Raw genomic sequence first — 111,104 nt, 5'->3', positions numbered from 1 at the left:
AACCGGCAGGCGAATCGGATGAAAGCGGGCTTTCTCGTCTCGTGTATCTTGAACGGCCTCTGGTTGCTCACGTTCACGAACGAGTGGTTCATCGCTTCGCTCGTCGTCATGATCGCATTTCTCGCGACGCTCGCCTGGCTCTATTACATCGCCTTCCGGACGTCGACAAGTTGGCTCGACCGGTTCCCGTTCTCGATTTATATCGGCTGGGTGTCCGTCGCGACGATCGTCAACGTGTTCGTCGTCATGAACCGAGAAAATGTCACCACGTTGCTCGGGCTCGACGAACTGGCTTGGACGTCGCTCATGCTCATGGTCGGTGTTGTCCTCGCACTCGTCTTCATGTGGTGGCATCGTGACTTCATCTATCCGCTCGTCTTCGTCTGGGCCTACGTCGCCATCTTCGCACGAATCGACAATGCGACGCTTTATGTCGTCCTCGTCAGTGCCTTGATTTTGCTCACCCTCGGTTATGTCGGCTTGATCATTTGGAAAAAACCACGGGCATTCTTGCATCACTCACGAAAAACGGTTGAATAAGGTCGAAAGCAGAAGCGGTAGCTCAATAGACTACCGCTTTTTTGCGAATTTATTTGAGTTCTTATGAACCTATATATCAATATATTTTATGGATAATTATTCTTTATGCATTATAACATGTTTTCAAAAATTGCTTGATAACGCTAATGAATCCGCTTACATCGATATAGTGGTGGACGTGAATTATGCAGAATGGTATACAAGACCCTTGATTTATCAGAATATTTAGAACAAAATAAAATTTATGAAACAAGATCGAGAGAGAGGGGTTGATTCGATGAAGCGAACAGGCTTGTACGATTCACGATTCGAAAAAGACGCATGTGGCATTGGGCTATATGTCAACCTAAACGGAGAGAAGAAACACGACATTGTCAGTAAATCATTATCGATGCTCTGTAAGCTGGAACACCGGGGCGGGCAAGGCGTCATCGATGCCGGAGACGGCGCGGGGATCATGACCGAGCTACCGCACGAACTGTTCCTCGAGACGATGAATTTGCCGACACCAGGTCGCTACGCGGTCGGGATGGTCTTTTTCCAACCTGACGAATCACGGCTGCAAGAAAAGCAACGGCAGATGGAAGCGATTGCCGATGAGTTTGACTATGCGACCATCGCCTGGCGTGAGGTCCCGGTCGATAGTCTGGCCATTGGGGAACACGCCCGGGTGACACAGCCGACGATTTATCAATGGTTCGTTTCTTGCCCATTCGCAGACTACGACTCGAACGAGCGGACACTCTACCAACTCAGACGGACGATTGAGAAGACCGAAGACTTGAATCTATACATGCCGAGTTTATCGACGAAGACGATCGTCTATAAAGGGATGCTGACGCCTGAACAGATTGAGCGGTTTTATCTCGATTTGCAGGCGCCGGCCTATAAGAGCACGTTCGGTATCGTCCATTCTCGCTTCTCGACGAACACGTTCCCATCATGGGAGCGGGCCCATCCGAACCGCATGATTGTGCACAACGGAGAAATTAACACACTCCGCGGCAATATTGACGCGATGCGAGCGCGCGAAGGCGTGACATCGACCGATTTGTTCGAGGACGTGAATCAGCTGTTCCCAGTCCTTCAAGAGACGGGCAGCGATTCGTCGATGCTCGATAACGCCTTCGAGTTCTTCACACGGACCGGTCGTTCCATCGCTCATACGGCGATGATGCTCATCCCTGAGCCGTTCGCAGAAGTAAAAATAGATCCGTTCAAAAAAGACTTCTACCAATATCATTCATCGATCATGGAGCCTTGGGATGGACCGACTGGTGTCGTCTTCACGGACGGCCGTCAAATCGGCGCCATCTTGGATCGGAACGGACTGCGACCGATGCGTTATATCGAGACGCTTGATGGCGAACTCATCTTGTCGTCTGAGAGCGGCGTCATTCCCGTACAAGCCGAGAACGTGAAGTCGAAACAGCGACTTCGTCCAGGCCAGCTCCTATTGATCGACTTAGAGTCGAAACGCCTCATCCCTGACGCGGAAATCAAACAGACGATCGCGCGCGCCGAGCCGTACGGTAAATGGTTGAAGCAGATGACTAAGCTTGAAGAGTCTCCGGTCGAAGAGCCGTTCGTCGCCGACCTGCACCGGAAACAGCGGGCGTTCGGTTACACGAAAGAAGATATCGAACAATATCTCGTCCCACTCATCCTTGAGAAGAAAGACCCGATCGGTTCGATGGGTCATGACCAACCGGTCGCGGTCTTGTCTGAACGGCCACGCTCATTGTTCCATTACTTCAAACAGCACTTCGCCCAAGTCACGAACCCGCCAATCGATGCATTGCGTGAGAAGATCGTCACGGCCACGTTCACGTGGCTCGGACCACTCGCAAACCCGGTCCACACCGGCCGCGGTCATGCGCGTCGCGTCTGGCTCAAACATCCGTTCCTTGATGCGGCCGCGGTCGAACAAGTGAACGAGACCCTTCGCGTCGAACGGGTCGAGACGACATACGAACATGACCTCGAGGCTGCCCTTGAGACGTTGTTCGAACGTGTCGAAGGGCTCGTCCGCGACGGTGCTGAAGTCATCATCTTGTCAGACCGAAGCATGAACGAAAACCTGTTGGCGATGCCGTCGCTCCTCGTCTTGAGCGCCGTCCACCAACATTTGATTCGCGTCAACCTTCGCGCGTCGTGCAGTCTCGTCGCTGAGAGTGGCGAAGTGCGTGAAGTGCACCAAGCGGCCGCCTTGATTGGGTACGGCGCTGACGCCGTCTATCCGTATCTCGCCTATGCGACGATTGCCGAGGCGGTCGAGGCCGGTCAACTGCCATACTCGTTCACAGAAGCCGTTCGCCGCTATCAGACGGCATCGGTCGATGGCATCGTCAAGATCATGTCGAAGATGGGGATCTCGACCGTACAAAGTTACCGTGGGGCCCAAATCTTTGAGGCGGTCGGGATTGACCGTGCCTTGATCGAACGCCATTTCCGCGGGACGACATCACAGTTGTCCGGTGTCGGTTTCACTGAACTCGAAGAAGAGTCGCGCCGCCAGCATGAAGCTGCCTACGAGCGGGAACGACCGCTCGAGGCCGGAGCCGATTTCCAGTGGCGCGCTGATGGGGAAGAGCACGCCTTTAACCCGAAGACGATTCATTTGCTCCAGCGGGCCTGCCGCGAGAACGAGCGCCGGTATTATGACGCTTATGTCAAACTCCACGAGTCGTCAGGCCAATTCTTACGTCAATTGTTCGCGTTCAAACAACAAGATGCGATTTCGATTGATGAAGTCGAGTCGGTCACTTCGATCGTCAGCCGCTTCAAGACGGGAGCAATGTCGTTCGGATCCTTGTCGAAAGAGGCGCACGAGACGCTCGCCATCGCCATGAACCAAATCGGCGGCAAGAGCAACTCAGGGGAAGGCGGGGAGGATCGGAATCGGTTCACCCCTGATGAGGACGGCAGTGAACGCGTCAGTCGCATCAAGCAAGTCGCGAGCGGTCGTTTCGGTGTGACGGCCGAATATTTGTATCACGCCGATGAGATTCAAATCAAGATGGCGCAAGGTGCGAAGCCGGGTGAGGGTGGACAATTGCCAGGGAACAAAGTATATCCATGGGTCGCCGAAGTGCGCGGCTCGGTCCCAGGTGTCGGACTCATCTCGCCACCGCCGCACCACGACATCTATTCGATTGAAGATTTGGCTCAGCTGATCTTCGACTTGAAGCACGTCAACCCGAACGCGAAAATCAGCGTCAAACTCGTTTCGAAGTCAGGCGTCGGGACGATCGCGGCCGGTGTCGCCAAAGCGAACGCCGACACGATTGTCATCAGTGGCTATGACGGAGGAACCGGGGCGTCACCACGGACATCAATCAAGCATACGGGACTCCCGTGGGAGCTCGGTCTGCTCGAGACGCACCAGACGCTCGCGTTGAACGGACTCCGGGGCCGCGTCACGCTCGAGACCGACGGTAAGCTCATGACCGGGCGTGATATCGTCCTCGCCGCCATCTTCGGCGCCGAAGAATACGCGTTCGCGACGGCGCCGCTCGTCGTGCTCGGTTGTATCATGATGCGGGCGTGTCACCTCGACACGTGTCCGGTCGGTGTCGCCACACAAGACCCGGCCTTGCGCGCGAAGTTCATGGGCAAACCCGAACACGTCGTCAACTTGATGACGTTCCTCGCCGAAGACGTGCGAGAGATTTTAGCCTCGCTCGGCGCGAAATCGCTCCGTGACGTCATCGGCCGGACCGACTTGTTAGAGGAAAGCGTCTGGAAACAAGAACATCCGAAAGCGAGAACACTTGATTTGGCACCGATGCTATCGATTCCGACAGCGTTGCCGGAAAAAGAGGAACTACCGCATCCGGCCTATCAGTCGTATGACCACCGAAAATTGATCCCGGCCGTATCACGCTCGATCAAGTCGCTTCAACCGACGTTCTTCGTCGGCCGCGTCCGCAACACGGACCGCGCCGTCGGGACGATGCTCGGGCATGAAGTGACGAAAGTGCATGGCAACGTCGGTCTCGCCGAGGATACGATTTCACTTCGCCTCAGCGGATCGGCCGGCCAAAGTTTAGGGGCGTTCCTGCCGAGCGGGATCACGATCTCGGTCATCGGCGACGCGAACGATTACGTCGGGAAAGGCTTGAGCGGTGGGAAACTCGCCGTCATCGCCGAGAAACATGCCCCGTTTGAAGAGAGCGAACAAGTCATCGCTGGGAACGTCTGTCTCTACGGAGCGACGTCCGGGATGGCGTTCTTCAACGGTCATGTCGGAGAACGATTTGCTGTCCGTAACTCGGGTGCGGTCGCTGTGACAGAAGGCGTCGGCGATCACGGCTGTGAGTATATGACCGGTGGGACGGTCGTCGTCCTCGGTGCGGTCGGTCGTAACTTTGGGGCCGGGATGTCGGGCGGAGTCGCCTACCTTTACGGGGACCAGGCGTACGAACAACTTGTCAACGAAGAGCTCGTCTCGATTGATCGAGAGTTGACCGATGAAGATGCCGAACAGATTTACGCGTTGCTCGAGATGCACCAGTTCCATACGGACAGTGTGAAAGCGAGAGCCGTACTTGAGGCGTTTGAGCAAGAACGAAAACGCTTCGTCAAAGTCGTACCGCGTGACTATGCGAACGTACTTGACGTCATGCGTCACATCGAGGCGACGCGTCCGGAATTGAGTGACGCCGACCGCGCCCTCGAACTATTCCGCGTCGTGACTGAAGGAGGGGGAGCATGAGACATAAATTTATCGATATCCCACGGGAGACATTGCCAGAACGTTCCGTCCTCGAACGGATTCATGATTACAGTGAATACGCTTCACGGATGGAAGACGGACCGATCGTCAAACAAGCCGAGCGTTGCATGGATTGCGGCACCCCGTTCTGTCACGTCGGGGACATGATCGGTCAAGAGACGATCGGCTGTCCAATCCACAACTTGATTCCCGAATGGAATAAGCTCGTCTCGGAGCAAGATTGGTATCGGGCCTACGAACGATTGATGGAGACGAACAACTTCCCAGAGTTTACGGGGCGTGTCTGTCCGGCCCCGTGTGAAGGGTCGTGTACGCTCGGCATCAGCGAGGATCCGGTCGCAATCAAATCGATCGAACGGACGATCATCGACCGCGCGTTCGAGGAAGGTTGGGTCAAGCCACGCCATGTCAAGAAACGGACCGGACACCGTGTTGCCATCATCGGCAGCGGGCCGGCCGGACTCGCGGCGGCCGATCAATTGAACCAACTCGGCCATGCGGTCACAATTTATGAAAAAGCGGATGAGGCGGGCGGCCTATTGTTCTATGGCATCCCGAACATGAAGCTGGAGAAGGACGTCGTCCGTCGTCGCGTACGGCTACTCGAGGCAGAAGGGATTCGCTTCAAGACGGGCGTCAACGTCGGGACCGATGTGACGATCGAGTCACTCCGTCACACGTACGATGCCGTCATTCTCGCGACAGGGGCTCAAAAACAACGGACGCTCGGCATCGATGGGGATGATGCCACAGGCGTCGAGCCGGCGATGGATTATTTGACGGAATCGACGCGGGTGCTCGGCGGGAAATCGCTCGACGCTCGATACGACGCGAACGGAAAAGACGTCATCGTCATCGGTGGCGGGGACACGGGAGCGGACTGCGTGGCGACGGCGATTCGTCAAGGCGCCAAGTCGGTGACGCAGTTCGGGAAACACCCGGAGAAAGGCATGTTCCGGGCGCCGGAGCGGCCTTGGCCGCTTCAACCGGACACGTTGTCGACTGATTACGCTTACGCGGAAGCGATTGAACATTTCGACCACGACCCGCGCACGTATTTGATTCGTTCGAACCGGGTTATCAAAGATGGAGACCGTGTCGTCGGGATTGAGACGGAACGGATGGAGAAAATCGTCAAACCCGACGGACAGGCGACGTTCTTCGTCGTCGACGGGTCGGTCGAGACGTATCCAGCCGATCTCGTCCTTGTCGCCATCGGGTTCGAACGACCGGAGCGAGAGCTCCGGAAAGTCGGCATCGAGGCGAACCATGACTATACGTCGAACGTCGAGGGTGTGTTTGTTGCAGGGGATGCGAGACGGGGACAAAGTTTGATTGTTTGGGCAATCCGAGAAGGTCGCGAGGTCGCGGATACCGTCGACGGATACTTGAACACTTGTCAACAACAGCTAAAAACTTCATCATAAAAAGGAGCGACGAATTCGTCGCTCCTTTTTACATGGACATTTAGGAGGAGTCAGAAATGATTATCGAAATCCTCATGTACACCGGGGTTTGGTTTTTACTCGTGCTCGTCTTGCTCGGCACGATTTACGCTCGGCGCCATCGGAAGTGATTACAACACCATGGCGGCGATCAAGCCGAAGACGATGAGCGGAATATTGTAGTGGAGGAACGTCGGCCACACCGTCTCACGCAAGTGGTCGTGTTGACCGTCGGCGTTCAACCCGCTCGTCGGTCCGAGCGTCGAGTCACTCGCCGGGCTACCAGCGTCACCGAGTGCACCGGCCGTCCCGATGATGGCGATTGTCGCCTCGACCGAGAATCCGTACTGGATGCAAAGCGGGACGAAGATGGCCGCGATGATTGGAATCGTCGAGAAACTCGAACCGATACCGAGCGTGATCACGAGTCCGACGAGGAGCATGACGAGTGCGGCGACAAATTGTGAGTCGCCCATGATACCGCTAGCGCCACTGACGAGCGGGTCGATGGCACCGGTCGCGCGGATGACGGCGGCGAAACCGCTCGCTGCGATCATGACGAAGCCGATGAAGGCCATCATGCGCATGCCGCTCGTGAAGATGTCGTCTGCCTCTGACCAAGGGATGAGGCGAAGCAGCGTCAACAGGATGAGTCCTGAGACGGCCGATGCGATCATCGATTCGGTCTGAAGTTGAACGACGAGCACGACGAGGACGACGGCAGCTGTGAGCCAGATTTTGAGCGGGCTCAACGTCCGAATCTCGTAATCAGTAGGCCCGAGTTGGATCGTATCGTACGTCCGCGGCTTCCGGTAGTGGAAGAAGGCGGTGACGAGACCGACGAGCATCCCGAGGGCTGGGATGGCCATGATGCTGACGATATTGACATCACCGACGGCCATGCCATTCGTTTCCACGTTCGGCAGCAAAATCTCATTCAAGTAAATGCCGCCGAATCCGACCGGAAGTAACATATACGGCGTGACGAGACCGAACGTGAGAATCGTCGCCACGAGCCGGCGGTCGAGCTTCAACTCGTTAAAGAGCACGAGGAGCGGCGGGATGACAATCGGGATGAACGCGATGTGAATTGGTAAAGCGTTCTGCGAACTGATTGCTAGTAATAAGAGGAATGATAGCAACAACGCCTTGACGCGCGCCACGCTCTTACCGGTGACGTCGCGGCCTGACATGCTAATCAACTTTTCAGCCAGGACGTCTGGGAGCCCTGTTTTTGACAAACCGACGGCGAACGCGCCGAGTAGCGCGTAACTGAGGGCGATGGTAGCCCCTCCGCCAAGACCGTCGCTGAAGGCGGTCAACGTGTCGTTGAAACCGAGACCTCCGACGAGACCACCGACGACGGCGGCGAGGATAAGCGATAAGACGATGTGAACTCGACTGATCGCGAGAGCGAATAATACGATAACAGCTAATAAAACAGCATTCATCAATTCCAACACCTTTCTTTCAAAACTCTTTCTCTTGTTATCACTTTAATATGATAAAGACTTTTGAAATTTAACATACGTTTTTCGGGTTGTCAAATCGATTGTTCAAAAAAAGCGATAACTCCGAAAAGTTATCGCTCGTTCATGATCATTCAACGTTATGGTACACCTGGCGCACGTCTTCGAGATCTTCGAGGACGTCGAGCAGTTTTTCGAATTGTTCTTTCGACTCGTCGTCGAGGGCGATCTCGTTTTGTGGCAACATCGTCAACTCGGCGACTTCAAACGTCTCGATGCCTGCAGCTTTGAAAGCAGTCTGGACGGCATGGAACGCTTCTGGTTCCGCATAAACGATAATCGTCTCATCTTCTTCGATGACATCGCGAACGTCAAGATCGTGCTCCATCATGAGTTCGAGCACGTCGTCGGCACTCATGCCGCTGACACCGATGACGGCCGTCGCGTCGAACATGTAAGCGACCGATCCGCTGACACCCATGTTGCCGCCGTTTTTGCCGAAAGCGGCGCGGACTTCAGACGCCGTCCGGTTGACGTTGTTCGTGAGCGTGTCGACGATGAGCATCGAGCCGTTCGGTCCGAACCCTTCATAGCGGAGTTCATCGAAGTTCTCTTCGTCGCCGCCTTTCGCCTTGTCGATGGCGCGGTCGATGATGGCGCGTGGGACGTTGTACGTCTTCGCCCGTTCAACGACGAATTTGAGCGCTTGGTTTGATTCTGGATCTGGTTCCCCTTGGCGGGCGGCTACGTAGATTTCACGGCCGAACTTCGCATAAATGCGACTCGTATTGGCGTCTTTTGACGCCTTTTTCTCTTTAATGTTGTTCCATTTACGACCCATTACATGTCATCTCTCTTTCCATTGTTCGATTGATTCATCCTCGATTATATAAGAAGACGTGGATGTTGACGAGTAAAAATCATCCCTCGCTCTTATCCATTTTCTCGACGATCTCCGTCAACGTCTTCAGGCTGTCGATCAATCGATCCGTCTCTTCTTCGTCTAAAAAAGCGAGGCGGTCCTCGAACAAGCGTCGAAACGAGTCGCGCCGCTCGCGAAGAACGAGCTCACCTTTGTCGGTCAACTGGTTCCAGATGACACGGCGGTCACGCTCGTCCGGCACGCGGGTGATGTAGCCCTCATCGACGAGCTTCGTGATGAGCGGCGTCACGTTCGGCGGGGCGATCGATAGCGTCTCGCTGATGTGTCCGTTCGTCACGGCGCCTTCATCCTCAATCAACATGAGGAGATGAAAGTGGGAAAAGTTCAAGTTAGGGATTTGCGGGAGGTCGGAACGGCGTAACAACTTCCTGCGGATTAATGGAATCAGTTTTACGAACTGATCGGCTGCATCTTGTCTCGGCATAGTCATGTCACTTCCTAATTAGGTTCTTTCTTCATTATACACGACCGAGGGCGGGGTGGACGACCAATCCTTGTTGCGTGACAAATTGCACAGCACATCAGACAAACGAGCGTCACAATATATGTAAGCGTTTACATTTGTAAGACTTCATCTTTTCATGAAAACGCATACGATTTTACTGAGCGTCCTATCAAAAAGCAAGACCTATCCTCATTCTTCAAAAAAATATTGTGAAAGAGTTCACATTGTTGTCACGCACAAATTGTCGGAAACGTTGTATTCTATGAATGTGAAGGAAAGCACAAACTCTTATCAAACCACTGATCGCCCCGTGCTCTCCATCAAGTCAGCAGTATAAGCTCTCATTCATGAGGAGGAACCCAACATGGCAGTTAAAGAGAAAGCAGTAGTGGAAACATCAGCAGAACAGATGGTCGACACGCTCGTCACACGAGCACATACAGCGCTCGACACGTTGATGACGTTTGATCAAGAGAAAATCGATGCGATCGTTCAGGCGATGGCGCTAGCCGGTCTCGAACAACACGTCGCACTCGCGAAACATGCATATGAAGAAACTGGTCGCGGTGTGTTTGAAGATAAGATGATCAAAAACATCTTTGCGACAGAATATATTTATAACTCACTCCGTGGTGAGAAGACGGTCGGCGTCATCGAAGACGATGAGCAAAACGGCATCACGTACATCGCGGAACCAGTCGGTGTCGTCGCCGGGGTCACACCGGTCACGAACCCGACATCAACGACGATGTTCAAAGCAATCATCGCCATCAAAACACGTAACCCGATCATCTTCGGCTTCCACCCGTCGGCACAACAGTGTTCAAGTGAAGCGGCCCGCATCCTTCGTGACGCAGCCATCGAAGCCGGCGCACCGGAACATTTGATTCAATGGGTTGAAAAACCGTCACTCGACGCGACGAAAGCGCTTATGAACCACCCAGGAGTCGCCATGGTCCTCGCAACAGGCGGTGCGGCGATGGTCAAATCAGCCTATTCAACTGGTAAACCGGCCCTCGGTGTCGGTCCTGGTAACGTTCCAGCCTACATCGACAAGACAGCAAAAGTAAAACGTGCCATCTCGGACGTCATCTTGTCGAAAACGTTCGATAACGGGATGATCTGTGCATCTGAACAAGCGATCATCGTCGACCAAGAAGTTTACGAAGAAGTGAAAGCCGAAATGACGGCGCTCGGTTGCTACTTCTGCTCACCAGAAGAGAAAGCAAAACTCGAGACACTCGTCATTAAAACAGACTCTTGTGCGGTCAACCCTGAAATCGTCGGGAAGCCTGCAGCCTGGATCGCCGAGAAAGCTGGACTTAGTGTTCCGGCCGACACGAAAATCTTGATTGCCGAACTCGAGACGGTCGGCGCGACAGAATTGCTCTCACACGAGAAACTTAGCCCAGTACTCGGAGCCTACAAAGTCCAATCGCGTGAAGAAGGTTTCGCCATCGCTGAGAAGATGCTTGAAATCGGTGGTCTCGGTCATACGGCAGCCATCCACTCGACAGACGACGACGCCATCCTCGCATTCGGACTCCGGATGAAAGCTTGCCGCATCATCGTCAACTCACCAACGGCACACGGCGGGATCGGTGACCTCTATAACGAAATGACACCATCACTCACACTCGGTTGTGGGTCGTACGGTAAAAACTCCGTCTCTGAGAACGTGACGGCGAAACATCTACTCAACGTGAAAAAGGTGGCGAGACGTCGCGTGAATATGCAATGGTTTAAAGTCCCTGAAAAGATTTACTTTGAGAAAAACTCGATCCAATACCTTCAATCGCTCACATCAAAAAAACGGGCGATGATCGTTACAGATGAAATGATGGTCAAACTCGGATTTGCCGATAAAGTCGTCAAAAACTTGCCGGCTGGTGTCGAGTATCGCATCTTCGACCAAGTCGAGCCAGACCCATCGGTCGAGACGGTCATGCGTGGTGCCGAAGCAATGCGTCACTTCCAACCAGACATGATTATCGCACTCGGCGGTGGATCGCCGATGGATGCCGCGAAAGGCATGTGGCTCTTCTACGAACGCCCAGAAGAGAAGTTCTCGAACCTTCGCCAAAAATTCATGGATATCCGCAAGCGGACGTACAAGTTCCCGACACTCGGCAACAAGTCGATGTTCGTCGCCATCCCGACAACATCAGGTACGGGTTCTGAAGTGACACCGTTCACGGTCATCACAGATAAGAAACGCAACGTCAAATACCCGATCGCTGACTATGCGATCACACCGGACGTCGCCATCGTCGACCCTGAGTTCGTCATGACGGTCCCAGCTTCAATCACGGCTGATACAGGTATGGACGTGTTGACACACGCCATCGAAGCTTACGTTTCGGTCATGGCAAACGACTATACGGATGGACTCGCTCTTCGTTCGATGAAGATGATCTTCGATTACCTCCCGAAAGCGTATGAGAACGGCAGTGACGCCGAAGCGCGTCAGAAAGTCCACAACGCATCGACAATGGCTGGTATGGCGTTCGCGAACGCGTTCCTCGGTATCAACCACTCGATCGCACACAAAATCGGTGGCGAGTTCCATGTCCCACACGGACGGACGAACGCGATCCTTATGCCGCACGTCATCCGCTATAACGCGACACGCCCATCGAAACTCGCGGCGTTCCCGAAATATGAGTCATTCATCGCCGACGAGCGTTACGCTGAAATCGCGCGCTACCTCGGACTTCCAGCTAGCACGACGGAAGAAGGCGTCGAGTCGCTCATCCAAGCGATCATCGAGCTCGGTCAGCGCTTGAACATCAAGCTCTCGTTCAAAGCCCAAGGCATCAAGAAAGCGGACCTCGACGCGAAAGTCGACAAGATGGCAGTCGACGCGTTCGAAGACCAATGTACGACGGCCAACCCGAAAATGCCGCTCGTCGAAGAATTGAAAGAGATCATGTACGCTGCATACGAAGGCGTATAATCAACGGAAGGCGGCCACTCAAACGAGTGGCCGCCTTTTTCATGCAATGAGGGAGAGTCCAATGAATAAGAGGATAACGGATAATGCGATGGCGTTGAACCAGACGACAAACTTGATGGCCATCTCAGCCCATTTCTTTTCGTGTAAGCCGAAATCAATCAAAATCCCATAATGGTTTAAACAGATGCATTTAAAACGATATAAGTTCCATCGCTCGCAGTACAAGAAGCAGATAAAAAACCGTTGGAATAAACGTAATCAACAAACCAATCCATTTCGTCCGCTCTCTAAATTGTAATAAGAAACCGATTGTCCATAATACGAACCACAACATAAAGTACCATCGATAATGTGGGGTATCCGTTTCCGCAAAAACGGCTCGGCCAATCGTCAACCCAACCGAATTTAACAAGACGAACAAACCAGATAGGACATTCCAACTATGTCTTACTATTTTCTCTAGCATTCTTGTATTCCTCTCCTTGATTGAAATTGAAGTTCCAGTAAACGATTACTACGTGACGTAAATTAGACGCACAATCATAACCAGACCTTTCGACAAATGGAATAATTATCCTTTCGTATAATCATATTTGTTACGAGAGATTCATCTCTTTAACAGTTTGCTCCAAAACGTCGAAACATCAGACGAACTCGACCTTTTGTTTTGCTCGATACACGACATCATGTCCGGTATGATGAAAGGGGAGGCGATATAATGGAACGACAACTGAACGTGACAACGAATTATGGACAATTGGCTGGCACATGGCTGACCCACGAACAACCCCGGAAGACGGTCGTCCTGCTCAGCGGGAGCGGACCGAGCGACCGGGACGGGAACGTCGGGCCAGTCCAGTTCAATACGTATAAAAAATTGGCGGAGGCGCTGTTCGAGATGGGTGTCAACGTCTACCGCTATGACAAGCAAGGCATCGGTGCATCGGACGGCGACTTCAATAAAGTCGGGCTGCATGACTTGGTGACCGACGCGATCGATGTCGTCAACGCGATTAAGCGTGAGCCAGACGTCCACGAAGTCTATGTGCTCGGTCATAGCGAAGGGGCCGTCATCGCGCCGGCAGTCCAGCTCGATACGAATGCGGCCGGATTGATTCTTCTCGCCGGTTTTAACGACTCGTCGAAGAAGATGTTTCTCCACCAGGCCGATGCGTTAGCGAAAGAAATCGCTTCGGTCAAAGGGCTGAAGGGGATGTTTTACCGGTTGACCGGTGTGCCGAAAAAAGTTCGCCAACGTCAAGACGATTTGCTCGAACGGTCACTGCGGACGAACGTCGCCGCGTTCAAATACCGCGGGCAAGTCGTCAACGCCAAATGGATTCGCGAGCATGCATCCTATGACGTCCGGGAGCGGCTCGAACATGTGCGTGTTCCCGTGCTCGCTATCACCGGCGACCGTGACGTCCAAGTCCCACCGGAGCACGTCCATTCGATTCGGACGAAAGGGGACGTCGACAGCCAAATCATTCACGACATGAACCACTTGCTCGTCGAGCGGACGAGTCCGCACTCACTCCTCACGCTCCATAAGGAATACCGGGACGCCATCGAGGCACCGCTCCATCCCGAACTCATCCATCAATTGAACGATTGGTTGATGAAACGATAACGAACCACCAAAAACGGTCACTAAGTGACCGTTTTTTATGTTATAATTGTGACAATCCAAAAAATAATGAATGATTTTGAATGTTTATGATTGTTTTTTAAATGAAAACGCTTTATATTAGAGCTACGGAGGGAATACGATGTTAACGAAACAACGACATCAACTGATTTTGCAACGTCTGTCGGAGCAAAAGATCGTCAAATTGAAAGAATTGGTCGAGTTGACGGCATCGTCGGAGTCGACGATTCGCCGGGATTTGACCGACCTTGAAGCCGAAGGTTATCTCGAACGGGTTCATGGCGGTGCAACGCTCGTGGCCCGCTACGAAGAAGAGCCGACGTTCGAAGAGAAACGAGATCAACACGTCGATGAGAAAGTCGCGATCGCACGGAAGGCCGCGACATTCATCGAAGATGGGATGTCCGTCTATCTCGATGCCGGGACGACGACGCAAGCGATGGTTCCTTTCTTAAACGGAAAAGACGTCATCGTCGTGACGAACAGTTTACCGATCGCCAACGACTTGTTCGATCTCGATATTAAAACGTTCGTGATCGGCGGCGAGTTGAAACGGTCGACACAGGCACTCGTCGGCTATAACGCTCGCGAGAGCATGATGAACTATCGGGTCGACCTCGCATTTCTCGGAATTAACGGCGTAGACTTAGAAGCCGGGTACACGACCCCGGACCCGGAAGAGGCACTCGTCAAAAAGACAGCGATCGACTTGGCCCGTGAGGCGTATATCTTGGCGGACGATTCAAAATTCGGGAAACGTTCGTTCAGCCGTGTGGCATCACTCGATGCAGCCACACTCGTCACATTTGGTGACACGCCATACATCAGCTCGATCCAATCAATCACAAAGGTGGTGAACGCCCAATGATTTACACATTAACCCTCAATCCCTCAATCGATTACTACGTCACTCTCCCTGAAGTCGTCCTCGGAGAAGTCAACCGAATTCAAGAGACGACACAGCGTGCCGGCGGAAAAGGAATCAACGTCGCGTTCGTCTTACGCGAATACGATGTCGACACGGTCGCGTTAGGATTCGTCGGCGGTACGACTGGAGACTTCATCAAGAAGGCGTTGACGGACAAAGGCGTCCAAACCGATTTCGTCGAAGTCGACGGACAAACGCGGATCAACGTCAAGATCCGGGCGCAAGAAGAAACGGAATTGAACGCAAGTGGTCCCGTCATCTCGGACACGGAACTTGAACAGTTGACGCGTCAATTCGATCACGTCCAACCGGGCGACATCGTCGTGCTCGCTGGAAGCATCCCGGGCAACTTGCCGGATACGCTCTACCGGACGCTCGCCGAGACGGTCCGCGCGAACGGTGCCGAGTTCGTCGTCGATACGACGAAGGAAGCAATGCTCGAAGTGCTCGCACTCAAACCGCTCATGATCAAACCGAATCATCATGAACTCGGTGAGCTGTTCGATACAGACATTGAGACGTTCGAGCAGGCGCTCCCATACGCGGAGCAGTTGGTCGAACGCGGTGCTCAAAACGTGATCGTCTCGTTCGCCGGTGATGGTGCCATGCTCGTCAACGCTTCAGGCGCTTATACGGCGAATACACCGAGCGGTAAACTTGTCAACTCGGTCGGCGCAGGCGATTCACTCGTCGCCGGATTCGTCGCCAACATTCTAGACCACGACGCAACCGAGGCGTTCCGCTATGCGGTCACGACCGGCAGCGCGTCTGCATATACGTTCGGGCTGTGCACAAAACAAGACGTGGACCGCTTGGTCGGCGAAGTCAGCGTCACCCCACTATCTCGATTGGAGGAAACAACATGAACATCACGGATCTTCTTAAAAAAGACACGATTCAACTGAATCTCCGCAGCCGTTCGAAAGCCGAAGTCATCGAAGAACTCGTCGACGTGCTCGACCGCGCCGGCAAACTATCGGACCGCAACGGCTATCGCGACGCCATCCTCGCGCGTGAGGCACAAAGCACGACCGGACTCGGTGAAGGGATTGCCATCCCGCACGCGAAGACGAAAGCCGTCAAACAACCGGCCATCGCTTTCGGACGCTCGGAAGGCATCGATTACGAGGCACTCGACGGCCAAGACAGCCGCTTGTTCTTCATGATCGCGGCCGGAGAACACGCCAATAACGAACACTTGGAAACACTTTCGAAATTATCCGTCTTCCTTATGGACCCAGCTTTCCAAGAACGTCTCTATGCGGCCACGTCAGAAGATGACGTCATCCGGGCCATCGAAGAAAAAGAAGCAGCCGAGGCGGCTCCTGTCGCTTCGAAACCGGTTCAAGCCGATGCTCCTTACATCCTTGCCGTCACGGCGTGTCCAACAGGTATCGCCCACACGTACATGGCCGCCGACAGCTTGAAGCAAAAAGCAGACGCGATGGGCGTCGACATCAAAGTCGAGACGAACGGATCGACTGGCGTCAAAAACGAATTGACAGCAGCCGATATCGCGAAAGCGACTGCCATCATCGTCGCAGCCGACAAAGCCGTCGAAATGGACCGTTTTGCTGGCAAACATGTCATCGAAGTCCCGGTCGCCCAAGGCATCCGGAAGCCGGAAGAGTTGATCAACCGGGCCGTGAAACAAGACGGACCGGTCTATCAAGCGACTGGTAAATCAGGTCAGCAAAAAGAACAGCGCACCGGTATCTACAAGCACTTGATGAGCGGTGTATCTGCGATGCTTCCTCTCGTCGTCGCTGGTGGTCTCTTGATCGCCCTCAGCTTCTTCTGGGGCATCAACTCCGCCAACCCGGATGACCCGTCGTACAACGAATTCGCCGCCCAACTTATGACGATTGGTGGCGCAGCGTTCGGCTTCCTCGTCCCGATTCTTGCTGGTTTCATCGCGATGTCAATCGCCGACCGTCCAGGTCTCGCACCAGGTCTCGTCGCCGGAGCACTCGCCAGTCAAGGGAACGCCGGATTCCTCGGTGGACTCATCGCCGGTTTCCTCGCTGGTTATGTCGTCCTCTTCTTGAAGAAAGCGCTCGCGAAATTGCCAGCCACACTTGAAGGAATCAAGCCAGTCCTGTTGTACCCGTTACTCGGTTCACTCATCTCTGGGATGATCATGCTTCTCGTCGTCAACGAACCAATAGCCGCACTCATGTCTTGGTTGATGGAGACACTTAACGGTATGAGTGGCGCGAACGCCATCTTGCTTGGTGTCATCGTAGGTGGAATGATGGCCGTCGATATGGGCGGTCCGATTAACAAGACAGCCTACGTCTTCGGTACAGCAGCACTCACTGCCGGTAACCAAGAAGTCATGGCAGCCGTCATGGCCGGTGGGATGGTACCACCGCTTCTCGTCGCACTCGCATCGACAGTGTTCGCTCGTCAAAAGTTCTCGAAACAAGAACGTGAAGCCGGGAAGACAGCATATATCATGGGTGCCTCATTCATCACGGAAGCGGCTATCCCGTTTGCAGCGGCCGACCCGATTCGGGTATTACCGTCAGCGATTCTCGGATCTGCGATTGCAGGTGGATTGTCAGCCTTCTTCGCTATCCAATTGCCAGCGCCACACGGTGGGATCTTCGTCTTCCCACTCCTTGAAGGAGCTGGAAACGTCGTCATGAGCATGGGACTTTACGCCCTCGCGATTCTCGCCGGAGCCTTGATTGGAGCACTCCTCCTCTCATTCTTGAAAAAACCATTGACGGAGACGCAAGCTACAACAACGCGTAACGTCGCTTGACCAGTACGACCGTAGGATTTCCTACGGTCGTTTTTTGTCAAATGATTGTCAGTCAAATCTGGAAGAAGTCTGATTTCGATTGGGTGATTTGTGGTAAAATACTTGTAAAACTTACGCTAAGGAGGGGGTACGGATGCTCATACGGAAAGCCGAGCCAAAAGACGCTTACGGGATTGCGCGGGTGAGGGTGAACGGATGGCGCACAACCTATCGGGGAATTGTGCCGGCCGACTTTCTCTTGAAGCTCGGTTCGAACGCAATCGAGTGGTCTGAAAAGGTCCGCAGCGCCCTCGCGAAACGAGAAGTCGAAGGGTTTGTCGCCATCGTCGAAGAGGAAATCGTCGGGTTCGTTCTTTACGGGGAAGAACGGACGGGCGAATATCCGGACCATCCGAATGAGATTTATGCGATTTACATTCTAGAGGACCATCAGCGTAACGGGATTGGTTCGCTATTGCTGGAGCAAGCGATTCAAGCGATGTCGAATCACGGGCTCATCATTTGGGCGCTCGAATTGAACCCTTACCGCACGTTCTATGAGCAACGTGACGGGCAAGTCATCGATGCGAAAGAGCGCTTGTTCGGGGAACTTGCCCTCCGTGAAGTCGCCTACGGATGGACGAAAGGGAATCACGACGCGATTGTCGGAGCATAATCGGACACGACTCTACTGTCGTGTCCTTTTTTTAGACTACACACAAAACAAAGGAACAGGCTAGGTGACTATGTGAACATCTATAGCATAACCAAATATCATCCTGAAACGAGAGGAAAAATTGACGAGTGGACGGAAATCACGGACATCCTCCGAACGTTTGACGGTGTCGTCTTCACGTTGGAGGAATATCTCCGCGTGGAATCGAATTACGTTGAAGCGATTGAGCGAATCATGGGTTATTTAGGAGTGAAGACATTGACTGTCTCCTATCTTGAACGACGTGATTATGCGTATCGCCCCTCTTCGAAAAGCGCGTTCAATGCGCTTTATCCGATCCGGATGAGAGATCTTCGTAAAAAAGTGAGGCCAGGGAAGGCACTGTCACGAGACCAAATCCCGAACATGCTTCGACTCATGTTAAGGAATGCGCTTTACGCTGAGTTAGAGTCTAAAGTGAATGAGTCAGACGAAGAGTATAGGTTCAAAGTGTTCTTTGGATACGACTATATGATGGGCGTCCATTCGGTAATAGATTTATCCCCGCTTCGAGACGAATTGTTACGCATGGATATGTATCTTGAGAGTTGATTTGGCGAAGAAATTTAAAAGGAAGTTCCGCACGACTGACTGTACTGTAGCACGCGCTAAAGGAGTGATCCGATATGAATCGACGCATCGATACAGCCGTGGCATGGATTGAGGCAACTCCAGAACGGATCTATCAAGCATTTCTCAACTCTGATGAGCTCGTCGAGTGGCTTCCACCGAAAGGGATGTCGGCTCGCGCGACCGTGTTCGAGCCATGGGTCGGCGGCACGTATCAGCTCGTCCTCACGTATGAAGAAGCCGATCTCGTCTCCGGCAAAACGACGGACCGGACCGATGTGTCGAACGGACGCTTTTTGGACCTCGTCCCCGGCCAGAAAATCGTTCAAATCGGAACATTCGAGTCAGCAGACCCGGCTTTTGCTGGTGAGATGATTCAGACGTGGTATTTGGAGGCGCTCGATGGAGGGACGTGCGTCACAATCGTTTGTGAGAACGTACCGCCGGGCATCCAGAAACAAGATCATGATGCCGGACTTCGCTCCACGCTCGACAATCTGGCCCGCTATTTGACCAACGATTGAGACCGTTTGTTCGCTTCTTGCGAACAGACGGTCTTTTTGTGTATGAAAAGGGTTTCAGTAACGAAAAATAGAAAAAGGTGATGTTTTTTTGTCTAGGGTGTCAACATCCTCTTCCAACTGTCCGATACAAAGGTTAACATAACGAGTTTTCTCGGGAATGGGAGATGTTTTATGAGACGAAAGCACGACCGTACGATCACCATTAAACAAAAATTGATTACGATGTCGTTGGTGCTATTATTGATCCCTTCTTTATTGATTGGATTTGTCGCCTACAATCAGGCGAAACAAAAGATCACCGAACAAATCATGCAGTCGGCCCACGCGGGAGTGGAGCGGATGAATGATGAAATCACCAACTTGATTGAACCAATCCAACGTGATGTTGCGTTCTTTGCCGGACGAATTGATTCGTCCCTCTATGAGTCGGGGGCAGAGAACCTTGATTTGGAAGAGAAGTTTCTTGAGTATTTGGAGACGCATCCGAACGTGACGAATATCTACTACGCCTCGACGGGAGGGGAGATGACGATTTATCCGGCACAAGAGTTACCGGATGATTACGACCCGCGGACTCGTCCATGGTATGAGGCGGCCGAAGCGGCCGGTGGGAACGTCGTTGTGACGGACCCGTACGTCGATGCGGCCTCGAACAAGATGATGGTCACGCTGTCTCAGACAGGGACGGACGGTCGCGGGGTCATCGCGGTTGACGTCGAGGTCGACGATATCGCAGCCGTCGCGGCGAGCATTCAAATCGGGAAAGAAGGCTACGTGACGATTCTTGATGCGTTGCAACAGTTTGTCACCCATCCGACGATGGCAGCCGGAGAGAAGGCAGAAGGCGAGTGGATTGAACCGCTCTATTCGGGAGAAGCGGGCCGCTTTGCTTATGAGTTTGAGAACGAAGGCAAACAGATGGACTTCATGACAAACGAGTTGACGGGGTGGAAGATTGCCGGGACGCTCTACGATGAGGAAATCACAGATGAGACGTCTGGAATCTTATGGACGACAGTCGGGGTGATCGGATTGATGCTCGTCTTGGCAGCCGGCTTGCTCTATGTCATCTTACGTTCGATTTTACGTCCATTGAATCGTTTGACCGTCGGGGCTGAACGAATTCAAGCCGGAGATTTGACCGAAGACATCGTCGTCGAATCGAATGACGAAGTCGGGCGTGTCTCCTCGAGTTTCAATGAGATGACGCGGTCTCTGCGCGCTATCATTCAAAGTCTTGATCAATCGATCGGACAAGTCGCCGCCTCGTCGCAGGAATTGATGGCCAACTCGGCTCAGAACACGGCCTCCTCGGAACAAATCGCTGGAGCGGTCCAACAGATGGCCGCCGGTGCGGATGATTCGAAACGTCAACTTGATGATAACGCCGTCTCGCTCCAAGCGATCACGGGCGGCATCATGCGCATCGCCGAGAGCTCGACGGATGTGTCCGAGCTGTCGCGCGAGACCGCGCTCGAGGCTGAGGACGGGACGACTGCCGTCACAGAGAACGTGGTCCAGATGCAAGCGATCGACTCGTCGGTCGAGACGTTCGGCAAAGTCATTCACTCGCTCGCCGAACGGTCGAACGAGATTGGCAATATCGTCGATGTCATCAACGGCATCGCGACCCAGACGAACCTGCTCGCCTTGAACGCCGCGATTGAAGCGGCACGGGCCGGCGAGAACGGGAAAGGCTTCGCCGTCGTTGCGAGCGAGGTCAGAAAGCTTGCCGAACAGTCACAACAGTCGACGAAACAGATTTCCGAGTTGATTGATAATATCAAACAAGAGACGGAACGTTCGGTCCAGTTGATGAAAGAAGTGTCGGCCCATACGAAAGCTGGGCTCGAGACGACGGAGAACACGGCCAAGCGTTTCCAGAAAATCATGACGCAAACGCAAGCGATGACGCCGCGCATCGAGGACGTGACGGCGACGGTTGAAGAAATCGCGGCGAACGTCGAGGAAGTATCGGCTGCGGCAACACAAATTGCCCATATCGCCGACGAGAACTCGGTCGCCTCGAAACAAGTGGCGGCGACGACCGAGGACCAACTCGGTTCGATGGAGGAAATCGCACAGTCCGCGAAGGCGCTCGCGGATATGGCGGAAGAGTTGCAGGAGCTTGTCTCACGCTTCAATGTATAAAAAAGAGGATGCTGCGGCATCCTCAGGCTGTTGACGAACCAATTCGCAAAAAGCGAATTGGTTCGTCTTTTTTTAGGTTCGATGAGCTTGAGGCGTTCTGCCTGGCACAAGATTGAAAAAATGGTATGTATACGGTCTCTCCAGGCCAACAGGTTGGCCAGCTTCTTCATGTTTTGTGCGGTGGCTGCCACCAGGTTGGCGCGCTGGGCCGCCTCACGGCCCCGGTAGAACGTGAAGCGGAGCCCATGAAGCTCCTTCGCGTCGGCGAACGAGCGCTCCACCGTCTGTGGCCGGAGACGGTATAGGTATTGACCGGATGCGGTCAATCGATTCCTGTTCACCGCTTCGAGGAACGGCTCGTCCAAATGGCGCGTTATGATCCGACGGTTCGTCTCGTTCTCCATGCATTTTTCGAGGAGCGGGCAGTCTTGACAGACTTTCGGGTCGGACACGTATTGGCGGTATCCTTGGCGGGTCGTCGTGCTGTAACGGAGGATTTGGCGGGCCGGGCAGCGATAGGCGTCCTCATCCGCGAGGTAGGTGAATTTGGACTTTCGGAACTTCCCTTTCTTGCCGCCGAAGCGGCGTCTCGAGATGACGCTATAGATGCCGCGAGTGACGAGCGACTTGGCGATCTCCGTTGAGAAATAGCCCGCGTCGAGCGCCACCGCCTCGAGCGGGAAGGCGAAATGCTGAAGAATGTAGTCCAGACGCTCCAGATAGACGCTGCTGTCATGCACGTTCCCCGGCGTGACGTAGGCATCGACGATGAAGTTATACTTTGCGTCGACCGTTCGGTGGACGAGCCAAAAGAAGCCTTCCGGCTTCCGGGTCCGATACATGTAGCCCGCCTCGGGATCGGTACGGCTCACCTTGCTCACCTTCTTTTTAGGTTCGCCGGGCTCGGCGGGCTCTAGCGCTTTTTTCCGTGCGCGGACCGATCCTCGTTCACGCGCGCCAACAGTTCATCCTCGACCGCGGTGACGACCGCGTCGACCTCGGTCTTGTCGAACTTCTTCTTGCTGGCGTTCGCCCGGATATGTGTCGAATCCGTGAGGAGGATCCGTCCCGAGACGAGGTTATGCGCCTCCGCCTGATGGATGATGTCGTCAAAAATTTGTTGAAAGACGTCCGTCCCGGCGAACCGTCGCCGGTAGGCTTGGCTGATCGTCGAATGGTCAGGGACTTTCTCGTCCATTCCGAGCCCGAGGAACCATCGGTACGCCAGGTTTGTCTCGATTTCTTTGATGGTTTGGCGGACGGATCGGATGTTGAACAAAGGGCCGAGGAGGATGATTTTGATGAGGATCTCCGGATCGATGCCGGGCTGCCCGGTGTTCGAATAGAGTGGTGCGCACAGACGATGGACGATGGAGAAGTCGACATGGCGGTCGATCTTGCGGACGAGATGGTCTTTCGGGACCAACTGGTCCAACGAGGCCGCGGTGTGGATCGGTTCATGGCGTTTGGCGATGTGGGCTCGGTACATGATTGATTCCCCTTCCTGTTCGGAGGCGGTGACGGTCCATACATACCGTTTCCCGTTTTCATCGGTTCGAAGAACATATCAGGGCTTTTTCTTCGGCCATCGAGGCCTCAGAAAAAGACAAACGGCCGCCAGATGGCGACCGTTTGCGTTGCTCGTCCTTCCGGCGCCCCGACTCCTGCAGGAGAGCAATCCAACGGAGACCCAGCAGCGACGCTAGTCGCGATGCGGCTCCGGGATTGCCTGCGGAAAGCGTGGGCGCCGGAAGGACGAGCGATATCAATCATGTTAGTCAACAAGCTGAGGATGCTGCGGCATCCTCTTTTTGGTGGGATCAGTTAGTTAACGTTTACTCGATACTTGATTCCGGCCGCGGTTCTTGGCAATATACAGTGCCTCATCGGCGTCTTGAAGCGCCTGTTCGACCGTCTTCCCATCTTCAAGGGCGCTGACGCCGAACGAACAAGTGACGCGCGGGACGGGACCGAACGGCTCGGCGTTAATCTTTTGTCGGAGCTTATCGGCGAGTTGCACCCCGTCAGCAAGCGTTGACTGCGGGGCGACGATTAAAAATTCCTCACCACCCCAGCGGCCGATCGAGTCCGACTTGCGGATGTTGCGCCTGAGCAATTGGGCGATCGAACGTAAGACGAGGTCTCCGGTCGGATGGCCGAACGTATCGTTGACAAGTTTGAAGTAGTCGATATCGAGCATGATGACAGCGGCGGGCGCCCTTGTGTCGACCGTTTCCTGAGCAGTCGACGAGAGAACGTCCCCAACTTTCTTCCGGTTATACAGCTCTGTCAGCGGATCGAGCGAGGACAGGTGTTCCATGCGTTCTTCATAGCGACGTTGCTCGGTCGCGTCTTCTAAAATGCCGACGCCGCCGTCAAGTTGTCCGTCCGCGGAAAAACTCGGAGACATCGTCGTTCGGATGAAGCGAGCCTGCCGTTCTGGTGCTTTATACCAGCCGGCCATGCGAATCGTCTCCCCGTTCAAGACGTTCCGAATGGCGCCTGAGAAGTCGAACGAAGAAGAGCTGCATCGCTCGAACATCACATTCGAGGTCGGAAGCATCCCGAGTAAATGGACGAATGATTCGTTATAGCTGACGATTTGCCCGTCACGATTGAAGGCGAACAGGCCAATCGGGAGCTGGTCCCATGAGGAAGGATCGGGTTTCGTGGTGTGAGTGTCATGATGAGTCCGTTCTTGATCAGCCATTGTATGACATATGCGTGAACGCATACTTCCTCCTTTCCTAGCCGAAGCGGTAGTGTAGGACGTTCGTACTGATACTTTATACCCTAATTCGGGAAGGAACTAGCGAGTATTCTTTTAAAAGATAGCAATTTTTAGAATATGACGAGAAATCGTCACAGCTTGGTGTGAGGACATAGCTCTCGACTTCCGAACATAACGATACCCCATCGCGTTGGCATATTTGGCCGAAACGATGGGGTAGTTAGCGTAATCAGGACTTATAAGATCGGACTGAGCAATCGTGACACGCCTTCGCGCATCCGGACGGTCCATTTCCGGGCCGCATAGTCGTCGACCGTGTATTTGCGGCTGACGGCGACGTCTGACTCGAACAGCGATGCAAGTTCGAGCGCGACCCGCTGATCATAAATGACGGCGTTCACTTCAAAATTCAATCGGAAACTGCGGGCATCCAAGTTCGTCGTCCCGACGGTCGAAATCTCATCATCGACGACGAGCGTCTTGGCGTGTAGGAAGCCTTGCCCGTACATATAGACGTTCGCCCCGTAGTCGAGCAATTCGCCGAGGAACGATAGCGACGCCCACATGACGAACGGGTGGTCGGGCTTCCCTGGAATCATGATGTCCATCTTGACGCCGGACAAAAGTGCCATCTTACAGGCGTCCATGAAGCTCGTGTCCGGGATGAAGTAAGGCGTCTGGATGATAACGCGATGTTTCGCCGACATGATCATCTTGATCATCATGTTTTTCAAATGTTCCGTGTCGGAGTTCGGTCCGCTCGTCACGATTTGCATCGGCGACTTGTCCTTGATATCGTGGCGTGCGAAACAGAATGAGTTCTCCGGGTCATGATGTTTGCTGCCGGAATAGTTCCAATCGAGAATGAACCGATGCTGTAGGTGATAGACGACGTCCCCTTCGACGCGGAGGTGCGTGTCACGCCAGTACCCGAACTTCTCGACGAGGCCGAGATACTCAGTGCCGACGTTGAAGCCACCGACATAACCGATCTTGCCGTCGATGATGACGACTTTCCGGTGATTGCGGTTGTTTAACTTGAAGTTGATCAACCCGAGCGTCGGCGGGAAGAAGACGCGGACCTCGCCATCGTGGGCGATCAGCTCTTTAAAGTCGGAGTCACGGAGACTGCGCGAACCGACCGCATCATATAACAGCCGGACTTTGACGCCCGCCTTGGCGCGTTCGATCAGTTCATGGATCAGCGCCTTGCCGAGCGCGTCACGTTGAATGATGTAGTACTGGATGTTGATCTCGGTCTCGGCGCTGCGGATATCGTCCATGAGCGCTTTGAACTTCTGTTCGCCATCATGCATGATGGCAGATTTGTTGTGGACGCTAATCAAAGACTTTGAGGAGCGCAAGTTCATCTCGAGCAATTGCTCGTACTTTTCGAACACAGGTTGAGCCAAGGCGGTCTCTTTCCGGCGAATCTGTTCGATTTGGCTCTCGACTTGAAGGGCGTGGAACGAGCGCTCTTCGACGCTCAAGTTGAAGAAGTTGTCCTTCTTCAACTGTCGGCCGAGGAAGAGATAGATGATGAACCCGATAATTGGCAAGAAGAACAAGACGAGAAGCCACGCCCACGTCGCCCCGACATCGCGGCGCTCCGCGAAGATGACGGCTAACGCGAACAATAAATTCAATCCGAGGACGATATACAGCCCCCAACTAATAATGACCGACCATTCCATGCGACCAACTCCTAAACGACAATTTCCTTACATAGATTAATAATACATCATTCAAGGGAATAGTAAGCTATCGAAACGTAAGGAGGAGACAAAGATGCATTTACAAGTGAATTGGAAACAAGGGATGGCGTTTCAGACGACGACACCTTCGGGTCATGATGTGACGCTTGACGCCGGAGAAGACGTCGGTGGTCTCAATACGGGTCCGCGTCCGACCGAGATGCTCCTGCAGGCGACGGCCGCTTGTACGGGGATCGATATCGTCTCGATTCTTCATAAGATGCGGTTGCCGCTCGAGCGGTTCGAGATGGAAGTCGACGGGGTCCGGGCGACAGAACATCCGAAGAAGTTCACGGCCATCCACATCTTATACGTCCTCGAAGGGGATATGCCCGAAGAACGGGTCCGCCGCGCCATCGAGTTGTCCGTCGATCGCTACTGTTCGGTGTCGCACAGTCTGAACGCGACGATGACGTACAGCTATCGTTTGAACGGCGGCGAGGTCGTCCCATTTACGTAATGTGAGCAGGATGGTTGAAAAGAGTCGAAACGGTCCGTTATATTTGTATTTCAAATACTGTAATACAAAGGAGGACGTTATGATTCGACTCGCGACGAAACGCGATGCCAAACACATCGCGGACCTAATCGAACAACGAGCCGTAGCGCTAAAACAACAAGGTAGCGATCAATGGGCGGAATATTTGGAGCAAGACCTCATAGACCGGGTGCAGACAGACATCACCTCGGGATATGTATATGTGTACGAGCAAGATGGGTCGGTATTGGCCTCGATCGCCTTACTTCCGGCAGATGACTGGGACCATAGCTTATGGGAAGATGGCGAGCGCGGTCAATACATCCATCGAATCGTTGTCAGTGAACGGCTGAAAGGGCGAGGCGTCGGTCAACAACTGATGGAGCACGTCTTACGTGAAGCCGACACACAGGAGCCGGTCCGGCTTGATTGTGTGGCTGATAATGATTTCTTGAACAGTTATTATCCACGGTTTGGCTTCGTCTTCGTGGACTCACGGGACGGGTATAACACGTTTGAATACAGCATGGATGAGAGTGTCAGTGCATAAGGGGTCGATTGACTCCTTTTTTTGATATACTGGGAAGCGAATGGATAGGAGGAGAACGGTATGATTCAAACGATTCTTGTCGGCTTCGGTTTTTCCGCGACGACATTTCATTTACCATTTTTACAGGAGCTGGATGACTTCCAGATCGCCGGTGTTGTCTCATCAAGACCTGAGGACGTACAAGCCGTACTTGGCGATGTCGCGGTATATGCAACGCTAGACGAGGCCCTCGCGACTGAGGCGACCTTGTTCATCGTCACGACGCCGTCCCATTTACATAAGGACATGGTGGAACGTTGTTTACAGGAAGGGAAGGATGTTCTCGTCGAGAAGCCTGCGTTCTTGACGTCGGAGGAAGGAGAGGCGTTGATTGCACGCGAACAGGCCAGTGCCGGAATCGTCAACGTCTTCCATAATCGACGGACGGACGGAGACTTCTTGACGGTCAAACGACTGCTCGAGGAAAAACGACTCGGCGATTGGAAAGTGATCGAGTCACGGTTCGACCGGTTCCGTCCGGTCGTCCGGGATCGGTGGCGCGAGAATGCGGGGCCGGGAGCAGGGATATTGTTTGACCTCGGTAGCCATTTGATCGATCAAGCGCTCGTCTTGTTCGGTGCACCCGACAAAGTGTCGGCAGATGTTATGATTCAACGTAAAGGAGGTCAGTCTGACGACGGCTTCCATCTGACCCTGTATTATGGAGAAAAACGGGTATATCTGCGTTCGAACCCGTTCATAGCCGTCGAGGCGCCGCGGTTCGAAGTGCACGGGACGGAAGGCAGTTTCTTGAAGTTTGGACTCGATCCGCAAGAGGCGTGTCTCCGGAACGGGGAAGTGCGATGTCCCGACCGTGAGAGTGGAACGGTCGTCACAGACGTTGAATCGACAATCGACATCGAAGCAGGTGAGTATTTGTCCTTCTACCGGGCGCTAGCGGATAGTTATATGACACGTCATCCGCTCGTGCCGCTTCGGGAAGCGCTCTTGACGACGAGAGTCATCGAAACGGCTCGTGAAGCATCACGGCTACAACGTGTCCTCGACTTCAAGTCATAATCATGAAGGACGACCTGATGCCATTGGCGAGGTCGTTCTTTTTAAAATCTCAAAGAAATCGCTATGATTTTATTGTGAACGAACAAACTCGCTTCATGTTTGTTAACAACAAAAAGCTATTCCCCTCCTTCAAATAGTCAGCTTTGAATGGGAACAGGACATAGGAAACGACTCCAGACTGTCCTGTCACACTTCAAACAATGACGACTTATAGGAAGAGGGGAACGGATGATGTTCAATCAGATTGTGAAAAATCGATGGGAGTGGGAGAACTGGTTACGGGAGGTCAGTTGTGACTCGTACGATCATTACGATTATGTATTGGCCAACTGTGAACCGGGCGAGCAGCCTGAGTTGTATATCGCGGCCAAAGAGGACGGCATCTTGCTGTATCCGTACATCCGTCGTCCAATTGCACATCGTCATGATGATCTCGTGACGGCGTATGGCTATGGCGGTCCGTTCCGTGAAGGCAACTTTTCGAACGAAGACGTCGCAGAGGCTAGACGTCTCTTTTTAAAACGTCCTGAGAATCAAGCCACGGTTACTGAGACGATTCGATATCATCCTTGCCGCTTCGACCATGATTTGATGCGTGCCTTCGGCCAAGCCGTCCCGATTCGTCAAACGGTGCACGTCCGGCTCGATGACCCGTTCGACCAACTTGAGCAACGCTTCAGTAAAATGACGAAACGAAACGTGAAGCGGGCTATCCGTGAACAAGTGACGGCGGTACAAGGGCAGGCCCATGAACTATGTGAATTCATCCGCCTTTATCGGGCGACGATGGACCGTCGAGCAGCGAACGAGGCGTACTATTTCTCGGACCGATACTTCGAGGACCTGTGGAACAGCGATACATGCGAAACGGAGCTGTTATTCGCTGTCCATGAGGGCGTCATCGTGGCAGGCGTGTTCATGTTGTTCGGGGACGATGGGGCGCATTATCATCTCGGAGGCTCGGACGCGAACTACTTGGCGCTGCGACCGAACCATTTCTTGTTCCGCGAGATGATCCGCCGCGCGGCCGAGAAAGAGAAAGCATACGTACATCTCGGTGGCGGAGCGACCGGGGAAGATGCGCTCTATGACTTCAAGCAGAGCTTCTCAGGGGATGAGCCGCTCACATACTATATCGGACAGTCCGTGCTCGATGAGGCAGTTTACCACCGGTTGAATCAAGACCATTTGCTCCGCTACGGACCATCTGATTTCTTTCCACTCTATCGGACACCGGTCGAAGAGACGGTCGCCGAGGTGCAAGCAGAACGATAACAAAAGGTTCTCACTCGAGATGGAGTGAGAACCTTTTGTATCAAGCGGCCTCTTCGTCGGAAGCGGCCATTTTTTCGGTTTGGCGAGTGATAGGGAAATTACTGAACAGTTTACTGCCGACGAGTCCGGCCACGATGCCGACGCCGAACAAGATGAGCGCCGTCACGGTCACGGTCTGCCAATCATTGAAGCCGTACATGACGAGCAATCCCGGAATCCCGGCAGCAGAACCTGGCGCGTCGTTCACCATGCCGGTCATCGCGACGATGAGTCCGGCGATGGCGCCACCGACGAAGTTGACGCTGTAGATCGGGATCGGGTTCGCCGAGATGAGATCGGCTTGCGTGAGCGGTTCAATCGCGACCGATAGTTGATCTTTCTTCGTCCCGATGTTCAAACGCTTGAACAGCAAGAAGTTCATCGAGATCGATGCTGTCAACGCGAGGGCGGCGATGGCCATCGGCACACCCGTCAAACCGAGCATGGCGGTGAGTGCCATCGAGCTGAGTGGCGACGTCGAGACGACTGTGACAATCCCACCAAGGACAAGTCCCATCACGACGGGGTTTTGCGTCGCGGCAAGTTCGATGACCGCACCGATTTGCGACAATGTGTTCGAGACGAGCGGATCGACTCCTGTCGCCACAAGGCGAGCGAGCGGAGCCATGACGATCACGTAGAAAATCATGTCGACACCGGCCGGTAAATGCCGGTCTAGTTTACGACCGACAAGGGCAAGAATGTATCCGGCGAAAAAGCCAGGAAGAATGCCGAAGCCGGCGACCGATAGACCGAGCATGAGCGCGTAGACCGGATTGATCCCGAGTGCGATCGAAACGAGCGCGGCTGCGGCAGGGCCGGACAACGAACCAGCCGCCTGTCCGACTTCCTCATATAAAGGGAGCGGGAGCAAACCGCCGATGGCGTAAGCGTTGAACGCCTCGACCAAGAAACTCGCGATGGCGGCGCCGGCCAAGGCGCCCATCGCTTTCATTCCAAACGGGGCTTTGTAACTGAATAACGTGAATAAGGCAAGAATCAACAGTAAAAGTGCGATACCTTGAATAATGATCATACGGTGTACCTCTTTCTCTCTGTTCTATATTTCCTCTATAGTTAACCATCCGAACGGTTCTGTAAAGCCATTTCATCCATCTGACACGACTTTTTTTGATGGTAGCGTTTCCAACTGACGAATTGGAAAATTGTGAACGAATTCAGCTGTAAAATTAGCGAAAAAACAAGCTCATATGTGTCAGTCCGGCCCGGAGTGGGAAGAGAAAGGGGAAAGACTTTCCATATAGGAATGACCAAGGAGGAGTAGAGATGCAGATGGAGACAAAAAACTGGCACGCACTCGAACCGGATGCGGTAAAGAGTTCGCTCGAGACGGACACATCTAGTGGTCTGTCGAAAGGGGAAGTGTCAAGTCGGCAGGAACAATACGGGAAAAACGTGCTGCCCGAGAAAGAAAAGACACCTGAAATCATAAAATTTTTGCGTCAATTCAATGATATTCTCGTCTTCGTCTTGCTCGGTGCCGCTGTCGTCACCGGCTTTTTAGGGGAGTACATCGATACGATCGTCATCGTGCTCGTTGTGACGGTTATCGCCGTCGTCGGATATCTCCAAGAGAACAAGGCCGAGCAGGCGTTAGAAGGAATTAAAAAATTACTCGAGACGAAGGCGAGCGTCATCCGTGACGGCAAGCAAATCCAAGTCGACTCGAGCGACCTCGTCGTCGGGGACATCTTGGTCCTTGCCGCCGGTGATAAAGTGCCGGCTGACGCCCGTGTCATTCAAGCCGAGAAATTCAAAGTCGAGGAGTCGGCGTTGACAGGTGAAGCGACGACGGTCGAGAAGAAAATTCAAGTCGTACCGGAAGACGCCGTCCTCGGTGATCGCAAGAACATGATTTATTCGGGTACGAGCGTGGCGACGGGAAGTGCGAAAGCAATCGTCACGTCCATCGGAGAAGGCACGGAGCTCGGCCAAATCAACGCCTCGATTGCTGAAGTCGAGACGGTGAAGACGCCGCTCATCCGCCAGACGACGAAGTTTGGTCAGACGGTATCCATCGCCATCCTCGTCATCTCGGTCGTCATATACGCGTTCGGTTACTTCGTCCGTGACTTTGACCCGATCGAGTTGATGTTGACGACGATCGGTCTTGCCGTCGCCGCCATTCCAGAAGGATTACCGGCCGTCATCTCAATCATCCTCGCGCTCGGTGTCCGGAACATGGCTGAGAAAAAAGCCATCGTCCGCAGCTTGCCGTCGGTCGAGACGCTCGGCGCCGTATCGGTCATCTGTACCGATAAGACCGGGACGTTAACGAAAAACGAGATGACCGTCAAACAAGTCGTCACGGCCAAACACGACATCGAAGTGTCAGGGAGTGGATACGCCCCGGACGGTGATTTAGAACTGAACGGTCAACCGTTCGATTTAGATGATGATGAGTCGATGATCGACCTTCTCACGGTCGGGAAAACATGTAACGACGCCCAGCTGTATGAAGAGGGCGGGGAATGGGTCGTCAATGGTGACCCGACGGAAGCATGTTTACTCACGCTCGCCGAGAAAGCGGAGCGGCCGATCGAACGTTTGGACGTCATCTCGAAGATTCCATTCGATTCGGAGTACAAATATATGGCTACGCTCGTCGACTATAAAGGCGAGCGGATGATCTTCATCAAAGGGGCACCGGACCGCCTGTTCGATATGGCGGAAGACACGGATTTCGACCGTGCCTATTGGGATGAAAAACGAAAAGAGATTGCCGACCGCGGACAACGCGTGCTCGGGGGCGGCTTCAAGCGCGTCGACGCTTCAAAAGAGACCGTCGACCATGAAGATGTCGAGGACGGCATCACGTTCCTCGGTCTTTATGGAATTGTCGACCCGCCACGTCAGGAAGCGATCGAAGCGGTCGCCGCTTGCCGTGACGCGGGTATCCGCATCAAGATGATCACCGGCGACCATAAAGACACGGCCGTCGCCATCGCCCGAGAACTCGGCATGGAAGTCGAGGGCGCCCTCGAAGGGAAAGAATTGACGAACATGTCCGACGAAGAAATCAAAGAGGCGTCGGTCCATAATGACGTCTTCGCCCGGACGAGTCCGAACGATAAACTTCGTCTCGTCAAAGGATTGCAACAAAACGGCTTAATCACATCGATGACCGGTGATGGCGTCAATGACGCCCCGGCCTTGAAACGGGCCGACATCGGGGTCGCGATGGGAATTAAAGGAACGGAAGTCGCAAAAGAGGCCTCACAGATGGTGCTCGTCGACGATAACTTCAAGACGATCTACAACGCCGTCCGTGAAGGTCGTCGCGTCTATGACAACTTGAAGAAGACGATTTTATTCTTGCTCCCGACAAACGGGGGACAAGCACTCCTCGTCGCAATGAGTATCTTATTGGGCGCCGCGGCACCACTCAGTCCGGTCCAAATCCTTTGGGTCAACATGGTCGTCGCCATCACGCTCTCGCTCGCCATCGCCTTCGAACCGCTCGAAGAGAGCACGATGAAACGGCCGCCGCGTCCCGCGAACGTGCCGTTGCTGAGTCGCTACTACGTCTTCCGCATTACGTTCGTCTCGATTTTAATCGGGGGCGGTAGTCTAGTCATCAACTATATGCTCGGCGATTTCGATTACTCGACCGACAAGTTGCAGACGATCACGCTCAATACGATTGTCATGGCGCAACTGTTCCACTTGTTCAACTGTCGGACCGAGCTCGCCCCGGCGTTCAACCGTCACTTCTTTGACAACAAGATTGCCTTCCTCGTGTCGGCACTCTTGATCGGGCTCCAGCTGTTCATTACGTACGTCCCGTTCATGCACACGCTGTTCGGTACGGCACCACTTGAACTGCAAGACTGGATTTATCCGGTCGCGTTCGGTCTCATCGTCTTTGTCATCGTTGAAATCGAGAAAGCCATCTCGCGTCGTGTGATCGGCAACAAAGACATACACTGATGTTTTGCCCACTGCCTAATGTGGAATTAGTCCATTATGCAGAGGAGGGATGCTCAATGAAACGTGATGAATCACAACCAGGGGTTCACCCGGACCCGGTACCGGATGAGGAATCAAACCCGGCTACAAAACCGGCTCCGACGCAACATCCGGACCCGGCACCTGAAGAAGACGACAAAGAATCGAAATAAGGAGACTTCAATGAGGGAGTATCCACAAAAAAGGCTTTCCGACAAAGATCGGAAAGCCTTTTTATGGCATTATTTTTTCGGTGCCGGGGTCCGAAACTCATTCATTTTGTCGAACTCTTTTTCATTGAAGTATTCGACGACGACGAAATCACCGACTGGGCACTCCCAACGGTCTTTCGCGACCTGACATTCTTTGAGTGTCACTTTCTGGTCATACATGTCGAGCTCGAGCGTGTCTTTCAAAAATTGATCGGCCTGTTTGTCGTTGATCTTAAAATATTCGCTCAAGATGATCTCTTCGGCTTTATCGTTCGTATGCGTCATCACTTTAAAAAATCTCATATGTGTACCTTCTTTCGTCTGTAAGCTGAATTCTCAGTATATAGGAGCTAGCCCGATTTGGGAACCGTCATCCCATTCTCGATAAAAATGCCCCTAACGCGAATGCGAAAGGGGCTCGGTTCATTTCATTTTTTGTCGGCTTGGCGGTGCTTCGTTGAACGGTTGTTTATGGCGAATGATCAGCCAGAACAACAAACCGAACAATGGAATGTAAGGTAGCGGCCACAAACTCATTTTATAACGTTTGGCATCCCGGTTCATCAACGTGATTTGGATGAAGGCGAGCAAGAAGAAATCGACCGTCATCGTCCGGACGAACTGGTTCTGTTCGACGTATGACCAATACTCGGCCACGTTCCCGGTCGTCGACGCGGCGATGAACAAGCCGATCGTGACGAGCAAGAGCAACACACCGAGCAATCGTGTCGGGAGCGGTTTGATCGGTGTCGGATAAGGCGACTGCCGCGCGAACGCCAAGTACGGGGCGATGATGAAGCCGCCGACGACGAAACCGGTCGCTGCCGGTAAGAGCGGGTTCGGGCGCAACTGGTTCACCTCGGACCAAAGAAGCGGGAACAAGGCGAGCGGATAAACGCCTAGGATGCTGAAAAGGGAAAGTGAATACCCTTCATAGGCGTCCGTATTATACGTGATGAAATCGAGCAAAAACCGGCTCGAGAACGGTTCGTTCGGACCGAGGAGCGCGATGGCGATCGCAGCGGCCCACGGAATGAGTAAAAACTTTCTAGTCATGCCCTACACCTCGAGTCTGTCTCTGTTTCTTTTAGTATACCCCGGAATCAAGCGAACAAAAAATGAGAAGTGTCAATCGACACGTTCTCATTGGTTTTCGCGCGCATACGCTTTAATCATCGTCACGAGTTGCTGGGTCTCGTCAGAGTTCGAATCGAGTCGAATCCCGTAATCATACAGGCTCCCCATTTGTCCACGGTGCCGTACGTGACCCGTCAGGTCGAGCGGTTGAATCAACGGGACGAGGTCGAGTTTGACTTGGACTTTCAATCCTTCAGAAAGTGGAAATAAGTAATCGCACCGCATCTTCAGACCGTGGGCGCTGATATTGAGCAGTTGTGCTTCCCCGTCATGAAGTTCTTTGTCTTCCCAGATGAGGCGATATGGGATGAAGCGGGGGTTCGGTAAAATATAACGAAACGTTTCTTGTCTTCGATAGCGCATCGGTTCACCTCATTTCTCTACCTTGATTATCGGCTATTTTTGGCGAATCGTGAAGCGTTGAATGCACCAAAATTTAGGAAGCGCGGTTTACAGAAATGCAATCGCTTTCTATAATGAGAAGACAGAGTGGACAGAGGAGGGATCGTATGAACGTCAAGGACTTACTCCGACGCTATTCGATCGACGAACCAATCATCTACGCGAAAAATCTACACGGGCAGTGGGTCAAGTTGGAGCAACTGCCGCCCTACACCATACTAGAGGTCGAGGCGACGGACGAGGCCATCGAGGCGCTCGCCATCGACGCGTACGTGGCGCTCACCGTTTGTCGGGAGAAATCGTCGCTTGAAGATGCACGCCCTTATGCGGTGCGGCTTCATATCAAAGGTAAGTAAAAACCGCGAGCCGATGGGCTCGCGGTTTTGTTTAGGCTGCTTTTTCTGTCTCGTCTTCCTGTGGGACGGTCCGTTTCGCGTAATACATGAACGGTGTCGCCATCCAGGCGATGATGAACTTGGCGACATATGTCGTGATGAAGATGTTCCACCAGATGTCCCATTCCATGCCCCAGAAGGCAATCGTACAGAACGTGAGCGTGTCGATGAACTGTGAGACGACGGTCGAACCGGTCGTCCGGAGCCACAGTTTCTTCTCACCGGTCTTGGCACGAATCTTCGAATAGATGAAGACGTCGAACAGCTGTGAGACGAGGTACGCCGCGAGACTACCGAGCGTGATGAGCGGTAGCATCGAGAACAGCGCCTCGAAACTCTCATGCATGAACAGCGCCTCTTCGAACGGCTCATAGAGCAATGCGAATTGCATGAGCACCGTCGAGACGATCAAGATGAAGAAGCCGAGCCAGACGCCTTTACGGGCGGTGTGACGACCATATTTTTCATTCAAGATGTCTGTCGCTAAATAAAGGGAACCGTAGACGATATTCCCGAGAGTGAAGATGAAACCACCGATTACAATCTGCTGCGTCACTTGGATGTTGGCGACGACCGAGGCCATCGCGATCCAGGCGAAAAGTCCGACACGTCCGAACAGCTTGTAGCTGAGGACGAGCAGACCGAGCGTGAGCAAGGCAGAAGGAATCCATAACCATTCATTGAGCATGGGGATCGTACTCCTTCCAAATCATTCATTCTGTCAACTTTACAAGTTTATAGAGGAACGGAAACCGTGTCAAGACAGTTTCCCATGACTAGACGGAAAAAGCTCTCACCCGGGGTCGGATGAGAGCGATATATCTAGTTGATATGCTATCATACACCACTTAGATTAATAGCGATGCCTTTCATCATCGATGACAGATGATTCAATTTGGTACGGGCATGTTCCCAAGATTCCCAATCGTCACCTTCTATAAATCGTGTCAACGTCTCACTAATGTAAGTGAGTTCGTTCAATACGGAGGTCAACGCCTCGCGGTCGATGCCTGACGCGTCAGATGCGACAAGGTGATCGAGCGCCGGGAGAATCTCATCAATGTCGGCACGGACGGATTCGAGCTCTTCCCGGTTACTGTCGATTTGCGTAGAGATTTCGTCGAGCGGACGGTCTTCACAAGACATCCCACAGGGGAAAATCGCCTGCTCTGATTCGCGCAACGCGCCGAGCGTATCACTGCTCAGTGACTCAAGATACCCTAAAAAGATTGTGACTTCTTCTTCGGTCGGGACGGGCTCGGAAAAAGGTTGTGTCTCGGATACATCGATTACGACATTTTTAGTTTTCGGGGGTGAGTCAGACGTACGATCTGTCGTCTGTTCGGTACAGGCGGCCAATAAGGCGACGGCAGCAAGTAGAATGATGAAACGTTTCATATCGAGTCTCCTTTATATAAGTATTTATCCATCATACCATTTATTGGAATATAAGGATGGACGATAGACAATAAAAAAGCACTTTCTCAATAGTTTGAGAAAGTGCTTGTGTTGGTCCGTGTCACGGAATCCATTTGATGCCTCCGACGAGAATCGAACTCGTGCTGCAGCATTACCATTTCTATTTTGGTTTTTCGTGGAAGTTGAATCATGTTGAGAATCGCGCCACACCACGCATGTGGTTACGCGAATTTGTAAGATTATGGTGAAATAAACTGTGAATTCGCCTGTGCATGGGCGGTAAGTGTGCACGATGTTGTGCACAAAAACGGAAACTTATCCGTTTAATAATTTCACTTTCTGGGCATCAAATTCATCTTGCGATAAAACACCCGCATCGAGCAATTGCTTGAGTTTCAATAGTTCGTCTGCAGCGCTGATCGAAGTGGCAGTGACAGTTTGTGTATTCGGTTGAGCTAATAAATCTTCAACGTGGTCGCGAAGTCTCAAAGCCATCTCGTACTCAGGTTTTGCAAACAAAATAGAGTTCTCGTCCTTTACTGCGTCTTTAACCCCTGAAGTGTCCTTGCTACCCGAGAAAATGAATTGGATGTAACCAGTCGTAAGTCCCGGCTTTTTTACTTGTACCCCAGATAGCGAACTGATGCGAATGTTCTTGTCGCCACCACCGTTGTTCAACCGGTTCATAATTCCGCGACGTGAAATCTTGATAAAGCCATTCTCTACTGTCACTGTCGTTTTTCCGTTCGACTTAAAATCAAAAATGTTATTCATTTTAATTCCTCCTTATGATTCACCACGAACAGTATACCATCTTATATATATATACCCATAAATGTTAAATAAAGTTTCAAATTGTTTGTTCGACACTAATTATTCGATTGTCGAAATAATAATCTTGTTGAAATTGGGAATATAGTTGAAAATTTGTTAGGTATCACTCATACTAAAGTCATACAAAAACAGAACGTGCGTTCGTAGTTGGAGGGATTTCTTTGCAGGATATTAAAATGCCAGAAAAGATTGCAGTCGTGTCCGGGAAAGCCGTCAAAGATGTCATCGGTTGGTTCTGGGATGATCAACAACAAGTCATGTTCATTTACACCCAAGAAGAAATCACCCATAGAATCACCAAAAAAGAGCCGACCACTTCCGTGTAAGGCTCTTTATTTCATTGATCATTCTCTTTTTGCGCTTCTTTTTCAAGTTGGTTAAGTCGATATTGATCACGAGCGAACTTCAATAACGCCTCAAATCTCTCCTGGGACAATTCGTCCAATTTGTCAGGAGCGAACATATCTCCTCCTATTAAGTGATATTCTTTTAATTGATCAATATATTCCGAGTGAGTAATGAACGGATCTTCGACTCTCCCCATATAGTAGTCTGCAGTTCCGCCTAACAGTTCGAGAATTGCAGCAAACATCTCAGAGTCCACAGGCTTCTTATTGTTTTCAATACGAGAGAGTGTACTCTTGTTCGTCCCTAACTTCTCTGCGCAAGCATCTAAACTCATATGCTTCCTTACCCGCATCGCTTTCAAGCGGTCCCCACGAAAACCCTTGTACATATCCATGACCAACTCCATCTTAGTATTCTCCCTTCTATCATATACTTTTTTCCGAATTAGAAAAATATTTTCTCTAAAATAGAGAATTAGTGTTGACTTTCTCTAAAATAGAAACTATTATGAATGTACAAAGGTTGCTAAAACAGCAACAAGGAGGTAAATTGCATGCTTCAATACGCCGAACCGAAAGTTGATTTGAACAAGGTGAAGCAGATTCGCAGACAACGTCGCATCACATTAGACATGGCAGCTCGGCACTTGGGTTTTCGTACGGCTTCACCGCTTTCTAAGCGCGAAAACGGGCTTCATCAATTCCGCGGAGACGAATTGTTCAAATTGGCTGCACTCTATGAGTGCGAGGTCACGGATTTCCTATGAACTAGGGTTGCTAAAACAGCAACACTCAATCATTAATTACCCGTTTTAGAAGTAAATCATACAAGGAGTGAAATCGAATGAATGAATTTAAGACACCAACGTTTCAAATTATGGAAGTCGCCAGTCGTAAAAATGAACTTCGCGTGATCCATACCGAGGAAGTCCTTGGTCGCGAAATCGACATTTACGGTAGCGAAGAACAGCCTTTGTTCCTTGCAAAAGATGTAGCGGAATGGATTGAACATTCTGCTGTCCACATGATGGTGAAATCGGTAGACGAGGATGAAAAGGTTCGAAGCATAGTTTCGACCCCTGGGGGAGCTCAGGAAGTTTGGTTCTTAACAGAGGACGGTCTTTACGAAGTGTTCTTCCAATCGAGAAAGCCGATTGCCAAACAAATGAAAAAGGTCGTCAAGCATATCCTTCTTGAAATTCGAAAAACTGGACGCTTTCAGGTACCGAGCAAAGTGAATGACTCGTTGCCACAATTGTTCCGAGGTGTTGCAGATCTCATCGAAAAGACAGAAGACATCGAACAAGATGTAAAAGTTCTTAAAGGTGAGATGCGCCTCAGCTCAAGGGACGAGCGGACGCTCGACAAGTCCATCAACAAACGCGTCGTCGAATCGCTTGGAGGGAAACGTTCGCGTGCTTATCGCGACGCCTCGGTTCGTCAAACGGTTTTCTCTCAGTTTTGGAAAGAATACAAGGACTATTTCGGCATCGCGCTCAAAGGAGACCTTCCAAGAGTCAAGTTACAACAAGCAAACGTCTTTATCCGAGAGTGGACACCAAACACCGAAAACCGCATGGTCATCCATCAATTAAACGACCAGATTGAGTTAAACCTCGATTGAAAGGAGGGGTTTTATGTTTGACACGCAAGCACTATCGCTACTCGTCGAGGACGCTGTCGCCAAGGTCATGGAAAAGTACGCCAAACCGAACCGTGAGTACATGACCATCAACGAAGTGTGCGAGGCGCTCCACATGAGCCGATGGACGGTCGACAAGCACCTTCGCTTGAATAACCTTCCTCACATCAAGATTGACGGACGTGTTCTTATCGAGCGGTCGGCACTCTACGAATGGCTCGACCAACACGAAAAATAACAGAAAAAACGAACGAGGTAGAAACCCCGTCCGCTCTTGATTCGACACCTTGAGTATACCACGGATCACCTCGGGATAGGAGAAAGACATGCTCACCGACAAACAACTCGACGCGTTCTTCGAAGGCTTACTTTACGCCGGTATCGCTGCCTTCGTCACGACGATGATTTTTAACCAATCCAAGTACTGGCTCATCGGAGCGGGCATCACGCTAGCCATATCCGGCATCGCTGCCACACTCTCATATCTCAGCAAGGAGGAAACACCATGACACCTTACGACAAAATCAACGCGCTCACCGACATCCAAGGTGACATCGCCGACATCCGCGAGAAGATCATGCGCCTCGGCAACCTCAACGCCAACATCGACACGCCACTCTATGAAGCCATCTACGCCATCGACCAAGCGCTCGAATGGCAGCAAGTCCTCGCCCAGGACGAGCCGAAGAGTGACCTCGAACTCGGGCTCGAACGCCTCGCCAAGAAGCAGAAAATGACGAAGGTCGAAGCGATCGACTACGCCAAACGATTGGCTGACATGCAGGGAGGTGCGGCCGTATGAACATGAAAGTCCAGATGACAGCCATCCCAATCGCCGACACGAAAGACATGAGCCGCGAAGATTGGCTCGAACTTCGTCGCAATGGCATCGGCGGCTCGGACATCGCAGGCATCCTCGGATTGAACAAGTACAAATCTCCGATGGGTGTGTACCTCGATAAAGTGGGCGAGTCGCCGCATGAAGACGAGACGAGCGAGGCCGCTTATTGGGGAAACATGCTCGAGGAAGTGGTGGCTCAAGAGTTCGGCACACGAACCGGCCTAGAGGTCGGCAACGACACACGGATGCTCAGTCATCCCGATTACCCGTATCTCATCGCCAACCTCGACCGAATCGTTATCGGAAAACCCGAAATCATCGAGTGCAAGACCTCATCGGCATATCGGGCCAAGGAGTGGGAAGGCGAGCACGTCCCGATGGAATACCTCATCCAAGTGATGCACTATCTGGCCGTCACCGGATATGAGCGGGCGCATATCGCGGTCCTCATCGGTGGCCAACGTTTCATCCACAAGACCGTCGAGCGAGACGACGAGCTCATCGAACTGATGATCGACGCCGCCGCTAGCTTTTGGAACAACCACGTGCTCCCGAAAGTGCCACCGCCGTTCGATGGTTCGAACGCCTCGGTCACGCTGATCGGCGCCATGTTCCCACAGGCCGAGAACGAATCGGAGACGGAGTTGCCGGACGAGGCGGAGACGCTCATCAAGCAATATCACGAAGCGAGCGAACGGATGGACGCCGCCAAGACGGACAAACTCGACGCCGAGAACAAGCTCAAGGCGCTCATCGGTAACGCCGAGATTGGACTTGGGCGAAACCACATCGTCGAATGGAAGAACGTCAAGGCGCGCGAGACGGTCGATGCGCGTCAACTATTGCTCGATCATCCCGATATCGTCGAGAAATATCGCAAGGTCGGCAACCCGACACGTCGCTTTTCAATCAAGGAAGTCAAATAAGGAGGATTCATCATGGCCAACACAACAGATGCGAAAGCCGCACTCGCCAACCGGACGCAACAACAGGCACAGACCCCTGCACTGACGCCGGAGAAAGGACTCGAACGGATGCTCGCCGCAAACTATAAGGCGATCCAGTCGCTCGTCCCGAAACACGTCACACCTGAACGGCTCACGCGCCTCGGATTGAACGCTGCGAGCCGAAACCCGAAACTGTTCGAATGTGAGCCGATGACGCTCGTCGGGGCCATCGTCAACTGTGCAGCACTCGGCGTCGAACCGAACCTCATCGGACACGCCTACATCCTCCCTTTCTGGAACGGAAAGACGAAGCGGATGGAGGCACAGTTCCAACTGGGTTTCAAAGGAGCCATCGACCTCGCCCGCCGCTCGGGTGAGCTCAAACAGCTCTATGCACATGAAGTGTACGAAGGAGACGATTTCCATTACTCGTACGGTCTGAACAAAGACCTTCACCACGTGCCGAACGGCGAAGACGACCCGGACAAGGTCACTCATTTCTACGCGGTGTATCACTTGAAGGATGGCGGTTCAGATTTTGTTGTCATGAGTCGCAACCAGGTCGAGAAACACCGGGACCGCTTCACGAAATCGAAGGACAAATCGGGCAACGTGTTCGGTCCTTGGAAGGACCACTTCATCGAGATGTCGCGCAAGACGGTCATCCTCAAGCTACTAAAGACCGCGCCGTTGTCAATCGAACGCGAGGACGGGCACTTGCAGCCAGTCGGAGAACTCATCGCCGCCGACAACAGTGTCTCGACCATCCGTCAATCCTCGGTCACACAGGAGGGCGTCATCGACAGTTCGTATGTCGACACGAAAAATGATGCAGAAGTCGGTCCGGAGATCATCGAGGCATATCAAGAGATGCCGTTCGAGGTGAACGGACAATGAACCTATACGAAGAGCAAGAATCCATCGAGGTCGAGGAGCCCGTCGAGTTCGCCACACAGGCCGACGAGCATTTCATGAACTGGGATCAAGAACAAGCCTATATAAAGGCGTGTACCGAGAAAGTGAACGTCATTTACGCCCACAAGGCAGTAGTAAAACGAAACCTAGCAGGAGGACAACACACATGATCAACCGCGTCGTATTAGTCGGTCGCCTCACACGCGACCCGGAAATGAAGTATACCCAGTCAGGCATCGCCGTCACACGGTTCACCCTTGCTTGTGACCGTCCTTTTACAGGACAAGACGGCAAGAAAGAGGCAGACTTTATCGACTGCGTCGTCTGGCGCAAACAGGCCGAGAACGTCGCCCAGTATTTGAAGAAGGGTCACATGGCCGGCGTCGACGGTCGCCTGCAAATCAGCAGCTATGAAGGACAGGACGGACAGCGTCGTTATCGGGCCGAGGTCGTCGCCGACAGCGTCCGCTTCCTTGAACCGAAAGGACAAAGTGGGCAATCGCAACAGTCATCGAGCGGATGGGACGCATCGACCGAGCGGAAATCCGAAACGCCTCAGTCAAACTTCACGAGCGACCCGTTCTCAGCGGGTGGAAAAATCGACCTGTCAGATGACGATTTACCGTTCTAGGAGGTTAGCGCATGGGAAACGAACGAATTCACCGCGTCCTCAAGGAAAACAACTTCGTCATGTTGGACAAAGGGTTCCTCGCCAACACGAACCTTTCCTTGAAAGCGAAGGGGCTGCTCGCTTATGTGCTCAGCCTACCAGACGACTGGATCATCTACACCGAGGAAATCACGAAGCACCACAAGGACGGCAAAGCCGCCGTCCTCAGTGCTTTCAAGGAGCTCGAGGAACAGGGTCACGTCAAACGAGAACGTGTGCGTGACACGAACGGTCAGTTGAAAGGGTACAAAACGACCGTCTATGAGACACCGCTCACCGAAAACCGATTATCCGAAGTCGGAAAAACCGAAGTCGGAAAAACCGAAGTCGGAAAATCGAGCACTACTAAGAATTATAGTACTAAGAATGATTTTACTAAGAATGACTTAACTAAAGTATCTACTACTACTGGCGTGAATGAATTTCAGCAGTTAGCAGATATTTATACGAGCAAGATCAACCAAAACCTTCAAGCCGTCCACGAGTTCTTAGAAGACGACCTCAACGAGTTTGGACTCGACTTATTGACCGAGGCGATCAATGAGGCAGCACTAGCAAACATTCGGAATTACAAGTATGTTCGGGCCATCCTCAGTGGCTGGAAAGACCGAGGGGTCACCACCTTGCAAGGTGTCATCCAAGACCGCGCCGACTTCGAAGAGAAGAAGCAATCGCAACAGAAACGCAAGTCGTGGTCGCCGACGAAAGAGACGGCCATGAAGAATACTCCGGAATGGCTCGAGAAGGATGCCGAGGAACAACGCGCCTACGAACAACGGAAACGTGATGAGCTCGCCGCGAGCGTCCCGGACGACAAAGAGCTCGAGAAGCTGCTCGCCGAGATGCGAGGTGGCGCATGAACAAGCTCGAGATTGAACCGCATATCGTCCGCGCGTTCGGCAAGGAGTACATGACGAGCACGGACCGGGTCGAGGACATCGCCAAGCGTCACCACGTCTGTCGGGAGACGATTTACAGGTATGCCAAGAAGCATGGGTGGGTCCGCCCCACTCATGTCTATCCTGGCAACGGCATCGAAGCCAAGGTCATCCCGTTCCCCGACCTCTACCGCGCGTACTACGTCGAGGTGTTGTCGATGAAGGAAATCGCTCAGCGGTTCCGCTGCCATGAACGCGTCGTGAAGCGCTCGATGGAACGGCACGAACTGAAACAAATGCCGAAGAGTGAGCGGCACCAGATGAAACGGCAATTCGAACGGACAAAAGGAGGACGCTGACATGCACTACGAACGCACAGACGGTTCGACACGTTATCTACTCTTTCCCGACAGGCTGACGCTCCACGTCATCGAACACAATCGTCTAACGGACATACAAGACGTCACGGAGGATGAAGTGATCGCCTTGCTAGACACGAACGAATGGGTTAAGCGATGATGCCGGCCGCCCCGAAACCGCAGACCTCCATCCGCTTCCGCGGCACGAAAGATGTGTGGCTGACGCGGACGGAGGGCGAGACGCGGATCACCTTGTACGACCGCATGAACCAAGGACAACTCCAATCTCACTTAAAACATGGCTGGGAGGTCAATCGGAAATGGACAAACGTTTGAAGCGCACATTCCTCAGTTGGCACGCGCAAGGGTTATCAGCAAGCGACATCACGCAACGACATAATACGAACCCACAGACACACCACCCCGTCCAGACCATGGAGGTCGCGGACGTACTTAAGGAGATGGGCGCGAAGGACCCACATCATCGCATCCCGCAGAAGCCGGAGATTCAGCCGGACATGCCGAAGCGCTTCATCCCGACGACAAGCGTCACAAAACGCGAGAAATTGACGTACAAGCCGCCGACGCTCGCCCAGAAGGAGTTCCACAACATCGCCTGCGGCTTCTCGGTGGACGGACGCAAGTTGCTCAAGTCCCCGAGCCGGCACGCCCTCGAGCGCCAGATCGTCGAGCACCTCGAGCGTGGCTTTGTCCAACTCGGCAACATCACCTCAGACTTTGACTTTGACGGCACGATGTTCTTCGCCGTCGTGAAGAAAGGAGACTTCTCTTGATCGACACGAACCTGAAACCGAAGCAACGACAATGTGAGAAGTTGCTCCGGGCTTACTACACGCTACCGCTCACGATTGAACGGATGCGGATGAGCGCAGAAATTGCCACCACGGCATCGTACGCCGTACGGGAAGGGCAGAGCCACGCGGCTCCGTCCTCGCCCGTGGAGGCCCTTGCCATCAAGCGAGACGAGATACGCCTCAAAGAGAAGGAATACGAGTTGCTCGACCGACTCCGCGACACGTTGCACGCTGACCTCATCGACATTTGGGAGATGCGCTACAACCCACGGTATCGCTACAACAACAAGCAGACGATTCTGCAGCTTCACATGGACCGCAAGACGTATTACCGACTACTGCCGCAACTCTTCGGTCACATCGCCGACGTGTTCGGACTCTGGGAGGATGGGCAAGATGATTGAACCCGAAGACTTGGGCACCCTCGTCGCCGAGAAGGACATCCCGCTCGCGACACAATTAAACCTCATCAAGCGGCGGACGGAGCGCGGCATGACCCCGAGCCAGATCGCTCGGCTCATGGATTTGAAAGCGAATGACGTCAAAGCACTCGTCAAGACGAACGGTTGGACACCGAAGAGAGAGATCACCGAGGCTCCGGCACAAGGACGTCCGCCACGACCGGCGGAGAAGACGAAGGTCCGGACGGAAGAGTTAAAACGGCTTGCCAAGGAAGGCTACAGCCGCAAAGACATCGCCGTCCTGCTCGGTATCGACCGCGGCTACGTCGACACGCTCTGTCGTCGCTACAGCATCCGCACCGTGAGCCAACGTGAACGGGTCGAACGGTTGTATGGGAAAGGATGGAGCCAACAGGCCATCGCCGACGAGCTCGGGGTGAGCCGCCAGCGCATCAGCGAGATGATTAAACAATACGGCTACGAGAAAGGAGCGAAACCGTGACATGGCGCGGACAGGAAGACCTCAAGAAGATTACCAGTTCACGAAGCGCGATTACGCCAAGATTCAACGCTGGCTCGACAAAGGAAAGTCGCCCGAAGACATCGCCCTCCATTACGGCGTGATCCTTAAGACCTTGTACACCAGGTTGAACCGGGCGGGCATCAAAGTGCCGGAATCACACTGGCGCAAACGTCTGAGTGAGAAGAACATGATTGTGATGTCCCGTGAGCAAGTCAAGGAAATGAAAGAAATGTACGAAGCCGGAGCCTCGTTCAAAGCGATCGGCAACAAGTTCTGCATCTCGCCACCGACAGCAAAGCGGATCCTGCAAGACGCCGGAGTCGAGTTCCTGCCGCCCGGACAACGCTCGGGTGCTGCCAGACGGGTCAAGATCCCGGTGGGCCGTCTATATACACTCTATGTCGAGCGGGGTATGTCGCAAGGACAGGTCGCGAAGGTACTTGGACGCTCGAGAAACGCAGTGCGCCGTGAATTGAATCGTCACGGATGGATACGGAACAAGGAGGAGACGACATGACCAATACATTGAACTTGCCGATCCGCATCGACGTGGTGCAAAAGCAATACAAGAACGGTATGCAACTCGGTGAACTGGCGCGGCTGTATGACGTAAGCGAGGAGACACTTCGTCCGCTCGTCACTGACCTAGTTCAAAAGAAACGAAAAGTGTCCCACGAAGAGTTCCACTACAGCCGGCTCACTAAAGAAGAACTCATCGAAGCACTTGAGAAGAAGCCGACCGCTTTTGCATTCAAACGGTCGACGGGTATCCCTTCGGACAAAGCGATGTGGGATCTGTTAGAACGTCACGGGCTTTCGCACTTGATGAAGACGGAGGAACAACTAAGGGTCGAGAAGTACGAACGGATCATCAAGATGCTCGAAGACGGTCTGACGCATAAAGAGGCCGCGGCACGCGCCAAAGTGTCACTGTTCGTCGTCCAGTCCGCGGTCAAATACTCTGGCCGAGACGACTTGACTACACGGCAGCATGTATCACCGGAAGAATACAGGAAACTCGCTGAACAAATTGTGCAGATGGTCGACACGATGACGAATAAAGAAATCATGGAGACGCTCGGCATCACGCAGAATCAACTTAGCAAAGTGCGGAAAGACTACGGTATCAAACCTGCGAAACGAGATCGCACGAACAACTTCAACCGTTTGATCCGCAATGACAAACCAAAACCAACCCGACCGAAGGAGAAATCAAACGTGTCAAAAACTAAAGCTGAGTCGACGGACTTTCAAGAGCTCTCCGACCGTATAAAACGCCTCTTCGACATCGGAATGACCACCTCGGAGGTCATCGAGGAGACGGGCATCAGTCGTGGAACCTATTACCGCGTCAAAGAAGCACATGGCAAAGAGTGGACCATCGTTGACGGGCGCAAGGAACGTCGTAAACAACCGAAGACGCCACAGCCAGTCACCCCAGAAGAAGCCAAGGAGGAACCGACCATGCCAGACGTGACGACAGCAAGCCTAGAAAGCGCCGTTACGGCATTCAAAGCCGAGGAAGTATCTGAGGTAATTGGACAAGTGCAAGCCCATCAGGAACGTACGAAGCGCATTGAGAAGCGCGTTATGAATCGCGACAAGGCGGTGTGGGGTGACTACCTCAGTGCCCGCAGCGAAGAAATCGAGGATGTGACGCATAACGTCGAGGTCGTCGTCGAGAACGGCAAGCTGATCGAACGCACGACAATCAGCTACACCTTGGAACGGGAGTTGAGCAAATGACGACATTGACACTCATCTTCGGCGCGTGGGCGCTGTACCTGTTGGGGTATGCAGTCGGCAAGGCGCGAGGCTACGAGGACGGCATGATGCGGAGTTGGCGCATCCACGAGGTGACGATTAAGGACGCGGCAGAGGCGTACGCAAAAGTGAGGGATACGGAATGACCACAAGCGTCAAGAATCGGGGCAAGGACCTCGAGCAACTCGTCATCCAGTCGAACCACGTCTATCGGATGCGGCAGGAGGCATTGATCCACCAGGCGCACGCCGAGGTCAAGACGATTAAAGGGATGCGCCCGTTCTACAAATCAAAAGCCGGACTCGACTTCTACGGCATCGCAGACGGGAATTACATCACGTTCGATACAAAACAGACTGCAAGCAAGACGAGTTACCCACTCAAGAACATCGAGCACCATCAATACAACACGGTCGTGGAGACGGACAAGGCGGGCGGTATCGCCTTCCTGCTCGTCCGCTTCTCCTACTGGGGCGAGACGTACTACCTGAGCGCGGAACAGCTACGGTATTGGTGGACGCAGCAGGAACGCAAGAGTATCCCCTACGCGTGGTTTCAGGACAACTGCCGCGTGGTCAAGAGTCAGAGCGCAGCGGCGCTCGATTGGTTGAGCGTGGTACGGGAGGAACTGGGCGATGATTGAATGGACGAAAAAGAGCTTGGTGACACGACCCATCAAGCTCCACTAAGCGAGGAGGACGAGACAATGATTTTATCAGAGCAGACGTTTATCGAGTTAGCAGGCAAGCAGGAAGTATTGGACGTGAAGATTAAGGCGGCGAAGGGAATCACGGAACTACATTATCGCAAGGTCGAACTATACTATCGGGTCGAACTTGGCGAATGTATCAATGAGATGAAAGGAGACTTCAAGCACTGGAGCGACAAACCGATGCGGCGAGTCGAATTCATGGAAGAGTTCGTCGATGCGTTGCACTTCTTCTTGAGTTATATCAACCACTACAGCGAGAGCAGACCACTCGCGAATTTGACTGTGGAAGATGCTTATTACGAGTTAGGGGAAAACTACAATCGTTATCAGGATTACATCAAGTGGAATAAAGATGCGGAGTATTGGGATATCGCTCTCGATGCCATCGTCGCTAAAGAGATATTTAGATCGTTCGCTACTCTAGTTTACCTGGTTGAGAAATATGATTACACCGAGCAAGACATTATCGACGCTTACAACAAGAAGAACGCCGTGAACCACGACCGAAGTGACTCGGGGGTGTACTGATGCAACTGGACACGCAAGCGACACTCAACGTCTTGATCGAGCGCAACCGACGCATCGCGGGGTACGAGCACAACTGCGACTGCGGACGAGCGGTGACCGTGGAGCAGACGGACCTCTTCGGTGGGAGCAAGGGCTATTGCCAGGCGTGCTATGACGAGTTGGGAGGGGACGGGGAGTGAATAAGAAGCGACGGGCGATCTACGAGAAGTCAAACGGACACTGTTGGTACTGCGGGTGCAAGTTGGGCGATAAAGGATGGCACGCTGACCACTTTGAACCGATTCGACGCAACAGAGACGGTACTTGCTGCTTCCCAGAACGGGACACTGAAGAGAATAAGGTGCCCGCATGTGCTTCGTGCAACAACATGAAGGGTTCGTACGATCTGGAAGTATTCCGGAACATAGTGAAAGAGTTCATCACCACCTTGAATAAGTATAGTACGCAATATAAAATCGCGAAGCGCTATGGGCTCATTGAAGAGAAACCGAGAGAAGTGGTGTTTTGGTTTGAGTCGAATACGTTAGGAGGGGACGGGGAGTGACGTTCACTGAATGGTACAAACACGAGACAGGTGAGGATTGGCACGACGATTACGCTTGGATTGAAAGCGATAAAGATGTTGACTACGAGGAATACTGCAAGCGCAATGGCATTCAACCAGTGTGGGACGGATAACCGAGGACAAAACGGGAACAAAATGGGAACAAATCGACGCATTAGATGAAGTAGACTGAAAGAGTAGAGGACTCGGAGACGTTCCCACCCACCGACGCCGACCGGACGCTCCGAGTTCTCGCATAGTAAAGACGACAGGCGCCCCTCATCGGGCGTCTTGTATTTTGTCGAATGAAAGTTATCCACAACTTTTCGAAAAAACGGCTAATTTCACACGTGAGACGCCTATATATAATGTCAGGCAAAACTGCGTGGCAAAAATATATAGGAGTGTGATTGTATGGGTCATGCAAAAGAGTTGTTGGCAGATCAGGAACGGAATACAAATCATTTGGAGTGTTGCTTGATTTGTGACGGTGTCTTGCATACGTGGCAGGAACGAGAAGATGCGTTTCACCAGGAGTGCTTCGAGTGGAAACTTGAACAGTTGGATTGAACCACGGCGCCTGCGGGCGTCTTTTTTGTGCCTAGAATACCGCTCGCGTGTCGACATCCCCCCGACTCCCCTTAACGCGCGCGGCCTTGTAGACATAATCGAAAGGAGGCGATGAGATGAATGAGCGCCAGAAACGATTCTGCGATGAATACCTCGTGGATTTAAACGCGACCCAAGCGGCGATACGAGCGGGATATTCTGAAAAGTATGCCGGGCAGAATGCTGACAAGTTACTAAAGAATACTAAAATCAAAGATTACATCGATGCTCGGTTGAAATCGAAGGAACGTTCGCTCATCGCCTCGCAGGATGAAGTCTTACAGGCGTTGACGAGAATCCTTGCTGGTGATGAACGGGGCACCGCTCTCGTCGGTGTCGGCATGGGCGCGCAGGAAGTCTCGCAAGTCCCGCCGACGAACGCCGAAAAGATTCGGGCTGCTGAAATCCTCGGCAAGTATCACAAGTTGTTCACGGACCGCTCCGAGGTCGAAGTGAAAGGGTCGGTGCAGTTCCATGACGACATCGGTTAAACTATCGAGCCTGTTCCCGGAAGCTTTCCATCCGGTGTGGCGGGCGTCGAAAGACCCGAACATCCTCAACGTCGTCTGTAAAGGTGGTCGTGGTTCCGGTAAATCCTCGGACATCGCCCACATCATCGTGCAGCTGCTCATGCGCTACGCCGTCAATGCGGTCGGCATTCGTAAGATTGACAACACGATTGAACTGTCCATCTTCGAACAGATTCGCTGGGCCATCGAAGAGCAACGGGTCAGCCATCTATTCAAGGTGAACAAGAGCCCGATGAAAATCACGTACAAACCGCGCGGGAATTACATGGTGTTCCGCGGTGCGCAGGACCCGAACCGAATCAAGTCGCTCAAGTCGGCAAACTTCCCGTTCGCCTTTGCATGGATCGAGGAGCTTGCCGAGTTCAAAACCGAAGACGAAGTCACGACCATCACCAACTCCCTGTTACGCGGCGAGTTGCCCGATGGTCTTTTCTATAAGTTCTTCTTCTCGTACAACCCGCCCAAACGTAAACAATCATGGGTGAACAAGAAATACGAGAGTGTCATGCAACCGGCCAACACCTTCGTCCATCACTCGACTTACTTAGATAACCCATTCATCTCGAAACAGTTCATCGAGGAAGCGGAAAGCATGAAGGAACGGAAACCGTTCCGCTACCGCTGGGAATACCTTGGCGAACCGATCGGCTCTGGTGTCGTGCCGTTCAACAACCTTACGTTCCGCTCCATCACTGATGACGAGGTCCGTACGTTCGACAATATCCGTCAAGCGCTCGACTTCGGTTATGCGACGGACCCACTCGCATTCGTCCGCCTGCACTATGACAAGACAAGGCGTCGCGTCTATGTGCTTGATGAGCGGTACGGCGTCAAGATCAGTAACCGTGAGATAGCCGAATGGATGCAGTCCAAGGGATACCATCTGGCCGACACGACCGCTGACTCGGCTGAACCCAAATCGATTGACGAGTTGAAGACGCTCGGCGTCAAGCGGATACGCGGCGCCAAGAAAGGACCGGACAGCGTCGAGTATGGCGAGCGGTGGTTGGATGACTTGGAAGAGATCGTCATCGACCCGAGACGGACGCCGAACACGGCCCGAGAGTTCGAGAACATCGACTATCAGACCGATCGTGACGGCAACCCGAAGCCGAGGCTCGAGGACAAGGACAATCACAGCATCGACGCAATCCGCTACGCGTTAGAAGCCGACATGAAGGCTAGAACGTTCGTCGTCGGCAAATCCATCACACGATAAGGAGGTGGTCGAGTGGACTACCAATACGAGTTAGACGCCATCCGGAAGGACGGCATCACGACAGATATCATCAAGCGGCTCATCGAGAAACACGAGGGCCGCGCCGTCGAAATGAAACGACTCTACGAGCGGTACATGCAAAAGAGCGTGCCAATCCAGTCGCGAGACTTGGATGACCCGATGAAAGTGAACAACAAAATCGCCAATGACTTCATGGGTGAAATCGTCGATACGAAAGTCGGGTTCTTCGCTGGGGTGCCGGTCACGTACAACTACGAAGAGGACACGCCGATCGTGAATGACGCCATGCAAGCGTTCATCAACCGCAACCGCGTGGCCGACCTCGACGCCGAGGTGACGAAGTGGGCCGCTATCACCGGATATGGGGCACGGCTGCTCTATCTCGACTTGGATGGAGAACCACGGGCCGTGAACGTGCCGCCGTGGGAGGTCATCTTCCTTGGCGATTTGGGTATCGATGAGCCTGAATATGCACTCCGTTACTATACATTCGAGACGGCAGACAAACCGAAAGTGCGGGCCGAGTTCTACGACGGCACATCTTACGCCACGCTCGAAGGCGAGGATGCGAAGTCGCTCAAACCGCTCGACGGGGTACGTGATCATGGTTTCGAGAAGTGTCCGCTGTTCGGATTCATGAACAACGAGGAATTGCTAGGGGACGCGGTCAAGGTCCTCGATGTCATCGATGCGTATGACCGAACGCTCTCAGACGTCAACAGCGAGATTGAGGCGTTCCGCTCCGCTTACCTTGCACTCTATGGCGTCATTCCGCCGAGTGAAGGTGAAGATGAATCGTTCGCCACGGCCGGCACGCTCTACCTGAGCGAAGGGCAGGACGCGAAGTTCGTCACCAAGGTCATCCAAGACGCAGCGGTCGAGAATCACTTGAACCGTCTGCACGAGAACATCTATCGATTGAGCGGGACGCCCGACCTCACGAGTGAAGGCTTCGCGTCGCAGTCCTCAGGTATCGCCATTCGCTTGAAGATGACGGCGCTTGAGAACAAGACAGCGACGTTTGAGCGCAAGTTTAAGTCGGCGACATTGCGGATGTGGGAAGTCCTTGCGGACTACTACCGACTGAAGCGCATCGAGATTGACCCGTACAAGATTGAAATGAAGTTCACGCGGAATCTGCCGATTGACCACCTCTATGAAGCGCAAGTGCAAGCGGCTCTACAAGGACGGGTGCCGAACGTGTACCGCTTCGGTCTCTTGAGCGGTGACCACAACCCGAGTCAGATGGTGCTCGATTATGAAGAGGAGATGGCGGGCACGATGCCGCTCGATACCACGCTGGTGGATGAGTTGCCATGACGTGGGAACGCTTATTCGACCTGTTGTACGAAATCATGACCCGAAAAGAGAAGGACGCGCTGCGGAACATCCGGCGTGAATACGAGAAGGTGGCCCGAACGCTCACGAGCGAACTCGGTGCCATCTTTTCCCGTTTAGAGGACGGCAAGCTGTCAATGCAAGACATTCGGACGGTCCGTCGTCTGCAACGCCTAGAGCAACGACTGACGGCTTCGGCGGAACGGTTAGGCAAGTACAACCGGAACGTCATCGGGAAGCTACTGGACGAATCCTATGAGTTGTCATACGGCATGCTCGCCTATGCGCTCGACATGGCGGTGGAGCGGACGCTTGAAGGCAAGTCACCGGGCTTGCCGGAACTGTTGGCTCTGAATGACGAGAACGGCATCGAGAAGCTACGGCTCACGCAGTCGCTCGAGAAATCACGGGAGAAGGTGACGAAGGGCATCCAACAAGCGATTCAACAGGGATTGACCGACGGGGCGACATTCCAACAGACCGCGTCGTCCGTTCAGCGGGTCTTTGAGATGGATTACAACCGCGCCGTCACGATCACCGAGACCGAAGTCCATCGCATCCGTGAGAAAGGGACGAACGACAAGGCACAGGATGCACTCCGGCAAGGCATTGTCATGAAGAAACAATGGAACAACGTCGGGGATGAGCGGGTGCGCCGCTCGAACAAAGCGAACCACCGTGTGCTTCAGGGACAGGAACGCGACTTGAAAGAACCGTTTGACCTCGGTTTCGGCATCACTGCTCAATACCCCGGCAGTAGCGGCACCGCCCAGAACGACATCCGTTGCCGCTGTTTCGCTTCTTATGAAGTTGAGGGCGTCCGTGAGTTAAGTATCGCGGATAACGAACGGGCGTTGTTACGAGATTACGAAGCGTGGAGGTCAGAGTGAAATGAAAAGACTGAATAAGCCAACGCAAGATACCCCGACGCAAATCATCAAGTCTTTCGTCGAAGAACATATCAAGACCGCTCAAAACATTGTCATCATCTGGGATGACGGCGAGAAAACGTACATGGACCACAGCGACATGACGAACAAGGATTTATTCTTCCTAGTTGGTGCAGCTGACGCTCAGATGAAGAAAGCATTCATGGAAGACTAACAATAATCTTGCGGGTCGCCCGCTCGTAACGCATGACGGGACGGGGAGCGGAACGCGAAAAGGAGCATGAACAATGGAACAGCAAACAAACGAGGTAATCGAACCGGTGGAAACGCAACAGACGGAGACACCGAACGCACTCACGCAAGAAACGGTCCAAGAGATGATCGCCGCTGCACTCGCAGAGAAGGACAAGGAACTTGACCGTGTCCGCAACGAGTACGGCAAGAAGGTCAAGCAGAAAGAGCAAGAATTGCAGACGCTCAAGACGTCCAACATGACGGAAGCCGAGAAGCAGGCTCAAGCACTCGAGGACGCGCGGAATGAAATCACACAAAAAGAGCGGGACTTGCTCGAACGAGAAAACAAACTCTTCGCAGTAGACGCTCTCAACCAATCAGAGATGCCGCTCACGTTCCTCGAGTTCGTGACAAGCGACTCGGAGGAAGTCACCAGTAAAAAAATCGAGACGCTCAAAGCAACATTCGACGCAGAAGTTCAGAAGGCAGTGGACGCCGCATTCAAAAACAAAGGGCGCACGGTCGCCAAAGGGACAGGCGGGGCAGTCAGTGCTCAAGACTTCGCGAAGATGACATACCAAGAGCGGGTCGAGCTGTACAAGAACGATCCTGCTCTCTACCAATCGTTGAGCGCAGGCAACTAAACCACAACTAAAGGAGTGTTTTACATGGCATTAGGACAGACTCGTGTACAAGACCTCGTCGTGCCTGAGGTAATGGCACAAATGATTTCAGCGTCGCTTCCGGCGGCAATCAAGTTCGCGCCGCTCGCAGAGGTGGACAACACATTGGTAGGTCGTCCGGGTAACACGGTAACGACTCCGAAATTCGCATACATCGGCCCAGCGGTCGACGTCGCTGAATATGGCGCAATTCCGATCGAGCGCATGTCTACGACTACGGCGCAAGTCACAATCAAAAAAGCTGGTAAAGGTGTCGAAATCTCGGACGAGGCTGTCTTGTCAGGATTCGGCGACCCGGTTGGGGAAGCGAACAACCAACTGCGTCTATCAATTGCGGACAAGATTGACAACGACCTTCTTGCGGCCGCTCGTGCCGTCACAGCATTGACAGCGGGCGACGCAACGGCTGAACTCTCGGCGGCTGTGGACGACGCGCTCGTCGCGTTCAACGAAGAAGAGTTCGGCGGTCGTGTTGTCTTGATGGTCTCGCCAAAAGGACACGTCGCACTCCGTCGTGACCCGGTGTTCGACAACTCGACTATCAAGGACGGCATCCTCATCGCCGGTCAAGTCGGGCAGTACCTCGGCGCACAGGTCGTACTCTCGCGTAAACTTGCAGACGGTGAAGCATTCCTCGTCAAAGAGGGGGCGTTCGGACTTCTCATGAAACGCGACGTCGAAGTCGAAGCAGACCGCGACATCATGCACAAGTCGACGATCATCACTGGAGACGAGCACTACGGGGCATACGTCAAGGACGACTCGAAACTCGTCAAAATCACTCACAAGCCACTCGCTTAATTGCGGGTGGTTTTGTTGTTTAGAAGGAGGTGGGACGCATGGGAATGACAGCAATCCGCCGTTGGCGTGGTGAAGCGCCTGGGAAGTCGTTGACGGCCGCTCAATTGTTCGAACAGGAAGACAAGTCGAACGAGAAGGCGAAAGCGCCGGCCAAGAAACGTGCCACGAAGAAAGATGGTGAGGGCGCATGACACTCGCTGAATTGAAAGCATTGCTAGGCATACCTGTCGAAGACACATCTCAAGACGCCATGCTGCAACTCTATTTGGAGGCGGCGCTCGAGCAAGCCGTCACCTACTGCGATCTGTTCGACTGGTCCGTAGAACCGCTCGTGTTACCGGCGAACATCACTCTCGGCATTGTCCGTTTTGTTCGAATCAAACAAGACCTCGACAGTCGTTCGGTTGGTGTTCAGTCCGAATCCATCGGAGGCATGTCGCAATCGTTCAACACGAATACGAGTCAACAGGCTCTTTTCGCTGACGTATGGGAATTGTGGAGCGGCTATCACCGACGTAAGAGCATCTTCCGCGCCGCTCGCTATGCCCATACCCAAGGGGGTGGCGTCTGATGGCCGTGAAACGTGAAGTCGGTGACGGAAAGCTAGAAGTGTACGACGAGAACATCCAAAAGGTGCGCATCATGACGGGGAAACCGGTGAAATTATGAGAGCGCGTGTCCGTGTCCGTGATCGGAATCGATTACCCGAGGCCATCCGCACCGTCGATGGGTTGAACCGGCGCAAGATTCGGGTCGGGGTCCTCGGTGGCGGACAGGCTGCCATGATCGCCGCCGTCCACGAGTTCGGGGCGAACATCCCGGTCACACCGAAGATGCGTGGTTACCTGGCAAGCCAAGGGTTGTATCTCAAAAAAACCACGACGCACATTCGGATTCCGGAACGTTCGTTCATTCGAGCGGGTTGGGACCAGAACGAGCGACGGATCGTCACGAAGTACAAGGAACTCATCGGTCAGGCCATCGAGAGCGGGATTCCCGCTGAAGCGCTGCTCAATGCTTTGGGTCTCGAGGCGAAAGGCAAAATGCAAGAGTTTGCCCGCGACCTGAAAGACCCGGCGAACAGCCCGTTCACCGTCGAGCAGAAAGGCAGTTCGAACCCGCTCGTCGACTCGGGCAACCTCATCGGGTCCATCGAGTACGAGATTGAGTAAAGGAGGGGCGACATGCCACAGATTTATGGATTCGAACGGCTCATCAAGCGGTATTCCGTCCCCTTCAAGCTCGTCTCGGAGGTTGACGGATACTATGACGGACTTGGCGAGTGGAAACAAGGTACGACGCTCACGAGCGACATGACCGGCGCCCTCGTCCCGCTCCCCGCCCGTGCGGTCTACCAGTCGGGCGGACGTCTTACGCAGCGTGACAGACAACTGTATAAGACGGGTGACGAGATTCCCGACGGTAGCATCATCGAGTACAAAGGGCATCGCTACAAGGTGGAGTCGTGGACGAACTTCGGTGACTATGCCGATTTCAACGCGTATCTGCTCAAGAGCATGTCGAACTTTGACGGGGAGGTGGAGTGATGGACCATACAGCGGCATTGACCGCCATCATCGCGCTCATCAAGCAGAAGACAGGCAAGACGGTCGTTCTCGGCGGACAATCGACGACTCAGCCGTCCTATCCGTTCTGCAGCTATTCCATCCCGTCGCCATACCTACCCCAACGCACGGACCACGAAGGCGGGCAGATGCACGAGATTGTCGAATTCGTCGTGTCGTTCACCTGGCACTCACAAAGCAACACGGAGGCGTTACAGCTCGCACAGCAGACCGTCCACGCTTTCAAGACGATGGCGGGGCGTCAAACCTTATCTGAATCGGGCCTGTCGCTCGTGCGGATTGACGGAATGACGAACCGGGACACGTTCCTGACCATCGAGACGGAACGCCGCTACGGGTTCGACATGCGCTTGCGGACACGCGTCAGTGTCGCGGATGACTTCGAGACCATCGAGTCCGTCGGCGTGGGTGACGTCACGATCACTGAATAAAAGGAGGGCATCACATGCCGTTAAAAGATGTAAATGTCATCATTGATTTGATGAAGCCGGCCCCGAAAGTTGGGCTCGGTACCCCGCTCCTCTTGGTTGAGGCGGTCGGTACACCGGCCTATAAGGAATATCTATCACTCGAGGCGCTCGCTGCCGACTATGCTTCAGGCACAGCGGTACATGCGAAAGCACAGACCATCCTCGCCCAGAAGAACCGCCCGGCGAAGATTGCCGTGGCTTCATTCGAGACGGGAGCGGCCGACGCGGCACTCGACACGTTCTACAATCGCGCTTGGCACTTCGTGCTTCTCGCTGAGAATGACCCTGCTGACCAGTTGGACGTGGCGAACGTCGTCGCAGGCAAGGACTTCAAATTGTTTGTGGCTCAAGTGGCGGACAACACGGGACGCGAGGCACTCGCAGACAAGGCCCGTACTGTCATCGTCGATCATGATGTCGCGGGCGAACATTTGGACGCTGCTATCGTCGGGGACTTGGGGTCTCAGACTGTCGGTTCGATCACATGGAAATTCAAGGGTGGATTCGCGGGCATGACGGGACGCTATCTCTCCGAGGCACAACTTGCCGAGATCGAGGCGGACAACGCCATCGCTTACGTCCACAAGGCGGGCAAGGCGCAGTTGTCGGAAGGCTACGACGCGACAGGCGAATACATCGACGTGCTCCACGGCCAAGACTTCGTCAAGGTCGACATGGAGAACGAGGTACAGTATGCGCTCCAGAACGCGCCGAAGGTACCGTTCGACGCTCGTGGTATCTCGCTCATCACAGCGGCGGCCACGACGACGTTGCAACGTGCCTTCAATCAAGGCATCGTCGCACAGCGCGAGGACGGTCAACCGTCATACACGATTCAAGCACTCTCACGCGACCAGGTGGACGCACAAGACCGTGCTGAACGTAACTATAAAGGACTCTCGTTCCAGTTCGAGCTCGCCGGTGCCATTCACCGTGTCGACCCGATCAAGGGCGAAATCTTGGTATAAGGGAGGATAATGGCATATGGCAAACACGTACACATATGATGCCGCGCTCGTGACACTCGTCGTCAACGGGCGTTTCATCACCGGCTTCGCTGAGGGGTCGATGGTCGAGGCGGAGAAGGACGAAGACAACTTCGAGACGAAGGTATCCGCTCAAGGAGACGTCGGTATCGCCAAGCGGAACAACACGCTCGGGACGATCACCGTCATCCTCATGCAAGGCTCGCCGGACGTCCTCTATCTCAACGCGCTCGCCAACTCGGGTCAGATGGTTCCGGTATGGGCGCAGTCGAACGGGGAAAACGCGGAGAAGGTCGGAGGCACGCAGGCAATGGTGAAGAAGCCTGCCGATGTCGAGTTCTCGGATGAAATCTCTGAGCGCGAGTTCGAGTTCCAAGTGTTCGACTATACCGTCCAAGGTAACTAATCATGGCAAGGAACAAGGGCGGGCGTCAGCCCGCCTTTACTTATATCCCAACGAAAAAGGAGCTCATCCACATGTCAGCAAACCAGAACAAACAAAAGGTCGTCACAATCGCAGAGAACGAATACACGTTACAGCATCCCGGTGTCCGTGAGGCCATCAAGCTACGTGGTCGCGCGAAAGACCATACGGGCCAGCTCGACGAAGAGAAGTATTACGAGGAACTCATGAAGCACGTCATCGTGTCGCCTAAAGTGACATGGGACACGGCAGAAGAATTGGGGGCATCCGACTTTAACGACTTGATTAAAGAGGCGTCGCTCTTTCTTGGTGGAAAAGCCTAAGCCCAAACCTTATTACCGAAAGCAAGCAAACACACAATGGGCGCTGTGGCGTCTCGTCATGTCCGAGAAGTTTTCCTACACGGAGGTCATGGGCATGGATACCGACACGATGATGGAGGCGAACGCCGCCCTCGACATCTTCCGGGAGGCAGAACGCAAAGCGCAGAAACAAGCGTCCAAGAAGAAGAAGGGGTGATGAAATGGCGTTACGGGATACAGAAGTCATTATCGACATCTTGGCAGACGCCGACCCGCTCCGAACCCTGAACCGAGAGATCGATGACATCACGGGCAACGCGTCCCGTATGGGAGAGGGGTTGACCCAAGCCGGTCAGATGATGGCGACAGGCTTTGGTATCGCTGGGGCGGCCATCGTCGGAGGGCTAGGTATCGCGGTCAACACGGCGATGGAGTTCGATGCGCAGATGTCTCGAACCGGTGCCATCGCAGGTGCGACCAGTGACCAACTCGGACAACTGAGGGACTCCGCTCTTGACTTGGGGGCGAGCACGTCGAAGTCAGCGAGCGAAGTCGCCATCGCACAGGAAGGACTCGCGGCCTTGGGCTTCACGGTCGACGACATCCTCGGGGCGATGCCGGGCGTCATCAGTGCGGCAGAGGCATCCGGGGCGGACATGGCACAGACGGCGGACGTCATGGCGTCGGCAATCAACATCTTCGGTCTAGAAGCGACGGAGGCAACACGAGTCGCGGACATCCTCGCAGAGACGGCCAACCGCTCGGCAGCGGACATCAACGACATGGGCTATGCGCTCAAGTATGCGGGTCCGGTCGCGGCGAACCTTGGCGTATCGATGGAAGAATTATCAGCAAGCATCGGGATCATGACGAACGCAGGACTCGATGGGTCGTCAGCGGGTACAGCGTTACGTGCCGGATTGCTATCGCTCCTGAATCCGTCGAACGAGAACTCGAAGATCATGGAATCGATGGGCATCCAGATGACGGACAACAACGGCAAGTTCATCGGATTGTCCGGTGTGGTCGAACAGCTCGGGACGTCGATGGAAGGTATGACCGACGCACAGAAGACCGCGACACTCGCCAGTCTCGTCGGAACAGAGGCGTCATCCGGATTCCTTGCACTCATGGCAGCGGGTCCGGCAGAAATCGATAAGTTCACGCAGTCACTCGAACAGAGTAGCGGGGCATCGGCAACCGCAGCCACTGCGATGAAAGACAATTTGAAGGGTGCGTTTGATGAAATGATGGGCTCGATCGAGACGGCCCAGATTTCCATCGGCAGCGCACTTGCGCCGGCGCTGACCTATGTGGCCGGTGTCGTCGGCAGTCTCGTCGACAAGTTCAACGCGTTGTCACCAAGTATGCAGAGCACCATCGCCATCGGCGCAGCACTCACGGGTGTTGCGTTTATTTTGATTGCCGGGCTCGGGTTCTTGCTCATGGCAGTCGGCGGGGTGGTGACGGCAATCAGCGCATTGGGTGGTGTCGCAGCCATCGCTTCAACTGCGCTCGCCATCCTCACGGCTCCGGTAACATTGGTTATCGCGGCGCTTGTTGCGCTCGGTGCGGCATTCACCGTTCTATGGTTTAAGTCTGAGACGTTCCGAAATGGAATCATGACATTATGGGCGGCCTTGAAGACGCAACTCGTCGCGGCGCTTAACAGCGTCGTCACATTCTTCCAAGGCATTGGTACTCAACTCGTCACTTGGTGGCAGTCGAACGGAACCATGATCATGGCGGCCGCTCAAAATATCGTCAATTACCTGGTCTTATTGTTCCAGACTTGGCTTCCAATTTTCCAAGGAATTTGGTCTGTGGCGACCACGGTCGTACAGCTGGCATGGTCCGTTATCACCGCGGTCATTCAAGCGGCGATTTCCCTCATAACTGGAATCATCACGTTTTTTGCTGCGGTTTTCACTGGAAACTGGCAGGCGGCGTTTGATGCCGTGGCCGGAATCGTCGAAGCGGGTCGCACATTATGGACCACCGTCATCGATGCGGCGCTAAATGCGATTTTAGAAATCGTCACCACGGTTCTAAACACCGTGTATGAGACGTTCCAAAGCGTCTGGAATAACGTCACCGAGTTTCTTGGCGGAATCGACCTGTACAGCATCGGTTCGGACATCATGAGCGGCTTGCTAAACGGGATCAGTGACATGGGCGAGAGCGTGCTCAAGAAGGCGCAAGAGATTGCTAAAGGCATCAAAGACACGGTCGCCGGGTTCCTCGGTGTCGCCTCACCGTCTCGCGTCATGATGGAAATCGGGGCGTGGACGAGCGAAGGCATGGCGATCGGGATGGAGAAAAACATTCCGATGGTCGAGAACTCATCCGAGGGCATTGCAGGAGCGGCCGCCTATTCACCAGAGCAGGGCGTCAGCAACACCCGCAGCCAGTCGAACCGTACCATCACTTTCGCACCGCAGATCACGGTTAACGGTGGCGAAGGTGGCACGAAGCAAGACGTGAGTGACGTACTCGAGGACATGTTCGCCCGACTCACCGACCTATACGACACGGAGGTGGCTTATTAATGGCGAAACTCGGTGACGTGTACATCCACGTCGAAGAAGAAAATTTGAACTCTTCCGTCAATGCGACCCAGTACGGTGTCGAGAGCGGAGAACCGTTCACGGACCACATCGAGAAGAAGCCGAGCGAGATGGACTTAACCGTCTTCATCCTCGGCGACAACTATATGGGCGAGCTTGAAAAGTTAAAAGGCTATCAACGCACCGGCAAGCTGTTGAAGTTTGTCGGGCGTTCGGCGGTCGACAACGTCGTGATCTTGAACCTGAACCGAAAATACACGGCACAGGTCGAGAACGGTGTCGCGGTACAAATCACGTTACGCAAAATTCGCGTCGCCGATACACCGTGGATCAAGATGCCGCCGAAGAAGAAGCCGTCGGTCAAGCCTCCGACGAAGGGTGGCGAGAAGAAGCCGACTCAGAAGAAGGAACGACCCGCGCCGACTGCCTTCCATACGGTCAAGGCGGGCGACTCGTATTACGCACTAGCCAAGCGGTACGGGACAACGGTCGAGCGGTTACGGACATTGAACAACTACCCGGACAGATCGATCCCCGTGAACGCAAAGCTACGAATAAAGTGAGGTGCATCGCATGAAGAACGTATATGACATCATCGACGTCGACAAGGAAGAACTTCCCGTGTCATTCGACATCGTGCTCGGGGTCGAAACGTTCATCCTCGGTTTCGACTACAACGAGACGGGAGACTTCTTCACGGTCGACCTTTACAAGTCGGATGACGAGGGACGTGAACTCCCGATCGTGCTCGGGGAGAAGATGTCCCTCGGTGTCCCATTATGGGGAGACATTGTCCGCGACGACCTTCCTGCTCCGACGCTCGTCCCGCTCGACTTGGGTGGCGAACAACAACGCATCACCTACGAGAATTTCGGAAAAACGGTCTTCTTATACGTCGATGACGGTCCGCCAGAGGAGAGTGAGAAAGCATGAGCTCACGGCAACTGTTCGGACGCGTCAAGCGCGTGAAGATTTCCGGTGGCTCATTCAACGGCACTTACACCAATGAAGGGGATGACGGCCTCGAGATCCGTTTCGAGGTCCCGTTCGACGATGACCCGAAACCGAACGAGACGAAAATCGAGATTTTTAACCTGTCTCGAGACAGCGTGGCAAAAATCAAGCGCGGCTCGTCCTGCACACTCGAGGCTGGATATAAGGGTGACGTCGGTGTCTTGGCTTCCGGAAAGATTGCACGCGCTCTGACACGTCGTGAAGGAGTCGACAAAATCACGACCATCTATATCATCGAGGGCGAAGATTTTTCTCGTGTGAAGGTGAATGCTGCGAGCGCCGACCCGGCTGGCAAGGGCAAGAAGCAGAAGATTCAAATCAGCTTCAAGCCCGGCACCAAAGGCGATGTCATCATCAAGAAACTTGTAGCGGTACTCGGGATCAAATTGGCAGCTCCTCCGAAACTCAAGAAGAACAAGGAATACAAAAAAGGTTATGTCGTCACGGGCCAAGTCCTCAACAATCTCGAGGAGGTCATTCGTGACTGCGGTTCCGTGATGTACCACCGACGGGGAAAACTTGTCATTCGGCCACTGGATGAAGGGACTGACGAGCGTTTCGAACTGTCAGACGATACTGGCATGATCGGTAGCCCGGAACCGTTTGAAGAGGACGGCATACGCGGTTACAAAGGGTCTTGTCTCCTGCAGCACCGCATCACCACGGGTTCTGACATTCGGATCAAATCACGGACGGCGAACGGGAAGTATCGTGCTAGGAAGGGTCGTCATATCGCGGACGGCAATAGCTTCCATACAGAATTCGAGGTGGTCTGATGGCGAAAGAGACGAGATTCTTTGACGCCTTCGGTCGTCAGTTGAAACTATCGATCCATACGTTCGCCCCGGCCCGTGTCATCACATTCGACAAGGCGAAGCAGGAAGCGACGATCGAGCTGTTATTCAAGTCAGTTGACCAGGGTGGCAATGCCGAGTCCTACCCGCCGCTCGAGAAAGTGCCGGTGCTTGGTATGCGCTATGAGGTCCTTGAAGCGACCGATGTCACGGTGGAAGGGTTGAAGGCGGACGCTGTCGACGTCAACGGAAACGAGAGCACGTTCAAGACGCGCGAACCGCTCCTCATGGCCCCGTTTTATAAGCCGGATGACATTGTCTTCGTCGCGTTTGCGGAACGGGCACTCGATAACTTACAAAACCGACCTTTCGACCCGGACTCGTACCGGACGCACAGCCTTGTCGACGCGGTCATCATAGGAGGGTACCAATTGACATGAAGAATCTGCTACTAGTGGACGGCGACCTGTTGCTCACGAAGGGAGATGTCGCGCTTGTCGAAGGGGATGCCGAACTGGCTCAGACCTTACGAACAGAATTGGAGACGGCCCAAGGTGAATGGTTCTTGGACATCGACATGGGGCTCGACCGTGAGCCATTCGAGTCAAAACCGACGAATGAGGAAGCGATTCGAACCGCCTTGACAGCTGTCGTCACTTCGCACCCACAGATTGAATCCATTGAGTCATTAGAACTCATTTTAGATAAATCAACCCGCAACCTCGCTGTCAGTTTCACAGCTCGTAAGGTAGATGGGGAAACAATCATGATGCAGGAGGTGGGATTGAATGGCGGATAACAATAAAGGCGTCACGGAGGTAGGTTTTAAGCGGCCGAACTATTCAGAGGTACGCGGCGAAATGGATAACCGAGCGAAAGAATTGTTCGGGGACGACGCCAACACGTCTGACAAAGGCGTTCTCGGAATTTTGAACGGCCTGTTCGGTTGGTTCCTCGCTAAGATTTGGGAGGTCGCCGAACGCGTCTATAATTCGGCTTACGTGTCGAAGGCTGACGGGGTCTCACTAGACCGATTGGGAAACAATATCGGTATCACACGGCAAAGTGAGCAACACGCTTACGTCACTTTAACCATCACGGGTGACCCGAATACGGACGTTCCTTCTGGTTTTTTGGTACAGACGGACAGCGGCATCCTATTCGAGACGACATATGATGTCACGATCGGGTCCGGTGGTACCGTCACCGTCGAGGCTTCGGCCGATCAACCCGGAATCTCTGGCAATGTCGGGAGCGGGATGCTCACTGTCATCACGACACCGCTCACGGGCGTGACGGCAGTCACCAACGCCGAACCGGCGCAAAACGGTCGTAACTACGAGACGGACGAAGAGTTTCGTTCTCGCTACGAGAAATCTCTCGCGCAGGGTGGTGCGTCGACGCTCGAGGCGTTACGTGCGTCTGTCCTCGACTTGCCAGGAGTCCAGACGGTGCTCATCGAGGAGAACGACACCATGACGGAGTTGAACAGCGTCCCTCCGAAATCGTTCGCCACATTCGTGTTCGGCGGTATCGACGAGGACATCGCACAGACCATCTATGATACGAAACCAGCGGGCATCCGAGCTTTCGGTGCCATCACCACTAATATCGTGGACTCGATGGGGAGCGTCCATACGATCGGATTCGACCGACCGGACACCGTCGAGGTTTATGTCGACGTAACATTGGTCACGAACGAGTTCTTCCCGGCAGACGGGTTCGCCAAGGTGGAGACGAACATCATCAAGTATATCGGCGGCACGGACGCGGACGGCAACGGCTACCTAGGTCTTGGTTTGAGTGATGACGTCATCCTCACACGGATTGTCGCAGCGGCGCATCAGGTGGACGGAATCGAGGACGTCATCGTCAAACTTGGAACGGCACCTGATCCAACCGGCACAACGAACATCGCTATCACGAGTCGACAAGTCGCGAAGACTGACGCGACGAAGGTGACGGTATCATGAGCATTAAACAAGACATGATTCGGTTACTTACTGACGTCTATAAGAAGACGGAAGGCTCAAACATCAATAAGTACATCACATTGGTAGCGGAACAGTTCGATAAGCTCCATGAAGTATTCTCGGCCATCGAGTCGGCTCGTATCATCGACGACGCATTTGGTGGCTCGCTCGACGAGATCGGCAAGAACGTCGGCGAACCGCGACTCGGTCAGAATGACGAGCAGTATCGTGAGGCGCTCAAGGTGGCGCTTCGAGCGAACCTGTCGAAAGGTGACCTCAACACGGTCATTTCGATGGCACGGTCGTTATATGGGCAGGACGTCCTCTCGATCTCGGAGACATGGAGCATCGATCGTTATGATTATGAACCAGCCGGGCTCGTCATGGTGGTCGAGAGTACGATGGACGAGGGGTTAGACCTCAACTTCCAATTACTGAAGCGAGTCATGGCTGTCGGGGTTCGTCTCTATATCGAGGTGTATCAACCTCGCTCAAGGCTGCAGTTTCAATCTGACCTGACGGATATTCAAACCCGTAGCGTCATGCTCGGTTTATATACAGCAAGCTATCAAAATTTGAATGGGGTGATTCGAGGATGATACTCATTACACCGTCCACGATGGACGAGATTCAACAGTTCTTCGCCGACATGCCCGATTTTGCGAGGCTGCATGTGCAGGGCGAGGGGACGATTGACGTGCCGGTCTACAAGGTCGAGCGGAACGCGAACATGGTCTTCATCTGGGCTCGCATCCCGACGGGCATCCGCACCGTCACCAAGGTTCAGATCTATCACAAGAACGGGACGGTCATGCTCGAGCGGAACGCGCCACTCACGAAACCGTCGAGTCGCAACGTCTATACCCGTTTTGAATTTGTCATCGAGGAGGTTGGGTCTGAATGACGGACTACAACATTGAGTATAAAGACCATATCGTCGAGAACCCTAACCGGTTCCGACAAACAGTTGTCGCGCCAGGCATCGTCGACCTGGTCCCGATTTGGGTAGAGAATCCGTCGCAGGTCATTCAAGAGGGGACGCCAGTCAACGCCGATTTGTTCGACAAACTGCGCGCCAACGTAACTCGGCGTTCAGAGACGTTCGCAGCGACAGCGAGCCAGACCGTCTTCAATCTGACGAAAGCCTACCTGGTCGGTCAGGGTCGATTGGATGTTTACATCTCGGGCGTCAAGCAACGCTCTGGCATCGATTTCACAGAGACGAATCCGACGCGTTTCACGTTATCGGAAGGATTGGATGCTGGCACGGTCGTCGAGGCGGTCTACTTCAGTGCGTCTCAAGCATTGTCAGAAGACCTCATCGAACAGGTACAAGCGGCTGAGGCGGCGACCATAGCGGCGAACGATGCGGCAGATGAAGCAAATGATGCGGCAACGGGAGCACTCACGGCCAACCTGAACTGGAAAGAACCCGTGAACAACCTGACGGCGCTCAACGCGCTCGCAAGCCCACAAGCACGCGACACACGTCAGACAAAGGACACGGGAAACGTCTACCGATATGACGGATCGGCGTGGGTGCTCATCCAAACGATGGACCCAAATGCGATCAATGCGCTAGATACCAGAATTACGACGCAGTTGGCGGAAAAGGCGAACCAGTTACAGGTGTATATGTCGCAGTCTAACGCGACACGTTACTTCGCGCATCGGGGTGCGTCGAACGTCGCACCGGAAAACACGATGGCGGCGTTTGAGTTCGCGGGTGAGTTAGGGTTTGCGGGCATCGAGACGGACACATGGCGCACATCGGACGGCGTGTGGGTTTGCATCCACGACGAGACGGTAGACCGGACGACGAACGGGACGGGGACGGTCACGGCGTTGACGAGTACCTATATCAACTCGCTCACGATTGACGGCGGTTTGAACGTCGCATTGTACGACGGCTTGAAGGTACCGACGCTCGAACAATACATGCGCGTCTGTAAAAAATACAATTGCGTCGCAGCGGTTGAGGTCAAAGGGACGGGGGCGAGCGCCTATCTGCACGAGATTATCGACATGGCGCGCGAGCTCGGCATGTACAACCAATTACATCTCATCATCGGAGATCAGGCGACGGCGACCGCGTTACGCGCGATTGATAAAAACGTCATCATCCATCATCTCACAGGCACGTCGCAAGCGTCGATTGACTTTGTTAAAGGGTTGGGCAACACCGTCGCGGCGATGGTGTATACCGCGATCACGCCGGCAGTCGTGGAATCGTTTCACGCGGAGGGCATCCCTTTGTCAACTTACGGCATGAGCACCTTGTCGCAAATCTTGGAGTTACTGTCCAAAAATGTCGATTTTATCATCGCAGACAACCACGGGGGTGACGTCAAATGATTAAAGCACAGCGTTATATCTCGATGCAAAACGTCGAGGACATCAAGGCCAACGGCGGAGACTTTTATAAGACGTACTACCAGGACGCCTACACGAACGCGAACGCGTGGAAAATCGACAGCAACTTTGTCTTGAGCGCTAAAGCATCGGCCGCGTACAACGGCTATTTACGCATCTTCGTCGGTTATCTAAATGTCGGAGATGTGATCGAGTTATCGGGTGAGTTCGCGAAGGTGACAGGTGAGATTTCCGTCGGACTCGAACGGTCGGACAACGCCAACATGAGCGGGTTTAACTTGGAAGAATCGTTTGCGTCGCTCAACGCGGACACATACTTGAGCCGTCGCAACGTCAAACTCAACATCGACCGCAGCGGCTTTTACCGTGTCGCGGTCGGGCCATACATCAACGGGCCGAGCGAGTTTAAGTCGCGCAATGTGAGCGTCCTCGCCCACTCGACTAAGATGGTCAAGCCGTGGGAAGGGTTGGAGACGGGCATCCGTAAAGCCGTCATCCGTAAAGAGAGCGGCGTTTTCGTCAAACGCTCCGACTTCGCGGGCGATGCCTGCACGATCGCAGAGACGACTTCCGATACGTTGACCGTCACATTCGCGACCGCGTTCCCGGTCGGCAGTTTGCGACCATGCTATTTGGTTTCGGGAGACTACCTCACCTCGCAAAATAACTATATGGTCAAAGTGGATAACGCGAGCGGCGTGAGTGCAACCGTCCGATTTTATCCACTCAATCCGGTGAGTAACACGCCTGTCGCGTTGGCAAGTTTGCCGAACAACGTACAGTTTAGTTTGCAACTGTCGATTTAAAGTGATCTAGACTCTTGTTGAAAGTAGCTAGTTGCTATTGTAAAATTAAAAACGATGATGGAAAAGAAAGGGAGTAGCAACTTGCAAATTTCGCATACAAGAGATTCACGAAAGAAACATATAACAACGGATTATACGTTAATATTTTTCTTTTCGATTTTTTTGACCTTGGTATTTGCGGTGAATGACACTGAAATACTGACGAAAGTTTATTACGTTTTTAATGTGAGAGTTAACGAGATAGTGGTGATAACGTCCATTACTCTTATGACATTGTTTCTGTCGCTATTGAAAAATCCTAAATTTGATAAAGTTTTCTTATTTCTGTTTGTAAGTTTGATACTTGGTATTGTTCCGCTACTATATGTGGACACACTCAACAGCTACTGGGGAAACTTTTATCCGCTCATTGTTTCGCTGACTGCTTATTATGTTTGTTCACAGTCCAAGGTCGATTTTACAGAACGGGTTTATCAAACATTATTAATTGTTAGTCTGATTTTATCGTTACAAGTCGTTTATACAGAATTTCAGTACTTCTCGTCGTTGTCGTTCGGGAATCTTTCGAATGTATCGATTAAAGGCGCAATGAATATACCAATCGGATCATCAAATATGATTGCTGCATTTCTTGCGCCAATAATAATTTTCTTGCTTAGTTACAAACGAAATGTGAAAACATGGGGTGTTGTCCTCATTTCATTTTATGCGATTTTACTATGTCGTTCTAAAAATGCAATACTTATTCTGAGCATTTTCCTTTTAATTTCGATAATTTCGAAAATGTTTAAACGTCTCATGCGCGATCAATCTTTGACTCCACAGATGAAAGTTCCAGTCATCATAGGTGTCATCATTTCACTGATTGGAATCTTTGCTTTGTTTATTGATTTTGCAAATACCGTTATAACTGATTTGAGATTTGCTTATTACTCACCTTACATGAATACCGTTTTGAATTATCTAGACACAATTTCATCAGGTAGAATCTATGTTTACCATATGGAATTGAAGAGGTTCTCTGAGCATTTATTTTTTGGGAATGGATTTGGATATGAATTTGGACAAGCTAGAAGTCACAATTGGTTATTAGAATTACTAGTTCAAAAAGGGTTAGTCGGATTTTTTATTTATTTACTCTGTATTTTTTATGTTATTAAATCGGGTCTTGCGTATAAGAGTGATAAGTTTGTATTCGCTTCGCTAAATCTACTAGCTGTTATTTATTTGCAAGGGTTATTCGAGGTAACCATTTTTACAACGGGAATAGATTTTCTAATATGGGGCATTTCAGGTTTCGTGATTTCTAGAGTGAACTATATTAAAAAACACGGATTAGAACCAAAAAGTACATCGCCATCGGTGCATATTACTCACTTGAAGAAGACATAAGAAAAGAGCGACCTGGTCATCGACCAGGTCGCTCTTTCTGCTGTTCGTCTAATGCGTTTTCGATAAGGGTCCGAATCGCTTCGCTTCGGCTCTTCAACTTCTGATCATGCCAATACGACTCGATTCGTTCGACCATCTCGTTCGGCAGCGTGATGAGGATCTGTGAGTTCTTAGTTTTATCGATAGCCATATTCATCCCTCCTACTCGAATTATAGGTTATATAAGTTATATTGACAACTAGCAAAATGCCTGCTAATTTATATATAAGTTATATAACTTTAATTGGAGGGATAAAATATGCAAACGGCAAACGAGCAGTTCTTGAATGATGTCGTCAACTACATCTCGAGCCTCGTCCCGGTCAACGTCGAACGCTGCAAAGGCGACCTGTCGAAGCTACTCGCCAACTATAGTGTTACCAAAGTCGAACCGACCGAGGTGCATCCGGACCTCGAGGACAAGATTCACCTCTTCCTCTCAGCGAAACGGCTTGAAGGGTTAAGTGAGCTCACGCTCGACAACTATGCCCGTGACCTGCGCATTTTTGCCCGCGACATCAAGAAGCGAACGGACGAGATCACGACAGCGGACCTTCGGAACCACCTGTCGACGTTCCCGCATCTCAAGATGAGCTCGCTCGGACGGAAACTGACCGTGTTCAAGTCGTTCTTCGGATGGCTCACGAACGAGGATTATCTCATGCGCGACCCGTCGAAGAAGTTGAAGACACCGAAGAAAGAAAAACGACTACCTAAAGCGTTGTCCATCGAGGAGTTGGAGATGCTTCGTGAAGCGTGCGAGACGAACCGGCAACGCGCATTCCTCGAGATTATGTACGCCACAGGCTGTCGCTTGTCAGAGATTCAACGACTTGACCGGAACGACATCGATTACCATGCGAAAAGCTGTAAGGTCATCGGTAAGGGTGACAAGGAACGTGAGGTCTATTTCAGCTATAAGGCCATGTATCATCTTGAAAAGTATCTCAAATCACGTACAGATGACAACCCAGCGCTTATGGTGTCCGAACGGAAACCCCACGGCCGTCTCTCAAAACGGGGAATCCAACGTGAAATCAAGGTGATCGCCCAACAAGCGGGCCTCGAGAAAAAGGTGAGCCCGCACACGATGCGTCACACGTTCGCCACGTTGACGCTCAACAACGGTGCCGACATCACGGCGGTTCAAGCATTGCTCGGTCACGAGAACCCATCGACGACGCAGATTTATGCACAGCTCACGCAAGAAAAGAAGCGGGAACAGCACAAGAAGTTCTTGGTTCAATAATATCAATCACCGGGCGCCTGAACAGGGCGCCTCTTTTATTCAAAGGAGGTAAAGTGATGCCAAACAAAGTTACGCAAAACATGGTCGAAGGTCTAGAGGGTGTGCAGGATCATGTCGATGATTCGACGATCCACGTCACCCCGCCGGAGAAGGCGACATGGGGCAACAAGCAGGACGCTCTCCCAGCCGAGAATCGGCGGAAAATCACATTCGGAACCGCAGCACCTTCGGGCGGCGCGGATGGGGACGTCTACTTCCAATATGATTAAGGGGCTGATTACATGAGACAGACCTATGTCAAGGTAGGTGGCGTCTGGAAGCCCTGTCACAACGTATGGGTCAAGGTGGCGGGCGTATGGCGTCAGCGCGTTGTCCCGAAAGGTATCGTGGCAGGTGCGTGGCGAACGTTCAAGCAGTACGTCCTCACGCTCGTCAGCGGAGACACGTACAGCGTATCATTTGTGGAATATTCGTCCGCTAACGCATTCATCGTACCGGACGAGGACCACACGCACCTCGAGGCGACAGCGAACATCATCGACCCGCAGGAGGCGTATATCACCACGTCGAGTGCTTACGACTTGACCCCCTTCAACACATTGATCATCGACTGGGAGACTATCGGTAACAACATTGAGAAGACGGGGCAGTTGCAAGTCTTGAACGGTTCGACCGTCGTCGCCTCCATTAACACCTCGACGACGTTTTCACGCCGGACACAATCGATTGATATTTCCGGACTGACTGGACCGCATTCGATCCGTGTCCGACTATGGGTCAATGAATTGACTTCGGCATTCCCGAATCCCAGTGACGGGACGGCCATGCTCGACATTTATCTGTTGTATATGGAATAAGGCGCTCCTCTCGGGGCGCTTTTCTTTTACCCACACGCAGCACACATCACATCAAGGGGGTCATCATTTGGAAGGAAGGAAGGTGGAAGACGTGGAGTTGTTACGCCAACAAGTTTCCGATCATCAACGGGTCATCGAAGATCACGAAGGTCGGTTGAAGGTCATCGACGAGGAGTTGAGTCGAATGCGCGACGATCAGGACGACTTTCACAGCAAGATTGAGCTGATTGAGAAGAACCAGCTCGAATTGAAGAACGTCATCTATTCAGAGAACCGCGAGACCCGTGAGACGATGCGCGGAACGACAGACAAGCTGTTCCTGCTCATCGAACAGATGACGGGCCAGAAGCAGGCGTCGACCGCACTCGAATACGATTACAAGAAAGCGACGCTCGAAGTGTCGGACAAGAAGTCGCAGCGCTTTTGGGAGTGGTTCGGCAAGGCGGCCGGGGCAGGGGGCGTCATCGCACTCGTCGTCGCAGCCCTGTTGCAGCTACTCGGACAATGAGGAGGACAACTATGGACAATCAACGAATCGCCGCTTTCGCACGCCTCGTCGTGCCGTTCTATGCGCTCGTCAACGCCTTTCTCTTGTCGATGGGTTACAATCCTATGCCATTCAGTGATGAGGACGTCACAGCCGCCGTGAACACGGTCATCGGGGCTGTCGGGACGCTTTACGTGTGGTGGAAGAACAACAACGTCACGCAAACAGCGCAGGAAGCGCAACTGATTCATGACCAAGTGAAACGCGTGAAGGAAGAAGTCACCGTGACGAAGGAGGAAGATTTATGAAACTGATCGCACTCGATGACGGTCATGGGATGCAGACGGCCGGGAAGCGGACGCCGTTCATCCCGGAAATCGGTCGCTTCATCCATGAGAACGAGTTCAACCGAGCCGTGAAGAAGTTACTGGACGCTGAATTGAAACGTTGTGGCTTCAAGACGGTGCTCACCGCGCCAGGAGACGCCGACCACTCGCTCGCTTCTCGAGTCAAGGTCGCGAACGACGCGAAAGCGGACCTGTTCATCTCGATCCATTACAACGCGCTAGACGGCAAGTTCGATGGACCCGGCAAAGACCCGGAAGGTTTCAGCGCCCACATCGACCCGTCGGGCGGTCAGAGCCAGAAGTTCGCCGAGATTGCCATCAAGCACCTTGCCAATGGGACCATACAAAAGAATCGCGGTGTCGTGAAACAACAGCTCTACGTTACGGCAAACACGAAGATGCCGGCCGTCCTGTTCGAGCTCGGATTCATGGACAACAACCGCGAGGCGTTGCTTATGATTGCGCCGGCGTTCCAAAAAGAGTGCGCCGTCGAGATTGCGAAAGCCGTCTGTGAGTTCTATCGTGTCCCGTACGTACCCGAAAGCAAGCCGACTATCGTCAAGCCTGCGGTCAAACCGCCAGAGCCTGAGAAGGCACCGGAGCCAGTCGTCGAAGACAAGCCGAAAGCCGGAGACATCAAGGGCTTCAACGTGCTCTATGTGCAGGAGGACGGCAAGCTACGCTATGACAAGCAGTACAAGTCAATGGAAGACGCGGAGAAGCGCCAACGCTTCTTGCTCTCGAAATACGGCGAAGTGCATGTGAAATTGATTCGCCACTGAACGACGAAACCCCACTCGCTTTGAGTGGGGTCTTTTTTATTGCACCAATTCTTTCGGCATCGAGAACCGGCCTGTCCTGAAATTCAGATAGACGCTGAACAGCTCGTCTTCGCTCCGGACATGCAGCAGCACACGCTCTTTCAATATCTTCTCCACACTGAAGATGATGTCTTGCGTCTCAAGCCCACGCGTCAATCGCTCATGGATCCATGCCAATTCCTGTTCGTTCGCCCGACGGACGGGCCACTTATACCGCGTCATCTCAGCACCCCGTTCGCTTCAAGGAAACGTCGGAGCGAGCCTTTCTGATTGCCTCGGTCGAGATGCCATAGGTCGTCGAAGTGCGCCGGGTCGAAGTCCACGGCCGTGAGTCGGTATGTATGTGCGTCAAGCGGTGTCAGGACGACGAGCGGTTGGTCCGCCCCTCCGAGAAAGACGTCATTCTTGCCGAACGAAGCGTACAGTTGTCGTGTCGCCCGATAGTCGCCCCAGAGCGAGACGGGCACGATGCGTTGGTCGATGATGGTCCACATATGGATTCCCCCATGTACATAATAAAAAGCCCTCTGTCGAGAGCTCACTTCGCCAACGTCATTCGTTTATCCTGCGTCACGTACTTGGTGACCGAGCCCGTTTGCTCCACCGTCACCGCGTGAATTTTTCGAAGTAACTCCTCGACTTCCTTCTTCGTGCCACTAATCGCCACTTGGGTCCCACCGATGACCGCAATTTTCATGACTCCCTCCTATCTAGTTGACTAGACGACCGACATAATGATTTATTCCCGCATTATATAGAAGGAAAACCTTTCCCAATATGTCATAAATATAGGAACAAACGTTCTGTAAAATCGTGTAAGATTGTAGTAAAGGTGTGAATGGAGTAGGATTGAATCGCTTACTCTCATGCACAGGTAGAGTAGGGGGATGATGATGAACATTCATTATGACGAAAAGAAGAAAACGTATTATACCCGCGTATCGCTTGGGTACAACAATATGGGTAATCGAATCCAAAAGTACGTGACCGCTAAGACGAAACGTGACATCCAGTCGAAAGTGGCGAAATGGATTAAACAATTCGAAGCCGGGGAATTCGACGAGGTCGAACGGAGTGACGAGCCCTTGCTGTTCTCAGACGTGGTGAACGAATGGATGGCCGAACATGTCGCTGAACTCGCGGTCAACACCCGGAACAGTTACGCGGCTCGTATGAACCGGATGCTTAAAGAGTATGACGAACGAATCATCAGCGAAATCACCACGAGGGACGTACGACTGTTCCTCCGCTCGCTTCAACAAGAGGGACTGACAGCCGAGACGGTCAACACGTACCGGAACATCCTGTCCTCTCTGTTCACGTATGCGACACGAAACAAATACGTAGCTGAAAATCCGGTGAGCGTCATCAAGCAGATGCGTACACCGAAGAAGGAGATTCAAACCTTCACCTCACTTCAACTCGCCTCGTACTTGGACGGTTGCAAAGCACTTGCAGAAGAGGAGTCAAGCCACGGTAACTACGTAGCCTTGAAGACTGCAGCATACACTGGGATGCGCATCAGCGAAGTGTTGGCCCTCCGATGGGCAGACATCGACTTCGAGAGCGGAACGATCCGTGTGGGACGTTCCCTGTCGTATAGTTCGAAAGAGAAGCGCTATACCCTCGACGGCACGAAAAACCAGCGCGTCCGTCATGTCACAATCTCGAGTGAATTGGTACGCACGCTCAAAGGGTACAAGATGCAATGGATGTTTCTGATGAAGCAACTACGCGACGAACCAAATCCCGAGTTCGTCGACCTCATCTTCTTGACGGTAGAAGGGAAGCCACGGCACCGATCGTATCTGCGTCAGTGGCATAAACGTGTCCTGCGACGCAAAGGGTTGGCGGAAGGTTTCCGTATTCACGATTTACGTCATACTCACGCGACGCTCTTGCTTGAACTTGGTGAACATCCTAAGGTCGTCCAGGAACGGTTGGGCCATAAAGATATTAGTGTCACGATGGATATGTACACGCACGTCACGATGACGCTACAGAAGCAGACGGCCGAGACGTTCGGTGCCATGATGGAACACAAAACCGTTGATTGAGATAACAATCGTTCGACAAATCATTTAGTCTTGTCGACAACACGAAAATCGTGAAACTGTGCAATTTCTGTGCAATGAAAAAAAGAAAGCACCTCCTGTCATAAACAGGAAGTGCCGTGAAACGCTTGGTTGAGCGGTATTCTTGATGCCTCCGACGAGAATCGAACTCGTGCTGCAGCATTACCATTGCTGAGGTCTGCCACTAACCTACAGAGGCGGTTACATCTAGTATGTTACACAGTCTGTCATGAAATTTCAAGCTTTTTTAGAATAATAAGACCCCCGTCCTCCTCATTGTGAGAAGGGCGGGGGTGCGTTGAATCAAGCTTACTTCGTCCGGACCCAAACTGCTCCAGCCGAGTTGTCTTTCGCTTCGCCGACGACGTCGACGACGAGACCGTATTGTGGAAGTTTACGGCCCGCATCTGGGATGAGCGAGTTGATGTACGTGTTGGCGTCGTTGAACTGTTTCACGCCTGGTTGAGCTTTGTAGTCATAGATGCCACGGCTCGGTGAATCGATGTACCAAGGGAGCGTCTTGTCTAAGCTGAACGCCGCGTCTGCGATCTGGTAACGCGTGCTGCCAGCGACTGTGTCTTGACCGTTCAAGTTGCCGATAAGTGCCTCAGGGTGCGAGTCGACGACACCGAGGAAACCTTCACCCGGATGGATGCCGACCCAGTTGTCTGAGAACGAATCATCCGCATACCAGACAACGAGACCTGTGTTGTACTTGACGCCACGGCCGTTCAAGAGACCAGTGTCAGCGCCTTCATGGTTGCGCCACTCGAGGTAGTAGTAGTGCGGTTTCGAATCATAGCCGTCCGACTTGACGAAGCCGTCGAGCGTGACTTTCTCTGCGCCTTCCGCATCGTCAGCGAGGAGCGATTGTCCGCTTGACGTGATCGACAAGTTGTCGAGGGCGAACCCTTCAAGGGCAAGACCACCGTCCGTCACGTATTCGAAGACGATTTGTACGTCTTGATCAGCGAACTGTGACAAGTCGTACGATTTGTTCACCCAAGCGCCGTTCGTCGATTCCGCACCGTTTCCAGTGTTGTCATCGCCGTAGACGTCAAGGACGACTTCTTTGCCGCCGCTGAGTGCTTTCACGTACAAGTAGTCGTAGTCAAACTCGATATCGAAACGTGTGTCGAAAGCGAGTGTACCGTCCGCTCCAAGTTTGACCGTCGGTGTCGAGAGTTCAGTATGCAAGTTATCGCCTTTTGTCGAGTAGTAGTAATACTCGCCGTATTCTGGTTCGATGCCTTTTACTTTCTTGTCTGGAAGGTTCACTTTCAACAATCCAGGGTTGGTTGATTTCGTCACCGATTGATCGAGTTTCGAAACAAAACCTTGTTGCGTGATGTCTTCAAGGTCAACTTCCGTGATGTTCGCCCAGTTGCCGCCCATCAATTTTTGGAAGTACTCTTTGTTTTGTGGCGAGAAGCTCGTTGGCTCTGTACCCGCCACTTTACCAGCCCAGCTGCCGCCGCTCATGATTGACCATGATTGGACCGGTTCGCCTTGACCTGTGTACTGTGTATCGTACTCATCTGGAAGACCGAGGTCGTGACCGTATTCGTGAGCGAAGACGCCGACTGCGCCGTCTTCAGGTTGGATTGTGTAATCGAATGCCGCCATTTGACCGCCCCAGTATGGGACAGCTGCTTCCGTACCTGCTACGCGGTAAGGGCTGTTGCCGACGACCCAACGGTGTGACCAGACTGCATCGTCACCGAGGACACCGCCACCAGCTTCTTGGCCGGTACCAGCATGGATGATCATCAAGTGGTCGACCAAGCCGTCCGGCTCGTTGAAGTCGCCGTCACCGTCGAGGTCATATAAATCGTACTGATCGTATTCGGCGAGGTCCATGCCTGAAGCGACCGCCGCGTTCAACGTGTCTTTAACGAGTTGACGCGGACCTGGCCCGATGTTGTCATTCCCGCCGGCCGGATTGTCACCGCCGTAATCTTTCGCTGTGCCCGGTACGGTCAACCAGTCTGAGACAGTGCCGTCGACCGTGTAACTGCCGCCCGACTGTTCTTCATAATACTGCTTGAACGTTTGGACTTTCTCACCGTTGAACAGTTCGAACGATTCGTCGCCGAACATGTATTGCTCGTAGTGTTCTTTACTAAAGTTGTCGCTATAGAGATAACCTTCTTCTTGAACGACGTTGTTATGTTTGAAGTCGCTGTACTCGACGAGAAGGACGAGGACTTTGTCTTCACGGACGGCGCCGTTATAGCCAGCTTGCTTGGCCGGGTCGACTTTCACTTGGCCGTTCGGCTTGCCTTTTCGATAGTTCGCTTGTCCTTTTTTCGCTTTGTCGAGGAGACGTTTCGATTCTTTCTCGAATTGGTTATGTATCTTCTCTTTCGCTTCAGCGGCTTTATCGTTCAAGCCGTGCTTATGGACGTCTTTCGCATTGCCTTGCTTCTTCTCGATATAGGCATCGACGGCCTTTTGGCGCTCGGTGGCCGAAAGCCCTTTTTTGATGACGCCTCGTTTCTCGAGCGCTTTGGCGAGCCGATCCTCATCGATGATGTTGTGATCGAATGGAGCGGTCGAGCTTGGGGTTGGCAACGGTGAGGCGGCGAGTGGAGCGGCACCGACGGCCGGGATCGCACTGACGCTCATGACCGATGTCAATGCGACGGCGAGCGTCGTACGACGGATGGAACGTTTTTTCATTTGTACTAACCTCCTGTGAAAATAATGGGAAATTGTGTGAGCTTGAATCCAACGTTAAACTTGTGTCTGATTAATGTCAATATTCAGAAAATAATAACTTAAAAAAGAGACTTTCGTCCCGAATGGTCCTAAAGACCTAAGGGGTCAAGTCTCTACATCGATGATGCCGTAATGAAATTTGGATGTTTTACGAACAATCCTTTTAAAACCAAACGTTTCAAACGTCTCACTCTCAAAGTGAGCCTTTAGGACAATTCGTCTGGATGCAACACGACGGGCCTCCATCATGAGTTCAAGAGACAGCGGATTCGTGTTGGCGAGGGATCGTAATGGGTTCAAGTGAACCGATTCTGAAATCGTCTTTTCGAACATTGGGTCGAAGTAGACGACATCGAATGAATCGTCCGGGCATGTCTTCAAATAGGTGAGGGCATCCGTCCAAACGACCTCGAGCCGACGCATCGCCTCATTGACGGCGGGCTCTTTTTCTTCCCAAACGGTTAGCCCTTCCTTGACGAGCATCGCTGTGACAAATTCGCTCTCGATCCCGACGGCGCGACCCGACGGACCGACGGCATGACTGAGGACGATACTGTCGGAGCCGAGCCCGAGCGTACAGTCGAGGACCCGGTCACCCGGTTTGATTGCGGCGGCATCGACGAGCGGATCGTTCCCCCCACGCGCAAGCTGCTTCACACGGAACACCGAGCTCGATGGGTGGAAAAAGAACGGTTCATCTCCGGCGAGAGGGGTGTATTCGACGCGACGTTTATCAAATACGAGCACCCCGGCATGGTGACGTTGTTTTAACGTGTCGATGGAATGTTTGCGACGGGTGACGAAATGGGCGCCATAAGTCGCCGCATGGGCCTCGGCCCGTTCGATGGTTGCCTCAGTCGGGCGTAAACAAGTTGTAACGATATAAGTCATAGTTTCTCCTTACTGAAAAAATGAGACGCAGAAGCGTCTCATTTTTTCTTGCTGAGTAAATCCGATAACTCGTCGATGAGTGCCTTGTGGGAGGCAAGTTCTTTCTTCTTCTCGTCGTTCGGGTTAATCGGGCGTTTCGAACGGCTCTGGAGCGCCTCGAGCGTTTCGTCGATTGACGATTTGAGCGTGTCACGATCTTCCGGCTTGAGGGTGACCTCATGCGGGTTTTCACCGCTTGCGTCGAGTTCGCGTAGACGAGCCATCAATTGTTTTGCTTCTCGGTTCAAATCAGCGAGCAATCTGTCAATTTGTTCCAACCGAAGCTTGATTCCATCACGTTCCGTAAACATTTGTTTCACCTCTTTTATGGGGATAACCCTGTTGTCTCTTCCCATTTACTTTACCATAATTTTCGAACAACGAAACTACCGGGAATATATTCCATTTTTATTGGCTGTGGGAAACACTGTTTCTCTATGCCCACATGAATCTCAACTGGTATACTGACTTAGCTAAAAAGGAGGTGGTCGGATGCAGTCGACAACTCATCCACCAAAAGCGCTTAAAGGCGCCATTTTATCGATCACGACGTATTTGGTCTTATCTGTATTAAAAGTCGTCTTCGGTTTGGTGTACAATTCGGAGGCCGTCCTCGCCGACGGATTCAATAATACGACCGACATCATCGCATCAATCGCCGTCTATATCGGCATTCGCATCGCCGCACTGCCCCGAGACGCCGAACACAAATACGGTCACGCCAAAATGGAGACGCTCGCCGCGCTCGTCGCTTCGCTGATCATGGTCGCCGTCGGGGTGTTCGTTCTATTGAACAGCATCGCCACTCTAATCGGTGGTGAATACGTCGAACCGAATCCGCTTGCTGCTGTCGTCGCGTTCTTAAGTGCACTTGTCATGTTCGGCGTGTATGCGTACAATTCGAACTTGGCCAAGAAAACCCGGTCGCTCGCCTTGAAAGCGGCCGCGAAAGATAATTTGGCCGATGCCATGATCTCGATCGGGGCTACGCTCGGCGTTCTCTTCGCTTACTTCAAATTGCCTTGGATGGATACGGTTCTCGCCGTCTTGATTGCGGGAATGATCATCCGGACCGCGATTCAAATCTTTCTCGATGCGACACATCAGCTCTCTGACGGATTCCCGCCGGACCTTGTCGATTCGTATGAAGAGACGATCCAACATTTCGATGCCGTCAAGGAAGTCCGTGAAATCAAAGGACGTCACCTCGGCAATCACGTCATGCTCGATGTGACGATTGCCGTCGAAGGAAGCCTCACCGTCGAGGAGGCGCACGATTTGTGTGATGACATCGAACGGGAGCTCGACGAACATCATGCTGTCGATTCGGTCCATATTCACATTGAACCGGTCTGATTTCGGTTATCTTTTGCGCTTCACGGCGCCGTTCGTATATAATGAGTTTGGAAAGACTATGAGATAACTGTTAAGGAGGGCACGGGATGGAAATCGTGCGTCAACCTATTCGTCAGATTGATGAGATCGAATATGAGCATTTTAAAAAATATGGTCAAAGTTCTTACGGCATCTCAGCCGAAGAGTTAAAAGGCATCTTTGTCGAGATGGGGGCAGAGCAGGTATACTCGGCCGATGAGCATAGTTATGGGGAGGACTTCTATTATGATCTCCTCGTTGACGGGCAAATCGTCGGAAAAGTGTTACTCTTGAAACTCGCTCGCGTCTATCAGCTCGATTTGATGGTGTTCGACGCCTTCAAGGGCAATGGCTATGCGACAGAAGGCTTGCGCCTCGCGCTCGAACAATCCGACTTAAGAGAAGGACATACCGTCCGCGCCGGCATCCCGCCGACGAGTCCACATCAGGAAGCGGTACGCCGTGTCCTTGAGAAGAACGGCTTCGAGAAACGGAACGGCCTTTACTATTTAAACTTTAAGAAGCGATATGTAATCAACCACTGAACTGACGGCGTCTGACGCGTCAGTTTTTTCGTATGGAGGTTTTACCGATGAAACAAGTGACAATCAACGACATCGCCAAACTTGCCGGGGTCGCCAAAAGTACCGTCTCTCGTTATTTGAACGGGGGTTCGGTCGGACAAGCGACACGCGAGAAAATCGAACGGGTCATTCAAGAGACGAACTATGAACCGAACCAGTTTGCGCAAAGCTTAAAGTCGAAACAGACGAAAATGATTGGTGTCATCGTCCCTCGTCTTGATTCCTATGCGGCTTCGCGTACGATGATGGGCATCGACGAGCGGTTGACCGAGCGCGGTTATCAAATGCTTGTCGTTAACACGGCCCAACAGACCGAACGCGAGATCGAGCAGTTGTATAATTTGGCAAAGCAGAAAGTGGCCGGCATCATCTGGCTCGGGACGACCGTGACGCCGCGGCACTTGCAGGCGATCAACGATATCCAAATTCCGGTCCTATTGATCGGTCAAGAGCATGAACAGGTCCATAGCCTCGTCTATCCCGACTACGATGCGGCGTTCGCCCTCGGTAAGCAGTTCATGGACTGGGGGCACCGTGACGTCCTATATGTCGGTGTCGGTCCATACGACATCGCCGTCGGACAGGCACGGCGTGACGGTTTTCTCCATGCATTCAAGGAAGCCGGAGCGAACGTGACGACGTATACGACGACGTTCAAGATCGAGGATGCCATCCCAATCGGGGAACGGATCGCCGAGGCGACCGATGACGCGACGCTCATCGTCTGTGCGACCGACAACATCGCCCTCGGTGTCTTGAAAGGGCTCGCCAATGGCGGAAAATCGGTGCCGGTGGATATCTCGGTGAGCGGATTCGGCGGCTATGATTTCACCGAAGTGCTCCATCCAGCGATCACGACGGTGCATCTTCCATACCGTCGGACAGGGTCTCGTGCGGCTGACATGATTCTCCAATTGTTAACAGGCGAAACCATCCCGATGAAAACGTTCACAACTTTTGAATTAAAACTGCGAGAAAGCGTTGACATTTTAAATTAAATCGATTACATTTGTGTTGCGGAACCGGTTCCGCAACATTTTTTATTTGTTTTTGGAACCGGTTCGATAAATGACACGAAGCACGACATTCAGATATGGAGGTGGACGGATGAACACCGTACATTGCATTGGTGAACTATTGATTGATTGGGTTTGCGAGGACGCATCGAGCGACCTCGTCAACGGGACGACATTCGTGAAGAAAGCGGGGGGCGCACCGGCAAACGTCGCGGCGGTCGTCAGTAAACACGGAGGAAATTCGAGTTTCCTCGGTCAAGTCGGGGCAGACCCGTTCGGACGCTTTTTAAAACAGACGCTCGTCGACAACGGCGTCGGCGTCGAAAACTTGGTGGAGGAAGGTGACACGACGTTCGCATTCGTGTCGATTCAAGAAGACGGGGAACGAGATTTCACGTTCCGACGCGGCAGCGATGGCGACTATGCCTTCGAGTCGATTGACTTGTCGGCCTTCAAGCCTGGAGACATCGTCCATTTCGGATCGGCGACGGCACTCCTCGACGGCGAGTTAAAGAACGCCTACTTTAAACTGCTCCAGTTCGCCAAGCGTGACGGCCTGTTCGTCTCGTTCGACCCGAACTACCGCGACGCGCTCGTGACCGACCTCGAGGCGTTCAAACAAGATTCGCTCCATTTCATCGCCGAAGCGGACTTCGTCAAGTTGAGCGAGGAAGAAGCGCACTTGTTGACTGGGCTTGACGATTTAGACGAAGCGATCGCGTCGCTTCTCGAAACGGGTGCGAAACGGATCGCCATCACACTCGGCTCGCGCGGGACACTGATTGCGACGAAAGACGTCAAAGACGTCATCGCTTCAGTGAAAATTGAAAGCGTCGATTCGACGGGAGCGGGTGACGCCTTTGTGGGCGCCTACTTGTATCGCTTAGCGACTCTAGGAATCGATGACGAGCGCTTACTGAAGGATATCGAATACGCGAATGTGACCGGCGCTTTGACGTGCACGGCATACGGCGCGATTCCAGCCATACCAACACAACAACGCGTGCTTGAAACGCTAGGAGGGAAACCAGCATGAACTACAGACAAGAAGCAGAAGCGATTTTAGAGGCTCTCGGCGGGAAAGACAACGTCGCCGCCGCGGCCCACTGTGCGACCCGGCTCCGCCTCGTCTTGAACGACGAATCGAAAGTCGACGAGAAGAAACTTGACGCCCTCGACGTCGTCAAAGGAACGTTCTCGACCGGTGGCCAGTACCAAATCATCATCGGTGCAGGTACGGTTAACAAGGTGTACGCTGAGTTCGCCCAATTGACAGGCCTCGGCGATATGTCGACAAGCGACGTCAAGTCGGCCGGCGCGAAGAAAGGCAACCCGCTCCAACAGTTCGTCAAAATGTTGTCGGATATCTTCGTCCCAATCATCCCGGCCATCGTCGCCGGTGGTCTCTTGATGGGGATCAACAACTTGCTCACGGCACCTGATTTGTTCTTCGAAGGAAGCTCACTCATCGATCAGTACCCAGGCATCGCCGATCTCGCCGCGATGATCAACACGTTCGCCAACGCCGCCTTCGTCTTCCTGCCCGTCTTGATCGGGTTCTCCGCCGCCAAGCGGTTTGGGGGTAATCCGTACCTCGGCGCTGCGCTCGGGATGATCATGGTTCACCCGGATCTCGTCAATGCCTACGCCCAAGCGACGGTCGGTGATATCCCGGTTTGGAACATTCTCGGCTTTGAAATCGAGAAGCTCGGTTACCAAGGACAAGTTTTACCGGTCCTCGTATCCGCTTATATCTTGTCGAAACTTGAAATCAATATCCGTAAATTCATGCCAGCATCACTCGATATCTTGCTCACACCGCTCCTCTCGCTCCTCATTACGGCGTTCGTCACGTTCGCCTTCGTCGGACCGATCACACGCGAAGCGGGTAACTTGATCATCGACGGTCTCGTTTGGACGTACGACTCACTCGGCTTCTTCGGCGGTCTCGTCATGGGTCTCTTGTACGCACCGATCGTCATCACAGGGATGCACCACAGTTTCATCGCCATCGAGACACAACTTCTTGCCGATATCGCACGTACGGGTGGATCATTCATCTTCCCAATCGCAGCCATGTCGAACGTCGCGCAAGGTGCGGCCACACTCGCTGTCTTCTTCTTGACACGTGACCAAAAGATGAAAGGTGTCGCTTCAGCATCTGGGATCTCGGCACTCCTCGGCATCACGGAACCGGCAATGTTCGGGGTCAACTTGAAACTTCGTTATCCGTTCATCGCGGCCATCATCGGTTCAGGCGTCGCCTCGGCGTTCATCGTCGGACGTGAAGTCCTCGCCGTTGCCCTCGGTGCGGCAGGTCTTCCAGGGATCATCTCAATCGCACCGGCATCGATCGTCTCGTATATCATCGGTATGGCTATCGCCTTCGCGGTTGCCTTCGGATTGACGTTCGTGCTCGCGAAACGCCAAGCGAAAAAAGAAGCAGTCAAACAAGCAGCATAATGAAAAGGAAGTGATGTTATGAGTTGGACGAAGGCAGAGCGTTACCGCTCGTTACGTGACGTGAGTGCCCTCGAGATGGAGACGCTCCGCACGAAGACGGCAGCTTCCCCGTGGCGGTTCGGATACCATATCCAACCGCCGACGGGACTCCTGAACGACCCGAACGGATTCACGTATTACAACGGGGAATATCACATGTTCTATCAGTGGTTCCCGCTCGGACCGGTACACGGTCTCAAACACTGGTATCATGTCACATCACCCGACCTCGTCACGTGGACGGACCGCGGGGTGGCGTTAGTCCCGGAGACGACCGAAGATTCACACGGTGCCTATTCAGGCAGCGGGTTCGTGAAAGACGGGGAACTCCACGTCATGTACACGGGCAATCACCGGACGGATGACTGGACGCGTCACGCCTCGCAAGTGCTCGGCGTGTTGCGGGATGGCTTGATCGAACGTCGCAATGTCGCGATTCCGGACGTGCCGGCCGGGTACACGGAACATTTCCGTGACCCGAAAGTGTGGCTCGAGGACGGCGCCTATTACGCCGTCGTCGGCGCACAACGTACGGACGAGACGGGTTGCGTCGTCTTGTATCGCTCGGTCGACTTGGATGATTGGACGTTCCTCGGTGAAATCAAGACGGGACTCGATTCGTTCGGCTACATGTGGGAATGTCCTGACGTGTTCGAACTGAACGGGCAGCACGTCCTCGTCTTCTCGCCGCAAGGGATTGAACCGGACGGGCATCGCTATCACAACATCTATCAGTCTGGGTTCTTGATCGGCAAGCTCGACGTTGAGACGTTAACATTCACCCACGGAGCGTTCGAGGAGCTCGACTTCGGGTTTGATTTTTACGCCCCACAGACGACAGAACAGGACGGACGACGCGTTCTCGTCGGTTGGATGGGACTCCCTGAAATCGAGTATCCGACGGACCGCTTCGGTTGGGCCCACGCCTTGACGTTACCGCGTGTGCTCACAATTGAGGAAGGGATGCTCAAGCAGCGTCCGGTGGCGGAGATGACAACGCTTCGCCAAGACACATTCCTCGACGCGTCCGGCACATCAATCAGCGTCGCGACACCGGACCGGTATGAGCTTGAGGTGAAAACGGATGGGTCAGACTTCACGCTCGACCTGCTTCAGGTCGAGAATGAGTCACTCGTCATTCGTTACGACGCGACGGCAGGCGAATTGACGATCGACCGGACGAATGCCGGAGAGCCGTTCGCGACCGAGTTTGGCACGACACGGACGAAAGCGATTCATGTGACGTCGCTTCACGTGTTCGTCGACTCGTCAAGTGTCGAATGCTTCGTCAATGACGGTGAGTCGGTCGCCACGCTCCGTCTCTTCCCGAGCGAGCTCGAGAAACAGTTGCGTTACGAAGGCGCGACTGCGAGCCTGACCGGTTGGACGTATCAATAAGGAAGAGCTGAGCTTCGGCTTGGCTTTTTTGTTTACCTACAGAATGAACTCTATATGCTATTCTAGAAATAGGGAATAAATTACATATGGTATAGGGGATGGTTTACATGTGGATGGTTTTAGGATTGCTCGCGATTGGGGCGACACTGGTCAATTTGTATACGTTCAGCATCGGGAAAGACTATAAGCTACCGATGGCGATTGCGTTGTCCTTGACCGCATTGACGGTGTGTGCAGATTACAGCTATTTATCAGTCTGGGTCGAAGCGGAGGATTGGAGTGCGTTGGCGGATGTCATACCAGGTATGGGACGAGCGTGGTGGGTCTTAACGAGCATCTCGATTCTATTGAACATATTGCCGATTTTCTTGGAGCGAATGCGAAAACAGGCCTGAATGATCCGATGTCAAAATTTGTGAAACCTTTCGTCCGGATTTTCGTAAAAGATAACGATCAACATGAATGGGGTGATGGACATGAAACTAGATCGGGCAATCTTCACAGGGGCTTCGGCGATGTTCAAAGCATTTATGAACTCAGAGGAGAATGAGTTGAATAGAGAAGAGATGATTCAAGCGAGAGTTGCTGAGTCGTCAGGAATTGGTTCGTTCAATGAGACAGATTTCATCATGTTCAATGGAATCGAAAAAGTGAGATCGTTCGCGGACATGCTGCGTAATGCAGATGATGCGCTCGAAGATTCCATTCACGGGGAACCGGACTTTGACTTGGAGCTTCATTGGAAGGGCGGGATGATGGCACAGTATCATCTTTGGCTCGGACAGAAACATCAACCGAGCTTTTTGATGGATGTGACGCATCCGCATCTCATCTATCGCGTGTCGAGAGATATGACGAATCAGTTGATTCAAGTGCTCGGGGTGGACGAGTAAGTGATTGACGTGTGATGTGTAACTTTTTTTGAATTACGTATAGCTACCAAACACAGTTAAAGGAGCCCCTTTTATGAAACGAAGACATATGTCAGTCTTTGCTCTTTTCACGTTAGCCCTTACGTTGACCGGTTGTGGCTCGAACGATTTTCGGACGGATGGGATTGAAGAAGTCCGCGTCTCGGAATCGGACGGATTCAGCAGTTTTCAAGAGCGCGATATCGTCACGTTCGACGAACCGGAATCGATTCGAGTGTTCGAAGACATGCTGCGTGAGGCAGACGAAATTCCAGGTGTCGCCAATGTGGTTGGGCCGGAATACGATATCGAAATCCGCTTCGAGGACGGGGAGACGGACCGCTATTACCTTTGGCTCAACGATGATGCGAAGTCGGCAAGCAGTCTTTATGACGCGGACGACACAAATATCGGCTACCGCCTTCCGGCTGACGTGACGGAAAAATTGATCAATCTGCTCGAACCAGGCGACTAAAAAAGACGCCTAGAATGGCGTCTTATGAGTTGAAGCGGATAAAGCGTTCAATCTGTTGCTCGCTCTTCCGTGCTTGACGACCAATCCAAATCAAATGGCCGGGGCTGTTCAAGATGGTGAGCTGGGCGTGCGGGATGAGCCGTTTCGCGTGATGCGCGTGGCGGACCGGCACGGCCTTGTCATTTTTGGAGTGGACGATATACGTCGGGCACGTCACCCCGAGCAGCGCTTCATCGGTCACTTGTTGCCGCAGGTCAAACTGGGCACCAAGACCGAACGCCATTTGGCTAGCGACTCGTTTCAATAGGAAGATATCGTACGGGGTCACTTCGTCGCGGATGACATCGAGTGCGAGCAGGCTCGTCGATTGAATCATGCGGGCCGTCGCCTCGAACGGTTGTTTTTGAATGGCGCGGGCGACGAACTGTTTCATCGCAAATTGCAGCGCGATGAACGCAGGCTGAGCGACGTTACGGCTGATGTATTGCCGATAGGGGAAGTCGACGACGCTCGTCACAGCGGCAGCGAGCGTAAGGCTGAGCGCGTGGTCGTTCTGCGATGCGAGCTCGATTGCCGTCGGGCCACCGGCCGAAATGCCGTACACGTGATACCGATCGATTGCCATGATTTCCATCAAATGACGTAGGTTGGTGGCGAACGCTTGCGGTGAAGCTGAAAATGAGTACGGAGTCTCACCGTAGCCGGGACGGGATGGGACTATGACCCGAAAACCGGACACGACGAGCCGGTCCACATGGTACGGTTCGAGGCTCGATGATTGGGTCCCATGAATCAGAACGATGACCGGACCATGACCGCGGTCCATATATTCGATTTTCGTGCCGTTGACGTGCGCGTAATGTTTCACTGCGGAAGGGCCTCCTTAAACGATTTGTAATGGAAAATACCTTTATTTCATGGAAATAACATGCTACTGTCTGTTTATACATATTTTACATAGAGAAGTGAAAGGGGATTAAACCGTGAACAACCGAGAAAGGTTACTCGAGGTGAGACGGTTTTTCGAACGCCACACAGATGATAATCATCCAAAGACGTTAGAAGACTTGCTCGAATATTTATCTACGATCGGAGATACTTCTAAGTTAGCAAAAAAATCAGTGAAAGACGACATCCAAGCATTGACCGATTCGGGGTTCGAGGTGCAGGATGAGCTCGAGAAGAACGGCCTCGCCAAAAAATATTGGCATTCGGCCCGTTTGTTTGAAATCCATGAGCTCCGGATGATGGTCGACGCCATCGTCGCGGCGAAGTTCATCTCGGAGGACGTGACAGAGCGGATCGTCGAAAAGCTTCAAAAACTGACGAGTATTCCGGAAGCGGAAACGCTCCAGTCGATCATCAAGACACCGAAGAAGAAACACGGACAGATTCCTTACCATATCGATCGCATCCAGCGCGCGATCCAAGAACAAAAGGCAATCTCGTTCCAATATACGGACGTCGTCGGCTTTGACGCCACGAAGCGAACGTTCCCGCTTCGCCGTGACGGCGAGCGTTATGTCGTCAATCCGATTGACTTGCACTGGAACCATGAGCAATATTATTTGATTGGCATCGATGAGTCGATCGGGGAAATCCGAAACTATCGCGTCGACCGCATCGTCAACTCAGAGATTGTCGAGGATGATACGCCGCGCATGAAACATCATTTGCCGGATGACTACTTCCAAAAGTCGTTCAATATGTACAACGGGCTCGACGAGGAAATCGTCCTTGCCGTCGACGAGCGCGTCCTCCCGGTCATCTTCGACAAGCTCGGCGAAGACGTCTCGATTACTCAAGACGGAGAACGCTTCCTCATCCGCTTCGATGCGGCCGTATCCGACGGGTTCGTCTTCTGGCTCTTGTCGCTCGGCACGCAAGTCGAGGTGCTCGAACCAATCACGCTCCGCGACCATTTGCGCGAGACGATCGAGGCGATGGCCGAACGATATGCGAAGGCGAGCATTCACTGAAACGATTGAAATGAAGGTATGATATACTGCTTGCGACACTTGTAGAAGGGGGACAGGCGGATGTTAGATTGGATGCCATTAATCATTCCGATTGTCGCTGTCATTTTTGTCGCTGTCGTCGCAAGACGCGCCATGAAAATGGACCAAGAGAAATAAGCTAGGACGGACATCCTTCTCGTCATGAGGGGGATGTCTTTTCCGTCCAAAAGGAGGAGACCGGTGGACACCATCACACATACGCTGTTCGGTCTGACGCTCTACGGGGCGGCCGACAAGCGAGAGCTTCAGAAAAACGAAAAACGTGCTTTGTTCGTCACGACGCTCGTCGGGAGCCAAATCCCAGATAGTGACGTCATCTCGCGGTTATGGGACACGGAAGGGATGTATCAGATGTGGCACCGCGGCATCACTCATTCGATTTTCCTCGTCCCGTTGTTCGCGCTACTCATTTACATACTCGTGCGCCTCTTGTTCAAGGTGACCGATATCCGTTACTTCTGGTGGGCGCTCTTGTCCGTGTTCATCCATAACACGGCAGACTTGTTCAACGCCTGGGGGACGGGTTACTTCGAACCGTTATCGGATGTCCGGGTCACGTTCGGTGTCATCCCGATCGTTGATTTCGTCTATTGGGGCATTTTCCTCGTCGCCTGGCTGATCGCACGGCGAACTGACATCAGTCATACGGTGTATCGCTACGCCTGGGCAGTGATCGTCGTGCACGTCTTGATTCAAAGTGCGCAAGGGGCGTACTTGTATCAGTCGTATGCCGCCGATCACGATGAAGTGGCGCTGTCGGCCTCGTTCATCCCGACCCAGTTCACGGTCGTCACAAAGACCGATGAGTCGGTGTCGATTTACAGTGACTCGGTCTATCAAGAACCCGAGGTCCAATACGAGTTGACGAGTGCGGACGATGCCGATTTGAATCCGCTCTTCGCCGAAAATAAAGAAGCGATCACGCTCAAACAGTGGTCCCCGTTCGTTGTCGTCGTCGAGGATGATGAGCGGCTCGGCCTCTACGATCCGCGCTTCTTTGACGGTGAGTCGTCATTCCTTTACGAATACATCGAATTGTAGGTGATTACGATGCGGCGCATCCGTTATTTGTTCATCTTCGGTTACGAACAGGCACTCAGTTGCATCTTCCCGGTCGCCATCTTCGGGGCGCTCGCGTTGACGAAATGGTTCGACTTTCCGATTCCGCGTTACGACGTCCTCCTCATTTGGTGCCTATTCGTCCAAGTCGTGCTCGTCAAGACCGGGCTCGAGACGATGGAAGAAGTGAAGGTCATCAGTTGGTTCCACGTTATCGGGCTCGGCCTCGAGCTGTTCAAAGTCCAGATGGGGTCATGGAGCTATCCCGACGAGGCGTTGACGAAATGGTTCGGCGTCCCGCTCTATGCGGGGTTCATGTATGCGAGCGTCGGCAGCTACGTCGTCCAGTCGTGGCGCCGCCTTGATTTGGAGTTTCTCAAGATGCCTCCACCGCTCATCGCGTTCGGCCTGGGAATCGCCATCTATTTCAACTTCTTTTGGCATCACATTTGGCTCGATTTGCGCTGGGTGTTGATTGGTCTCGTCTTTCTCGTCTTCGGCCGTGCCATCGTCACGTACCGGCTCGACGACCGCCGTTTCACGATGCCCGTCGTCGTCGCCTTCTTTTTGATTGCCTGCTTCATCTGGTTCGCGGAAAATATCGTCACGTTCTACAACGGTTGGGCATATCCGAACCAGTTGAGCGGTTGGGCGCTCGTTGACCTCGGCAAGCTGTCGTCGTGGTTCCTGCTCGTCATCATCAGCATCTTGCTCGTGGCGTGGCAGAAACGAAGACAGGAGCTCTCATGAAAAAACGTGTGCACCCGCTTCGGGTTGCACACGTTTTTTGGTTACGTCGTTCGTTGTTTGGAGCGGGCGACCATATGGACGATGAACACATAGAGCGGGAAGGTGAATGTGAGCGCGATAATTAATAGCCCGACGGCCGGACTTGGCCATGCCGCTTCATTCGGAGCGGGGACGATTCGCGTCCAGACATAAGTGAACAGCGCCAAATAAGGAAACCATAACACGTATAGGGATAGGTTCCATGTTGAAGCTTCGAGACGCCTGACAAGTTTGATGAGGATCCGCGTGAATAAGATGAGTGAAGCCAGAGCGATAGAGACGATGATTAGTATATAAATGTTATCCATTATCAGATAGAGCCGTCCGCTGTTGGCGAGCAGTTGAATGTTTAAGAGTAGGGTGAGCGCGAGCAGGATGGAGAGGTTTTGTAATTTGAGAAAGTGTGTCATGAAGGTCTCCTTGAAAATGAAATGGTGATGAAACTTTGTCTGGCAGCACCCGTATAAAAAGATGAGGTGATAAGTTTGATTGATATAATTGGGTTTTGGTGTATTGCGCTCGCACTTATGGGTGCGACGATCATGTATTTCGTCCAATGGTGGAGAGGACGAAAGTTAGGAAAGTTGTTTGCGTCTATTGGGTCGCTCGTGCTAGTCATTCTAGTGTTGCTCGTGACGGTTCCAGATACATATGATCGGATTCATAGTCGCTACAAGACAGAGACGGGAATGTGCTATATAATCGATAACGGTGCTAAAGCCCGTGATATCGATGTATATTTGAATGGCGTACCGCACGAAACGCGCAATCGTCCCGATATCCCGTTCGGTCCTGGTATTGAATATGAATGCACAATCACGCTCACGCAGGAGTTGAAGACGCTCGTCGACTATGAGTTACGGTCTGAAGATGGTGACGTTCTATTTTCAACATACTAAGGTGTTCCTTTCATGAAGGAATACTTTTTATTTGCTTATTGATTGGGGTGTTCAATGTAGCTAGCACATTTAAAGTTGTCTCAGAGTATGTGCGTAATTTAAAGATAGCATAATTCACCTCTTTATTTTTTGAATATTGTTATTATTTACAATATTACTGTGATAGAATCAAAAAACACACATATGGTTTTATTTTACTTTTGTATCGAGAAAATGTTTTATTTTGGAGAGAGTTCTTTTTGACTGTGTTTTAGGCGGCTAATCATTGAGAGAATAGAAACTCATGTCACAAAAGGAGAGAATCGGATGAATTGGATTGCTCAAAAATCGGCTCAGTTTTTCATCACGCTATTTGTATTGATTGCAATCAGTGCCTTGCCGTCACTCGTCGTGGAACTCGAGTTCGTGCCATCAAATTACTGGAACGGGATTCAACAACAATTCAGTCAGTTGGCGAAACTCGACGAGATTACATACTACAACGTCACCGCACAACGCGAGTTACCGTTATTGCCAGACCTCGCCCCGCTCATGAAAGAGACGGTCATCATCTTTATGACGTCACTCATCGTCTCGGTCGGGTTCGCCCTTCTGTACGCCTATTTCTTTTATCGGAGCGGGAAGCGCGTGCGCACGGTGCTCCAGCAAACGAGCCAGACGCTCGAGATGATCCCGGATTTGTTTTGGCTCATCTTCTCGCAATTTCTTGCCATCACGATTTATAAGAAGACAGGGTTCGATCGAATTGAAGTCGCAGGTGGGTTCGCCGAATACATACGCTTTTTGCCGATTGTGACGTTGACGCTCACGATTCTGTTCTTCTTCCTCAAGTGGTTGACGAAACATATCCTCGAGGAGGAGGTGTCGTTGTTTCTCGAACTGGCCCGGGCCAAAGGCGTCAGACCGGCCGCCCTGTTCTGGAGACATTTGCTCCCGAATTTGGTGTACCGCTTCTACCTCTTTTTCCGCTCGAACTTGATCACGGTGCTATCGAGTCTGTTGATTATCGAGTATTTGTTCAACGTGCAAGGGATTTTCCGGTTCGCCGTCTATAATCCGGTCATGCCAATCCTGCTCGTCATCTTGTTGGTCGTCTATATCCCGATTTTTATATTGGATTTAGTAGCAGAATGGCTCATCCCGAACGCTTGGAAAGGAGGGATTTGATGCGACGCACGTTACTGCGGGACCCGATTTTCATCATCGGGTTCGTCATTTTTGCCAGCTTGCTGTTACTAAGTATCGGGAATACCGTATTCCGCGATGGCCAAGTCGACCAATTCTTGAACCGTTACTCCGACGAAGGTCGGTTGATTGGCATTCCGCCGCTCGAACCGTCGAAAGATCAGTGGCTCGGTACCGACCGGGCCGGCAACGACTTGTTCCAGATGATGATCGAAGGTTTTAAGTGGACGGTCGGCATTTGTGCCACCGTTGCGCTCGGACGGATGGCGTTCGGCCTATTGATTGGGATTCCACTCGCGTTTCGCGGGGCGCGCGTGAACCGAATCTTCAAAATGGTGTTAGACGGGTTTTTGATTTTACCGATTTCCCTTCTTGCCATGATGATGCTGTTCCCGTCCTTTTTCTTCGCGGATTCGACCATGGTGCCGCCGCTGCTGGACCGCGTGACGCTGCAGTTGACGGTGTTCGTGGCGCTCGGCTTGCCTGCAGTCACGCTCTATCTCATTACAGAGGTGCGGCAATTGCTCAAACAAGAGTTTATGATCGTCGCCGAGACGTTAGGAGGCAGTGTGTGGCACCGGACAAGGAGACACTTATGGCCGCACCTCGTTCCGACGTTGGTCATCGTCTTCATGCAGCAATTCGTGCAAACATTGATGTTGCTCATTCATCTGTCGTTGTTCGGCGTCTTTTTCGGAGGCACCGTCTTCCTGTTTGAAGGGGTGCGACCGACGCTGTTTGAATGGTCGTCGATGTTCGGTTTTTATTTCACGCAGTTCACAGCGACGACATGGATGACAAACCATATGTTCCTCGTTCCGGCTCTCGGCCTGTCACTGCTCGTCTTCCTCAGCAACTTGCTGACGAGCCGCCTCGAGCGGGCGTTTCGGTTACGGCGACAAGAAGCGGTCATCACGGAAGAGACGATGTCTCAAGCCGAGGCAGCGGCCGCGTCGCTCGCCGAGCCGTTCACACTTGTGCATGCGGATGGCTCATTTCAAAAGATGAATCAAAAGAAAGCGGACGGCATCACACACTGATGTCATCCGCTTTCTTTTAGTACTTGATTATCGTAAAACTAAGGAGGTAAAGATGGTGAACACGAAGTCGTTTATGCTCGTTTTTGTCTCGGTGTACTTGTTAATGAGTCTTCCTTCAATGTTAGGAATCGGTTATGTGATTGATTGGATTCCGGAAGCCGCTTTATTGCAAAAGCTGAAGGGATATGTGATTGATGGTTTTACTCACAACTCTCTTTTTAAAATTGTGTTCTCAGCCATCGCGAGTGGGATTTTTACCTTCTTTTCATCAAGACGGATAGCCAGTCATAGTGATTGAATTCGCTCAATATTATGAGAAACCTATGATAAATTAATCTTCAGATTGTGATTTGACTCGATTAATCCATGCATTAAGCTTGTTATAATCGATTTCTCCAGAATATCAGCGCTTCCTGTACGATTTATTCAAGGTGTATCTACTTCGTGTCAGTCTTCAATCATATCTTCTCCAGCGTGTCACAGTTTCTCAAGTGAGTCGCGCATATGCGCGATCACATCGTCAAGGTGGCGTTCCCAAGCCCCGAGTTCGGCTACGACTTTGAGCGGGGCGTTCGACCGGTACGACCGGGTCGGATTTCCGGGGAAGCGCTTGTCCGTCAAGTTCGGATCGTTCTCGAAGTCGCCCGTCGGTTCGACGACGTAGATTCGTTCACGCGCATTTCCGCTCGCCAGTTCGGCTCCCCACTTGGCGGCGTCGAGAGTGGCCGTGAAATAGATGTAGTTCGACTGCTTGTCTTGATAGTTCGAGCGTCGCTTCGGTTCAAGCAAGTCTCCAAGTTTCAGTTCGGCTTTCGTTCCGTGGAAAAACGGGCCGGGGTCGAGCGGTTTCATGTCATCGGTCATGCTTTATCTCTCCTTCAGTCAGGCTGTCTTCACAGTATAGTGGATGGATTTAGGAGAACACAGTCTGTTTTTGGTTCGAGAATCGCGATATAATAAAGACGGGAAGAGCGTTCGGCTCTTCCTTTTTTGTTACATAGAATTCAAAGCTGTTTTCGGAACGAATAGCTCGTGATGGCGTAGTCCATCTTGTCTTTATAAAAGCGATGCGCCTCGGTCCTTGCCAGTCCGGACTCGAGGGCGACATATTTGGCACCACTGTCGCGTGCGTATTCATGAATGAAGTGAAGCAACATCTCGCCATATCCCTTCGAGCGATGGTTCACGCACGTCACGAGGTCGTAAATGAAGACGTGTTTCTCGAGATATAGATTGACGCGGAGCTCAATCCCCGCAAGCGAGACGATGACATCGTCGGCGTATAACGCATATAGTTCATACCCTTGTGGTCGCATGGCGGCGACGAGATCGCGATAGGCGTCGAGCGTCAAGTCGGTGCGCAGTTGATTCATGACTGGGAACGATTCATCGAGTTCGTGTGGCGACTCGATTGGTTTGATGGAATAGATGGTCGATGGAATGGGAATCATGCCTCCTTGAGGGGGGTGTTATATGTAGATTTCGCTTTCGTAAGTCAGGATTCCTTTCCTTACTTATAAACGGACAGAAGGGACAGATATATCGTGAAACATGCGTTAGTGATCGGCGGCAGCGGGATGCTGGCGGGGACGGTCCTTTGGTTGGAAGAGGTTGGCTATCACGTGTCCATCATCGGACGGGATGCCGAGAAAATGAGCCGATTGACCGAACAAACACCCGACCGACTGTCTGCCGTATTGGTCGACTATCGGGACGACTTGCGTCTCAAGGAAGCGCTGCGAAGTTCGATTGCGGATCACGGAGATTTCGACTTGGTCGTTGCCTGGGTTCATTCGGACGCAGCTGACGCCTTAACGTGTGTGTTGTCAGCACTACGAGGGGGAACGGACGTGTTCCATGTTCTCGGTAGTCGCGCCAACTCGAGCGGTGTGAGAAACGGGCTGACGATCACTGAAGACGTCCGTTATCACCAAGTGCAACTCGGTTTTCAAGTCGTGAAGGGGGAGAGCCGCTGGTTGACGCATAAAGAGATTGCCGGAGGCGTGATCGAGGCGATTCAAGGGAAGGAACCTCTCCATTTAGTCGGAAATGTAACGAGATGAAACGATTAACAATAATAAACTGAAGTGATAAAAGGTCGAACGATACATATGAAAATGCTCTTCGGGCAACCTAGATAGAGTATCATCTAGAGCGATTTAGATAAGAAATTGAATTGGGTTAACTCTGTGAAGGACTTGATGCTGTATCCAAATGGAAATTCTGAGTTTGCGTATAATGGGCTTGGATAGACGTTACAGACAGCAGTCGTGATGGAGAATCGAAACGGCTAAATGTGGGGTAAAATCGATATGATGACACAAAAACCTTGAATGCGCACTTTTATTAAGTGTCGATCATTCAAGGTTTTATTATCAGGTATTTCTCAACTAGTCGACGATGCCTTCGCAACGATTTTATCAACGACCGTGTTACAATTTTCTTGATTCACCTCATAAAACGTATCCTCATACGTCAATGACACGTGTTTACCGCTTTGAAGCTCATACTGTTCTAGTAGCGGACGAATCCGGTCATGGACGACTTGTGCGGCTTTTTGTGACGTGTAGGGGAAGATGATGGCGAACGTATCGACTGCGATCCGATACTTGTGATCGGTTCGTCTTGTTGCCATATGGAGCTCGTCACTGAAATAATTCAAGAACCATTCATATTCAGTTCGTCCGTAATGTTCCTTGAAACGAGCGAAGTCATTCAAGTGAATGAACGAGACTGAGAATGAGCCACCGTGGCGAATGAGACGGTCTCGTTCCGCACTCAAGTCCATCCGAAATCGCTCGGTATTATCAAGCCACGTCTCTGGATCGACCGCAATCAATTGTCGCGCTTGTTCCTCTAACTCGTGCCGGGACAGTTGAACGGTGTTCACGAGTTGATGAACGAGACCAGACAGAATGGACATGACGAGAAGCAGAATCGTAAAACTGATGCCTCTGGCGTTAAAAAACTGAACGTTTCCTGTTTCGTAAATGGACGCGAGCCATCGGAAATAGATGAATAAAAAGAGGAGGAGCGTGACAGACAGAGTCAGCCCAGCTCGCATCCCGAAGATGAGAGAAGAGAGTATGATGGTGGGTAAAATCAAGTAGCCGAGAAGACCGGTGTTACTTTCAGACAAAAGGACGATATAAGCCATCGTACCGACAATCATACAAGCGATGAGACCGAACAAATAAATCGATTCATTAGTCCATTGCTTCATGTTCACCCCTCCATCTGTCTTGAATCGGCTCACGATGAGCCACCTCTTCAATTACCCGCTATATATGCGGAATAACCAATCAAAGATGTCCGTCACCTTCATTATAAAACATTAGACTGGAACGACGAGATCGTTTTTCGAATCGGAGCGAGTGCGTTCTTCGGGATTAAGTAAACGACACCACCGACACAGATGCCGGTGGTGTCGTCAGTTATGTGGCAAGGGTGGTCTGGCCATCGTGAATCAACGTGTCGATCGATTCGCTTCATCGCGCCCGTCACTTCAAAGTCGAACACATGGATCGGAAGATGATTGTCTCTGGCGAGGAGGAGTGACGAGTGATCCATCGCCTATGCGATGCCGTTATATGTGATCGGACGCGACGCCGATTATGAAGTCGCACAAGGCATGTTAAACGGTTTGCCTGAATCTGAGTTAAGGTTATTAGAAGCAACGTGGCATCAACTCATTCGTGAACAAACGATGCTCGCAACGACTAGCAAGCTGGTGATTGCGGAACAGGCATCGCATGCCATTCAATTAGATCGTCCGGATGTCATTGTTGCTGTGGTAGAAGAACACATTGATCAGATGACTCAAGCGATACAATAAGCCGATTGAGAGGATGGTCTCAATCGGCTCTTTCTGTTGTTTCGCCAACACTATAACCGCATTAGGATGCTTCCTCCTCGTGTAGAGCTGACGTATACAAAGCTTGTCTTGATCGCTCTAGTACAACCCGTACTGTGACCAAGCCGACGAGCAAGAAAGCGAGTGAAAAGGCGACATACGTCGAGCGAATCCCGACATATTCAGCGAGGAGACCGATGCCGAACGTCAACCCGATAATCAAGACGGACTCCGCTACGTTGATCACCCCGGAGAAGCGGCCCATCAGGTCGGTCGGGACATTGTTTTGATAGAACGACAAGAAGCCGGTGTTCGCGAACGACAAGGCGAACGTGAGCAGGAAGAATCCGACCGCTGCGACCACGAATGACTCGGAGAAGGCGAAGACGAGATAGCCGACAGGTGTTAGGATGGCACCGAAACTGATTAGGAACGGTAACGTCAGCCGGGCACTGAACGTCGCGTTGATGATGGAACCAGCGATAATCCCGGCTCCGGCAACACTGACGAGAAAACCGTAGCGACTCTCAGAAAAGTTGAGCACTTGCGTCGCGAACGACGCCTCGAGCGAGTCGAGCCTCGACATGAAAATCGTCATGACGCAGAATAGGCCATAGACGAGTGTCACGTAACGCATGGTCGATGCGAATCGGACGACCGTTTTCCAATCATCGAGAATCATGCGCAGGTTGAACACTTCGACTTCGTCGCGGGCCGTGAACAACTTCGGTAGTAGGGAGAGGATTCCGACAGACACGAGCAACGCCAGCGCGTTCAATTGTATCGCGAGCGCGGGTGTACCGATCATGAACAACAATCCCGCGATGGCCGGGCCTAAGATGAATCCGGCCGATTGGACGAAATTTTTCATGGCGTTGAACCGTTGACGGTCACCGCTTGGGACGAGCTTGGTCATGTAGACGAGGGAGGCCGATTCGAAGACGGAACTCGCGATGTTCAATAGAAACACGAGCAAGTAGATGAGCGCGAGTGAGTCGATGAAAGCGAGACTGAAGACGACGACGGCGCGGAGCGCATCAAGCCACATCATCAAGCGGCGTGTATCGGTACGGTCGATGACCGAGCCTGACCAAACGTTCGCGCATAGTGCCGCGAGCGGGACCAGAATGTAGAGGACCGAGACGGCGAACGGCGATTGCGTCATCTCGAGAACAATCAAGTTGAGGGCGATGAAATACACCCAGGCGCCGAGGTTCGAGATGCCGACGCCAGTTAGTAAGAGTAAAGTGTGTTTCCAAGTATTCATCGCAATCGTCCCCGTTCAAAGTAGATTTTGAACAGTATGTCACAAAAAGGCTCATCACCATAAGGTGTGGTTGACGCATAAAATCCATCAGATTTTGAATTGAACATAGAAAAAAAGCGAAAACCCCGGTATCGTAATTGTTGCTTAGACAAACCACGATTGGAGTTTTCGCTTTGTCCCAACAGTTTATCAAATTACTTCTTCCACTTCCAGACCTTTTTCAGATTCAGATGTCTTCAGACGAAGAACCAAACGTTTTTCCGGTCATCCCGGATCGACATGACATCCCTTGTCCGCTGTGCCAGAGAAAGACCATCCTGCATTCGAAAAAGCGGCGTCGCTTTCGACACGGTCATGCGTGGAACGTCGGTGTACTCTGGATCGAACTGGATGTCCCACGTCAAAGATGCACCTCTTGTGATTTGACGTTCGTGTATGACTACGGTCTCGGGCTCGTCAGCACTTCCACCGAGGTGTTCCGGAAAGGCATCGCAAAACGTTGCCACGGACGGACAATCTCAGATGTCGCACGCGAGTACAGCCTCCCTTATACGACGGTGGAGCGCTGGTTCTATCAGTACGCTTCGGTGGAGACGATGGAGCGTGCAACGCATGTCCTGGTCGACGAGTTCGCCACGAGAAAGGGGCACCACTATGCGACGATTGTCCTCGATGCCAAGAGTGGCCAGCTTCTGTCCATTGTCCCGGGCCGGGACGTGGCAGCCATCTCGGCAGCACTTCAAGGCGTATCCGGGGATGTCCGTTCTGTCGTCAGTGATTTTGCACCGGCGATGGCGAAGGCCATCAACCATGTCTTCCCGGAGGCAGAACATGTGCTGGACCGGTTCCACCTCGTCCAGTTCGTCACGGACGCCCTTCGCCGACGGCGTCGTTTTTGAACGAGGCAAGACGCCATCACCACGTTCGCGTGATCGATCGTTCGCTCGCGCGTCGCCCGGAAACGCTGACTGGGGAAGACCGGGAGGTCGCCCGTTCCTGTATGCAGGAAGATCCATTCATTCGGAACCTCTATCAAGGGCTCCAGCATATCCGGTATGTGCTGAAGGCGACGTGCGAGATACAGTCGCAACGGCGGCTCACAGACTGGTTGGACCGTTATCAGTTCCATCCGTGCGGGCCCCTGGCGAAGATCGCGAAAGCAATCCGGGTCCGGGAGCAAGCGATGCGCCAGACAATCGTGTCAAGGCTGTCGAACGGGAAGATGGAAGGGACGAACAACAAGATCAAGCTCATCAAACGCCGTGGCTATGGCTATCGAAACCTCGAGCGATTCTTTTTAAGATTGCGCCTCGAGATCGGTCGTCAAAATAGCAACCACGAGTTATGGTGATGAGCCAGAAAAAGAGGATGAATTTATCGAAGTTTTCTCAAACAGGGGGTAAAATTACAAAGAATTTTTTCTTTTGTTCTTTGCCCAGATCACTAGAAACGATAGAAAGATCAAAATAAATAAGCCGTACTGATAACCGGGATGTATGGATTCTACAAGGCCATAAACAACAGCCACTTCAAGAGAAACGGCCGGAATTTTACCGATGGTGCTGGCAATAATGAATAAGCCACCTGGAATGGGCGTCAAGGCCGCCCCTGCTGTTACCAGACCTGATGGGACAAAAGGAATTAAGCGCAGCAAGATGATTGCCCAGAAGACGCGGCTTATTGAAGAACTCTGGATGTACCTCCAGAACGGCCGCTTTAACCACTTTGGATTAACTTTTGAAAACCCATATCGATATAGGTAAAATCCGACGATAGCGCCAAAAATCTCCCCCGACAAAGAAAGGATGACGCCAATGGTTAACCCTAAAGAACTGATATTGAGAGACGTGAGCAAAAAGCTTGGGAAAAAGCCAACTGCACCCATACTTATGTTGAAAATGAGAAGCAGCAGAAATTCTAAAACGGGGAACTGAGTGTTTATGGTATAATCCGCCTCCTGCGCTGTTTAAAAAATTGATGGTATATAAAAGTTCAGTTGAATGAAATTTTAAGATAGAGAAGTGCGTTCTATATCCGCTTTTTTCGAATTCGGTAATACACTAATCCTGAAAAGCCAACGACGAGGAGGAACAAATAGATTGAACTTAAAATCCCAGGTGGGAAAAATGTGCGAACGTCTTCAGAATTAGAAGGAAGGTTTGTCTCAGAAGCACTGACAACGGGAAACTGATAAGAAGACAAAAGAGTGCCATCCTGATCAGTAATCCTTAATAGTCCATCTTCTTTTACAGCGATTGTCACTTGCTCATCTGTTTGGTGTGTATAAAAGAAATCGCCTGGCGTAATGTATTCCACATCACCGGCAAAAAAGCTGCTTTCTTTCGGAATGCTCACTGTTTTAAAATTTTCAAATCCAAAATCCAAAAGTTGAATAGTGTCAGCATAAGCTTCTGCCTCTGTGTCGCTTTTTAAGGTGACGACAATTAAATTCAGGTTTTCTCTTTTGGCTGTCGTGGCCAGCGTGACGCCTGCTTCTGGCACAAACCCGGTTTTACCACCCGTAACGCCTTCATAAGGTTTTTCCCTTAATAGTTTGTGGTGGGTATAAAGCGTGGTATCCCAGGATTCACCGTTCCAGGGCAGTTCTTTTGTTCCAAATATTTTCATGAATTCATCGTTCTTCATCGCATATCGGGTTAACTTCGCTAAATCTTCGGCTGTCGTAACATGCTCGGGATCAAAAAGACCGTGGGGATTTTCGAAGTTCGTATTCCGCAGGCCAATTACATCTTCTAAATATAAATTCATATCAGCAGAAAATAACTCAACGCTGCCGCTGATGTGTTCAGCAATGGCGACGCCGGCATCATTTCCAGAGTTGACTAAGAGGCCCAGCAACAGTTTTTCTAAAGTCACTTGTTCTCCCTCTTCCAAATAAACACGGGTGCCTTCCGTATTGCGTGCTTTTTTACTGATGGTTACAATATCATTTAATTTTCTGTTTTCAATTGCATAAATGGCTGTGGCAATTTTTGTTAGGCTGGCAGGATACATCTGCGACTGTGCATTTTTTTCATAGAGGATTTCTCCAGTCGTTGCTTCCATGACAATAGCTGCTTCACTGGATACGTTTGGCAGGGAAGGGTCATCAGTTTTACTGAAAACGGACGAAACGATTAAAGTGTTGATCATGATTAAAATGGTTGAAACAACACTTAGTTTTTTCATAACTACTCCCTCCTGAGTGATTATTTTAGTTCTGCTTTATTATATAATTGACGGTTTCCCGGTCCGAATCAGTCGGTAAATGAAAGGTTTGCTGGTATTTCTCGTGTCCTTTACCGGTAATCACAATCCAGTCGCCTTCCTTGCTTTCATGGATTGCTTGCTGAATGGCGAGTGTACGGTCTGGAACGATGCTGCCTTTTGAGTTGCCGTATGTTTCATTTAGTTGGTTTAAAACTTCCAGCATATCTCCTGGAGAAACATTGTTCAGGTCGTCCAACGTTAAAATGTAGCGGTCACTCATTTCAGCAGATATGGATAGCATGTGCTTTCTCTTGCTGGCATCTCGATTTCCACGAAAGCCGAAAATATGGGTTATTCGTTGGGCCCCTTGTGATTTTGCAGTTTCCAGGCAGTAAGAGATGGCATCCGGAGTATGGGCATAATCCACAATAACGATCGAGCCCTTGGCCAGTTTCGTGACCTCAAAGCGTCCATCGACTCCCTTGAAATGGTGAATGGAGTTTAAGAGCTTTTCTTTGGGGATGCCCAGCAACAATGATGTTCCGTAGGCCATTAAGGTGTTATACATATTGTGCATTCCGGTCATGGCAGCGACCATTTGATACGTTTCGTTACTTTCAATCACCCGCATAGTGGAGGACAGTGAATGAAATTTTGCAACACGCAGGTTGCATTCAGTGGATGTGCCAATTGCATAAATCGGTTTTCCCTTTGTTTGCAGGATTCCACAGAGCTTTCGTCCCCACTCATTATCTGTATTCACTACAGCAATCCCATGTTCTTTCATCTGATTGAACATTGTAAGCTTCGCCTGAAAATATTCTTCCATGGAACTGTGATAATCCAGGTGTTCATGGTGAAGATTGAGGAACAAGCCGTAATCAAATTCAATGCCTTCTAACCGATACTGGGCCAGTCCATGAGAAGAAACTTCCATAATGACGACCTCATCCTGACTGAGGGTCAACAGTTTATGGAGAGCGAGTGAATTTGGTGTGGTGTTCGAGCTTTTCATTTTTTCGCCATTGATAATATTTTGGTTGGTACCGATGACAGAACAACTCATACCGTTGCTTTCCAGAAAGTGCTGGAGCATATAGCTCGTCGTCGTTTTTCCGTTGGTGCCCGTAATTCCAATCATTATTTTCTGGTCAGATGGACGGCCATAAAAATTCCTGGCCAGGATGCCAAGCGCTTTCCGGCTATTTTCCACCTGTAAATAAGGGACACCTAACCGGGTAATTCCTTGTTCTCCGATGACAAGGGCTGCCCCTTTTTCAATTGCCTGGTCAATAAACCCGTGACCATCAATTTCAAATCCTTTAATAGCAACAAACACAAAACCTTTTGCCACATCGCTTGAGTTATCGGCAATCCCCTTGATGTCTAATTCTAATATTCTGGAATCTAATCGGGAGATCAGACCGGATTCGTTCAAAAGCTGATTTGTTTTCATAGATTTGGTGACCTCTCTAAAACTATTTAAATTTGATTTATTCTATTATAAAAATGTTGAAAAAATGTGCAGAATTTATACGGGAAGCCTAACTACTAAAACTTAATGTTTTTGTAATACAAACGAAATCGAATCCTTTATGAACCATTACAGATAAAAACCCGGGATCTTGTTGACAAGATCCCGGGTTTTGGCGCTTTTATTCGGGTGACAGTTCGCTTTCAGTCACCCATTTATGATTGGTGACTTCCTCGCCTCCGGTGGTCGGGACGAAATCAACCATATAGACGGTCGTTTCTTCGGTAGAATCAACCGTAGCCGTTGCGCCGTCCATTCCCTCCATATGGTCAGCGGCAATGGCCGCTTCATCGCCCGTTTCCAATGGTTCATCACCTGGATTTTCCAATTCTGCGTGAATCACCCATTTGTGATTTTCAACCGGCTCGCCTCCGTCCGTCGGCGTATAGGTCACTGCATAGGCGGTTGTATCATAAGCCCCGACAATTGTGGCTTCAGCACCTTTCATGCCTTCCATATGATCGGTTTCAATAATCGCCTGGCTTCCAACTTCAAAGGTTGGATTTTCGGCTTCCTGCAAATCATCCGGGACTTCACCTGAACCGGAATAGAAGAAACTGCACAGAAAATCAAGAATTAATCGGTAAACTGGATTGGTTGACGTCTTCTGGAACGGTTAAGCAAGCACGGGGAAGTAGAAGTTAAGAGAGGGGCTGTATTTAATTTTACATACCTTGAAATTCCCCGAGTCTTATATAGAAAATTTCATTTGATTCCTTAAGGGATACAAAAATGATAAAGAAGAGGATTCAACTTACTGTAATAGGAGGTGTACAAGTGGCGGAAATTAGTTTGTATCTTGCGTTTGGCGCAGGGCTTTTATCATTTATCTCTCCATGCTCCCTTCCTTTGTATCCGGCTTTTTTATCCTACCTTACTGGAGTTTCAGTCAATGAGTTAAAGACGGGCAAGGGAATGATGAGGAGCACGGCTTTGATTCATACGGTTCTATTTTTGATAGGTTTCTCCATCATTTTTTTAGCGTTGGGCTTGTCGACTTCGCTTATCGGAAACTTCTTCTTGGAATATCAAGTTCTTCTACGTCAATTGGGCGCTATTTTGATGGTGTTTTTTGGCTTGGTCCTAACCGGTATTCTGAAATTCGACTTCCTGCTGTCGGATAAGAAATTACAGTTCCAGAAAAGGCCCTCCGGATACGCGGGTTCTGTTCTGATCGGCATTGGCTTTGCAGCTGGATGGACCCCGTGTACCGGTCCCATACTTGCAGGAGTTATTGCACTCGGAGTAGCGGATCCGGACAGTGGCTTACTCTATATGCTGTTTTACGTTCTGGGATTTTCCATTCCTTTTCTCTTGATGTCGTTTTTTATTGAGAAAATGACTTTCTTGAAGAAGAAGAGCGCTCTTTTCATGTCAATAGGAGGAGCATTAATGATTCTGATGGGCGTTTTACTTTACTTTGACATGCTGACAGAAATCATCGCTTTTTTATCGCAATTTACGGGTGGATTTACAGGGTTTTAATGGACTCAACCCATTATCTAGGAAGGACGTGACAGTGTATGGCTGCTAAAAAGGATAAAAAGAGAAATCGCTTGATTATGAGGACAAGTATTTGTTCATTCTGGTTGTCGCTATTGCATTTACCATCTACAACGGATTAACAAAAGAGAAAAACGAATTGCTGCAAGTTGGAGATTCGGCACCCGATTTTGCGTTGACGGATTTGAACGAGGAACGGCATCAGCTGTCTGAGTACAAAGGGCAGGGGGTGTTCGTGAACTTTTGGGGTACTTGGTGCAAACCGTGCGAAAAAGAGTTCCCGCTGATGGAAAAGCAGTACCAGGTATACAAGGATCAAGGTGTGGAGATACTCGCTGTCAATATTGCGCAATCCGATTATGAAGTGAGACAATTTGCTGAACAGCGAAATTTAACGTTCCCGATTGTTATCGATAAGGACAAAAGTGTTATGGAAGCTTATAATATCCGTCCATTGCCGACTACTCTGTTAGTCAATCAAGAGGGCAAAATCGAGAAAATTATTACGGGTGAAATGTCCGAAGAGGATATCGCGAGTTATATGGAACAGATCAAACCGTGCTGATACCTCTGAATTTCCCAAGCATAATGCGGGCCACGTTATTTTGAAAAATGCTGCAAAGAAAAAACGAGAAAAAAACATTTCTTTAAAGTGGACTAACCGAAAGAAAAGAAATGTCAGGTGTAGAAAATTTATAAATAAAAATCAGGCAAAGATCCTCCACCGGACCGATTGGAAGGATTATTCCTTTTGGGTCAATTGTAGAGGGAATGGATTAGCTGTTTTGAAATCAAGATATCTGCACAAAAAGTCGAAACTTTTTCGTTAAACTTTAAGAATGTTATACTTATAAAAAATAAAAAATGACATATTCGGAGGGCATCTACATGAAAAAAAAGAGAATAGGAACGGCAGTGCTGTCGGCTTTTCTTTTGTTGGCAGGCTGCAGCAATGATACAACGGATTCATTTGAAGTGCCGTTTGAAGGGGAACTGAACCATGTTCATGGGATGGGTTATGCAGGAAATGAGAACGGACTGTATTTTGCCTCGCATACCGGGCTGAAAATTTACCGGGAAGAGGGCTGGTTCGAAACGGCGGATAATTTTCATGATTATATGGGCTTTAATGCAACAAATGAAGGATTTATTACGTCGGGCCACCCAAGTGCAGACTCAGAATTACCCAATCCCCTAGGGATACAGCGAAGCATCGACAGCGGTAAATCGATTGAAGAGATTGCATTTCAAGGAGAAACGGATTTTCATGCCATGGCGGTGGGATATAACAGTAACGACATTTTCCTAATCAATCCGGCCAAGAATTCCCTATTGGAAGCCGGCGTATATAAAAGCGGTGATGAAGGCGAATCATGGAAAACTGTGAAGGCTGAAGGGCTGGAAGGCGAAGTGACTTCGCTCGCTCTTCACCCGGCTGACTCAAACTTCGTCGCTGCAGCTACGGCTGCAGGGATTTATTTCTCACGGGATGGCGGAGAAAATTTTAAAGCCATTACAGACGGAAGTGAAACAGGCACAGCGGTGCATTTCACCGAAGACCATTTGTACTTCGGAAGCTACGGGACAGCGGCGGCTCTGGTGAAGTATACTATGGAAAATGAAGAACTCGAGCCGGTGGATACACCGGACCTTTCACAAGATGCCGTCGCTTTTATTGCACAAAACCCGATGGATGGAATGGAACTGGCGATCTACACATTTGAAGGCAATGCCTACTTGTCGGAAGACGGATTACAGACCTGGAAAACGCTGCTGGAAGAGGGAAAAACCAAGTAGAAACCAGCTAGCCGTTTGAAAGACGAACCGAATCCAACAGCTTTCGGCAGCAGTCTTTGTCTTGATTGCTGCTAACCAATCGACTTAAAGAGGGATGCCATATTAAACAGGCTTGCATTGAAAATAGGTTTGCTGTTTTTTGTGTTTATTATCATCATTGAATTGGTTTTGTTTCTAACCCTGTACGTTACTTTTGTCAATGAACGGGTGGATGAAGTCATGACCAACCTGCTTGCAAGAGGGAACACCCACAGCGAAGTATTGGAAGACAGTTTTGAACCGGCGACATTGAACCATGTGGCGTTGATGGAATCGGCCTCCGATTTCATCGTCATCATCACGGATGCAGATGGCAACGAATTGACCCATTCCGATCTGATTGAACCTGAAATGAGGGAAGTGTTGGAACACACCGATTTTGATGAGGTTCTGCAGGGAGGGAAGGTCGTGGAAGAGCGATGGGACAAAAAAGAGTTTATTGCGACGGACAGCCCAATCACCATTGAAGGAGAACATAGAGGCCACGTGTTCATGTTTGCGGAAACCAATCATATCAAAGGGATGGTCAGTCATTTGCGAAACCAATTCCTGATTGTTGGCCTGATTGCTGTCGGGTTGACCGTCATCACAATTTTTCTGCTATCCCGATTGATTACGTTGCCGTTGATTCGGATGAAAGAAGCGACGGAACAGTTAAGCGAAGGGCACCACGAGGTCAGCCTGAATATTGGCCGAAACGATGAGTTGGGAGAGCTGGCGAAAGCCATCACTGCTCTATCCAGTGACTTGGAACATTTAAAAAATGAGCGGAATGAATTTTTGGCGAGTATTTCGCACGAGTTGCGGACGCCGTTGACCTATATCAAAGGATATGCCGATATCGCGAGCCGGCCGGATGCATCCGAGGAAGAGAAAAAGGAATACATTGGCATCATCCGGGAAGAGACGGCCCATTTGACGGAATTGATCCGGCAGCTGTTTGAGCTGGCTCAGATGGATCATAACCAGTTCGCCATTCAAAAAGAGGAATTTTCACTGGAGATGCTTTTTGCATCCGTCGTTGCCTTGGTTCGGCCAGCTTTTGACGAGAAACAGATTTCATTGGCTGTCCATTGTGAACATGAGATTGTCGCCTTCATTGATCCCGAACGTTTTCAGCAGGTATTGCTGAATGTCTTGGACAACGCCCGCAAGCATTCTCCTGAAGGAACACAAGTGGTATTACAGGGAGTCCAAGATAAAGGTACCATCACCATAAGCATCCGTGATGAAGGAGAGGGCATACCGGAAAAAAATCTTCCTTTTGTCTTTGAACGATTGTATCGGGTCGATAAATCCAGATCCAGACAGTACGGAGGAAGCGGTCTTGGCCTGGCGATTGCGAAAGAAATCGTCGAATCGCACGGTGGTCTCATGACGCTTCAAAGTGAGTACGGACAAGGGACAACCGTCCTGATAGAATTGAAAAGGGGGGATTCGCTTGCAGAAAGTGCTGTTGGTTGATGATGAACAACGAATGCTGGATTTAGTGGCTTTATATTTGAAGCCGCATCAGTACCTCTGTAAAAAAGCACTGGGAGCTCATGAAGCCCTCGACTATTTGGAATCGGAACCTTTCGATCTCGTCTTACTGGATATCATGATGCCGGAAATGGATGGCTGGGAACTGTGCCGCGAAATCCGGAAATTTTCGGATGTGCCAATCATTATGCTGACGGCGCGGGAACAACAGGAGGATATTGTTAAGGGATTGAATATCGGGGCGGATGATTACATCACAAAGCCGTTTAATGAAGATGAGTTGCTGGCCCGGATGGGGGCGCTGCTTCGCAGGAGAACTCCGAAAAATACCATTGAAGTGGACGGTTTGGTGTGGGACGAAGACCGGTTTGAACTTACGTACGGCAAACATATCATCAAATTGACGCCAAAAGAATTTCTGATGGTGGGCCATCTGATGAAGAATGCCGACAAAGTGTTTACGAGGGAGCAGCTGATCCAGTTAATTTGGGGATTCGACTCAGAGACGGAAGGGCGGACCATCGATTCGCATGTGCGAAATGTTCGGGAAAAAATCCGCCAGTCCGGTTTTCCGGTCGATGATCATTTTCTCACGGTTTGGGGAATCGGCTACAAATGGATCCATGAAGCAGAATGATGCTTGATAAAAGAAAAGGTCCGTCGGAAAATA

At 52.0% G+C, this 111,104-nt stretch carries 132 protein-coding genes, 1 tRNA gene and 3 pseudogenes (1 of these 136 running past the window's edge); 104 read left to right on the top strand and 32 right to left on the bottom strand.

Annotated elements, in window-relative coordinates; all coding sequences use genetic code 11:
- The 3 genes from KNP60_RS13775 to KNP60_RS13765 form a co-directional block, all read left to right on the top strand.
- On the top strand, positions 1-540 hold the 3' portion of the coding sequence (locus KNP60_RS13775; protein ID WP_034777451.1) for a TspO/MBR family protein. The gene continues 210 nt to the left of window position 1, outside the view; only the last 540 of its 750 coding nucleotides appear in the window; its start codon lies off the left edge, out of view; the stop codon is at positions 538-540.
- 277 nt (positions 541-817) lie between these two features.
- Positions 818-5,257: a glutamate synthase large subunit gene (gene gltB / locus KNP60_RS13770; RefSeq protein WP_214797734.1), complete on the top strand. Its 4,440-nt coding sequence runs from the start codon at positions 818-820 to the stop codon at positions 5,255-5,257.
- The gene (locus KNP60_RS13765; RefSeq protein ID WP_214797733.1) at positions 5,254-6,705 is read left to right on the top strand and encodes a glutamate synthase subunit beta; all 1,452 of its coding nucleotides are present in this window, start codon (positions 5,254-5,256) and stop codon (positions 6,703-6,705) included. The genes gltB and KNP60_RS13765 overlap by 4 nt, the downstream gene beginning before the upstream one ends.
- A gap of 149 nt (positions 6,706-6,854) precedes the next feature.
- On the opposite strand, the gene KNP60_RS13760 is transcribed toward KNP60_RS13765, so the two are convergent.
- From KNP60_RS13760 to KNP60_RS13750, 3 genes are all read right to left on the bottom strand, one after another.
- Complete coding sequence (locus KNP60_RS13760; RefSeq protein WP_214797732.1) at positions 6,855-8,174, bottom strand: Na+/H+ antiporter family protein; 1,320 nt, start codon at positions 8,172-8,174, stop codon at positions 6,855-6,857.
- Between the two features lie 148 nt (positions 8,175-8,322).
- Complete coding sequence (locus KNP60_RS13755; RefSeq protein WP_034777456.1) at positions 8,323-9,033, bottom strand: YebC/PmpR family DNA-binding transcriptional regulator; 711 nt, start codon at positions 9,031-9,033, stop codon at positions 8,323-8,325.
- Positions 9,034-9,112: 79 nt separating this feature from the next.
- Positions 9,113-9,559, bottom strand: a complete 447-nt coding sequence (locus KNP60_RS13750) for a MarR family winged helix-turn-helix transcriptional regulator (RefSeq protein ID WP_034777458.1) — start codon at positions 9,557-9,559, stop codon at positions 9,113-9,115.
- 385 nt (positions 9,560-9,944) lie between these two features.
- On the opposite strand from KNP60_RS13750, the gene adhE reads away from it, so the two are divergent.
- The 9 genes from adhE (at position 9,945) to KNP60_RS13705 (ending at position 21,821) form a co-directional block, all read left to right on the top strand.
- Positions 9,945-12,536 carry a bifunctional acetaldehyde-CoA/alcohol dehydrogenase gene (gene adhE, locus KNP60_RS13745; protein ID WP_214797731.1) on the top strand — a complete coding sequence of 864 codons (2,592 nt, stop codon included), beginning with the start codon at positions 9,945-9,947 and terminating at the stop codon, positions 12,534-12,536.
- Positions 12,537-13,254: 718 nt separating this feature from the next.
- The gene (locus tag KNP60_RS13740) at positions 13,255-14,166 is read left to right on the top strand and encodes an alpha/beta hydrolase (RefSeq protein ID WP_214797730.1); all 912 of its coding nucleotides are present in this window, start codon (positions 13,255-13,257) and stop codon (positions 14,164-14,166) included.
- A 139-nt stretch (positions 14,167-14,305) separates the two neighbouring features.
- Complete coding sequence (locus KNP60_RS13735) at positions 14,306-15,052, top strand: DeoR/GlpR family DNA-binding transcription regulator (protein ID WP_034777464.1); 747 nt, start codon at positions 14,306-14,308, stop codon at positions 15,050-15,052.
- Entirely contained in the window at positions 15,049-15,978 is a 930-nt protein-coding gene (pfkB, locus tag KNP60_RS13730) for a 1-phosphofructokinase (RefSeq protein ID WP_214797729.1), read from the top strand. The genes KNP60_RS13735 and pfkB overlap by 4 nt, the downstream gene beginning before the upstream one ends.
- Positions 15,975-17,882, top strand: a complete 1,908-nt coding sequence (locus KNP60_RS13725; RefSeq protein ID WP_214797728.1) for a PTS fructose transporter subunit IIABC — start codon at positions 15,975-15,977, stop codon at positions 17,880-17,882. Before pfkB ends, KNP60_RS13725 begins: the two co-directional genes overlap by 4 nt.
- 133 nt (positions 17,883-18,015) lie before the next feature.
- The gene (locus KNP60_RS13720; protein ID WP_138859476.1) at positions 18,016-18,537 is read left to right on the top strand and encodes a GNAT family N-acetyltransferase; all 522 of its coding nucleotides are present in this window, start codon (positions 18,016-18,018) and stop codon (positions 18,535-18,537) included.
- 198 nt (positions 18,538-18,735) lie between these two features.
- Positions 18,736-19,128 carry a hypothetical protein gene (locus KNP60_RS13715; RefSeq protein WP_214797727.1) on the top strand — a complete coding sequence of 131 codons (393 nt, stop codon included), beginning with the start codon at positions 18,736-18,738 and terminating at the stop codon, positions 19,126-19,128.
- A 74-nt stretch (positions 19,129-19,202) separates the two neighbouring features.
- Complete coding sequence (locus tag KNP60_RS13710) at positions 19,203-19,670, top strand: SRPBCC domain-containing protein (RefSeq protein ID WP_214797726.1); 468 nt, start codon at positions 19,203-19,205, stop codon at positions 19,668-19,670.
- Positions 19,671-19,841: 171 nt separating this feature from the next.
- Positions 19,842-21,821 carry a methyl-accepting chemotaxis protein gene (locus KNP60_RS13705; protein ID WP_214797725.1) on the top strand — a complete coding sequence of 660 codons (1,980 nt, stop codon included), beginning with the start codon at positions 19,842-19,844 and terminating at the stop codon, positions 21,819-21,821.
- Between the two features lie 143 nt (positions 21,822-21,964).
- Here the strand turns inward: KNP60_RS13705 and KNP60_RS13700 are convergent.
- The 3 genes and pseudogenes from KNP60_RS13700 to cls all read right to left on the bottom strand — a co-directional run.
- Positions 21,965-23,310 (bottom strand): annotated as a pseudogene (locus KNP60_RS13700) (IS1182 family transposase); the annotation flags it as partial.
- Between the two features lie 339 nt (positions 23,311-23,649).
- Entirely contained in the window at positions 23,650-24,555 is a 906-nt protein-coding gene (locus KNP60_RS13695; protein ID WP_214755015.1) for a sensor domain-containing diguanylate cyclase, read from the bottom strand.
- Positions 24,556-24,788: 233 nt separating this feature from the next.
- Positions 24,789-26,246 carry a cardiolipin synthase gene (gene cls, locus KNP60_RS13690; RefSeq protein ID WP_214797724.1) on the bottom strand — a complete coding sequence of 486 codons (1,458 nt, stop codon included), beginning with the start codon at positions 26,244-26,246 and terminating at the stop codon, positions 24,789-24,791.
- Positions 26,247-26,340: 94 nt separating this feature from the next.
- On the opposite strand from cls, the gene KNP60_RS13685 reads away from it, so the two are divergent.
- From KNP60_RS13685 to KNP60_RS13670, 4 genes are all read left to right on the top strand, one after another.
- Positions 26,341-26,766: an OsmC family protein gene (locus tag KNP60_RS13685; RefSeq protein WP_034777472.1), complete on the top strand. Its 426-nt coding sequence runs from the start codon at positions 26,341-26,343 to the stop codon at positions 26,764-26,766.
- Between the two features lie 79 nt (positions 26,767-26,845).
- Positions 26,846-27,334 carry a GNAT family N-acetyltransferase gene (locus KNP60_RS13680; RefSeq protein ID WP_138859472.1) on the top strand — a complete coding sequence of 163 codons (489 nt, stop codon included), beginning with the start codon at positions 26,846-26,848 and terminating at the stop codon, positions 27,332-27,334.
- 60 nt (positions 27,335-27,394) lie between these two features.
- Positions 27,395-28,393 (top strand): Gfo/Idh/MocA family oxidoreductase, encoded by a 999-nt coding sequence (locus KNP60_RS13675; protein ID WP_214797723.1) that lies wholly within the window; start codon positions 27,395-27,397, stop codon positions 28,391-28,393.
- A gap of 231 nt (positions 28,394-28,624) precedes the next feature.
- A complete protein-coding gene (locus KNP60_RS13670; protein ID WP_214797722.1) occupies positions 28,625-29,668 on the top strand; it encodes a lipid II:glycine glycyltransferase FemX in 1,044 nt (347 codons plus the stop codon).
- A 40-nt stretch (positions 29,669-29,708) separates the two neighbouring features.
- On the opposite strand, the gene KNP60_RS13665 is transcribed toward KNP60_RS13670, so the two are convergent.
- Complete coding sequence (locus KNP60_RS13665; protein ID WP_034777476.1) at positions 29,709-30,743, bottom strand: PTS sugar transporter subunit IIC; 1,035 nt, start codon at positions 30,741-30,743, stop codon at positions 29,709-29,711.
- A 251-nt stretch (positions 30,744-30,994) separates the two neighbouring features.
- On the opposite strand from KNP60_RS13665, the gene KNP60_RS13660 reads away from it, so the two are divergent.
- Entirely contained in the window at positions 30,995-33,658 is a 2,664-nt protein-coding gene (locus KNP60_RS13660; protein WP_214797721.1) for a cation-transporting P-type ATPase, read from the top strand.
- Positions 33,659-33,714: 56 nt separating this feature from the next.
- Entirely contained in the window at positions 33,715-33,849 is a 135-nt protein-coding gene (locus KNP60_RS15590) for a hypothetical protein (protein ID WP_034777478.1), read from the top strand.
- A 69-nt stretch (positions 33,850-33,918) separates the two neighbouring features.
- Here KNP60_RS15590 and KNP60_RS13655 read toward each other — a convergent pair whose 3' ends face one another.
- From KNP60_RS13655 to KNP60_RS13645, 3 genes are all read right to left on the bottom strand, one after another.
- Positions 33,919-34,191 carry a hypothetical protein gene (locus KNP60_RS13655; protein ID WP_235420191.1) on the bottom strand — a complete coding sequence of 91 codons (273 nt, stop codon included), beginning with the start codon at positions 34,189-34,191 and terminating at the stop codon, positions 33,919-33,921.
- 120 nt (positions 34,192-34,311) lie between these two features.
- Positions 34,312-34,944, bottom strand: coding sequence for a hypothetical protein (locus KNP60_RS13650; protein ID WP_138859467.1), 633 nt, complete (start codon positions 34,942-34,944; stop codon positions 34,312-34,314).
- 87 nt (positions 34,945-35,031) lie between these two features.
- Positions 35,032-35,388 carry a PilZ domain-containing protein gene (locus tag KNP60_RS13645; RefSeq protein WP_034777480.1) on the bottom strand — a complete coding sequence of 119 codons (357 nt, stop codon included), beginning with the start codon at positions 35,386-35,388 and terminating at the stop codon, positions 35,032-35,034.
- Positions 35,389-35,534: 146 nt separating this feature from the next.
- Here KNP60_RS13645 and KNP60_RS13640 point away from each other — a divergent pair, with 146 nt between their 5' ends.
- Positions 35,535-35,783 (top strand): hypothetical protein, encoded by a 249-nt coding sequence (locus tag KNP60_RS13640; protein WP_034777481.1) that lies wholly within the window; start codon positions 35,535-35,537, stop codon positions 35,781-35,783.
- 31 nt (positions 35,784-35,814) lie between these two features.
- On the opposite strand, the gene KNP60_RS13635 is transcribed toward KNP60_RS13640, so the two are convergent.
- The 3 genes from KNP60_RS13635 to KNP60_RS13625 all read right to left on the bottom strand — a co-directional run bounded on the left by KNP60_RS13635 (position 35,815) and on the right by KNP60_RS13625 (position 38,015).
- Positions 35,815-36,510, bottom strand: coding sequence for a queuosine precursor transporter (locus KNP60_RS13635; RefSeq protein WP_034777482.1), 696 nt, complete (start codon positions 36,508-36,510; stop codon positions 35,815-35,817).
- A gap of 149 nt (positions 36,511-36,659) precedes the next feature.
- A complete protein-coding gene (locus KNP60_RS13630) occupies positions 36,660-37,220 on the bottom strand; it encodes a hypothetical protein (protein WP_214797720.1) in 561 nt (186 codons plus the stop codon).
- Positions 37,221-37,556: 336 nt separating this feature from the next.
- Positions 37,557-38,015, bottom strand: a complete 459-nt coding sequence (locus KNP60_RS13625; RefSeq protein ID WP_214797719.1) for a DUF4429 domain-containing protein — start codon at positions 38,013-38,015, stop codon at positions 37,557-37,559.
- Positions 38,016-38,236: 221 nt separating this feature from the next.
- Here KNP60_RS13625 and KNP60_RS13620 point away from each other — a divergent pair, with 221 nt between their 5' ends.
- Positions 38,237-38,401: a hypothetical protein gene (locus tag KNP60_RS13620; RefSeq protein ID WP_214797718.1), complete on the top strand. Its 165-nt coding sequence runs from the start codon at positions 38,237-38,239 to the stop codon at positions 38,399-38,401.
- Positions 38,402-38,412: 11 nt separating this feature from the next.
- Here the strand turns inward: KNP60_RS13620 and KNP60_RS13615 are convergent, their stop codons facing one another.
- A complete protein-coding gene (locus tag KNP60_RS13615; RefSeq protein ID WP_214797717.1) occupies positions 38,413-38,829 on the bottom strand; it encodes a helix-turn-helix domain-containing protein in 417 nt (138 codons plus the stop codon).
- A gap of 147 nt (positions 38,830-38,976) precedes the next feature.
- On the opposite strand from KNP60_RS13615, the gene KNP60_RS13610 reads away from it, so the two are divergent.
- The 52 genes from KNP60_RS13610 (at position 38,977) to KNP60_RS13355 (ending at position 70,973) form a co-directional block, all read left to right on the top strand.
- Entirely contained in the window at positions 38,977-39,189 is a 213-nt protein-coding gene (locus tag KNP60_RS13610) for a helix-turn-helix domain-containing protein (protein ID WP_214797716.1), read from the top strand.
- 77 nt (positions 39,190-39,266) lie between these two features.
- Positions 39,267-40,046, top strand: a complete 780-nt coding sequence (locus tag KNP60_RS13605) for an ORF6C domain-containing protein (protein WP_214797715.1) — start codon at positions 39,267-39,269, stop codon at positions 40,044-40,046.
- Positions 40,047-40,059: 13 nt separating this feature from the next.
- Complete coding sequence (locus KNP60_RS13600; protein WP_214797714.1) at positions 40,060-40,302, top strand: helix-turn-helix domain-containing protein; 243 nt, start codon at positions 40,060-40,062, stop codon at positions 40,300-40,302.
- Positions 40,303-40,390: 88 nt separating this feature from the next.
- Positions 40,391-40,573, top strand: coding sequence for a hypothetical protein (locus KNP60_RS13595; protein WP_214797713.1), 183 nt, complete (start codon positions 40,391-40,393; stop codon positions 40,571-40,573).
- Positions 40,570-40,866, top strand: a complete 297-nt coding sequence (locus KNP60_RS13590; RefSeq protein WP_214797712.1) for a hypothetical protein — start codon at positions 40,570-40,572, stop codon at positions 40,864-40,866. The genes KNP60_RS13595 and KNP60_RS13590 overlap by 4 nt, the downstream gene beginning before the upstream one ends.
- Positions 40,863-41,831, top strand: a complete 969-nt coding sequence (locus KNP60_RS13585) for a YqaJ viral recombinase family nuclease (RefSeq protein ID WP_251131408.1) — start codon at positions 40,863-40,865, stop codon at positions 41,829-41,831. Before KNP60_RS13590 ends, KNP60_RS13585 begins: the two co-directional genes overlap by 4 nt.
- A 12-nt stretch (positions 41,832-41,843) precedes the next feature.
- Positions 41,844-42,749 (top strand): recombinase RecT, encoded by a 906-nt coding sequence (locus tag KNP60_RS13580; RefSeq protein ID WP_214797711.1) that lies wholly within the window; start codon positions 41,844-41,846, stop codon positions 42,747-42,749.
- A complete protein-coding gene (locus tag KNP60_RS13575; RefSeq protein ID WP_214797710.1) occupies positions 42,746-42,937 on the top strand; it encodes a hypothetical protein in 192 nt (63 codons plus the stop codon). The genes KNP60_RS13580 and KNP60_RS13575 overlap by 4 nt, the downstream gene beginning before the upstream one ends.
- Positions 42,934-43,398: a single-stranded DNA-binding protein gene (gene ssb / locus KNP60_RS13570; RefSeq protein ID WP_214797709.1), complete on the top strand. Its 465-nt coding sequence runs from the start codon at positions 42,934-42,936 to the stop codon at positions 43,396-43,398. Before KNP60_RS13575 ends, ssb begins: the two co-directional genes overlap by 4 nt.
- 11 nt (positions 43,399-43,409) lie before the next feature.
- Complete coding sequence (locus KNP60_RS13565) at positions 43,410-44,297, top strand: DnaD domain protein (protein ID WP_214797708.1); 888 nt, start codon at positions 43,410-43,412, stop codon at positions 44,295-44,297.
- On the top strand, positions 44,294-44,674 hold the full coding sequence (locus KNP60_RS13560) for a hypothetical protein (protein WP_214797707.1): 381 nt from the start codon (positions 44,294-44,296) through the stop codon (positions 44,672-44,674). Before KNP60_RS13565 ends, KNP60_RS13560 begins: the two co-directional genes overlap by 4 nt.
- Position 44,675: 1 nt before the next feature.
- Positions 44,676-44,834 (top strand): hypothetical protein, encoded by a 159-nt coding sequence (locus KNP60_RS13555; protein ID WP_214797706.1) that lies wholly within the window; start codon positions 44,676-44,678, stop codon positions 44,832-44,834.
- Positions 44,831-45,010 carry a hypothetical protein gene (locus KNP60_RS13550; RefSeq protein ID WP_214797705.1) on the top strand — a complete coding sequence of 60 codons (180 nt, stop codon included), beginning with the start codon at positions 44,831-44,833 and terminating at the stop codon, positions 45,008-45,010. Before KNP60_RS13555 ends, KNP60_RS13550 begins: the two co-directional genes overlap by 4 nt.
- Positions 44,995-45,468 (top strand): hypothetical protein, encoded by a 474-nt coding sequence (locus tag KNP60_RS13545; protein WP_214797704.1) that lies wholly within the window; start codon positions 44,995-44,997, stop codon positions 45,466-45,468. The genes KNP60_RS13550 and KNP60_RS13545 overlap by 16 nt, the downstream gene beginning before the upstream one ends.
- Entirely contained in the window at positions 45,465-45,893 is a 429-nt protein-coding gene (locus KNP60_RS13540) for an ArpU family phage packaging/lysis transcriptional regulator (RefSeq protein WP_214797703.1), read from the top strand. The genes KNP60_RS13545 and KNP60_RS13540 overlap by 4 nt, the downstream gene beginning before the upstream one ends.
- Positions 45,886-46,392, top strand: a complete 507-nt coding sequence (locus KNP60_RS13535) for a helix-turn-helix domain-containing protein (protein ID WP_214797702.1) — start codon at positions 45,886-45,888, stop codon at positions 46,390-46,392. Before KNP60_RS13540 ends, KNP60_RS13535 begins: the two co-directional genes overlap by 8 nt.
- A 1-nt stretch (position 46,393) precedes the next feature.
- Positions 46,394-46,930 (top strand): hypothetical protein, encoded by a 537-nt coding sequence (locus KNP60_RS13530; protein ID WP_214797701.1) that lies wholly within the window; start codon positions 46,394-46,396, stop codon positions 46,928-46,930.
- The gene (locus KNP60_RS13525; protein ID WP_214797700.1) at positions 46,927-48,159 is read left to right on the top strand and encodes a helix-turn-helix domain-containing protein; all 1,233 of its coding nucleotides are present in this window, start codon (positions 46,927-46,929) and stop codon (positions 48,157-48,159) included. The genes KNP60_RS13530 and KNP60_RS13525 overlap by 4 nt, the downstream gene beginning before the upstream one ends.
- Positions 48,156-48,323 (top strand): hypothetical protein, encoded by a 168-nt coding sequence (locus KNP60_RS13520; protein ID WP_214797699.1) that lies wholly within the window; start codon positions 48,156-48,158, stop codon positions 48,321-48,323. Before KNP60_RS13525 ends, KNP60_RS13520 begins: the two co-directional genes overlap by 4 nt.
- The gene (locus tag KNP60_RS13515) at positions 48,320-48,820 is read left to right on the top strand and encodes a Holliday junction resolvase RecU (protein WP_214797698.1); all 501 of its coding nucleotides are present in this window, start codon (positions 48,320-48,322) and stop codon (positions 48,818-48,820) included. The genes KNP60_RS13520 and KNP60_RS13515 overlap by 4 nt, the downstream gene beginning before the upstream one ends.
- Before the next feature lie 63 nt (positions 48,821-48,883).
- On the top strand, positions 48,884-49,417 hold the full coding sequence (locus tag KNP60_RS13510; RefSeq protein ID WP_214797697.1) for a dUTP diphosphatase: 534 nt from the start codon (positions 48,884-48,886) through the stop codon (positions 49,415-49,417).
- Positions 49,417-49,596 carry a hypothetical protein gene (locus KNP60_RS13505; RefSeq protein ID WP_214797696.1) on the top strand — a complete coding sequence of 60 codons (180 nt, stop codon included), beginning with the start codon at positions 49,417-49,419 and terminating at the stop codon, positions 49,594-49,596. Before KNP60_RS13510 ends, KNP60_RS13505 begins: the two co-directional genes overlap by 1 nt.
- The gene (locus KNP60_RS15650; protein WP_214797695.1) at positions 49,593-49,961 is read left to right on the top strand and encodes an HNH endonuclease; all 369 of its coding nucleotides are present in this window, start codon (positions 49,593-49,595) and stop codon (positions 49,959-49,961) included. Before KNP60_RS13505 ends, KNP60_RS15650 begins: the two co-directional genes overlap by 4 nt.
- Positions 49,958-50,095 carry a hypothetical protein gene (locus tag KNP60_RS13495; protein ID WP_214797694.1) on the top strand — a complete coding sequence of 46 codons (138 nt, stop codon included), beginning with the start codon at positions 49,958-49,960 and terminating at the stop codon, positions 50,093-50,095. Before KNP60_RS15650 ends, KNP60_RS13495 begins: the two co-directional genes overlap by 4 nt.
- A gap of 280 nt (positions 50,096-50,375) precedes the next feature.
- Positions 50,376-50,531, top strand: a complete 156-nt coding sequence (locus KNP60_RS13490; RefSeq protein WP_214797693.1) for a hypothetical protein — start codon at positions 50,376-50,378, stop codon at positions 50,529-50,531.
- A gap of 116 nt (positions 50,532-50,647) precedes the next feature.
- The gene (locus tag KNP60_RS13485; RefSeq protein ID WP_214797692.1) at positions 50,648-51,061 is read left to right on the top strand and encodes a terminase small subunit; all 414 of its coding nucleotides are present in this window, start codon (positions 50,648-50,650) and stop codon (positions 51,059-51,061) included.
- Positions 51,045-52,319, top strand: coding sequence for a PBSX family phage terminase large subunit (locus KNP60_RS13480; protein ID WP_214797691.1), 1,275 nt, complete (start codon positions 51,045-51,047; stop codon positions 52,317-52,319). Before KNP60_RS13485 ends, KNP60_RS13480 begins: the two co-directional genes overlap by 17 nt.
- A gap of 12 nt (positions 52,320-52,331) precedes the next feature.
- Positions 52,332-53,660, top strand: a complete 1,329-nt coding sequence (locus KNP60_RS13475) for a phage portal protein (protein ID WP_214797690.1) — start codon at positions 52,332-52,334, stop codon at positions 53,658-53,660.
- Positions 53,657-54,568, top strand: coding sequence for a phage minor head protein (locus KNP60_RS13470; protein WP_214797689.1), 912 nt, complete (start codon positions 53,657-53,659; stop codon positions 54,566-54,568). Before KNP60_RS13475 ends, KNP60_RS13470 begins: the two co-directional genes overlap by 4 nt.
- A gap of 1 nt (position 54,569) precedes the next feature.
- Complete coding sequence (locus KNP60_RS13465) at positions 54,570-54,782, top strand: hypothetical protein (RefSeq protein WP_214797688.1); 213 nt, start codon at positions 54,570-54,572, stop codon at positions 54,780-54,782.
- 73 nt (positions 54,783-54,855) lie between these two features.
- Entirely contained in the window at positions 54,856-55,446 is a 591-nt protein-coding gene (locus KNP60_RS13460) for a capsid assembly scaffolding protein Gp46 family protein (RefSeq protein WP_214797687.1), read from the top strand.
- Between the two features lie 24 nt (positions 55,447-55,470).
- Positions 55,471-56,286 carry a N4-gp56 family major capsid protein gene (locus KNP60_RS13455; RefSeq protein WP_214797686.1) on the top strand — a complete coding sequence of 272 codons (816 nt, stop codon included), beginning with the start codon at positions 55,471-55,473 and terminating at the stop codon, positions 56,284-56,286.
- Positions 56,287-56,324: 38 nt separating this feature from the next.
- Complete coding sequence (locus tag KNP60_RS13450) at positions 56,325-56,477, top strand: hypothetical protein (RefSeq protein ID WP_214797685.1); 153 nt, start codon at positions 56,325-56,327, stop codon at positions 56,475-56,477.
- Positions 56,474-56,857: a phage head-tail connector protein gene (locus tag KNP60_RS13445; RefSeq protein WP_214797684.1), complete on the top strand. Its 384-nt coding sequence runs from the start codon at positions 56,474-56,476 to the stop codon at positions 56,855-56,857. The genes KNP60_RS13450 and KNP60_RS13445 overlap by 4 nt, the downstream gene beginning before the upstream one ends.
- Before the next feature lie 94 nt (positions 56,858-56,951).
- A complete protein-coding gene (locus tag KNP60_RS13440; RefSeq protein WP_251131407.1) occupies positions 56,952-57,458 on the top strand; it encodes a hypothetical protein in 507 nt (168 codons plus the stop codon).
- Positions 57,459-57,470: 12 nt separating this feature from the next.
- The gene (locus KNP60_RS13435; RefSeq protein ID WP_214797683.1) at positions 57,471-57,833 is read left to right on the top strand and encodes a hypothetical protein; all 363 of its coding nucleotides are present in this window, start codon (positions 57,471-57,473) and stop codon (positions 57,831-57,833) included.
- Positions 57,833-58,303, top strand: coding sequence for a phage neck terminator protein (locus tag KNP60_RS13430; protein WP_214797682.1), 471 nt, complete (start codon positions 57,833-57,835; stop codon positions 58,301-58,303). The genes KNP60_RS13435 and KNP60_RS13430 overlap by 1 nt, the downstream gene beginning before the upstream one ends.
- Before the next feature lie 14 nt (positions 58,304-58,317).
- Entirely contained in the window at positions 58,318-59,310 is a 993-nt protein-coding gene (locus KNP60_RS13425) for a DUF3383 family protein (RefSeq protein ID WP_214797681.1), read from the top strand.
- A gap of 16 nt (positions 59,311-59,326) precedes the next feature.
- Complete coding sequence (locus KNP60_RS13420) at positions 59,327-59,734, top strand: phage structural protein (RefSeq protein WP_214797680.1); 408 nt, start codon at positions 59,327-59,329, stop codon at positions 59,732-59,734.
- Positions 59,735-59,805: 71 nt separating this feature from the next.
- On the top strand, positions 59,806-60,075 hold the full coding sequence (locus tag KNP60_RS13415; RefSeq protein WP_214797679.1) for a hypothetical protein: 270 nt from the start codon (positions 59,806-59,808) through the stop codon (positions 60,073-60,075).
- A 200-nt stretch (positions 60,076-60,275) separates the two neighbouring features.
- Complete coding sequence (locus tag KNP60_RS13410) at positions 60,276-62,603, top strand: phage tail tape measure protein (RefSeq protein ID WP_214797678.1); 2,328 nt, start codon at positions 60,276-60,278, stop codon at positions 62,601-62,603.
- Entirely contained in the window at positions 62,603-63,184 is a 582-nt protein-coding gene (locus KNP60_RS13405; protein WP_214797677.1) for a LysM peptidoglycan-binding domain-containing protein, read from the top strand. Before KNP60_RS13410 ends, KNP60_RS13405 begins: the two co-directional genes overlap by 1 nt.
- A 10-nt stretch (positions 63,185-63,194) precedes the next feature.
- A complete protein-coding gene (locus tag KNP60_RS13400; protein WP_214797676.1) occupies positions 63,195-63,554 on the top strand; it encodes a phage baseplate plug family protein in 360 nt (119 codons plus the stop codon).
- Positions 63,551-64,411, top strand: coding sequence for a phage protein (locus KNP60_RS13395; RefSeq protein WP_214797675.1), 861 nt, complete (start codon positions 63,551-63,553; stop codon positions 64,409-64,411). The genes KNP60_RS13400 and KNP60_RS13395 overlap by 4 nt, the downstream gene beginning before the upstream one ends.
- Positions 64,411-64,869, top strand: a complete 459-nt coding sequence (locus KNP60_RS13390) for a hypothetical protein (RefSeq protein WP_214797674.1) — start codon at positions 64,411-64,413, stop codon at positions 64,867-64,869. Before KNP60_RS13395 ends, KNP60_RS13390 begins: the two co-directional genes overlap by 1 nt.
- Complete coding sequence (locus KNP60_RS13385) at positions 64,866-65,228, top strand: contractile injection system sheath initiator (RefSeq protein ID WP_214797673.1); 363 nt, start codon at positions 64,866-64,868, stop codon at positions 65,226-65,228. The genes KNP60_RS13390 and KNP60_RS13385 overlap by 4 nt, the downstream gene beginning before the upstream one ends.
- Positions 65,218-66,402 (top strand): baseplate J/gp47 family protein, encoded by a 1,185-nt coding sequence (locus tag KNP60_RS13380; protein WP_214797672.1) that lies wholly within the window; start codon positions 65,218-65,220, stop codon positions 66,400-66,402. Before KNP60_RS13385 ends, KNP60_RS13380 begins: the two co-directional genes overlap by 11 nt.
- Entirely contained in the window at positions 66,399-67,001 is a 603-nt protein-coding gene (locus KNP60_RS13375; protein ID WP_214797671.1) for a hypothetical protein, read from the top strand. The genes KNP60_RS13380 and KNP60_RS13375 overlap by 4 nt, the downstream gene beginning before the upstream one ends.
- On the top strand, positions 66,998-67,306 hold the full coding sequence (locus tag KNP60_RS13370; RefSeq protein WP_214797670.1) for a hypothetical protein: 309 nt from the start codon (positions 66,998-67,000) through the stop codon (positions 67,304-67,306). The genes KNP60_RS13375 and KNP60_RS13370 overlap by 4 nt, the downstream gene beginning before the upstream one ends.
- Positions 67,303-68,757 (top strand): glycerophosphodiester phosphodiesterase, encoded by a 1,455-nt coding sequence (locus KNP60_RS13365; RefSeq protein WP_214797669.1) that lies wholly within the window; start codon positions 67,303-67,305, stop codon positions 68,755-68,757. Before KNP60_RS13370 ends, KNP60_RS13365 begins: the two co-directional genes overlap by 4 nt.
- On the top strand, positions 68,754-69,581 hold the full coding sequence (locus tag KNP60_RS13360; protein ID WP_214797668.1) for a hypothetical protein: 828 nt from the start codon (positions 68,754-68,756) through the stop codon (positions 69,579-69,581). Before KNP60_RS13365 ends, KNP60_RS13360 begins: the two co-directional genes overlap by 4 nt.
- Before the next feature lie 81 nt (positions 69,582-69,662).
- Entirely contained in the window at positions 69,663-70,973 is a 1,311-nt protein-coding gene (locus KNP60_RS13355) for an O-antigen ligase family protein (protein WP_214797667.1), read from the top strand.
- 16 nt (positions 70,974-70,989) lie between these two features.
- Here KNP60_RS13355 and KNP60_RS13350 read toward each other — a convergent pair whose 3' ends face one another.
- The gene (locus KNP60_RS13350; protein WP_214797666.1) at positions 70,990-71,163 is read right to left on the bottom strand and encodes a CopG family ribbon-helix-helix protein; all 174 of its coding nucleotides are present in this window, start codon (positions 71,161-71,163) and stop codon (positions 70,990-70,992) included.
- 108 nt (positions 71,164-71,271) lie between these two features.
- Between KNP60_RS13350 and xerA the strand changes: the two genes are divergently transcribed.
- From xerA to KNP60_RS13320, 6 genes are all read left to right on the top strand, one after another.
- Entirely contained in the window at positions 71,272-72,261 is a 990-nt protein-coding gene (gene xerA, locus KNP60_RS13345; RefSeq protein WP_214797665.1) for a site-specific tyrosine recombinase/integron integrase, read from the top strand.
- A 56-nt stretch (positions 72,262-72,317) separates the two neighbouring features.
- Positions 72,318-72,530, top strand: a complete 213-nt coding sequence (locus tag KNP60_RS13340) for a hypothetical protein (protein ID WP_214797664.1) — start codon at positions 72,318-72,320, stop codon at positions 72,528-72,530.
- Positions 72,531-72,542: 12 nt separating this feature from the next.
- Positions 72,543-73,118 (top strand): hypothetical protein, encoded by a 576-nt coding sequence (locus KNP60_RS13335; protein ID WP_214797663.1) that lies wholly within the window; start codon positions 72,543-72,545, stop codon positions 73,116-73,118.
- 67 nt (positions 73,119-73,185) lie between these two features.
- A complete protein-coding gene (locus tag KNP60_RS13330) occupies positions 73,186-73,626 on the top strand; it encodes a hypothetical protein (RefSeq protein WP_214797662.1) in 441 nt (146 codons plus the stop codon).
- 11 nt (positions 73,627-73,637) lie between these two features.
- Entirely contained in the window at positions 73,638-73,913 is a 276-nt protein-coding gene (locus tag KNP60_RS13325; RefSeq protein ID WP_214797661.1) for a phage holin, read from the top strand.
- Positions 73,910-74,734, top strand: coding sequence for an N-acetylmuramoyl-L-alanine amidase (locus tag KNP60_RS13320; RefSeq protein ID WP_214797660.1), 825 nt, complete (start codon positions 73,910-73,912; stop codon positions 74,732-74,734). Before KNP60_RS13325 ends, KNP60_RS13320 begins: the two co-directional genes overlap by 4 nt.
- Before the next feature lie 36 nt (positions 74,735-74,770).
- Here the strand turns inward: KNP60_RS13320 and KNP60_RS13315 are convergent, their stop codons facing one another.
- From KNP60_RS13315 to KNP60_RS13305, 3 genes are read right to left on the bottom strand one after another with little or no spacing between them, the layout of a single operon-like run.
- Positions 74,771-74,995, bottom strand: coding sequence for a hypothetical protein (locus tag KNP60_RS13315; RefSeq protein ID WP_214797659.1), 225 nt, complete (start codon positions 74,993-74,995; stop codon positions 74,771-74,773).
- Positions 74,992-75,267 (bottom strand): hypothetical protein, encoded by a 276-nt coding sequence (locus tag KNP60_RS13310; RefSeq protein ID WP_214797658.1) that lies wholly within the window; start codon positions 75,265-75,267, stop codon positions 74,992-74,994. Before KNP60_RS13310 ends, KNP60_RS13315 begins: the two co-directional genes overlap by 4 nt.
- 44 nt (positions 75,268-75,311) lie before the next feature.
- Positions 75,312-75,470 carry a hypothetical protein gene (locus KNP60_RS13305; RefSeq protein WP_214797657.1) on the bottom strand — a complete coding sequence of 53 codons (159 nt, stop codon included), beginning with the start codon at positions 75,468-75,470 and terminating at the stop codon, positions 75,312-75,314.
- Positions 75,471-75,666: 196 nt separating this feature from the next.
- On the opposite strand from KNP60_RS13305, the gene KNP60_RS13300 reads away from it, so the two are divergent.
- Positions 75,667-76,830: a tyrosine-type recombinase/integrase gene (locus KNP60_RS13300; RefSeq protein WP_214797656.1), complete on the top strand. Its 1,164-nt coding sequence runs from the start codon at positions 75,667-75,669 to the stop codon at positions 76,828-76,830.
- Between the two features lie 146 nt (positions 76,831-76,976).
- Here KNP60_RS13300 and KNP60_RS13295 read toward each other — a convergent pair.
- From KNP60_RS13295 to KNP60_RS13280, 4 genes are all read right to left on the bottom strand, one after another.
- Positions 76,977-77,047 (bottom strand) — tRNA-Thr (locus tag KNP60_RS13295).
- A gap of 110 nt (positions 77,048-77,157) precedes the next feature.
- Positions 77,158-79,530 (bottom strand): immune inhibitor A domain-containing protein, encoded by a 2,373-nt coding sequence (locus KNP60_RS13290; protein ID WP_214797655.1) that lies wholly within the window; start codon positions 79,528-79,530, stop codon positions 77,158-77,160.
- Positions 79,531-79,674: 144 nt separating this feature from the next.
- Complete coding sequence (locus KNP60_RS13285) at positions 79,675-80,460, bottom strand: class I SAM-dependent methyltransferase (RefSeq protein WP_214708658.1); 786 nt, start codon at positions 80,458-80,460, stop codon at positions 79,675-79,677.
- Positions 80,461-80,498: 38 nt separating this feature from the next.
- Positions 80,499-80,810, bottom strand: a complete 312-nt coding sequence (locus KNP60_RS13280; protein ID WP_021067357.1) for a hypothetical protein — start codon at positions 80,808-80,810, stop codon at positions 80,499-80,501.
- 181 nt (positions 80,811-80,991) lie between these two features.
- Between KNP60_RS13280 and KNP60_RS13275 the strand changes: the two genes are divergently transcribed.
- The 9 genes from KNP60_RS13275 (at position 80,992) to KNP60_RS13235 (ending at position 88,759) form a co-directional block, all read left to right on the top strand.
- Positions 80,992-81,855 (top strand): cation diffusion facilitator family transporter, encoded by an 864-nt coding sequence (locus KNP60_RS13275; RefSeq protein WP_214763998.1) that lies wholly within the window; start codon positions 80,992-80,994, stop codon positions 81,853-81,855.
- A gap of 86 nt (positions 81,856-81,941) precedes the next feature.
- A complete protein-coding gene (locus KNP60_RS13270; protein WP_138859460.1) occupies positions 81,942-82,418 on the top strand; it encodes a GNAT family N-acetyltransferase in 477 nt (158 codons plus the stop codon).
- A 47-nt stretch (positions 82,419-82,465) separates the two neighbouring features.
- Positions 82,466-83,455 carry a LacI family DNA-binding transcriptional regulator gene (locus KNP60_RS13265; RefSeq protein ID WP_214797654.1) on the top strand — a complete coding sequence of 330 codons (990 nt, stop codon included), beginning with the start codon at positions 82,466-82,468 and terminating at the stop codon, positions 83,453-83,455.
- Between the two features lie 109 nt (positions 83,456-83,564).
- Positions 83,565-84,509 (top strand): carbohydrate kinase family protein, encoded by a 945-nt coding sequence (locus KNP60_RS13260; protein ID WP_214797653.1) that lies wholly within the window; start codon positions 83,565-83,567, stop codon positions 84,507-84,509.
- On the top strand, positions 84,506-85,936 hold the full coding sequence (locus KNP60_RS13255) for a sucrose-specific PTS transporter subunit IIBC (RefSeq protein WP_214797652.1): 1,431 nt from the start codon (positions 84,506-84,508) through the stop codon (positions 85,934-85,936). The genes KNP60_RS13260 and KNP60_RS13255 overlap by 4 nt, the downstream gene beginning before the upstream one ends.
- Positions 85,937-85,954: 18 nt before the next feature.
- On the top strand, positions 85,955-87,373 hold the full coding sequence (locus tag KNP60_RS13250; protein ID WP_214797651.1) for a sucrose-6-phosphate hydrolase: 1,419 nt from the start codon (positions 85,955-85,957) through the stop codon (positions 87,371-87,373).
- A gap of 107 nt (positions 87,374-87,480) precedes the next feature.
- Complete coding sequence (locus tag KNP60_RS13245; RefSeq protein ID WP_214764002.1) at positions 87,481-87,768, top strand: hypothetical protein; 288 nt, start codon at positions 87,481-87,483, stop codon at positions 87,766-87,768.
- A gap of 81 nt (positions 87,769-87,849) precedes the next feature.
- A complete protein-coding gene (locus KNP60_RS13240) occupies positions 87,850-88,266 on the top strand; it encodes a YhfM domain-containing protein (protein ID WP_138859454.1) in 417 nt (138 codons plus the stop codon).
- A gap of 73 nt (positions 88,267-88,339) precedes the next feature.
- Positions 88,340-88,759: a YhfM domain-containing protein gene (locus tag KNP60_RS13235; protein WP_214797650.1), complete on the top strand. Its 420-nt coding sequence runs from the start codon at positions 88,340-88,342 to the stop codon at positions 88,757-88,759.
- 22 nt (positions 88,760-88,781) lie between these two features.
- On the opposite strand, the gene KNP60_RS13230 is transcribed toward KNP60_RS13235, so the two are convergent.
- On the bottom strand, positions 88,782-89,627 hold the full coding sequence (locus KNP60_RS13230; protein ID WP_214755045.1) for an alpha/beta fold hydrolase: 846 nt from the start codon (positions 89,625-89,627) through the stop codon (positions 88,782-88,784).
- 115 nt (positions 89,628-89,742) lie between these two features.
- On the opposite strand from KNP60_RS13230, the gene KNP60_RS13225 reads away from it, so the two are divergent.
- The 3 genes from KNP60_RS13225 to KNP60_RS13215 all read left to right on the top strand — a co-directional run bounded on the left by KNP60_RS13225 (position 89,743) and on the right by KNP60_RS13215 (position 92,586).
- A complete protein-coding gene (locus tag KNP60_RS13225; protein ID WP_034777546.1) occupies positions 89,743-90,738 on the top strand; it encodes a helix-turn-helix transcriptional regulator in 996 nt (331 codons plus the stop codon).
- Between the two features lie 219 nt (positions 90,739-90,957).
- Positions 90,958-91,818 (top strand): metal-dependent hydrolase, encoded by an 861-nt coding sequence (locus tag KNP60_RS13220; protein ID WP_214791365.1) that lies wholly within the window; start codon positions 90,958-90,960, stop codon positions 91,816-91,818.
- A gap of 9 nt (positions 91,819-91,827) precedes the next feature.
- Complete coding sequence (locus KNP60_RS13215; RefSeq protein WP_138859450.1) at positions 91,828-92,586, top strand: DUF817 domain-containing protein; 759 nt, start codon at positions 91,828-91,830, stop codon at positions 92,584-92,586.
- A 41-nt stretch (positions 92,587-92,627) separates the two neighbouring features.
- Here the strand turns inward: KNP60_RS13215 and KNP60_RS13210 are convergent, their stop codons facing one another.
- The gene (locus KNP60_RS13210; RefSeq protein WP_214797649.1) at positions 92,628-93,035 is read right to left on the bottom strand and encodes a hypothetical protein; all 408 of its coding nucleotides are present in this window, start codon (positions 93,033-93,035) and stop codon (positions 92,628-92,630) included.
- Between the two features lie 75 nt (positions 93,036-93,110).
- Here KNP60_RS13210 and KNP60_RS13205 point away from each other — a divergent pair, with 75 nt between their 5' ends.
- The 4 genes from KNP60_RS13205 to KNP60_RS13190 all read left to right on the top strand — a co-directional run bounded on the left by KNP60_RS13205 (position 93,111) and on the right by KNP60_RS13190 (position 96,047).
- The gene (locus KNP60_RS13205) at positions 93,111-93,524 is read left to right on the top strand and encodes a hypothetical protein (RefSeq protein ID WP_214755055.1); all 414 of its coding nucleotides are present in this window, start codon (positions 93,111-93,113) and stop codon (positions 93,522-93,524) included.
- Between the two features lie 306 nt (positions 93,525-93,830).
- A complete protein-coding gene (locus KNP60_RS13200; RefSeq protein WP_214711049.1) occupies positions 93,831-94,691 on the top strand; it encodes an ABC transporter permease subunit in 861 nt (286 codons plus the stop codon).
- Complete coding sequence (locus tag KNP60_RS13195) at positions 94,691-95,749, top strand: ABC transporter permease (protein ID WP_214755059.1); 1,059 nt, start codon at positions 94,691-94,693, stop codon at positions 95,747-95,749. The genes KNP60_RS13200 and KNP60_RS13195 overlap by 1 nt, the downstream gene beginning before the upstream one ends.
- A 55-nt stretch (positions 95,750-95,804) precedes the next feature.
- Complete coding sequence (locus KNP60_RS13190) at positions 95,805-96,047, top strand: hypothetical protein (RefSeq protein WP_165569448.1); 243 nt, start codon at positions 95,805-95,807, stop codon at positions 96,045-96,047.
- 179 nt (positions 96,048-96,226) lie between these two features.
- Here the strand turns inward: KNP60_RS13190 and arr are convergent, their stop codons facing one another.
- Together arr and KNP60_RS13180 are read right to left on the bottom strand one after the other, a co-directional pair.
- A complete protein-coding gene (arr, locus tag KNP60_RS13185; protein ID WP_214797648.1) occupies positions 96,227-96,613 on the bottom strand; it encodes an NAD(+)--rifampin ADP-ribosyltransferase in 387 nt (128 codons plus the stop codon).
- Between the two features lie 140 nt (positions 96,614-96,753).
- The gene (locus KNP60_RS13180; RefSeq protein ID WP_029595529.1) at positions 96,754-97,200 is read right to left on the bottom strand and encodes a GNAT family N-acetyltransferase; all 447 of its coding nucleotides are present in this window, start codon (positions 97,198-97,200) and stop codon (positions 96,754-96,756) included.
- A gap of 93 nt (positions 97,201-97,293) precedes the next feature.
- On the opposite strand from KNP60_RS13180, the gene KNP60_RS13175 reads away from it, so the two are divergent.
- Positions 97,294-97,812 carry a Rossmann-fold NAD(P)-binding domain-containing protein gene (locus tag KNP60_RS13175; RefSeq protein WP_131472540.1) on the top strand — a complete coding sequence of 173 codons (519 nt, stop codon included), beginning with the start codon at positions 97,294-97,296 and terminating at the stop codon, positions 97,810-97,812.
- 323 nt (positions 97,813-98,135) lie between these two features.
- Here KNP60_RS13175 and KNP60_RS13170 read toward each other — a convergent pair whose 3' ends face one another.
- Entirely contained in the window at positions 98,136-98,972 is an 837-nt protein-coding gene (locus tag KNP60_RS13170) for a GGDEF domain-containing protein (protein WP_029595527.1), read from the bottom strand.
- A gap of 369 nt (positions 98,973-99,341) precedes the next feature.
- Here KNP60_RS13170 and KNP60_RS13165 point away from each other — a divergent pair, with 369 nt between their 5' ends.
- On the top strand, positions 99,342-99,584 hold the full coding sequence (locus KNP60_RS13165; protein ID WP_125318014.1) for a hypothetical protein: 243 nt from the start codon (positions 99,342-99,344) through the stop codon (positions 99,582-99,584).
- Between the two features lie 61 nt (positions 99,585-99,645).
- Here KNP60_RS13165 and KNP60_RS13160 read toward each other — a convergent pair whose 3' ends face one another.
- Complete coding sequence (locus KNP60_RS13160; RefSeq protein WP_214755061.1) at positions 99,646-100,869, bottom strand: MFS transporter; 1,224 nt, start codon at positions 100,867-100,869, stop codon at positions 99,646-99,648.
- Positions 100,870-101,042: 173 nt separating this feature from the next.
- On the opposite strand from KNP60_RS13160, the gene KNP60_RS13155 reads away from it, so the two are divergent.
- Together KNP60_RS13155 and KNP60_RS13150 are read left to right on the top strand one after the other, a co-directional pair.
- Positions 101,043-101,768: a transposase gene (locus tag KNP60_RS13155; protein WP_084158426.1), complete on the top strand. Its 726-nt coding sequence runs from the start codon at positions 101,043-101,045 to the stop codon at positions 101,766-101,768.
- Entirely contained in the window at positions 101,765-102,220 is a 456-nt protein-coding gene (locus tag KNP60_RS13150; RefSeq protein WP_084158424.1) for a transposase, read from the top strand. Before KNP60_RS13155 ends, KNP60_RS13150 begins: the two co-directional genes overlap by 4 nt.
- Before the next feature lie 54 nt (positions 102,221-102,274).
- Here KNP60_RS13150 and KNP60_RS13145 read toward each other — a convergent pair whose 3' ends face one another.
- From KNP60_RS13145 to KNP60_RS13130, 4 genes and pseudogenes are all read right to left on the bottom strand, one after another.
- A complete protein-coding gene (locus tag KNP60_RS13145) occupies positions 102,275-102,754 on the bottom strand; it encodes a TVP38/TMEM64 family protein (protein WP_125318013.1) in 480 nt (159 codons plus the stop codon).
- 143 nt (positions 102,755-102,897) lie between these two features.
- Positions 102,898-104,058: a D-alanyl-D-alanine carboxypeptidase family protein gene (locus KNP60_RS13140; RefSeq protein ID WP_029595523.1), complete on the bottom strand. Its 1,161-nt coding sequence runs from the start codon at positions 104,056-104,058 to the stop codon at positions 102,898-102,900.
- A 25-nt stretch (positions 104,059-104,083) separates the two neighbouring features.
- Positions 104,084-105,535, bottom strand: coding sequence for a UDP-N-acetylmuramoyl-L-alanyl-D-glutamate--2,6-diaminopimelate ligase (locus tag KNP60_RS13135; protein ID WP_029595522.1), 1,452 nt, complete (start codon positions 105,533-105,535; stop codon positions 104,084-104,086).
- 199 nt (positions 105,536-105,734) lie between these two features.
- Positions 105,735-106,160: pseudogene (locus tag KNP60_RS13130) on the bottom strand (YdhK family protein); the annotation flags it as partial.
- Between the two features lie 230 nt (positions 106,161-106,390).
- Between KNP60_RS13130 and KNP60_RS13125 the strand changes: the two are divergent.
- From KNP60_RS13125 to KNP60_RS13105, 5 genes and pseudogenes are all read left to right on the top strand, one after another.
- Positions 106,391-107,098, top strand: a complete 708-nt coding sequence (locus KNP60_RS13125) for a cytochrome c biogenesis CcdA family protein (RefSeq protein WP_029595520.1) — start codon at positions 106,391-106,393, stop codon at positions 107,096-107,098.
- 38 nt (positions 107,099-107,136) lie between these two features.
- Positions 107,137-107,681: pseudogene (resA, locus tag KNP60_RS13120) on the top strand (thiol-disulfide oxidoreductase ResA).
- 323 nt (positions 107,682-108,004) lie between these two features.
- Positions 108,005-108,913 carry a F510_1955 family glycosylhydrolase gene (locus tag KNP60_RS13115; protein WP_029595519.1) on the top strand — a complete coding sequence of 303 codons (909 nt, stop codon included), beginning with the start codon at positions 108,005-108,007 and terminating at the stop codon, positions 108,911-108,913.
- A 99-nt stretch (positions 108,914-109,012) separates the two neighbouring features.
- On the top strand, positions 109,013-110,416 hold the full coding sequence (locus tag KNP60_RS13110; RefSeq protein WP_214755065.1) for a sensor histidine kinase: 1,404 nt from the start codon (positions 109,013-109,015) through the stop codon (positions 110,414-110,416).
- Positions 110,394-111,071 (top strand): response regulator transcription factor, encoded by a 678-nt coding sequence (locus KNP60_RS13105; protein ID WP_029595517.1) that lies wholly within the window; start codon positions 110,394-110,396, stop codon positions 111,069-111,071. The genes KNP60_RS13110 and KNP60_RS13105 overlap by 23 nt, the downstream gene beginning before the upstream one ends.
- Positions 111,072-111,104 lie beyond the last annotated feature (33 nt).

The sequence above is a fragment of the Exiguobacterium sp. s5 genome, from assembly GCF_018618075.1.
Classification (GTDB): Bacteria; Bacillota; Bacilli; order Exiguobacteriales; family Exiguobacteriaceae; genus Exiguobacterium; species Exiguobacterium mexicanum_A.
The sequence above is the reverse complement of the archived record's forward strand: the minus strand, read 5'-3'. Positions and strand labels throughout refer to the sequence as shown.

What these genes read in the sequence shown, in the direction of transcription:
- gltB (WP_214797734.1), top strand. Translation starts at nt 818, where the DNA reads ATGAAGCGAACAGGCTTGTACGATTCACGATTCGAAAAAGACGCATGT.
- KNP60_RS13765 (WP_214797733.1), top strand. Translation starts at nt 5,254, where the DNA reads ATGAGACATAAATTTATCGATATCCCACGGGAGACATTGCCAGAACGT.
- KNP60_RS13760 (WP_214797732.1), bottom strand. Translation starts at nt 8,174, where the DNA reads ATGAATGCTGTTTTATTAGCTGTTATCGTATTATTCGCTCTCGCGATC.
- KNP60_RS13755 (WP_034777456.1), bottom strand. Translation starts at nt 9,033, where the DNA reads ATGGGTCGTAAATGGAACAACATTAAAGAGAAAAAGGCGTCAAAAGAC.
- KNP60_RS13750 (WP_034777458.1), bottom strand. Translation starts at nt 9,559, where the DNA reads ATGCCGAGACAAGATGCAGCCGATCAGTTCGTAAAACTGATTCCATTA.
- adhE (WP_214797731.1), top strand. Translation starts at nt 9,945, where the DNA reads ATGGCAGTTAAAGAGAAAGCAGTAGTGGAAACATCAGCAGAACAGATG.
- KNP60_RS13740 (WP_214797730.1), top strand. Translation starts at nt 13,255, where the DNA reads ATGGAACGACAACTGAACGTGACAACGAATTATGGACAATTGGCTGGC.
- KNP60_RS13735 (WP_034777464.1), top strand. Translation starts at nt 14,306, where the DNA reads ATGTTAACGAAACAACGACATCAACTGATTTTGCAACGTCTGTCGGAG.
- pfkB (WP_214797729.1), top strand. Translation starts at nt 15,049, where the DNA reads ATGATTTACACATTAACCCTCAATCCCTCAATCGATTACTACGTCACT.
- KNP60_RS13725 (WP_214797728.1), top strand. Translation starts at nt 15,975, where the DNA reads ATGAACATCACGGATCTTCTTAAAAAAGACACGATTCAACTGAATCTC.
- KNP60_RS13720 (WP_138859476.1), top strand. Translation starts at nt 18,016, where the DNA reads ATGCTCATACGGAAAGCCGAGCCAAAAGACGCTTACGGGATTGCGCGG.
- KNP60_RS13710 (WP_214797726.1), top strand. Translation starts at nt 19,203, where the DNA reads ATGAATCGACGCATCGATACAGCCGTGGCATGGATTGAGGCAACTCCA.
- KNP60_RS13705 (WP_214797725.1), top strand. Translation starts at nt 19,842, where the DNA reads ATGAGACGAAAGCACGACCGTACGATCACCATTAAACAAAAATTGATT.
- KNP60_RS13695 (WP_214755015.1), bottom strand. Translation starts at nt 24,555, where the DNA reads ATGCGTTCACGCATATGTCATACAATGGCTGATCAAGAACGGACTCAT.
- cls (WP_214797724.1), bottom strand. Translation starts at nt 26,246, where the DNA reads ATGGAATGGTCGGTCATTATTAGTTGGGGGCTGTATATCGTCCTCGGA.
- KNP60_RS13685 (WP_034777472.1), top strand. Translation starts at nt 26,341, where the DNA reads ATGCATTTACAAGTGAATTGGAAACAAGGGATGGCGTTTCAGACGACG.
- KNP60_RS13680 (WP_138859472.1), top strand. Translation starts at nt 26,846, where the DNA reads ATGATTCGACTCGCGACGAAACGCGATGCCAAACACATCGCGGACCTA.
- KNP60_RS13675 (WP_214797723.1), top strand. Translation starts at nt 27,395, where the DNA reads ATGATTCAAACGATTCTTGTCGGCTTCGGTTTTTCCGCGACGACATTT.
- KNP60_RS13670 (WP_214797722.1), top strand. Translation starts at nt 28,625, where the DNA reads ATGTTCAATCAGATTGTGAAAAATCGATGGGAGTGGGAGAACTGGTTA.
- KNP60_RS13665 (WP_034777476.1), bottom strand. Translation starts at nt 30,743, where the DNA reads ATGATCATTATTCAAGGTATCGCACTTTTACTGTTGATTCTTGCCTTA.
- KNP60_RS13660 (WP_214797721.1), top strand. Translation starts at nt 30,995, where the DNA reads ATGCAGATGGAGACAAAAAACTGGCACGCACTCGAACCGGATGCGGTA.
- KNP60_RS15590 (WP_034777478.1), top strand. Translation starts at nt 33,715, where the DNA reads ATGAAACGTGATGAATCACAACCAGGGGTTCACCCGGACCCGGTACCG.
- KNP60_RS13655 (WP_235420191.1), bottom strand. Translation starts at nt 34,191, where the DNA reads ATGAGATTTTTTAAAGTGATGACGCATACGAACGATAAAGCCGAAGAG.
- KNP60_RS13650 (WP_138859467.1), bottom strand. Translation starts at nt 34,944, where the DNA reads ATGACTAGAAAGTTTTTACTCATTCCGTGGGCCGCTGCGATCGCCATC.
- KNP60_RS13645 (WP_034777480.1), bottom strand. Translation starts at nt 35,388, where the DNA reads ATGCGCTATCGAAGACAAGAAACGTTTCGTTATATTTTACCGAACCCC.
- KNP60_RS13640 (WP_034777481.1), top strand. Translation starts at nt 35,535, where the DNA reads ATGAACGTCAAGGACTTACTCCGACGCTATTCGATCGACGAACCAATC.
- KNP60_RS13635 (WP_034777482.1), bottom strand. Translation starts at nt 36,510, where the DNA reads ATGCTCAATGAATGGTTATGGATTCCTTCTGCCTTGCTCACGCTCGGT.
- KNP60_RS13630 (WP_214797720.1), bottom strand. Translation starts at nt 37,220, where the DNA reads ATGAAACGTTTCATCATTCTACTTGCTGCCGTCGCCTTATTGGCCGCC.
- KNP60_RS13625 (WP_214797719.1), bottom strand. Translation starts at nt 38,015, where the DNA reads ATGAATAACATTTTTGATTTTAAGTCGAACGGAAAAACGACAGTGACA.
- KNP60_RS13615 (WP_214797717.1), bottom strand. Translation starts at nt 38,829, where the DNA reads ATGGAGTTGGTCATGGATATGTACAAGGGTTTTCGTGGGGACCGCTTG.
- KNP60_RS13610 (WP_214797716.1), top strand. Translation starts at nt 38,977, where the DNA reads ATGCTTCAATACGCCGAACCGAAAGTTGATTTGAACAAGGTGAAGCAG.
- KNP60_RS13605 (WP_214797715.1), top strand. Translation starts at nt 39,267, where the DNA reads ATGAATGAATTTAAGACACCAACGTTTCAAATTATGGAAGTCGCCAGT.
- KNP60_RS13600 (WP_214797714.1), top strand. Translation starts at nt 40,060, where the DNA reads ATGTTTGACACGCAAGCACTATCGCTACTCGTCGAGGACGCTGTCGCC.
- KNP60_RS13595 (WP_214797713.1), top strand. Translation starts at nt 40,391, where the DNA reads ATGCTCACCGACAAACAACTCGACGCGTTCTTCGAAGGCTTACTTTAC.
- KNP60_RS13590 (WP_214797712.1), top strand. Translation starts at nt 40,570, where the DNA reads ATGACACCTTACGACAAAATCAACGCGCTCACCGACATCCAAGGTGAC.
- KNP60_RS13585 (WP_251131408.1), top strand. Translation starts at nt 40,863, where the DNA reads ATGAACATGAAAGTCCAGATGACAGCCATCCCAATCGCCGACACGAAA.
- KNP60_RS13580 (WP_214797711.1), top strand. Translation starts at nt 41,844, where the DNA reads ATGGCCAACACAACAGATGCGAAAGCCGCACTCGCCAACCGGACGCAA.
- KNP60_RS13575 (WP_214797710.1), top strand. Translation starts at nt 42,746, where the DNA reads ATGAACCTATACGAAGAGCAAGAATCCATCGAGGTCGAGGAGCCCGTC.
- ssb (WP_214797709.1), top strand. Translation starts at nt 42,934, where the DNA reads ATGATCAACCGCGTCGTATTAGTCGGTCGCCTCACACGCGACCCGGAA.
- KNP60_RS13565 (WP_214797708.1), top strand. Translation starts at nt 43,410, where the DNA reads ATGGGAAACGAACGAATTCACCGCGTCCTCAAGGAAAACAACTTCGTC.
- KNP60_RS13560 (WP_214797707.1), top strand. Translation starts at nt 44,294, where the DNA reads ATGAACAAGCTCGAGATTGAACCGCATATCGTCCGCGCGTTCGGCAAG.
- KNP60_RS13555 (WP_214797706.1), top strand. Translation starts at nt 44,676, where the DNA reads ATGCACTACGAACGCACAGACGGTTCGACACGTTATCTACTCTTTCCC.
- KNP60_RS13550 (WP_214797705.1), top strand. Translation starts at nt 44,831, where the DNA reads ATGATGCCGGCCGCCCCGAAACCGCAGACCTCCATCCGCTTCCGCGGC.
- KNP60_RS13545 (WP_214797704.1), top strand. Translation starts at nt 44,995, where the DNA reads ATGGACAAACGTTTGAAGCGCACATTCCTCAGTTGGCACGCGCAAGGG.
- KNP60_RS13535 (WP_214797702.1), top strand. Translation starts at nt 45,886, where the DNA reads ATGATTGAACCCGAAGACTTGGGCACCCTCGTCGCCGAGAAGGACATC.
- KNP60_RS13530 (WP_214797701.1), top strand. Translation starts at nt 46,394, where the DNA reads ATGGCGCGGACAGGAAGACCTCAAGAAGATTACCAGTTCACGAAGCGC.
- KNP60_RS13525 (WP_214797700.1), top strand. Translation starts at nt 46,927, where the DNA reads ATGACCAATACATTGAACTTGCCGATCCGCATCGACGTGGTGCAAAAG.
- KNP60_RS13520 (WP_214797699.1), top strand. Translation starts at nt 48,156, where the DNA reads ATGACGACATTGACACTCATCTTCGGCGCGTGGGCGCTGTACCTGTTG.
- KNP60_RS13515 (WP_214797698.1), top strand. Translation starts at nt 48,320, where the DNA reads ATGACCACAAGCGTCAAGAATCGGGGCAAGGACCTCGAGCAACTCGTC.
- KNP60_RS13510 (WP_214797697.1), top strand. Translation starts at nt 48,884, where the DNA reads ATGATTTTATCAGAGCAGACGTTTATCGAGTTAGCAGGCAAGCAGGAA.
- KNP60_RS13505 (WP_214797696.1), top strand. Translation starts at nt 49,417, where the DNA reads ATGCAACTGGACACGCAAGCGACACTCAACGTCTTGATCGAGCGCAAC.
- KNP60_RS13490 (WP_214797693.1), top strand. Translation starts at nt 50,376, where the DNA reads ATGGGTCATGCAAAAGAGTTGTTGGCAGATCAGGAACGGAATACAAAT.
- KNP60_RS13485 (WP_214797692.1), top strand. Translation starts at nt 50,648, where the DNA reads ATGAATGAGCGCCAGAAACGATTCTGCGATGAATACCTCGTGGATTTA.
- KNP60_RS13480 (WP_214797691.1), top strand. Translation starts at nt 51,045, where the DNA reads ATGACGACATCGGTTAAACTATCGAGCCTGTTCCCGGAAGCTTTCCAT.
- KNP60_RS13470 (WP_214797689.1), top strand. Translation starts at nt 53,657, where the DNA reads ATGACGTGGGAACGCTTATTCGACCTGTTGTACGAAATCATGACCCGA.
- KNP60_RS13465 (WP_214797688.1), top strand. Translation starts at nt 54,570, where the DNA reads ATGAAAAGACTGAATAAGCCAACGCAAGATACCCCGACGCAAATCATC.
- KNP60_RS13460 (WP_214797687.1), top strand. Translation starts at nt 54,856, where the DNA reads ATGGAACAGCAAACAAACGAGGTAATCGAACCGGTGGAAACGCAACAG.
- KNP60_RS13455 (WP_214797686.1), top strand. Translation starts at nt 55,471, where the DNA reads ATGGCATTAGGACAGACTCGTGTACAAGACCTCGTCGTGCCTGAGGTA.
- KNP60_RS13450 (WP_214797685.1), top strand. Translation starts at nt 56,325, where the DNA reads ATGGGAATGACAGCAATCCGCCGTTGGCGTGGTGAAGCGCCTGGGAAG.
- KNP60_RS13445 (WP_214797684.1), top strand. Translation starts at nt 56,474, where the DNA reads ATGACACTCGCTGAATTGAAAGCATTGCTAGGCATACCTGTCGAAGAC.
- KNP60_RS13440 (WP_251131407.1), top strand. Translation starts at nt 56,952, where the DNA reads ATGAGAGCGCGTGTCCGTGTCCGTGATCGGAATCGATTACCCGAGGCC.
- KNP60_RS13435 (WP_214797683.1), top strand. Translation starts at nt 57,471, where the DNA reads ATGCCACAGATTTATGGATTCGAACGGCTCATCAAGCGGTATTCCGTC.
- KNP60_RS13430 (WP_214797682.1), top strand. Translation starts at nt 57,833, where the DNA reads ATGGACCATACAGCGGCATTGACCGCCATCATCGCGCTCATCAAGCAG.
- KNP60_RS13425 (WP_214797681.1), top strand. Translation starts at nt 58,318, where the DNA reads ATGCCGTTAAAAGATGTAAATGTCATCATTGATTTGATGAAGCCGGCC.
- KNP60_RS13420 (WP_214797680.1), top strand. Translation starts at nt 59,327, where the DNA reads ATGGCAAACACGTACACATATGATGCCGCGCTCGTGACACTCGTCGTC.
- KNP60_RS13415 (WP_214797679.1), top strand. Translation starts at nt 59,806, where the DNA reads ATGTCAGCAAACCAGAACAAACAAAAGGTCGTCACAATCGCAGAGAAC.
- KNP60_RS13410 (WP_214797678.1), top strand. Translation starts at nt 60,276, where the DNA reads ATGGCGTTACGGGATACAGAAGTCATTATCGACATCTTGGCAGACGCC.
- KNP60_RS13405 (WP_214797677.1), top strand. Translation starts at nt 62,603, where the DNA reads ATGGCGAAACTCGGTGACGTGTACATCCACGTCGAAGAAGAAAATTTG.
- KNP60_RS13400 (WP_214797676.1), top strand. Translation starts at nt 63,195, where the DNA reads ATGAAGAACGTATATGACATCATCGACGTCGACAAGGAAGAACTTCCC.
- KNP60_RS13395 (WP_214797675.1), top strand. Translation starts at nt 63,551, where the DNA reads ATGAGCTCACGGCAACTGTTCGGACGCGTCAAGCGCGTGAAGATTTCC.
- KNP60_RS13390 (WP_214797674.1), top strand. Translation starts at nt 64,411, where the DNA reads ATGGCGAAAGAGACGAGATTCTTTGACGCCTTCGGTCGTCAGTTGAAA.
- KNP60_RS13385 (WP_214797673.1), top strand. Translation starts at nt 64,866, where the DNA reads ATGAAGAATCTGCTACTAGTGGACGGCGACCTGTTGCTCACGAAGGGA.
- KNP60_RS13380 (WP_214797672.1), top strand. Translation starts at nt 65,218, where the DNA reads ATGGCGGATAACAATAAAGGCGTCACGGAGGTAGGTTTTAAGCGGCCG.
- KNP60_RS13375 (WP_214797671.1), top strand. Translation starts at nt 66,399, where the DNA reads ATGAGCATTAAACAAGACATGATTCGGTTACTTACTGACGTCTATAAG.
- KNP60_RS13370 (WP_214797670.1), top strand. Translation starts at nt 66,998, where the DNA reads ATGATACTCATTACACCGTCCACGATGGACGAGATTCAACAGTTCTTC.
- KNP60_RS13365 (WP_214797669.1), top strand. Translation starts at nt 67,303, where the DNA reads ATGACGGACTACAACATTGAGTATAAAGACCATATCGTCGAGAACCCT.
- KNP60_RS13360 (WP_214797668.1), top strand. Translation starts at nt 68,754, where the DNA reads ATGATTAAAGCACAGCGTTATATCTCGATGCAAAACGTCGAGGACATC.
- KNP60_RS13350 (WP_214797666.1), bottom strand. Translation starts at nt 71,163, where the DNA reads ATGGCTATCGATAAAACTAAGAACTCACAGATCCTCATCACGCTGCCG.
- xerA (WP_214797665.1), top strand. Translation starts at nt 71,272, where the DNA reads ATGCAAACGGCAAACGAGCAGTTCTTGAATGATGTCGTCAACTACATC.
- KNP60_RS13340 (WP_214797664.1), top strand. Translation starts at nt 72,318, where the DNA reads ATGCCAAACAAAGTTACGCAAAACATGGTCGAAGGTCTAGAGGGTGTG.
- KNP60_RS13335 (WP_214797663.1), top strand. Translation starts at nt 72,543, where the DNA reads ATGAGACAGACCTATGTCAAGGTAGGTGGCGTCTGGAAGCCCTGTCAC.
- KNP60_RS13325 (WP_214797661.1), top strand. Translation starts at nt 73,638, where the DNA reads ATGGACAATCAACGAATCGCCGCTTTCGCACGCCTCGTCGTGCCGTTC.
- KNP60_RS13320 (WP_214797660.1), top strand. Translation starts at nt 73,910, where the DNA reads ATGAAACTGATCGCACTCGATGACGGTCATGGGATGCAGACGGCCGGG.
- KNP60_RS13315 (WP_214797659.1), bottom strand. Translation starts at nt 74,995, where the DNA reads ATGACGCGGTATAAGTGGCCCGTCCGTCGGGCGAACGAACAGGAATTG.
- KNP60_RS13310 (WP_214797658.1), bottom strand. Translation starts at nt 75,267, where the DNA reads ATGTGGACCATCATCGACCAACGCATCGTGCCCGTCTCGCTCTGGGGC.
- KNP60_RS13305 (WP_214797657.1), bottom strand. Translation starts at nt 75,470, where the DNA reads ATGAAAATTGCGGTCATCGGTGGGACCCAAGTGGCGATTAGTGGCACG.
- KNP60_RS13300 (WP_214797656.1), top strand. Translation starts at nt 75,667, where the DNA reads ATGAACATTCATTATGACGAAAAGAAGAAAACGTATTATACCCGCGTA.
- KNP60_RS13290 (WP_214797655.1), bottom strand. Translation starts at nt 79,530, where the DNA reads ATGAAAAAACGTTCCATCCGTCGTACGACGCTCGCCGTCGCATTGACA.
- KNP60_RS13285 (WP_214708658.1), bottom strand. Translation starts at nt 80,460, where the DNA reads ATGACTTATATCGTTACAACTTGTTTACGCCCGACTGAGGCAACCATC.
- KNP60_RS13280 (WP_021067357.1), bottom strand. Translation starts at nt 80,810, where the DNA reads ATGTTTACGGAACGTGATGGAATCAAGCTTCGGTTGGAACAAATTGAC.
- KNP60_RS13275 (WP_214763998.1), top strand. Translation starts at nt 80,992, where the DNA reads ATGCAGTCGACAACTCATCCACCAAAAGCGCTTAAAGGCGCCATTTTA.
- KNP60_RS13270 (WP_138859460.1), top strand. Translation starts at nt 81,942, where the DNA reads ATGGAAATCGTGCGTCAACCTATTCGTCAGATTGATGAGATCGAATAT.
- KNP60_RS13265 (WP_214797654.1), top strand. Translation starts at nt 82,466, where the DNA reads ATGAAACAAGTGACAATCAACGACATCGCCAAACTTGCCGGGGTCGCC.
- KNP60_RS13260 (WP_214797653.1), top strand. Translation starts at nt 83,565, where the DNA reads ATGAACACCGTACATTGCATTGGTGAACTATTGATTGATTGGGTTTGC.
- KNP60_RS13255 (WP_214797652.1), top strand. Translation starts at nt 84,506, where the DNA reads ATGAACTACAGACAAGAAGCAGAAGCGATTTTAGAGGCTCTCGGCGGG.
- KNP60_RS13250 (WP_214797651.1), top strand. Translation starts at nt 85,955, where the DNA reads ATGAGTTGGACGAAGGCAGAGCGTTACCGCTCGTTACGTGACGTGAGT.
- KNP60_RS13245 (WP_214764002.1), top strand. Translation starts at nt 87,481, where the DNA reads ATGTGGATGGTTTTAGGATTGCTCGCGATTGGGGCGACACTGGTCAAT.
- KNP60_RS13240 (WP_138859454.1), top strand. Translation starts at nt 87,850, where the DNA reads ATGAAACTAGATCGGGCAATCTTCACAGGGGCTTCGGCGATGTTCAAA.
- KNP60_RS13235 (WP_214797650.1), top strand. Translation starts at nt 88,340, where the DNA reads ATGAAACGAAGACATATGTCAGTCTTTGCTCTTTTCACGTTAGCCCTT.
- KNP60_RS13215 (WP_138859450.1), top strand. Translation starts at nt 91,828, where the DNA reads ATGCGGCGCATCCGTTATTTGTTCATCTTCGGTTACGAACAGGCACTC.
- KNP60_RS13210 (WP_214797649.1), bottom strand. Translation starts at nt 93,035, where the DNA reads ATGACACACTTTCTCAAATTACAAAACCTCTCCATCCTGCTCGCGCTC.
- KNP60_RS13200 (WP_214711049.1), top strand. Translation starts at nt 93,831, where the DNA reads ATGAATTGGATTGCTCAAAAATCGGCTCAGTTTTTCATCACGCTATTT.
- KNP60_RS13195 (WP_214755059.1), top strand. Translation starts at nt 94,691, where the DNA reads ATGCGACGCACGTTACTGCGGGACCCGATTTTCATCATCGGGTTCGTC.
- arr (WP_214797648.1), bottom strand. Translation starts at nt 96,613, where the DNA reads ATGACCGATGACATGAAACCGCTCGACCCCGGCCCGTTTTTCCACGGA.
- KNP60_RS13180 (WP_029595529.1), bottom strand. Translation starts at nt 97,200, where the DNA reads ATGATTCCCATTCCATCGACCATCTATTCCATCAAACCAATCGAGTCG.
- KNP60_RS13170 (WP_029595527.1), bottom strand. Translation starts at nt 98,972, where the DNA reads ATGAAGCAATGGACTAATGAATCGATTTATTTGTTCGGTCTCATCGCT.
- KNP60_RS13160 (WP_214755061.1), bottom strand. Translation starts at nt 100,869, where the DNA reads ATGAATACTTGGAAACACACTTTACTCTTACTAACTGGCGTCGGCATC.
- KNP60_RS13145 (WP_125318013.1), bottom strand. Translation starts at nt 102,754, where the DNA reads ATGGGTGCAGTTGGCTTTTTCCCAAGCTTTTTGCTCACGTCTCTCAAT.
- KNP60_RS13140 (WP_029595523.1), bottom strand. Translation starts at nt 104,058, where the DNA reads ATGAAAAAACTAAGTGTTGTTTCAACCATTTTAATCATGATCAACACT.
- KNP60_RS13135 (WP_029595522.1), bottom strand. Translation starts at nt 105,535, where the DNA reads ATGAAAACAAATCAGCTTTTGAACGAATCCGGTCTGATCTCCCGATTA.
- KNP60_RS13115 (WP_029595519.1), top strand. Translation starts at nt 108,005, where the DNA reads ATGAAAAAAAAGAGAATAGGAACGGCAGTGCTGTCGGCTTTTCTTTTG.